At 44.3% G+C, this 115,343-nt stretch carries 117 protein-coding genes, 1 tRNA gene and 1 pseudogene (1 of these 119 running past the window's edge); 85 read left to right on the top strand and 34 right to left on the bottom strand.

The annotated features are described in order from the left end of the window. The 47 genes from WD077_04550 to WD077_04320 all read left to right on the top strand — a co-directional run. Positions 1–809: the 3' portion of a prolipoprotein diacylglyceryl transferase gene (locus WD077_04550; GenBank protein MEX0966485.1), read on the top strand. The gene continues 316 nt to the left of window position 1, outside the view; 809 of the gene's 1,125 nt are visible here — the last part of the coding sequence; its start codon lies off the left edge, out of view; it ends in the stop codon at positions 807–809. Between the two features lie 147 nt (positions 810–956). Beyond that, positions 957–1,331 carry a 30S ribosomal protein S12 gene (gene rpsL / locus WD077_04545; protein MEX0966484.1) on the top strand — a complete coding sequence of 125 codons (375 nt, stop codon included), beginning with the start codon at positions 957–959 and terminating at the stop codon, positions 1,329–1,331. A gap of 17 nt (positions 1,332–1,348) precedes the next feature. Then, positions 1,349–1,816 (top strand): 30S ribosomal protein S7, encoded by a 468-nt coding sequence (gene rpsG, locus WD077_04540; GenBank protein MEX0966483.1) that lies wholly within the window; start codon positions 1,349–1,351, stop codon positions 1,814–1,816. Positions 1,817–1,824: 8 nt separating this feature from the next. Next, positions 1,825–3,939 (top strand): elongation factor G, encoded by a 2,115-nt coding sequence (gene fusA / locus WD077_04535; GenBank protein MEX0966482.1) that lies wholly within the window; start codon positions 1,825–1,827, stop codon positions 3,937–3,939. Positions 3,940–3,948: 9 nt separating this feature from the next. Next, positions 3,949–4,254: a 30S ribosomal protein S10 gene (gene rpsJ / locus WD077_04530; GenBank protein MEX0966481.1), complete on the top strand. Its 306-nt coding sequence runs from the start codon at positions 3,949–3,951 to the stop codon at positions 4,252–4,254. 7 nt (positions 4,255–4,261) lie between these two features. Further along, positions 4,262–4,879, top strand: coding sequence for a 50S ribosomal protein L3 (rplC, locus tag WD077_04525; protein MEX0966480.1), 618 nt, complete (start codon positions 4,262–4,264; stop codon positions 4,877–4,879). An 18-nt stretch (positions 4,880–4,897) separates the two neighbouring features. Continuing rightward, positions 4,898–5,533, top strand: coding sequence for a 50S ribosomal protein L4 (gene rplD / locus WD077_04520; protein MEX0966479.1), 636 nt, complete (start codon positions 4,898–4,900; stop codon positions 5,531–5,533). Then, positions 5,530–5,820: a 50S ribosomal protein L23 gene (gene rplW / locus WD077_04515; GenBank protein MEX0966478.1), complete on the top strand. Its 291-nt coding sequence runs from the start codon at positions 5,530–5,532 to the stop codon at positions 5,818–5,820. Before rplD ends, rplW begins: the two co-directional genes overlap by 4 nt. 10 nt (positions 5,821–5,830) lie before the next feature. Further along, the gene (gene rplB / locus WD077_04510) at positions 5,831–6,655 is read left to right on the top strand and encodes a 50S ribosomal protein L2 (GenBank protein MEX0966477.1); all 825 of its coding nucleotides are present in this window, start codon (positions 5,831–5,833) and stop codon (positions 6,653–6,655) included. A gap of 3 nt (positions 6,656–6,658) precedes the next feature. Continuing rightward, complete coding sequence (gene rpsS, locus WD077_04505; protein MEX0966476.1) at positions 6,659–6,934, top strand: 30S ribosomal protein S19; 276 nt, start codon at positions 6,659–6,661, stop codon at positions 6,932–6,934. A gap of 5 nt (positions 6,935–6,939) precedes the next feature. Next, positions 6,940–7,341, top strand: a complete 402-nt coding sequence (gene rplV / locus WD077_04500; protein ID MEX0966475.1) for a 50S ribosomal protein L22 — start codon at positions 6,940–6,942, stop codon at positions 7,339–7,341. Positions 7,342–7,360: 19 nt separating this feature from the next. Then, positions 7,361–8,101 carry a 30S ribosomal protein S3 gene (gene rpsC / locus WD077_04495; protein ID MEX0966474.1) on the top strand — a complete coding sequence of 247 codons (741 nt, stop codon included), beginning with the start codon at positions 7,361–7,363 and terminating at the stop codon, positions 8,099–8,101. A 23-nt stretch (positions 8,102–8,124) separates the two neighbouring features. Next, a complete protein-coding gene (rplP, locus tag WD077_04490) occupies positions 8,125–8,547 on the top strand; it encodes a 50S ribosomal protein L16 (protein ID MEX0966473.1) in 423 nt (140 codons plus the stop codon). 262 nt (positions 8,548–8,809) lie between these two features. Beyond that, positions 8,810–9,016 (top strand): 50S ribosomal protein L29, encoded by a 207-nt coding sequence (gene rpmC, locus WD077_04485; GenBank protein MEX0966472.1) that lies wholly within the window; start codon positions 8,810–8,812, stop codon positions 9,014–9,016. An 8-nt stretch (positions 9,017–9,024) separates the two neighbouring features. Next, positions 9,025–9,279, top strand: coding sequence for a 30S ribosomal protein S17 (gene rpsQ, locus WD077_04480; GenBank protein MEX0966471.1), 255 nt, complete (start codon positions 9,025–9,027; stop codon positions 9,277–9,279). A gap of 1 nt (position 9,280) precedes the next feature. Further along, positions 9,281–9,649, top strand: a complete 369-nt coding sequence (rplN, locus tag WD077_04475) for a 50S ribosomal protein L14 (protein MEX0966470.1) — start codon at positions 9,281–9,283, stop codon at positions 9,647–9,649. Positions 9,650–9,655: 6 nt separating this feature from the next. Then, positions 9,656–9,997, top strand: coding sequence for a 50S ribosomal protein L24 (rplX, locus tag WD077_04470; GenBank protein ID MEX0966469.1), 342 nt, complete (start codon positions 9,656–9,658; stop codon positions 9,995–9,997). Next, a complete protein-coding gene (gene rplE / locus WD077_04465; protein ID MEX0966468.1) occupies positions 9,997–10,554 on the top strand; it encodes a 50S ribosomal protein L5 in 558 nt (185 codons plus the stop codon). The genes rplX and rplE overlap by 1 nt, the downstream gene beginning before the upstream one ends. Before the next feature lie 5 nt (positions 10,555–10,559). Continuing rightward, entirely contained in the window at positions 10,560–10,829 is a 270-nt protein-coding gene (gene rpsN / locus WD077_04460) for a 30S ribosomal protein S14 (GenBank protein MEX0966467.1), read from the top strand. A 21-nt stretch (positions 10,830–10,850) separates the two neighbouring features. Then, on the top strand, positions 10,851–11,249 hold the full coding sequence (rpsH, locus tag WD077_04455; protein MEX0966466.1) for a 30S ribosomal protein S8: 399 nt from the start codon (positions 10,851–10,853) through the stop codon (positions 11,247–11,249). Between the two features lie 24 nt (positions 11,250–11,273). Beyond that, positions 11,274–11,828: a 50S ribosomal protein L6 gene (gene rplF / locus WD077_04450; GenBank protein ID MEX0966465.1), complete on the top strand. Its 555-nt coding sequence runs from the start codon at positions 11,274–11,276 to the stop codon at positions 11,826–11,828. Between the two features lie 9 nt (positions 11,829–11,837). Next, positions 11,838–12,200 carry a 50S ribosomal protein L18 gene (gene rplR, locus WD077_04445; protein MEX0966464.1) on the top strand — a complete coding sequence of 121 codons (363 nt, stop codon included), beginning with the start codon at positions 11,838–11,840 and terminating at the stop codon, positions 12,198–12,200. 14 nt (positions 12,201–12,214) lie between these two features. After that, entirely contained in the window at positions 12,215–12,730 is a 516-nt protein-coding gene (rpsE, locus tag WD077_04440; protein MEX0966463.1) for a 30S ribosomal protein S5, read from the top strand. Positions 12,731–12,738: 8 nt separating this feature from the next. Next, positions 12,739–12,918, top strand: coding sequence for a 50S ribosomal protein L30 (gene rpmD / locus WD077_04435; GenBank protein ID MEX0966462.1), 180 nt, complete (start codon positions 12,739–12,741; stop codon positions 12,916–12,918). Positions 12,919–12,921: 3 nt separating this feature from the next. Further along, positions 12,922–13,368, top strand: a complete 447-nt coding sequence (gene rplO, locus WD077_04430) for a 50S ribosomal protein L15 (GenBank protein MEX0966461.1) — start codon at positions 12,922–12,924, stop codon at positions 13,366–13,368. A 5-nt stretch (positions 13,369–13,373) separates the two neighbouring features. Then, positions 13,374–14,732 (top strand): preprotein translocase subunit SecY, encoded by a 1,359-nt coding sequence (gene secY / locus WD077_04425; protein ID MEX0966460.1) that lies wholly within the window; start codon positions 13,374–13,376, stop codon positions 14,730–14,732. A 54-nt stretch (positions 14,733–14,786) separates the two neighbouring features. Next, on the top strand, positions 14,787–15,005 hold the full coding sequence (infA, locus tag WD077_04420) for a translation initiation factor IF-1 (protein ID MEX0966459.1): 219 nt from the start codon (positions 14,787–14,789) through the stop codon (positions 15,003–15,005). Between the two features lie 4 nt (positions 15,006–15,009). Then, a complete protein-coding gene (gene ykgO, locus WD077_04415; GenBank protein MEX0966458.1) occupies positions 15,010–15,126 on the top strand; it encodes a type B 50S ribosomal protein L36 in 117 nt (38 codons plus the stop codon). Between the two features lie 14 nt (positions 15,127–15,140). Continuing rightward, positions 15,141–15,521: a 30S ribosomal protein S13 gene (rpsM, locus tag WD077_04410; GenBank protein ID MEX0966457.1), complete on the top strand. Its 381-nt coding sequence runs from the start codon at positions 15,141–15,143 to the stop codon at positions 15,519–15,521. Between the two features lie 6 nt (positions 15,522–15,527). Continuing rightward, the gene (gene rpsK / locus WD077_04405; protein ID MEX0966456.1) at positions 15,528–15,923 is read left to right on the top strand and encodes a 30S ribosomal protein S11; all 396 of its coding nucleotides are present in this window, start codon (positions 15,528–15,530) and stop codon (positions 15,921–15,923) included. 43 nt (positions 15,924–15,966) lie between these two features. Continuing rightward, positions 15,967–16,572, top strand: a complete 606-nt coding sequence (gene rpsD, locus WD077_04400) for a 30S ribosomal protein S4 (GenBank protein MEX0966455.1) — start codon at positions 15,967–15,969, stop codon at positions 16,570–16,572. 33 nt (positions 16,573–16,605) lie between these two features. Then, positions 16,606–17,598: a DNA-directed RNA polymerase subunit alpha gene (locus WD077_04395; protein ID MEX0966454.1), complete on the top strand. Its 993-nt coding sequence runs from the start codon at positions 16,606–16,608 to the stop codon at positions 17,596–17,598. Positions 17,599–17,603: 5 nt separating this feature from the next. Beyond that, a complete protein-coding gene (gene rplQ, locus WD077_04390) occupies positions 17,604–18,233 on the top strand; it encodes a 50S ribosomal protein L17 (GenBank protein ID MEX0966453.1) in 630 nt (209 codons plus the stop codon). 93 nt (positions 18,234–18,326) lie between these two features. Beyond that, entirely contained in the window at positions 18,327–19,451 is a 1,125-nt protein-coding gene (carA, locus tag WD077_04385) for a glutamine-hydrolyzing carbamoyl-phosphate synthase small subunit (protein MEX0966452.1), read from the top strand. Positions 19,452–19,497: 46 nt separating this feature from the next. Further along, positions 19,498–20,784, top strand: a complete 1,287-nt coding sequence (gene eno, locus WD077_04380; GenBank protein ID MEX0966451.1) for a phosphopyruvate hydratase — start codon at positions 19,498–19,500, stop codon at positions 20,782–20,784. A 10-nt stretch (positions 20,785–20,794) separates the two neighbouring features. Beyond that, entirely contained in the window at positions 20,795–21,091 is a 297-nt protein-coding gene (locus WD077_04375) for a septum formation initiator family protein (GenBank protein ID MEX0966450.1), read from the top strand. A 232-nt stretch (positions 21,092–21,323) separates the two neighbouring features. Continuing rightward, the gene (locus tag WD077_04370; GenBank protein MEX0966449.1) at positions 21,324–23,519 is read left to right on the top strand and encodes a T9SS type A sorting domain-containing protein; all 2,196 of its coding nucleotides are present in this window, start codon (positions 21,324–21,326) and stop codon (positions 23,517–23,519) included. Positions 23,520–23,814: 295 nt separating this feature from the next. Beyond that, positions 23,815–27,126 carry a preprotein translocase subunit SecA gene (gene secA / locus WD077_04365; GenBank protein MEX0966448.1) on the top strand — a complete coding sequence of 1,104 codons (3,312 nt, stop codon included), beginning with the start codon at positions 23,815–23,817 and terminating at the stop codon, positions 27,124–27,126. Continuing rightward, a complete protein-coding gene (gene deoC / locus WD077_04360) occupies positions 27,110–27,781 on the top strand; it encodes a deoxyribose-phosphate aldolase (GenBank protein ID MEX0966447.1) in 672 nt (223 codons plus the stop codon). Before secA ends, deoC begins: the two co-directional genes overlap by 17 nt. Next, on the top strand, positions 27,778–28,212 hold the full coding sequence (locus WD077_04355) for an SPOR domain-containing protein (GenBank protein MEX0966446.1): 435 nt from the start codon (positions 27,778–27,780) through the stop codon (positions 28,210–28,212). The genes deoC and WD077_04355 overlap by 4 nt, the downstream gene beginning before the upstream one ends. Before the next feature lie 51 nt (positions 28,213–28,263). Then, positions 28,264–29,469, top strand: a complete 1,206-nt coding sequence (locus WD077_04350) for a zinc-dependent metalloprotease (GenBank protein ID MEX0966445.1) — start codon at positions 28,264–28,266, stop codon at positions 29,467–29,469. Positions 29,470–29,743: 274 nt separating this feature from the next. Then, positions 29,744–31,021, top strand: coding sequence for a phosphoribosylamine--glycine ligase (gene purD, locus WD077_04345; GenBank protein MEX0966444.1), 1,278 nt, complete (start codon positions 29,744–29,746; stop codon positions 31,019–31,021). Positions 31,022–31,051: 30 nt separating this feature from the next. Continuing rightward, the gene (locus tag WD077_04340; protein MEX0966443.1) at positions 31,052–31,690 is read left to right on the top strand and encodes a DUF502 domain-containing protein; all 639 of its coding nucleotides are present in this window, start codon (positions 31,052–31,054) and stop codon (positions 31,688–31,690) included. A gap of 184 nt (positions 31,691–31,874) precedes the next feature. Next, on the top strand, positions 31,875–32,333 hold the full coding sequence (locus WD077_04335; protein MEX0966442.1) for a DinB family protein: 459 nt from the start codon (positions 31,875–31,877) through the stop codon (positions 32,331–32,333). Between the two features lie 141 nt (positions 32,334–32,474). After that, positions 32,475–34,667, top strand: coding sequence for a glutamine synthetase III (locus tag WD077_04330; GenBank protein ID MEX0966441.1), 2,193 nt, complete (start codon positions 32,475–32,477; stop codon positions 34,665–34,667). Between the two features lie 70 nt (positions 34,668–34,737). Then, positions 34,738–36,915, top strand: coding sequence for an OmpA family protein (locus tag WD077_04325; protein ID MEX0966440.1), 2,178 nt, complete (start codon positions 34,738–34,740; stop codon positions 36,913–36,915). 196 nt (positions 36,916–37,111) lie between these two features. After that, positions 37,112–38,668, top strand: a complete 1,557-nt coding sequence (locus WD077_04320) for an aldehyde dehydrogenase family protein (GenBank protein ID MEX0966439.1) — start codon at positions 37,112–37,114, stop codon at positions 38,666–38,668. Positions 38,669–38,813: 145 nt separating this feature from the next. Here WD077_04320 and WD077_04315 read toward each other — a convergent pair whose 3' ends face one another. The 4 genes from WD077_04315 to WD077_04300 form a co-directional block, all read right to left on the bottom strand. Continuing rightward, complete coding sequence (locus WD077_04315; protein MEX0966438.1) at positions 38,814–39,899, bottom strand: mechanosensitive ion channel domain-containing protein; 1,086 nt, start codon at positions 39,897–39,899, stop codon at positions 38,814–38,816. A 13-nt stretch (positions 39,900–39,912) separates the two neighbouring features. Further along, positions 39,913–42,126 carry a bifunctional alpha,alpha-trehalose-phosphate synthase (UDP-forming)/trehalose-phosphatase gene (locus tag WD077_04310; GenBank protein ID MEX0966437.1) on the bottom strand — a complete coding sequence of 738 codons (2,214 nt, stop codon included), beginning with the start codon at positions 42,124–42,126 and terminating at the stop codon, positions 39,913–39,915. A gap of 235 nt (positions 42,127–42,361) precedes the next feature. Beyond that, positions 42,362–44,392: a DEAD/DEAH box helicase gene (locus WD077_04305; protein ID MEX0966436.1), complete on the bottom strand. Its 2,031-nt coding sequence runs from the start codon at positions 44,390–44,392 to the stop codon at positions 42,362–42,364. A 58-nt stretch (positions 44,393–44,450) separates the two neighbouring features. After that, positions 44,451–45,533, bottom strand: coding sequence for a hypothetical protein (locus tag WD077_04300; protein ID MEX0966435.1), 1,083 nt, complete (start codon positions 45,531–45,533; stop codon positions 44,451–44,453). Positions 45,534–45,693: 160 nt separating this feature from the next. On the opposite strand from WD077_04300, the gene lipB reads away from it, so the two are divergent. From lipB to WD077_04250, 10 genes are all read left to right on the top strand, one after another. Further along, positions 45,694–46,407: a lipoyl(octanoyl) transferase LipB gene (gene lipB, locus WD077_04295; GenBank protein ID MEX0966434.1), complete on the top strand. Its 714-nt coding sequence runs from the start codon at positions 45,694–45,696 to the stop codon at positions 46,405–46,407. A gap of 386 nt (positions 46,408–46,793) precedes the next feature. Beyond that, the gene (locus WD077_04290; protein MEX0966433.1) at positions 46,794–47,615 is read left to right on the top strand and encodes a hypothetical protein; all 822 of its coding nucleotides are present in this window, start codon (positions 46,794–46,796) and stop codon (positions 47,613–47,615) included. An 8-nt stretch (positions 47,616–47,623) separates the two neighbouring features. Further along, a complete protein-coding gene (locus WD077_04285; GenBank protein MEX0966432.1) occupies positions 47,624–48,448 on the top strand; it encodes a hypothetical protein in 825 nt (274 codons plus the stop codon). Continuing rightward, complete coding sequence (locus tag WD077_04280; GenBank protein MEX0966431.1) at positions 48,430–49,833, top strand: hypothetical protein; 1,404 nt, start codon at positions 48,430–48,432, stop codon at positions 49,831–49,833. The genes WD077_04285 and WD077_04280 overlap by 19 nt, the downstream gene beginning before the upstream one ends. A 14-nt stretch (positions 49,834–49,847) precedes the next feature. Beyond that, a complete protein-coding gene (locus WD077_04275; GenBank protein MEX0966430.1) occupies positions 49,848–50,552 on the top strand; it encodes a hypothetical protein in 705 nt (234 codons plus the stop codon). Positions 50,553–50,561: 9 nt separating this feature from the next. Further along, the gene (locus WD077_04270; GenBank protein MEX0966429.1) at positions 50,562–54,050 is read left to right on the top strand and encodes a two-component regulator propeller domain-containing protein; all 3,489 of its coding nucleotides are present in this window, start codon (positions 50,562–50,564) and stop codon (positions 54,048–54,050) included. Then, complete coding sequence (locus tag WD077_04265; GenBank protein ID MEX0966428.1) at positions 54,040–55,182, top strand: hybrid sensor histidine kinase/response regulator; 1,143 nt, start codon at positions 54,040–54,042, stop codon at positions 55,180–55,182. The genes WD077_04270 and WD077_04265 overlap by 11 nt, the downstream gene beginning before the upstream one ends. 105 nt (positions 55,183–55,287) lie before the next feature. Next, on the top strand, positions 55,288–55,869 hold the full coding sequence (locus WD077_04260; GenBank protein ID MEX0966427.1) for a LemA family protein: 582 nt from the start codon (positions 55,288–55,290) through the stop codon (positions 55,867–55,869). 5 nt (positions 55,870–55,874) lie between these two features. Continuing rightward, complete coding sequence (locus WD077_04255; protein MEX0966426.1) at positions 55,875–56,318, top strand: TPM domain-containing protein; 444 nt, start codon at positions 55,875–55,877, stop codon at positions 56,316–56,318. After that, a complete protein-coding gene (locus tag WD077_04250; GenBank protein MEX0966425.1) occupies positions 56,296–57,111 on the top strand; it encodes a TPM domain-containing protein in 816 nt (271 codons plus the stop codon). Before WD077_04255 ends, WD077_04250 begins: the two co-directional genes overlap by 23 nt. 34 nt (positions 57,112–57,145) lie before the next feature. Here WD077_04250 and WD077_04245 read toward each other — a convergent pair whose 3' ends face one another. Together WD077_04245 and WD077_04240 are read right to left on the bottom strand one after the other, a co-directional pair. Further along, positions 57,146–58,144 carry a S41 family peptidase gene (locus tag WD077_04245; protein ID MEX0966424.1) on the bottom strand — a complete coding sequence of 333 codons (999 nt, stop codon included), beginning with the start codon at positions 58,142–58,144 and terminating at the stop codon, positions 57,146–57,148. A gap of 2 nt (positions 58,145–58,146) precedes the next feature. Further along, the gene (locus tag WD077_04240) at positions 58,147–58,968 is read right to left on the bottom strand and encodes a hypothetical protein (protein ID MEX0966423.1); all 822 of its coding nucleotides are present in this window, start codon (positions 58,966–58,968) and stop codon (positions 58,147–58,149) included. A gap of 211 nt (positions 58,969–59,179) precedes the next feature. On the opposite strand from WD077_04240, the gene WD077_04235 reads away from it, so the two are divergent. From WD077_04235 to WD077_04225, 3 genes are all read left to right on the top strand, one after another. Continuing rightward, complete coding sequence (locus tag WD077_04235) at positions 59,180–59,794, top strand: hypothetical protein (protein ID MEX0966422.1); 615 nt, start codon at positions 59,180–59,182, stop codon at positions 59,792–59,794. A gap of 113 nt (positions 59,795–59,907) precedes the next feature. Next, on the top strand, positions 59,908–61,263 hold the full coding sequence (locus WD077_04230; protein MEX0966421.1) for an MATE family efflux transporter: 1,356 nt from the start codon (positions 59,908–59,910) through the stop codon (positions 61,261–61,263). A 121-nt stretch (positions 61,264–61,384) separates the two neighbouring features. Continuing rightward, positions 61,385–62,116 (top strand): class I SAM-dependent methyltransferase, encoded by a 732-nt coding sequence (locus tag WD077_04225; GenBank protein MEX0966420.1) that lies wholly within the window; start codon positions 61,385–61,387, stop codon positions 62,114–62,116. Here WD077_04225 and WD077_04220 read toward each other — a convergent pair. After that, positions 62,111–63,997 carry a glycosyltransferase family 39 protein gene (locus WD077_04220; GenBank protein MEX0966419.1) on the bottom strand — a complete coding sequence of 629 codons (1,887 nt, stop codon included), beginning with the start codon at positions 63,995–63,997 and terminating at the stop codon, positions 62,111–62,113. The two genes, WD077_04225 and WD077_04220, sit on opposite strands and share 6 nt — an antisense overlap. A 165-nt stretch (positions 63,998–64,162) precedes the next feature. On the opposite strand from WD077_04220, the gene WD077_04215 reads away from it, so the two are divergent. Next, on the top strand, positions 64,163–65,122 hold the full coding sequence (locus WD077_04215; protein ID MEX0966418.1) for a glycosyltransferase family 2 protein: 960 nt from the start codon (positions 64,163–64,165) through the stop codon (positions 65,120–65,122). Positions 65,123–65,250: 128 nt separating this feature from the next. Here WD077_04215 and WD077_04210 read toward each other — a convergent pair whose 3' ends face one another. Continuing rightward, on the bottom strand, positions 65,251–65,709 hold the full coding sequence (locus tag WD077_04210) for a hypothetical protein (protein MEX0966417.1): 459 nt from the start codon (positions 65,707–65,709) through the stop codon (positions 65,251–65,253). A 248-nt stretch (positions 65,710–65,957) separates the two neighbouring features. Here WD077_04210 and WD077_04205 point away from each other — a divergent pair, with 248 nt between their 5' ends. The 3 genes from WD077_04205 (at position 65,958) to WD077_04195 (ending at position 67,645) form a co-directional block, all read left to right on the top strand. Beyond that, positions 65,958–66,191: a hypothetical protein gene (locus WD077_04205; protein ID MEX0966416.1), complete on the top strand. Its 234-nt coding sequence runs from the start codon at positions 65,958–65,960 to the stop codon at positions 66,189–66,191. Between the two features lie 16 nt (positions 66,192–66,207). Then, on the top strand, positions 66,208–66,402 hold the full coding sequence (locus WD077_04200) for a hypothetical protein (GenBank protein ID MEX0966415.1): 195 nt from the start codon (positions 66,208–66,210) through the stop codon (positions 66,400–66,402). 163 nt (positions 66,403–66,565) lie between these two features. Beyond that, complete coding sequence (locus tag WD077_04195; protein MEX0966414.1) at positions 66,566–67,645, top strand: ice-binding family protein; 1,080 nt, start codon at positions 66,566–66,568, stop codon at positions 67,643–67,645. 283 nt (positions 67,646–67,928) lie between these two features. Here WD077_04195 and WD077_04190 read toward each other — a convergent pair whose 3' ends face one another. The 7 genes and pseudogenes from WD077_04190 to WD077_04160 form a co-directional block, all read right to left on the bottom strand. Beyond that, the gene (locus WD077_04190) at positions 67,929–68,381 is read right to left on the bottom strand and encodes a VOC family protein (GenBank protein MEX0966413.1); all 453 of its coding nucleotides are present in this window, start codon (positions 68,379–68,381) and stop codon (positions 67,929–67,931) included. A 24-nt stretch (positions 68,382–68,405) separates the two neighbouring features. Further along, a pseudogene (locus WD077_04185) lies at positions 68,406–68,970 on the bottom strand (dihydrofolate reductase family protein). 62 nt (positions 68,971–69,032) lie between these two features. Next, positions 69,033–69,938 (bottom strand): hypothetical protein, encoded by a 906-nt coding sequence (locus WD077_04180; protein ID MEX0966412.1) that lies wholly within the window; start codon positions 69,936–69,938, stop codon positions 69,033–69,035. 309 nt (positions 69,939–70,247) lie between these two features. Further along, positions 70,248–72,014 (bottom strand): hypothetical protein, encoded by a 1,767-nt coding sequence (locus tag WD077_04175; protein ID MEX0966411.1) that lies wholly within the window; start codon positions 72,012–72,014, stop codon positions 70,248–70,250. Beyond that, on the bottom strand, positions 72,014–72,253 hold the full coding sequence (locus WD077_04170; GenBank protein ID MEX0966410.1) for a hypothetical protein: 240 nt from the start codon (positions 72,251–72,253) through the stop codon (positions 72,014–72,016). Before WD077_04170 ends, WD077_04175 begins: the two co-directional genes overlap by 1 nt. A 599-nt stretch (positions 72,254–72,852) precedes the next feature. Then, positions 72,853–73,128, bottom strand: coding sequence for a hypothetical protein (locus WD077_04165; protein MEX0966409.1), 276 nt, complete (start codon positions 73,126–73,128; stop codon positions 72,853–72,855). Positions 73,129–73,247: 119 nt separating this feature from the next. Beyond that, entirely contained in the window at positions 73,248–73,724 is a 477-nt protein-coding gene (locus WD077_04160) for a hypothetical protein (GenBank protein ID MEX0966408.1), read from the bottom strand. A gap of 530 nt (positions 73,725–74,254) precedes the next feature. Here WD077_04160 and WD077_04155 point away from each other — a divergent pair. Together WD077_04155 and WD077_04150 are read left to right on the top strand one after the other, a co-directional pair. Further along, positions 74,255–74,464: a hypothetical protein gene (locus WD077_04155; protein ID MEX0966407.1), complete on the top strand. Its 210-nt coding sequence runs from the start codon at positions 74,255–74,257 to the stop codon at positions 74,462–74,464. Continuing rightward, positions 74,454–74,777 carry a type II toxin-antitoxin system RelE/ParE family toxin gene (locus WD077_04150; GenBank protein MEX0966406.1) on the top strand — a complete coding sequence of 108 codons (324 nt, stop codon included), beginning with the start codon at positions 74,454–74,456 and terminating at the stop codon, positions 74,775–74,777. Before WD077_04155 ends, WD077_04150 begins: the two co-directional genes overlap by 11 nt. A gap of 640 nt (positions 74,778–75,417) precedes the next feature. Here WD077_04150 and WD077_04145 read toward each other — a convergent pair. Then, positions 75,418–77,964 (bottom strand): S8 family peptidase, encoded by a 2,547-nt coding sequence (locus WD077_04145; GenBank protein ID MEX0966405.1) that lies wholly within the window; start codon positions 77,962–77,964, stop codon positions 75,418–75,420. 3 nt (positions 77,965–77,967) lie between these two features. Beyond that, positions 77,968–78,963, bottom strand: coding sequence for an ATP-binding protein (locus tag WD077_04140; protein MEX0966404.1), 996 nt, complete (start codon positions 78,961–78,963; stop codon positions 77,968–77,970). A gap of 482 nt (positions 78,964–79,445) precedes the next feature. On the opposite strand from WD077_04140, the gene WD077_04135 reads away from it, so the two are divergent. From WD077_04135 to WD077_04115, 5 genes are all read left to right on the top strand, one after another. Then, positions 79,446–82,076, top strand: a complete 2,631-nt coding sequence (locus tag WD077_04135) for a valine--tRNA ligase (protein MEX0966403.1) — start codon at positions 79,446–79,448, stop codon at positions 82,074–82,076. Positions 82,077–82,220: 144 nt separating this feature from the next. Then, positions 82,221–82,706 carry a four helix bundle protein gene (locus WD077_04130; GenBank protein MEX0966402.1) on the top strand — a complete coding sequence of 162 codons (486 nt, stop codon included), beginning with the start codon at positions 82,221–82,223 and terminating at the stop codon, positions 82,704–82,706. A 48-nt stretch (positions 82,707–82,754) separates the two neighbouring features. Next, the gene (gene guaA / locus WD077_04125) at positions 82,755–84,347 is read left to right on the top strand and encodes a glutamine-hydrolyzing GMP synthase (protein ID MEX0966401.1); all 1,593 of its coding nucleotides are present in this window, start codon (positions 82,755–82,757) and stop codon (positions 84,345–84,347) included. Continuing rightward, positions 84,304–85,584, top strand: coding sequence for an ABC transporter substrate-binding protein (locus WD077_04120; GenBank protein MEX0966400.1), 1,281 nt, complete (start codon positions 84,304–84,306; stop codon positions 85,582–85,584). Before guaA ends, WD077_04120 begins: the two co-directional genes overlap by 44 nt. A 32-nt stretch (positions 85,585–85,616) precedes the next feature. Then, positions 85,617–86,777: an RsmB/NOP family class I SAM-dependent RNA methyltransferase gene (locus WD077_04115; GenBank protein MEX0966399.1), complete on the top strand. Its 1,161-nt coding sequence runs from the start codon at positions 85,617–85,619 to the stop codon at positions 86,775–86,777. Positions 86,778–86,851: 74 nt separating this feature from the next. Here WD077_04115 and WD077_04110 read toward each other — a convergent pair whose 3' ends face one another. Beyond that, complete coding sequence (locus WD077_04110) at positions 86,852–87,613, bottom strand: Ku protein (GenBank protein ID MEX0966398.1); 762 nt, start codon at positions 87,611–87,613, stop codon at positions 86,852–86,854. 112 nt (positions 87,614–87,725) lie between these two features. On the opposite strand from WD077_04110, the gene WD077_04105 reads away from it, so the two are divergent. After that, positions 87,726–88,379, top strand: coding sequence for a rhomboid family intramembrane serine protease (locus tag WD077_04105; GenBank protein ID MEX0966397.1), 654 nt, complete (start codon positions 87,726–87,728; stop codon positions 88,377–88,379). An 18-nt stretch (positions 88,380–88,397) separates the two neighbouring features. On the opposite strand, the gene WD077_04100 is transcribed toward WD077_04105, so the two are convergent. The 4 genes from WD077_04100 to WD077_04085 form a co-directional block, all read right to left on the bottom strand. Further along, positions 88,398–88,856: a DUF1569 domain-containing protein gene (locus WD077_04100; GenBank protein MEX0966396.1), complete on the bottom strand. Its 459-nt coding sequence runs from the start codon at positions 88,854–88,856 to the stop codon at positions 88,398–88,400. A 386-nt stretch (positions 88,857–89,242) separates the two neighbouring features. Continuing rightward, the gene (locus WD077_04095) at positions 89,243–90,646 is read right to left on the bottom strand and encodes a TlpA disulfide reductase family protein (GenBank protein MEX0966395.1); all 1,404 of its coding nucleotides are present in this window, start codon (positions 90,644–90,646) and stop codon (positions 89,243–89,245) included. 158 nt (positions 90,647–90,804) lie between these two features. Then, positions 90,805–91,464: a porin family protein gene (locus WD077_04090; protein ID MEX0966394.1), complete on the bottom strand. Its 660-nt coding sequence runs from the start codon at positions 91,462–91,464 to the stop codon at positions 90,805–90,807. Between the two features lie 387 nt (positions 91,465–91,851). Next, positions 91,852–93,474, bottom strand: coding sequence for an acyl-CoA carboxylase subunit beta (locus WD077_04085; protein ID MEX0966393.1), 1,623 nt, complete (start codon positions 93,472–93,474; stop codon positions 91,852–91,854). Between the two features lie 240 nt (positions 93,475–93,714). On the opposite strand from WD077_04085, the gene WD077_04080 reads away from it, so the two are divergent. The 3 genes from WD077_04080 to WD077_04070 all read left to right on the top strand — a co-directional run bounded on the left by WD077_04080 (position 93,715) and on the right by WD077_04070 (position 94,426). After that, positions 93,715–93,855, top strand: coding sequence for a hypothetical protein (locus tag WD077_04080; GenBank protein ID MEX0966392.1), 141 nt, complete (start codon positions 93,715–93,717; stop codon positions 93,853–93,855). Between the two features lie 77 nt (positions 93,856–93,932). Continuing rightward, positions 93,933–94,265 carry a hypothetical protein gene (locus tag WD077_04075; GenBank protein ID MEX0966391.1) on the top strand — a complete coding sequence of 111 codons (333 nt, stop codon included), beginning with the start codon at positions 93,933–93,935 and terminating at the stop codon, positions 94,263–94,265. Then, entirely contained in the window at positions 94,262–94,426 is a 165-nt protein-coding gene (locus WD077_04070; protein MEX0966390.1) for a hypothetical protein, read from the top strand. The genes WD077_04075 and WD077_04070 overlap by 4 nt, the downstream gene beginning before the upstream one ends. A gap of 19 nt (positions 94,427–94,445) precedes the next feature. On the opposite strand, the gene WD077_04065 is transcribed toward WD077_04070, so the two are convergent. The 7 genes from WD077_04065 to WD077_04035 form a co-directional block, all read right to left on the bottom strand. Then, complete coding sequence (locus WD077_04065) at positions 94,446–95,402, bottom strand: succinylglutamate desuccinylase/aspartoacylase family protein (protein ID MEX0966389.1); 957 nt, start codon at positions 95,400–95,402, stop codon at positions 94,446–94,448. Positions 95,403–95,418: 16 nt separating this feature from the next. Beyond that, positions 95,419–97,320: a CBS domain-containing protein gene (locus WD077_04060; GenBank protein MEX0966388.1), complete on the bottom strand. Its 1,902-nt coding sequence runs from the start codon at positions 97,318–97,320 to the stop codon at positions 95,419–95,421. A 327-nt stretch (positions 97,321–97,647) separates the two neighbouring features. Next, positions 97,648–98,244 (bottom strand): hypothetical protein, encoded by a 597-nt coding sequence (locus WD077_04055; GenBank protein MEX0966387.1) that lies wholly within the window; start codon positions 98,242–98,244, stop codon positions 97,648–97,650. A gap of 264 nt (positions 98,245–98,508) precedes the next feature. After that, entirely contained in the window at positions 98,509–99,552 is a 1,044-nt protein-coding gene (locus WD077_04050; GenBank protein MEX0966386.1) for a glutathione synthase, read from the bottom strand. 5 nt (positions 99,553–99,557) lie between these two features. After that, positions 99,558–101,435 carry a tyrosine/phenylalanine carboxypeptidase domain-containing protein gene (locus WD077_04045; protein MEX0966385.1) on the bottom strand — a complete coding sequence of 626 codons (1,878 nt, stop codon included), beginning with the start codon at positions 101,433–101,435 and terminating at the stop codon, positions 99,558–99,560. Between the two features lie 191 nt (positions 101,436–101,626). Then, positions 101,627–102,880 carry a pepsin/retropepsin-like aspartic protease family protein gene (locus WD077_04040; GenBank protein MEX0966384.1) on the bottom strand — a complete coding sequence of 418 codons (1,254 nt, stop codon included), beginning with the start codon at positions 102,878–102,880 and terminating at the stop codon, positions 101,627–101,629. 63 nt (positions 102,881–102,943) lie between these two features. Continuing rightward, positions 102,944–103,261, bottom strand: coding sequence for a hypothetical protein (locus tag WD077_04035; protein ID MEX0966383.1), 318 nt, complete (start codon positions 103,259–103,261; stop codon positions 102,944–102,946). A 164-nt stretch (positions 103,262–103,425) separates the two neighbouring features. On the opposite strand from WD077_04035, the gene WD077_04030 reads away from it, so the two are divergent. Both WD077_04030 and WD077_04025 read left to right on the top strand, forming a co-directional pair. Next, positions 103,426–104,775, top strand: a complete 1,350-nt coding sequence (locus tag WD077_04030; protein ID MEX0966382.1) for a HAMP domain-containing sensor histidine kinase — start codon at positions 103,426–103,428, stop codon at positions 104,773–104,775. Positions 104,776–104,819: 44 nt separating this feature from the next. Then, the gene (locus tag WD077_04025; protein MEX0966381.1) at positions 104,820–105,518 is read left to right on the top strand and encodes a response regulator transcription factor; all 699 of its coding nucleotides are present in this window, start codon (positions 104,820–104,822) and stop codon (positions 105,516–105,518) included. A 158-nt stretch (positions 105,519–105,676) separates the two neighbouring features. Here the strand turns inward: WD077_04025 and WD077_04020 are convergent, their stop codons facing one another. Both WD077_04020 and WD077_04015 read right to left on the bottom strand, forming a co-directional pair. Beyond that, positions 105,677–106,597, bottom strand: a complete 921-nt coding sequence (locus tag WD077_04020; GenBank protein MEX0966380.1) for a tryptophan 2,3-dioxygenase family protein — start codon at positions 106,595–106,597, stop codon at positions 105,677–105,679. Between the two features lie 157 nt (positions 106,598–106,754). Then, positions 106,755–107,201: an Rrf2 family transcriptional regulator gene (locus WD077_04015; protein ID MEX0966379.1), complete on the bottom strand. Its 447-nt coding sequence runs from the start codon at positions 107,199–107,201 to the stop codon at positions 106,755–106,757. Between the two features lie 173 nt (positions 107,202–107,374). Here WD077_04015 and WD077_04010 point away from each other — a divergent pair, with 173 nt between their 5' ends. Then, positions 107,375–107,986 carry a TIGR04282 family arsenosugar biosynthesis glycosyltransferase gene (locus WD077_04010; GenBank protein ID MEX0966378.1) on the top strand — a complete coding sequence of 204 codons (612 nt, stop codon included), beginning with the start codon at positions 107,375–107,377 and terminating at the stop codon, positions 107,984–107,986. A 48-nt stretch (positions 107,987–108,034) separates the two neighbouring features. Here WD077_04010 and WD077_04005 read toward each other — a convergent pair. Next, positions 108,035–108,110 (bottom strand) — tRNA-His (locus WD077_04005). Between the two features lie 113 nt (positions 108,111–108,223). Between WD077_04005 and WD077_04000 the strand changes: the two genes are divergently transcribed. Beyond that, positions 108,224–108,904, top strand: a complete 681-nt coding sequence (locus WD077_04000) for an ATP-binding protein (protein MEX0966377.1) — start codon at positions 108,224–108,226, stop codon at positions 108,902–108,904. On the opposite strand, the gene WD077_03995 is transcribed toward WD077_04000, so the two are convergent. After that, the gene (locus tag WD077_03995) at positions 108,897–109,364 is read right to left on the bottom strand and encodes a DUF4112 domain-containing protein (GenBank protein ID MEX0966376.1); all 468 of its coding nucleotides are present in this window, start codon (positions 109,362–109,364) and stop codon (positions 108,897–108,899) included. The genes WD077_04000 and WD077_03995 overlap by 8 nt on opposite strands. Before the next feature lie 136 nt (positions 109,365–109,500). Between WD077_03995 and WD077_03990 the strand changes: the two genes are divergently transcribed. The 5 genes from WD077_03990 (at position 109,501) to WD077_03970 (ending at position 113,925) form a co-directional block, all read left to right on the top strand. Further along, on the top strand, positions 109,501–109,707 hold the full coding sequence (locus WD077_03990; protein MEX0966375.1) for a hypothetical protein: 207 nt from the start codon (positions 109,501–109,503) through the stop codon (positions 109,705–109,707). A 200-nt stretch (positions 109,708–109,907) separates the two neighbouring features. Continuing rightward, positions 109,908–110,717, top strand: a complete 810-nt coding sequence (locus WD077_03985) for an inositol monophosphatase family protein (protein MEX0966374.1) — start codon at positions 109,908–109,910, stop codon at positions 110,715–110,717. A gap of 50 nt (positions 110,718–110,767) precedes the next feature. Beyond that, positions 110,768–112,240 (top strand): isocitrate/isopropylmalate family dehydrogenase, encoded by a 1,473-nt coding sequence (locus WD077_03980; protein MEX0966373.1) that lies wholly within the window; start codon positions 110,768–110,770, stop codon positions 112,238–112,240. A 242-nt stretch (positions 112,241–112,482) separates the two neighbouring features. Beyond that, positions 112,483–112,659, top strand: a complete 177-nt coding sequence (locus WD077_03975; protein ID MEX0966372.1) for a hypothetical protein — start codon at positions 112,483–112,485, stop codon at positions 112,657–112,659. Further along, on the top strand, positions 112,660–113,925 hold the full coding sequence (locus tag WD077_03970; protein ID MEX0966371.1) for a DASS family sodium-coupled anion symporter: 1,266 nt from the start codon (positions 112,660–112,662) through the stop codon (positions 113,923–113,925). It begins immediately after the preceding gene. 331 nt (positions 113,926–114,256) lie between these two features. Here WD077_03970 and WD077_03965 read toward each other — a convergent pair whose 3' ends face one another. Beyond that, on the bottom strand, positions 114,257–115,048 hold the full coding sequence (locus WD077_03965) for a peptidoglycan-binding domain-containing protein (protein MEX0966370.1): 792 nt from the start codon (positions 115,046–115,048) through the stop codon (positions 114,257–114,259). A gap of 108 nt (positions 115,049–115,156) precedes the next feature. Here WD077_03965 and WD077_03960 point away from each other — a divergent pair. Further along, a partial coding sequence (locus WD077_03960) for a hypothetical protein (GenBank protein ID MEX0966369.1) occupies positions 115,157–115,343 on the top strand: 187 nt, incomplete at its 3' end.

Raw genomic sequence — 115,343 nt, 5'->3', positions numbered from 1 at the left:
GTATCTTGCTGGCAGTATATTATTCAGTAAAAAAATTCCATTCCCATTCTTTCCTCTGGATACTTGACAGGCTTGTGATCACAGTGGCATTAGCCGGTTTTTTTATTCGTGCAGGCAATCTTATGAATTCAGAAGTCTATGGCAAACCAACTGACGTTTCCTATGGATTTGTATACGCCAAGCCAAGTGAAAGCAGATTGGAGGCAGCTTATCCGGAATACATAGAAGATGTGGAAGTAAATGCCCATCCGGGGTCTGATACCGCAACAGAGGCATTATCATTAGCTGGCCTGGAATACAGGATTATCTTTACAACAGAAAGCCGGATGGAGGCTGACCAGGCCGGTTTATTTGTCAATACTCAATTGCGCAGCCTTTTTAACAGCTACGAAGAGATTTGGGAAAATGTGCAGTTGCCGGAGTCGCTGAATCCACAGATTGCTCAAAGTCCGGATGGAACCCTTCATGCAAGTTTTATAGCGAACGGCATTCCACGTCATCCTTCTCAGCTTTACGAGGGCCTGAGTTATTTGCTCATTTTCTTGCTTCTTGGAGGGTTGTATTTAAAGATGATGTCACGAACCCCGGTAGGTTCTTTATTTGGATTATTCCTGTCACTTCTCTTTAGTGTGCGTTTTGTGGTGGAATTCTTTAAAGCACCGCAAGTGGGTTTTGAGGAGCAAATGGCCCTGAATATGGGTCAGTTACTGAGCATCCCTTTTATTATAATCGGGATATTCATTTTAATAAGAAGCCTGCGTGCCCGGAAGGTGGAGAACAACGTTAATCCGCAACAGCGGCAGAAGTAAGGTTTTATATTCCGGATGCCTTATGAAAACGGTGTTTCAAACGGCCCCTTACGTCTATAAAAATTCAGAAACATTTTTTGTGAATGGTATACCAATCCTATACCTTTGCACTCCCTTATTCGAGGGGTAATGTAGAAACATTAAGATATGCCTACGATTCAACAGTTAATCCGGAAAGGAAGAAAGCAAATTAAAAAGAAGAGTAAATCTCCTGCGCTTGATTCCTGCCCACAAAAACGGGGCGTTTGCACCCGGGTTTATACAACAACACCGAAGAAGCCGAATTCGGCAATGAGGAAAGTGGCAAGAGTACGCCTTACTAATTCAAAGGAAGTGAACGTATATATTCCTGGTGAAGGCCATAATCTTCAGGAGCACTCTATTGTGCTGATCAGGGGAGGCAGGGTAAAAGACTTGCCTGGAGTTCGCTACCACATTATACGTGGCGCGCTGGATACGGCAGGCGTTGACAACCGTAAACAAGGAAGAAGTAAATACGGCACCAAACGGCCGAAGAAATAATTTTCTGATCACAGACAATGAGAAAAGCTAAACCTAAAAAACTTCGTCTTACCCCGGATCCACGCTATAAGGATGAGGTGCTTGCAAAGTTTGTAAACAACCTGATGCTGGACGGCAAAAAGAGCACTGCATATAAAGTGGTATATGATGCGCTGGACATTGTGGAAGGTAAAACCAAGGAAAACGGGCTGGAGATTTGGAAAAAAGCCCTCACCAATATTACACCGTCAGTTGAAGTGAAAAGCCGGAGAGTAGGAGGAGCCACCTTCCAGATCCCTATGGAAGTGAGAGCAGGCCGGAAAACAGCACTTGGCATGAGGTGGTTGATTTTCTACACCAGGAAAAGAAGTGGAAAGTCCCTGGCTGATAAACTGGCGGCTGAGATTATGGCGGCTGCAAATGGAGAAGGGGCCGCTGTGAAGAAAAAAGAAGATACTCACAGAATGGCGGACGCAAACCGTGCATTCTCCCATTTTAGATTTTAAAAGAAATAATGGCACTCGAAAATAAGGATCTTAGGTTATTAAGGAATATTGGCATCATGGCACACATAGATGCCGGTAAAACCACCACGACTGAGCGTATTTTGTACTACACCGGGATTAATTATAAAATAGGTGAAGTGCATGAAGGAACCGCTACCATGGACTGGATGGTGCAGGAGCAGGAGCGTGGAATCACCATTACCTCGGCTTCCACCAAAACTTATTGGATGTTTAATAATGAGAACCACATTATTAATATCATTGATACTCCAGGCCACGTGGATTTTACCGTTGAAGTAGAAAGATCATTGCGCGTTCTTGACGGAGCAATCGCTTTGTTTTGTGCTGTAGGTGGTGTAGAGCCTCAGAGCGAGACCGTTTGGCGCCAGGCCACTAAATACAAAGTTCCCCGACTGGGATTCGTAAATAAAATGGATCGGGCCGGGGCTGATTTTTTCAGCGTTGTAAATCAGGTACGAACCAAACTTGGAGCTAAGCCGGTTCCATTGACAATTCCTATCGGTGCTGAAGCAGAGTTTAAAGGTGTTGTGGATCTCCTCACAATGAAAGCCATTATCTGGGATGAAGAAGGCTTCGGGATGAAGTATGAAAGCATTGACATTCCTGAAGATATGGTAGAGTTGTCTAATGAATGGCGCGAAAAACTGATTGAATCAGTAGCCGAATATGATGACAAACTGCTGGAGAAATTTTTTGAGGATCCGGATTCGATCTCTGAAGATGAATTAGTTCATGCGATTCGTAAAGCGACCATTGACTTGGCCATTACGCCAATGATGTGTGGCTCTGCCTTTAAAAATAAAGGGGTTCAAGCCCTGCTGAATGCAGTGGTCAGGTATCTTCCTTCTCCTTTGGATATGCCTCCTATTGTTGGAGTAAATCCTGATACTGAAGCTGAAGAAATCAGAAAGCCTGATATCAATGAGCCTTTTTCAGCGCTTGCATTTAAGATCATGACAGACCCTTATGTAGGGCGCCTGGCGTTTTTCAGGGTGTATTCCGGAAATCTGGATGCAGGTTCTTATGTCCAAAATATGCGTACCAATAAAAAGGAGCGCATTTCGCGGATTTTTCAGATGCACGCTAACAAGCAAAATCCAATTGACAATATCGCGGCAGGCGAAATCGGTGCAGCAGTAGGATTTAAAGACATAAAAACGGGAGATACGCTCTGTTATGAAAAGAAGCCTATTATCCTGGAAAATATCGAATTCCCGGAACCTGTAATTGGAATCGCCATTGAGCCCAAAACTCAGGCTGATGTTGATAAACTGGGTGTAGCACTCGCGAAGTTGTCTGAAGAGGATCCTACATTCAGGGTGCATACTGATGATGAAACCGGTCAAACCGTGATTCGCGGAATGGGCGAGCTTCACCTGGAGATTATTGTGGACCGACTTAAACGTGAGTTTAAAGTGGATTGCAATCAGGGAGCCCCACAAGTTGCATATAAAGAAGCAATTACCAAATCAATTACGCATCGTGAGGTTTACAAAAAGCAAACAGGTGGCCGGGGTAAGTTCGCGGATATTTCCGTTGAAGTAGGCCCGGCAGATGCAGGCGAGTTGGGATTGCAGTTTGTGAATGAGATCGTTGGAGGTTCAATTCCCAGGGAATTTATTCCGTCTATTCAGAAAGGCTTCAATCAAGCCATGGAAAACGGTGTTCTTGCAGGATATGAAGTGGATTCAATGAAAGTACGCCTGTTTGACGGTTCTTTTCACGCAGTTGACTCAGATGCTATTTCATTTGAAATGTGCGCTAAGATGGCATACCGGGAATCCTGCCGTAAGGCCGGCCCCATTTTGCTTGAGCCTATAATGAGTGTAGAAGTAGTTACACCTGAAGAATATATGGGTGATGTAATGGGCGACCTTAACAGGAGACGCGGCCAGCTAGAAGGTATTGACTCTCGCGGAGACGCCCAGGTAATAAAAGCCAAGGTTCCACTTTCCGAACTCTTTGGATATGTAACGGCATTAAGAACCATCACTTCCGGACGAGGAGTTTCTACTGTGGTATTCTCCCATTATGATCCTGTTCCACAAGGTATATCCGATGAGGTATTAACCAAATTAAAAGGTCAGGCCGAAAAAGTTTAATAACTGGAAATGAGTCAGAAAATCAGAATTAAATTAAAGTCTTACGACTACAACCTGGTGGATAAATCAGCGGAGAAGATCGTAAAAACAGTAAAGACAACGGGTGCCGTGGTAAGTGGCCCCATTCCTTTGCCATCAGAAAAGAAAATCTATACAGTGCTTCGGTCTCCTCACGTAAACAAGGAGTCAAGAGAGCAATTTCAACTTTGCTCTCATAAGCGCCTGATTGATATTTTCAGTAGTAGTTCAAAAACCGTGGACGCACTTATGAAACTGGAACTTCCCAGTGGTGTGGACGTAGAAATAAAGGTGTGATAAAGCCATGCTTGGAATTTTAGGTAGAAAAATAGGAATGACCAGCCTCTTTGATGAGGAGGGCCGCCACATCCCGGTAACTGTAATTGAAGCCGGTCCATGTGTTATTACGCAAGTAAAGACTTCGGACAGGGATGGATACTCGGCTGTTCAGATAGGCTATGGCGAAAAAAAGGAAAAGCACACAACTAGTGCGTTGAGAGGCCATTTCAAAGCTTCCGGAACTACTCCCAAAAGGAAATTGATGGAAATACGGGATTTTGAAAAAGAATTGAATCCTGGGGATGAATTGAAAGTAGACATCTTCGAGGAGGGAGAATTCGTTGACGTGGTGGGAGTTTCCAAAGGAAAAGGATTCCAGGGCGTGGTAAAACGCCATGGTTTTGCAGGAGTAGGAGGTGCTACGCACGGTCAGCATAACCGGCAGAGGGCACCGGGATCTTTGGGCGCTTCATCATTTCCTTCACGTGTTTTTAAAGGAATGCGCATGGCTGGCCAAACAGGAAATTCCAGGGTAATGATGCAAAATCTGAGGGTAGTGAGAATACTTCCTGAAAAGAATCTCATCATGCTTAAAGGAGCAGTTCCAGGAGCAATAGGAGCAATCATTAGAATTGAAAGATAATACCGGGAAGCGGATAAGATGGAACTTGAAATAATCAACTCAAATGGGGAGAAGACGGGCAAAAAGCTTAATCTTCCTGAAGATGTATTCGGTCTTGAGCCGAATGATCACGCGATCTACCTGGATGTAAAGCGAATTCTGGCGAACAAACGTCAGGGAACGCACAGTACTAAGGAAAGATCCTTTGTAAAAGGTTCAACGAAAAAACTGCGCAAGCAAAAAGGCACTGGTGCGGCCCGGGTTGGAGATATCAAGAATCCGATTTTCCGGGGAGGAGGCAGGGCTTTTGGTCCCCGTCCTCGGGATTATGAAATTAAGCTGAATAAAAAGGTGAAACAGTTGGCCAGAAAATCTGCTTTATCATACAAGGCAAAAAACAACCAACTTTTGGTGCTGGAGGATTTCCAATTTGATGCACCGAAAACAAAGTCCTTCTCGGAATTATTGACGCGCCTTCAGATTTCTGATAAAAAGACGTTGATGGTGCTGAAAGCAGAGGACCGGAATATCATGTTGTCAGCGCGCAATCTGCCGAATACACTCATTTCTACGGCTGATAAAGTGAATACTTACGCATTGATGAACTGCAATACCCTGGTGCTGATGGAAAGTTCAGTAAATAAATTGAGCGAAACTTTTAATAGAGGGAAATGAATATCATTAGAAAGCCTCTGATTACAGAAAAATTCACAAGTTTGGGAGAACGTCTAAACCAATATGGATTTATCGTAGATAAAAAGGCTACCAAACCAGAGATTAAGGCGGAGATTGAAAAACTTTATGATGTTAAAGTGACGGATATCCGCACAATGATCTATGCCGGAAAGACAAAGCAGAAATACACTAAGCGGAATATAATTTCTGGCCGCAGGCGTGATTTCAAGAAAGCCATTGTCGCTCTGAAAGAAGGTCAGGAAATAGATTTTTACAGTGAAGTGTAAGCAATAAGAAATGGCGGTTAGAAGACTTAAACCGGTAACCGCAGGACAGCGATTCGCGATCCTGAATTCCTACAAGGAAGTTACCACCGATAAACCTGAGAAGAGCCTTACTACCTCAATCATGAGGAGTGGTGGCCGGAACAATACGGGCAAAATGACCGTGAGACAATTGGGGGGAGGCCACAAACGTCTTTACCGGATCGTAGACTTTAAGCGGGATAAAAAGGATATACCGGCAAAGGTTGCCACGGTTGAATACGATCCTAATCGTACGGCATTTATTGCCCTGCTGAATTATGTGGATGGCGAAAAGAGATATATCATTGCGCCTGAAGGTTTGAAAGTAGGGCAGCAAATTATTTCTGGCGATGCAGTGGCTCCTGAGTTGGGAAATGCCACAAAGCTCAAAAGCCTGCCATTAGGAACCATAATTCATAATATCGAATTACGCCCGCAGGCAGGTGGAATTATTGCCAGAAGTGCCGGATCTTATGCTCAGCTTGTAGCACGGGAAGGCCGGTATGCAACGCTCAAGATGCCATCTGGTGAAAGCAGGATGGTTCTGGTAGAATGCATGGCAACGGTAGGTTCAGTATCAAATGCTGACCACTCACTTATCATTATGGGAAAGGCCGGCCGGAACAGGTGGCACGGCAGACGTCCGAGGGTGAGAGGTGTAGCTATGAATCCGGTGGATCACCCGATGGGTGGTGGAGAAGGCAAGGCCTCGGGAGGTCATCCCCGTTCACGCACCGGACTTTATGCAAAAGGCAAAAAGACCCGTAAGCCTAAAAAGCATTCAAACAAGTATATCATTGACAGAAGGAAAAAATAACCAATGAGCAGATCGATTAAAAAAGGACCTTATGTCTTCTATAAATTGGAAAGGAAGATAGAGGCAATGAATGAAGGCGGCAAAAAATCCGTAATCAAGACCTGGTCAAGAAGATCAATGATCACCCCGGAATTTGTTGGCCATACCATCGCTGTTCATAATGGTAATAAATTTATACCGGTATATGTTACCGAAAATATGGTTGGCCATAAATTGGGCGAATTTGCAACTACCCGTACTTTCCGGGGTCATGCAGCTAAAAAGGGTTCTAAAAGATAAGAAGAATGGAAGCAGTATCTAAATATATCAACTCACCTCATTCTCCCCGGAAGATGCGGCTTCTGGCTGACATCATTCGTGGACTTCCCGTTGAGAAGGCGCTGTATACACTGAAACTTCATCCTAAAAAGGCCTATGCTAAAGAGATGGAAAAGGTGCTGCTCTCTGCGATTGCTAACTGGCAGGAAAAGAACGAGGAATTATCAATAGAAGAGAGTGGGCTGACAGTAAAAACGATAACTGTAGATGGAGGCCGCGTTTTGAAACGCATTCAACCTGCGCCACAGGGCCGTGCCCATCGAATCAGGAAAAGATATAATCACATTACGATCACTGTTGACGGGTTGGTAAGTGAAACCTCAGAGGTGGCCGAAGTGGAAGAAATAAGCGAAGAAACAGAAAGTTAATTACCGATAAGAGTAAAGTATGGGACAAAAAGTCAACCCGATTTCATTGCGCCTGGGCTATATCAGAGGATGGGAGTCCAATTGGTATGGCGATAAGGATTACGCAGAAAAGCTTCTTGAGGATGATAAGATCCGAAAGTATATTCATGCACGGATACCCAAAGGTGGTTTAGCACGGATCGTCATAGAACGTACATTAAAGCGTGTCACCGTGACCATTCATACCTCCCGTCCGGGTATTGTTATCGGTAAAGGTGGAAGTGAAGTTGATAAACTTCGTGAGGAACTTAAGAAGATCACGAAGAAGGATGTTCAGATCAACATCTATGAAATTAAGCGACCTGAAATGGAGGCAAGGCTGGTAGCTGAGAATATCGCTTCGCAGTTGCGTGCCAGAATTTCTTTCCGTAGGGCGATGAAGATGTCTATCGCCAGTACTATGAGAATGGGGGCCGAAGGCGTGAAAATCAAATGTTCAGGAAGATTGGGCGGAGCTGAAATGGCCCGCTCAGAAGAATATAAGGAAGGAAGAATTCCGTTGCACACCTTCCGTAGCGACATAGATTACGCACTGGCAGAATCCAATACAGTTTATGGAAAAATTGGAGTCAAGGTTTGGATTTGCAAAGGTGAAGTTTATGGAAGACGTGATCTTTCGCTTAATGTTGGTGCAGGAAGCCGTGGAACTGAGCGAGATGGCGGACGTGAGAAGATGCCCAAAAGAATGAGTGGTGGAAGAGGCAGAAGAAGAAAAAATTAGAAAGCCGTAATAAGTAAGAAATAATGTTACAGCCAAAGAAGACAAAATATCGCAAAACCCAGAAAGGCAGAATTAAGGGTTTGGCCACAAAAGGAGCAGAGATTGAATTCGGGTCCTTCGGGATAAAATGCCTGGAACCGGTATTCATTACTTCCCGCCAGATAGAAGCCGCACGTGTTGCCATGACCAGGTTCGTGAAACGTGAAGGAAAGGTTTATATCAGAATTTTTCCTGATAAACCTATGACGAAGAAACCGGCAGAGGTTCGTATGGGGAAAGGGAAGGGTAGCCCAGAGTATTGGGTCGCAGCCTGCCGGCCTGGCAAAATGCTTTTTGAACTTGACGGTGTGAAAGAATCGGAAGCCAGGGAAGCATTGCGTCTTGGAGCGCAAAAATTACCCTGTGTTACCAAGTTCATTGTACGTAGAGATTATCTGGCCGATTAGAGGCCATTTATCTTAGTACATCTTACCCGGTGAAAGGTGAATGCCCTGGGCCGGTTTTTTTGCGAAGCATGTAGAAAGGACGCTGTCTCCGGGCGTTTTGAAGCATAAAAAATTAATTAACAAATTTTTCCGAAGAGCAGGTAAGTTATTTACCTTTGCACTCCTCATTTTTGACCGGATAATCTTCTTTTGGAGAAAATCTCAGATTATCTGAATGAACGATAGGGGAAGGGCAGTTTAATTTTCAGCATAAGCTGGTGTGATGAAGAAAGAAGATATCAAAGAATTAACCGATAAGGAAATTCAGGAATATATTGTTGAAGAGCAATTAAGCCTGACCAAGATGGGTCTGACGCATGCCGTTCATCCACTTGATAATCCTAAAAAGCTCTCTTTCACAAAGCGAATGATTGCACGTTATAAAACGGAACTCCGTGCGCGGCAATTAAAGAAACAAGTAAAGCAGTAAATACACCAATGGATAGAGGTTCGCGAAAGGAAATGACAGGAAAAGTACTGTCAAATAAAATGGAGAAATCCATTACGGTGGCCGTGGAGAGGAAGGTGAAGCATCCACTGTATGGAAAGTTTGTAAAGAAGACTTCCAAGTTTTATGCGCACGATGAGAAGAATGAGTGTAATGAGGGTGACATTGTGAATATAATGGAAACCCGGCCTCTCAGTAAGAATAAGACTTGGAGATTGGTAGAAATTGTAGAAAGGGCTAAATAAAATGATCCAGCAAGAATCACGTCTGAAAGTTGCCGATAATAGCGGAGCCAAAGAAGTCCTTTGTATCAGGGTACTTGGTGGTAGCGGCAAACGTTACGCTTCCGTTGGAGACAAGATCGTAGTATCAGTGAAGTCGGCAATACCTTCTGGAGGTTTGAAAAAAGGTGCGGTTTCCAGGGCAGTTATAGTGAGAGTTCGGAAGGAGGTGCGCAGGCAGGACGGTTCTTATATCCGGTTTGATGAAAATGCCTGTGTTCTTTTGACGCAAAACGATGAACCAAGAGCAACGCGGATATTTGGTCCCGTGGCCAGAGAATTAAGAGATCGTAAGTTTATGAAGATTGTTTCACTGGCGCCTGAAGTATTGTAAACAGATATGAGCAAAGCAAAAAAGCAAACCCAGCCTAAATGGAAGATCAGGAGAAATGATCAGGTAAGAGTAATTTCCGGAAATGACAAGGGTACCGAAGGAAAGGTGCTGGAAGTGCTGGTGAAAGAAGGAAAAATTTTCGTTGAGGGCGTCAATGTCATTAAGCGTCATACTAAACCCAGCGCAAAGCATCCGGATGGCGGAATTTTAAAAAAGGAAGCTCCAATCCACATTTCAAACGTTGCACTGCTTGATCCTAAATCCGGAGAGCCTACAAGAGTGGGAAGAAGGTTAGAAAAAGACAAATTGGTACGCTACGCAAAAAAATCAGGGGAGGCAATTAAGTAATGGAAGTTAAACCTACCTATAGAATAAAATATGAAGAGCAGGTAATTCCTGTACTCATAGATAAAATGAAGTACCAGAACCGGATGCAGGTGCCTAAACTGGAGAAGATCGTTCTTAACCAGGGGTTGGGTGCGGCTGTGGCCGATAAGAAAATTGTGGATTCAGCAGTAAATGAAATGACATTGATCGCTGGCCAGAAGGCGGTACCTACATTTGCCCGTAAGTCAATTTCCAACTTTAAGCTGAGGGAGGGAATGCCGATAGGCGCCAGGGTAACGCTCAGGGGTACCACTATGTATCAGTTTCTTGAAAGATTAATCAACATAGCATTACCACGGGTGCGGGATTTTCGCGGCATCAGCGATAAGGGATTTGATGGTCGTGGCAATTATACAATGGGCATTACCGAGCATATTATTTTTCCCGAAGTGGATATTGATAAAGTCAACCGGATCAATGGTATGGACATCACCTTTGTAACTTCGGCTGATACGGATCAGGAAGGATATATTTTGTTGAAGGAATTAGGAATGCCTTTTAAAACACAAACTAATTAGCAGCAATGGCTAAATTGTCGGTCGTAGTAAGAAACAGGAAGCGCCAGAAAATGGTGGATCAGTATGCTGAACGAAGAAAGAAGTTAAAAGCTGAGGGCAATTGGGAGGCACTGGACAAACTTCCGCGTAATTCCTCGCCAGTACGTTTGAGAAATCGCTGTGCCCTGACTGGCCGGCCAAGAGCATATATGCGGAAATTCGGTATTTGCCGGATTGTCTTTAGGGATATGGCGCATGAAGGGAAGATTCCTGGTTTGAAAAAAGCCAGTTGGTAACAATAATAGCTGAGCAGAGAAATGATAGATCCAATTGCAGATTTTCTGACCCGTATCAGGAATTCAATTAAAGCTAAGAAACGCGTGGTTGATATTCCTTCTTCCGGTTTGAAGAAGGAATTGACCAAAATTTTATACGAACAGGGCTATATTCTCAATTATAAATTTGAGGATAAAAACGGCCCTCAGGGAATGATTAAGATTGCGCTGAAATATGATAGTGCAACTGGTACGTCTTCTATTAAAAATCTAAAACGGATTAGCCGTTCAGGTTTGAGACAATACAAGGGAGCAGATGACTTGCCACGGGTAATCAACGGATTGGGAATTGCCATTATTTCTACCTCCCACGGAGTGATGACTGATAAGCAAGCGCGTAAAGAGAATGTAGGTGGAGAAGTCCTCTGCTACGTTTACTAATTATTTGTAAAGAGCAAAAGCCGCATGTCAAGAATAGGTAAGGCACCCGTAGCACTTCCCGAGAAGGTGGAAGTAAATCTGGGTTCAAACAACGAGATTAAAGTAAAGGGTCCAAAAGGCGAACTCATTCGTAAGTTTGACCCCGATATGAAGTTCCGGCTTGAAGACGGTACGCTGCATGTAGAGCGGCCTACTGAGCAGAAGAGACATAAGGCAATTCACGGACTTACGCGGGCGCTCATTGCGAATATGGTACATGGCGTTTCAGAGGGTTATGAAATAAAGCAGGAACTGGTAGGTGTGGGCTATAAAGCCTCCAATACCGGCCAGTTGCTTGAATTATCTGTGGGTTATTCGCATGATATATTATTTCAGCTTCCGGATGAAGTAAAAGTAGTTACCGAGACGCAAAAGGGAAAAAGTCCCACTATTATACTCCAAAGTATTGATAAGGAGTTGATTGGCCAGGTGGCTGCTAAAATCCGTTCATTCCGTAAACCTGAGCCTTACAAAGGAAAAGGGATTCGCTTTGCAGGCGAGCAGATTCGCAGAAAGGCTGGAAAAACGGCTGGTAAATAAACGGCAACAATGAACAGGTTAGAAAAGAAAATAAGCAGAAGGGACAGAATTAAGCGGGGAATTCGCAAAAAGGTGTATGGAACATCGGAGCGTCCGCGCCTGACCGTCTACCGAAGTAATAAGGAAATTTATGCCCAGGTAATTGATGACGAACAGGGACATACACTGGCCTCAGCATCTTCAAAAGAAGCCGAGGTACAGGGACAATACAAGGGGCGAATTGAACAAGCCAGGATGGTCGGTAAATTATTGGCCACCAAAGTAAAAGACAGCAATATCTCAAAAGTAGCATTCGACCGGAATGGCTATTTGTATCATGGCCGCATTAAGGCGTTGGCCGAAGGTGCCCGGGAGGGTGGAATTACAATCTGAGAATTTTTATGACTATGGACAGAAACGTAAAGAGAATAAAGACCAGTGAGATTGAACTCACCGAAAAGGTGGTGAGCATTAATCGGGTAGCCAAGGTAACTAAGGGAGGAAGAACATTTAGTTTTTCAGCCATGGTAGTGGTAGGCAATGGAGATGGCATAGTCGGATATGGTTTGGGAAAAGCTCGTGAGGTTACTGAGGCCATTACTAAAGGCGTTAATGATGCTAAGAAAAATCTGATAAAGGTTTCTGTTAATAGCGGAACGGTATATCATGCACAGGAGGCGCGGTATGGAGGAGCACTTGTTTTTTTGAAACCGGCAGCACCAGGAACTGGTGTTATCGCAGGTGGAGCGATGCGGGCAGTCCTTGAGAGCGCTGGAATTCATGATGTATTAGCAAAATCAAAAGGCTCTTCAAATCCTCACAACGTAGTAAAGGCTACGGTAAAGGCCCTCACCCAGATTAGGGATGCTTATACCATTGCCAATCTTCGCGGGGTGTCTCTCGGAACAGTATTCAACGGTTAAGAATCACGATGGCAAAGATTAAAGTTACTCAGATTAAAAGCATTATAGACAGACCTGAGAATCAGAAAAAGACAATTGAGGCTCTGGGATTAAGACGAATTAATCATTCAGTGCAACATGAGGATACACCCCAGATAAAAGGAATGATCCGAAAGGTATTACATCTTGTAAAAGTTGAAGAAGCATAAGCCATGGATTTAAGTAATTTGAAACCGGCAGCAGGTTCTGTCAAGAAAAGAAAAAGGATTGGCCGGGGCCAGGGTTCGGGTCATGGTGGAACTTCTACCAGAGGCCATAAGGGAGCGCAATCAAGATCGGGTTATTCTAGCAAAGCCGGTTTTGAAGGAGGCCAGATGCCGTTACAACGGAGGGTACCTAAATTCGGCTTTAAGAATATCAACCGTGTGGAATATGTTCCGGTGAACCTGGATATACTTCAGGGACTGGCAGATGAGCATAAGATCACCTCATTTGATTTTGATACATTTAAGAAACACGGATTGGTTTCTAAAAGAGAAAAAATTAAAGTTTTGGGCCGGGGAGAGCTATCCGCTAAGATCCAGGTGAAAGCCCATAAATTTTCAAAAACTGCTAAGTCGGCAATCGAAGATAAAGGCGGAGAAGCCATTAATATTTAACCGGAATGAAGGGATTTATTGAGACCATTAAGAATATCTTCAAAATAGAAGAGCTAAGGGTTAGAATCCTTTATACACTCGGTTTTATTTTAATATATCGGTTAGGATCCTTTATTGTATTGCCGGGCGTAGACCCTGCTGCATTGCAGCGTTACACGAGCCAGGCACAGGAAGGTCTGTTAGGAATGATTAACATGTTTGCAGGGGGTGCCTTTTCAAGGGCATCCATTTTTGCGTTGGGAATCATGCCCTACATTTCAGCTTCCATCATCATTCAGCTTTTGGGAATCGCAGTTCCTTATTTCCAGAAATTGCAGAAGGAAGGCCAGTCTGGTCGTAATAAAATAAACCAGATCACCCGTGTGCTGACAATTGCAATTACCGCTGTGCAGGCCGTTAGTTACCTTATCAATCTTCAGAGTCAGGTTCCGGAATCGGCATTTATCTACAACTTCACCGGGTTTTCTTATTTCATGTTCATGTTGACCAATACCATTATACTGGTAACGGGAACTATGTTCGTGATGTGGCTTGGTGAAAAAATTACGGATCGCGGTATTGGAAATGGTATTTCATTGATCATAATGATCGGAATTATTGCTAATCTGCCGAGAGCGCTGCTTGCTGAGTTTGAACAGCGTCTTGCTCAGGCCGGTGGTGGTTTGGTGATCTTTCTGGTGGAGATCGTAGCATTGCTTCTTGTGATTCTTGCTACAGTGCTGCTGGTTCAGGGAACCCGGAGAATACCCGTGCAATATGTAAAGAGAGTTGCCGGAAGCAGACAGTTTGGAGGGGTAAGACAGTATATTCCCCTAAAGGTCAATGCTTCAGGGGTGATGCCAATTATCTTTGCTCAGGCATTGATGTTTTTACCGGCAACCTTTGCCGCCTTCTTTGAAGATTCTGATATGTGGCGGGGAATAGGAGCAGCATTCACTGATTTTACTTCCGTGCCTTATAATATCGTGTTTGGGATATTGATCATTCTTTTCACATTCTTCTATACTGCGGTTACAGTGAATTCTAACCAGATAGCGGATGACTTGAAGCGGAATGGGGGATTCGTCCCCGGGGTGAAACCGGGGAAAGCCACTGCTGATTTCATAGATACCATCATGAGCCGGATTACATTACCTGGTTCCTTTTTCCTCGCTCTTGTAGCAATTTTTCCTGCTATTGCGGCATCCATTGGAGTGAACACACAGTTCTCTCATTTCTTTGGCGGAACCAGTCTGCTGATCATGGTGGCGGTAATTCTGGATACTTTGCAGCAAATTGAAAGTCACCTTTTGATGCGTCATTATGACGGACTTATGAAAACAGGAAGGTTAAAAGGCCGTACCTCACTTGGAGCATCTGTGTAATAGCTTGGATTTGATTAATAATTTGATAATTTTGCAGCCCGAAAAAATTTTGGAATGGTCAAACAGTCAACGATAGTTCAGGATGGAGTAGTCGTTGAAGCATTGCCGAACGCAATGTTCAGAGTTGAACTTGAAAATGGCCATCAAATTCTGGCGCACATATCAGGAAAGATGCGCATGCATTACATTCGAATTCTTCCCGGAGATAAGGTAAAGGTGGAAATGTCGCCTTATGATCTTTCAAAGGGTAGAATAACCTATAGATACAAGTAGACCGATGAAAGTTCGAGTTTCAGTTAAGAAAAGAAGTGCCGAATGCAAGATCGTAAGACGCAAAGGCCGTGTGTACGTAATCAATAAGAAAAACCCTCGCTTTAAGCAGCGTCAGGGATAATTTAAATAAACACTATGGCGAGAATTGCCGGTATAGACCTGCCAAAAGAGAAGAGAGGTATTATTGGTCTCACTTATATTTACGGAATTGGTCCTACATCCGCTCAGAAGGTCTTGGAAAAGTCTGGAGTAGACTTTAACAAAAAAGTGAAAGACTGGGATGATGAAGAATTGGCCAACATTCGTAAAAATCTCAGTGAAAACTTTAAAACTGAAGGTGAACTGCGGGCTGAAGTCCAAACCAATATTAAACGACTGATGGATATTGGTAGTTATAGGGGGCTGCGCCACCGGAAGGGATTACCGGTAAGAGGTCAAAAAACACAAACCAATGCCCGAACTCGAAAGGGAAGAAAGAAAACGGTGGCTGGTAAAAAGAAAGCGGTTAAAAAGTAAAGCATAATGGCAAAGAAAACGACAAAGACAGCCGCCAAAAAGAGAAAGGTAAATGTAGAGCCAGTAGGAAAGGTATTCATTCAGGCTACTTTTAATAATATTATTATCTCAATAACCAATTCTTCAGGCCAGGTTATCTCATGGTCTTCAGCAGGTAAGAATGGGTTTCGTGGCTCCAAGAAGAACACTCCTTATGCTGCGCAGGTAGCGGCTACTGAATGTGCTAAGGTGGCGCATAGTCTTGGAATGAGAAAGGCAGAAGTATTTGTAAGAGGACCTGGCTCAGGACGCGAAGCAGCAATCAGAACCGTCAATAATGAGGGTATTGAAGTTACTGCCATCCATGACCTGACGCCCATTCCTCATAATGGCTGCCGGCCTCCAAAAAGAAGAAGGGTCTAATACAGGATCTTTTGAAAACGTTTAAGAATAACCATAAGTAATAATGGCAAGATATACCGGCCCAACTTCCAAAATAGCCAGAAAATTTCGTGAACCGATTTTTGGTCACGACAGTGCTTTGGAAAGAAAACCTTACCCACCAGGACAGCATGGCCAGTCCAGGAGGCGTTCCAAGTCTTCTGAATATTCTGTCCAGTTGGCTGAAAAACAAAAGGCTAAGTACACCTATGGCTTGCTGGAACGTCAGTTCCGCAACCTGTTTGAAAAAGCCTCACATAAAAAAGGTATCACAGGTGAGAACCTGTTGAAATTTTTGGAAGCCCGTCTTGACAATACTGTATTTAGATTTGGTATTGCTAAGTCAAGGGCCGCTGCACGACAATTGGTATCTCACAAACATATCACTGTGAATGGCCAGATTGTCAATATCCCTTCATTTCAACTCCGTCCCGGTGACATTGTCGCTGTCAGGGAGAAGTCAAAATCTCTGGAGGCAATAGATGAATCACTGCAAGGACGCCATAAGAATTTTCAATGGCTAGAGTGGGATGGCGCAGCAAAACAGGGCAAGTTTATGGATTACCCTGAACGGGAAGCAATTCCTGAGAATATCAAAGAACAACTTATTGTTGAGTTGTATTCTAAATAATCCTTTTCCTTTATACGGTCAAAGTAAATATTCATGTCAGCATTAACATTTCAAAAGCCTGATAAAGTAGTGATGCAAAAAGCATCAGACTTTTTGGGCGTATTTGAGTTTTCTCCCCTTGAAAAAGGGTATGGCGTAACCATCGGCAACGCCCTCAGAAGAACATTGCTTTCTTCATTAGAGGGATATGCCATCACGGCCGTGAAGATAAATGGCGTAGACCATGAATTTTCTACTATAACTGGCGTAATTGAAGACGTCACTGAATTTGTTCTCAACCTCAAACAGGTGCGGTGTAAACGCATCACACCTGGAGATGAGGAAGAAAAAATATTCGTGTCGATTAGCGGACAGAACACGCTGAAGGCCGGTGATATCGGGAAATCTTCCAGTAATTTTCAGGTACTTAATCCTGAACTCGTGATTTGCCACATGGAGCCTTCAGTAAAGCTGGAAATGGAACTGATCCTGCAAAAAGGACGAGGCTACATTTCAGCAGAAGAGAATAAACCAAAAGAGGCGCCAATAGGGCTGATCCCTATTGATTCTATTTTCACGCCTATTAAAAGAGTTAAGTTCAACGTGGAGATGACACGTGTAGGCCAGGCTACTGACTATGAACGGCTGGTAATGGAAGTCAGCACGGATGGCTCGGTTCATCCTGAAGAAGCGCTAAAGCAGGCAGCCAAGATACTTATCCAGCATTTTATGCTTTTCTCTGATACAAACATTACGCTTGATAGCGAAATGAAAAAAGAGGAAAGTCAGGTAGATGAGAAATTCCTGCACATGCGCAAACTGCTGAAGACCCCACTCACTGATCTGGACCTGTCTGTAAGAGCATTCAACTGTCTTCGTGCAGCCGAGATCAAGACACTATGTGACCTTGTGAAATATGATGTAGCGGATCTGCTGAAGTTCCGCAACTTCGGTAAGAAATCACTTGGGGAGCTTGAGGAACTTGTACGTGATAAGAACCTCACCTTTGGGATGGAGATTACCAAATATAACCTTGACGAAGACTAAGAGCAATGAGACACGGGAGGAAAGTAAATCACCTTGGGCGTAAATCGCAGCACCGGAAAGCTATGCTCTCCAACATGGCGAGTTCGCTCATCCGGCACAAACGCATTACTACCACGGTAGCGAAAGCAAAGGCATTGCGCGTATATGTGGAGCCGCTGCTCACCAAAGGAAAGGAAAATACAACCCATAACCGGAGAATCGTCTTTAGCTATTTGCAGGACAAACATTCTGTAACGGAGCTTTTTGATGAAATAGGAGCGAAAATAGCGGACCGGCCGGGAGGGTATACAAGAATTATAAAACTTGGAAACAGGTTGGGCGACAATGCGGAAATGGCAATGATGGAGCTGGTGGATTACAATGAAACAATGCTGGCTGAAAAAGCAAGTGGCGGTCGCAAGAAGCGCAGAAGAAGAGGTGGAAAGAAATCATCAGGTGAAGCCGGAGCTGAAACTACTCCATTGACTGAAAAGAAAGAGGAGACGACCGTTTCAGCCGCAGAGCCGAAAGGAGAGACTGCAGAAAGTCCGGTAACTGAAGCTGAGAAGAATGAAGCAGATGAGCATCCAACATCTGCCGAAGCTACAGAGAAAGAAAAAAAGGATGCTGATAAGGAGGATAATAAAAAGGAATAATGCATTGTTGTTCCTCTGATGTAATGATAGAAAAGGATAAGGTGCCGGTCGCTTTATCCTTTTTTTATGAAATTTGACGAGGTAAAATCAAATATGAAATATTTAGAAAAAAAGCCCGCTGTTTTAGTTCTTGAAGATGGAACTGTATATCCGGGAAAATCGGCAGGAAAAATAGGGACCGCTACTGGTGAAATTTGCTTCAACACCGGGATGACGGGATACCAGGAGATTTTTACTGATCCGTCATATTTTGGGCAGATAATGGTCACCACCAATGTACATATCGGGAACTATGGCGTTCGTTATGAGGAAAGCGAATCGGAAGGCATGAAGATAAATGCCCTCGTGTGCAGGAATTTCACAAATCTTTATTCCCGGAAACAAGCTGATGAATCTATCCAGAATTATTTTCTTGCAAATAATCTTGTATGCATTTCCGAAGTAGATACACGTGCCCTTGTATTGCATATTCGCGATAAGGGAGCCATGAATGCCATTATTTCTTCTGAAATTCTGGACATAGAATTATTAAAAGCAAAATTAAAAAAAGTACCCTCAATGGAGGGGCTTGAGCTTTCTTCTGAGGTAAGCACAAAAGAACCCTATTTTTTGGGGAATGAAAAGAGTAAGAGGAAAGTCGCTGTACTCGACCTGGGGGTCAAGAAAAATATTCTTCGACACCTTGCCATGCGCGATTGCTATTTAAAGATATTTCCGGCTAAAACTTCATTTGAAGAAATGGATAAATGGCAACCTGACGGCTACTTCATTTCAAACGGTCCCGGAGATCCCGCGGCCATGGATTATGCTATTAAAACCGTGAAAAAAATACTGGACAATGACAGGCCAATGTTTGGTATTTGCCTCGGCCATCAGCTTTTTGCTTGTGCCATGGGAATACCCACTTTTAAAATGCATAATGGCCACAGGGGCATCAACCATCCGGTGAAAAACGTGGTTACCGGAAAATGTGAGATCACTTCACAAAACCACGGCTTTGGCGTGGTGCCGGACGCAATAAAGCTGGCAAGCGAGGTAACCATCACCCATGTTAATCTTAATGATCAAACAATCGAAGGTATGCACCATAATTCTAAAAATGCTTTCACCGTTCAGTACCATCCTGAAACCTCTCCCGGCCCTCACGATTCTGAATACCTGTTTGACCAGTTCGTATCGTTGATGCAGGGCCAAAAGGTCCAGGAGTTTGAAACCTGACAGTCAATCTTTCATTTAAATATTAGTGTTGTTTTAAAAATTAATCATGAGCACAATTTTAAATATAGGTGCACGGCAAATTCTTGATTCAAGAGGAAACCCGACAGTGGAGGTGGACGTAATAACTACTAACGGTGTTTTAGGGCGCGCGGCTGTACCTTCCGGAGCATCTACGGGACGATATGAAGCTGTGGAATTGCGTGATGGCAAAAAGGACTACTATGGTGGCAAAAGCGTAATGAAGGCGCTCAAGAATATTGAGGAAAAACTGGCTCCTGAGTTAATCGGTCATTCAGTGTTTGAGCAGGCCGCAATTGACCGGGCTATGATAGATATTGACGGGAGCAGCAATAAAGCGAAGATGGGGGCCAATGCCATCCTCGGTATTTCACTCGCTGTAGCGCGGGCTGCTGCTGAAGAAAGTGGAATGCCGCTATTTCGTTACCTGGGCGGAGTTGGCGCGAGCCTGATGCCAATCCCCATGATGAACATTCTGAATGGCGGCAAGCACGCTGACAATAAAATTGATTTTCAGGAATTTATGATCATGCCGATAAAGGCTGACAATTTTTACCATGCCCTACGCATGGGAACGGAGGTTTTTCACCAACTTAAAAAAGAGCTGCAAAATAAAGGATACACCACCAATGTAGGCGATGAAGGAGGATTTGCGCCTGGCATCGAAAGCAATGAAGAAGCGATTGAGTTTGTATTGAAGGCGATTGAAAAAGCTGGATATAAGCCTGGAGAGGATATATTTATTGCATTGGACGCAGCCGCCACGGAAATGGTGGATCGAAAAAAATATAAATTCTACAAGAGTAGCCAGCAAAAGCTCTCCAGTGAAGAGATGATTGAGTATTGGGAACGCTGGGTGAATAAGTATCCGATTGCTTCCATTGAGGATGCCCTGGGCGAGGACGATTGGGAAGGCTGGCGTAAACTCACAGAGCGGATTGGCAGTAAGGTGCAGTTGGTGGGCGATGATCTTTTCGTGACAAATACTGAGCGCCTGCAACGGGGCCTGGATGAAAAATCAGCAAACTCCATACTTATTAAACTGAACCAGATAGGTACGCTCACCGAAACGATAGATGCCGTTAATCTGGCCAGCCGGCATTCCTTTAGCCCGGTGATCAGCCATCGAAGTGGCGAAACAGAGGACACATTTATAGCCGACCTGGCAGTAGCCTTGAATTGCGGACAGATAAAAACCGGCTCTGCCTCACGTACAGACCGTGTTGCAAAATACAACCAGCTTTTGCGCATTGAGGAAACGTTAGGGGACGAAGCGCGTTATTATGGCAAAAGCTTCTCATTTTTGCGAAAGTAAAAACGTTGTTATGAAAAGGAAACATCTTCTGCTGCTTCGGAATAAGTATCTTTTAGTAGCGATCTTTATGTTGGTCTGGCTTGTATTTTTCGATCGCAATAACATCTTCGAGCGGATAGAAGCCGAATGGCACCACTACCAGTTGAGGCAGGACAAGGCGTACTATCTGGAGAAAATTGAAGAAACAAAGGCAATGAAGGAGGAACTTTTCAGTGATGAAGCGAAACTGGAAAAATTTGCCCGCGAAAAATATTTAATGAAAAAGGATATTGAGGATATTTTTATAATAGTAAAGAAAGAAAAATAGATATACTTTCATTTCGAAATCCAATAATATCTTTTGCATTTCCGGCCATCGCGTCTCCCTATTCATACCTTAGTTGACAAAATAATTCACCATATTACAATCCGGCTATGTATCTGAAAACCACGTCTCATTGGCGCGGGCATTTCATATCTTAAATAATTAGCCTTCTTGTAGATATGCAATAGACGTTATTGTAAATTTGTACTTAGTTTAAATCCTGAAAAATATTATTATGAAAAAAATTACAACTTGTCTTTTAGTGTTGCTTTTTATGTCATTCAATGCTTTGAATGCCCAGCAATATGTAGATGTGATGACAGCCGGTGCGTCCGGTAATGACTATGCCACCAGCATTCAGACAGATGCGAGCAACAATCGCTTTGTAGCCGGTATGTTCTCCGGCTCCGTGCAATTTGGTTCAACAACCCTTACCAGCTATGGCGGCCTGGATATTTTCGTTGCCAAGATTTCGCCTGCCGGAGCTTACCTCTGGGTTAGGCAGATCGGAGGATCGGGCGATGAGCTTGTCAGTGACCTCCAACTGGATCAGTCCGGAAACTGCTACCTGGCCGGTTATTATACGGGGAGTGCAGTCATGTATTCACCAACTCAAAGTTATAATTTTGTAAACGATGATGGCCTTAAGGATTTTTTCGCTGCAAAATACACAGCTTCAGGGACTGCTGAAACTGCAGAGATAGGTAACCTCTCGCAGCCCAGCGAGGCAACAGCAATCGCCATCAGTAGTGATAATCGTGTGTATATATGCGGGTCAATTGATTTTGGCAATGATCGCGATGCATTTGTGCTAATGACGCAATTCAACGGGCATTCAAATACCTGGTTTTCAACCACGGCCAGCTTCGATGATGAAATAGCAACTGATCTGGTGGTAGATAACAATGGAGTTGTACACGTGGGGGGTTCTTTTGCTGGCAGTATTCAAATTACTAGCACATCATCCACTTATAATGCGGATGGCGATTTCTCCGGTTATATCGCAGCCTATTCCTCCACCGGTTCATTTCTACAAGGGTTCGTATATGACGGCAACTCAACCGGTAGTGGCGCTAATGTAACTGATCTTCATTTTGCCAATGGACGCGTTTATGCCCTCGGCAGATATGGAGGAACAGTTGATTTGGCCACCGGGGTCGCAATAACGAGTTTAGGTACCTTAAATACGTTTATTACTGAGCTCAACTACAATTCTTCATCCTCTACGTATGGTTTGGTATCGCATAAGGAGATCAGGGGGGCAGGCACTGTGTTTGGCAGAAATTTATTTGTCAAAGGAAATAATATGTATGTTTCAGGAAATTTTGATAATAGCCTTGTAGCCGGCTCGCAAACCCTTAACACCAGTGGCATGCAAGATGGATTCCTGATGGCCTATAAGAATAATAACTTCGATTATTCCCTTTTGGTAGAAGGCAGCACAAATAATCAATTTGGACTTGGAGTTGTCGAGGATGCCACAGGAAAAGTTTTTCAGGTCGGAGGCTTTAGTGCTACATCCAACTTCGATAATATTACCAAGAATGCCGCTGGCCAGTTAGATATCTTTATAGCTGAAATCACGACCACGTCCGGGCCGCAGATTGCCCTTTCGTATGCATCAACAGGAGTATGTGCCGGAAGCGAAATAGCAGTTTCGGTTACCGCTACATCCTCTCTGGACGCAGGCAATCAATATAGCTTTGAACTTTCAGATGCGTCAGGATCATTTGCTTCCCCCACCTCGCTGGGACAATTTGCAGGAACCACTGACCTCAATGAAGTACTGCAGTTACCATTTGCTTTGGCAGCCGGCTCAGGTTATAAGATCCGGGTGAACTCTTCTGCCCCTGTGCTCTCAGATGAAGGCCCCGCTTTCGCTGTATATACCGCTCCTGCCGTCAAAACTATTGTAGGCGCTACCACTGTAGCTTCGTTAGATCCAATTCAATATTCCGTTTCTCAAACCACGGGATCTTCTTTTGAATGGATAATAACCAATGGAAGCCAAATCAGCGGTGGCAACAGTAACGTGGTAGAAGTGGCGTGGAGTGATCAACATACGTCCGGCAGCATCAGGGTGGTAGAGACCAATGACAATAATTGCGAAGGCGATACAGCCCGCCTCAATGTAACAATTGAAGATGGAGTAGGCATCGTTCAAAACCAACAAGACCTGAAAATCAGGTTATTCCCAAATCCGGCTACAGACTTTGTGCAGATTGAAATACCCAATACCGGGGGCACAATGTACCAGGCCACCCTGAGAGATTTGCAGGGTCGTGAACTCACCGGCAAAATCCTGCGCAACGATGAGGAAAGTGCAAAAGGCGAAATATCCCTTGCTAATTTTGCTGAAGGGATTTACATACTGGAAATAAGAGATGGGCAAAAGGTGTCCTCCTACAGAATCGTGAGAACCGGCAAGTAACAAGATTTATTACCTGCATATCAAAAGGATTTTTAAACAGAGGCTGAAGCAGCTCAAATTGCTTCGGCCTTTGTTTTTCACTCCCGCTGTAAGGAAAGCAGGTGCTCCTGCAAAAAAGCATTCACCTGCCCTTAATTTCAGGCACAAAGGGCAGGCCTGAGATAGCCGGTAGCTGGCAGGCGCTGAATGGTGTCCTGCCACCTTTTCACTACTTTTGCCCCCGGCAATATTATTGCGTCAACGCGCCTCAAACGCCCACAGGGCTTGATTTTCCACACTTTTTTCAATTTTGAATATGCTTGATTTTGTAAATAAAACGGTTGCTAAAATATTTGGCAATAAATCTGGAAGAGATATAAAAAAGTTACAGCCCGAAGTAGCCCACATCAACGAATACTATGACACGCTGAAAGATCTCAGCCATGATGAACTGAGGGAGAAAACGACCATCTTCAAAGCCCGGATCGCTGAATTTCTTAAAGAAATAGATGACGAAGTAGCTGCACTGAAAGAGGAGACGGAAACCAATGAAGAACTCGAAGCTTCTGAAAAAGATGAAATCTATAAGAGAATTGATACGCTGACGGCAAAGCGTGATGAAGAATTGGAGGTCGTGCTCAATGAGCTTTTGCCGGAAGCATTTGCTGTAGTTAAAGAAACCGCCCGTAGATTCAAGGAAAACGAGAAGATGGAGGTTGCCGCAACGCAGCTCGACCGCGATCTGGCGGCAAGACCCAATCGTGATCATATTATCATCAACGGAGATAAGGCCGTATTCATTAACCGGTGGAAGGCTGCCGGAAATGAGATTATCTGGGACATGGTGCATTACGATGTGCAGCTTGTTGGTGGTATCGTGCTTCATCAGGGCAAGATCGCAGAAATGGCTACTGGTGAGGGTAAGACGCTCGTATCCACACTTCCGGCCTATCTGAATGCTTTGTCCGGCCAGGGCGTCCATCTGGTAACGGTGAATGATTACCTGGCAAGGAGGGACTGCGAATGGAATGCTCCCATCTTCGAATTTCTCGGTATTACAGTGGATTGCATTGAATACCACCGCCCAAATTCCGAAGCCCGCAGAAAAGCTTACCAGGCAGGCATTACTTATGGCACCAACAACGAGTTTGGCTTCGATTACCTCCGCGACAATATGGCACGCGATCCTGAAGACATGGTGCAGCGCAAGCCTCATTACGCGATGGTGGATGAGGTGGATTCTGTACTGATAGATGATGCACGAACTCCGCTCATTATCTCTGGCCCGTCCAAAGGAAGCGATGAGGATCAGAAGCGTTTTTACGAACTGAAACCACGGGTAGAGAGGTTGCTCAAAGCGCAGCGTGATCTGCTGTCAAAAGTATTGGCTGACGCAAAGGTGAAGTACAAAGAGGGTGACGAAAAGGAAGCCGGTTTCTTATTGCTCCGGGCATACCGTGGATTACCCAAAAATAAAGCATTGATCAAATTTCTGAGTGAGCATGGTGTTAAAGCCCTTCTTCAGAAAACCGAGAATTTTTATATGCAGGACCAAAGCAAGGAAATGCATAAAGTGGATGAGGTTCTTTATTTTGTAATTGATGAAAAAAATAACTCCATTGAGCTGGCAGAAAAAGGAACGGACCTGATCACAGCCCAGGGAGAGGATCCTGAATTTTTTATCCTTCCTGATGTGGGGACCTACCTGGCGGATATTGAGAAGGCTGATGTACCGGATGAGGAGAAGATCCATCGCAAGGATGAACTGATGCGGGATTTTGCCATAAAGTCAGAACGCATACACACCATCAATCAGCTTGTAAAGGCTTATACCCTTTTCGAGAATGATGTGGAATATATTTTAGCTGATAATAAAATAAAAATTGTAGATGAACAGACAGGCCGGGTGATGGAAGGCCGGAGGTATTCTGACGGGCTGCACCAGGCAATTGAGGCAAAGGAGAATGTAAAGGTGGAAGCCAGTACCCAGACATTCGCCACTGTAACCCTGCAAAACTATTTCAGGATGTACCACAAACTCTGTGGAATGACCGGTACGGCTGAGACGGAAGCCGGTGAGTTCTGGCAGATCTATAAGCTTGACGTTGTGGTGATTCCCACCAACCGCCCTATCGTTCGGGATGACCGGGAGGATTTAGTGTTTAAAACTGTACGGGAAAAATTTAATGGTGTAATTGAAGAAATACAGGAGCTTGTAAACCAGGGACGTCCTATTCTGGTAGGGACAACTTCAGTAGAGATCTCAGAATTGCTGAGCCGGATGATGAAAATGCGGGGCATTAAGCATAATGTTCTGAATGCCAAGCAACACCAGCGTGAGGCAGAAATTGTTGCCGAGGCCGGAAAAGCTGGAAATGTGACAATTGCCACCAACATGGCTGGCCGGGGTACAGACATTAAACTCCGGGAGGGGGTGAAGGAAGCTGGTGGTTTAGCCATTATCGGTACTGAACGCCATGAAAGCAGGCGCGTAGACAGGCAGTTGCGCGGACGGGCAGGACGCCAGGGAGATCCCGGATCTTCTCAGTTTTACGTATCTCTCGAAGATAACCTGATGCGGCTTTTTGGCAGTGCCCGGATCGCAAAATTCATGGACCGCCTCGGATTGAAAGAAGGAGAGGAGATCCAGCACAGCATGATCACCAAATCCATCGAACGGGCGCAGCGAAAGGTGGAAGAGAACAACTTTGGTATCAGGAAGCGCCTTCTGGAATATGATGATGTGATGAACTCACAACGTGAGGTTATTTACAAACGCAGAAGGCATGCACTTTATGGAGAACGGCTTTCGGTAGACCTTGACAACATGCTCACCGATCTTTGTGAGGAACTGGTAATTACGTACCAGGCCACAGCCGATTTCCAGGGTTTCAACCTCGAGTTGATGAGATTGCTGGCTGTGCAAAGCCCATTTACTGAAACGGAATTTGTAGAGAAAGATGCCAGAGAAATATCTGAGAAACTCCATCTTTTCCTGCAAAGGGAGTATAAGCACAAGAATGATGTGATCGTTGAAACAGCCTTGCCCGTACTTAAAAAAGTGCATCAAACGCGTGGAGAAACCGTGGAAAATATTGTTGTGCCTTTCAGTGATGGAACCCGCTATCTGCAGGTAGTGGCAAACTTGAAGAAGGCGCTGGAAACGAATGGGAAAAGCCTCATCAGGGCCTTTGAGAAAATGGCCACGCTTGCAATGATAGACGAGGCATGGAAAGAACACCTCCGTGAACTGGATGATCTGAAACAGAGTGTGCAGGCGGCAGTATATGAGCAGAAAGATCCATTGATCATTTATAAAATGGAATCTTTTAAACTCTTCCAGGAAATGGTAACGAGGGTGAACAAGGAGGTGCTTTCAATGCTTTTCCTGGGTAAATTGCCACAGCCTGATCCCGATCAGGTGAGAGAAGCCCGCGTACGGCAGAAAGCTGATATGAGCCAGATGCAGACAAGCCGGGCAGAAGGCGTGGTGGCAGCCAAAGAAAATGGCCAGCGTGAAAACCAAAAAGCGGAGCCGGTAAGGGTTGCTGATAAAGTGGGACGGAATGACCCTTGCCCTTGCGGAAGCGGAAAAAAATACAAGCACTGTCATGGAAAAAATGCTTAACCCGGTGGTAACTCTTGCTTCAGTGATAGAACACACGCTGCTGAGGCCTGATACCAGCCAGGACGAAATAACACAGCTTTGCAAAGAAGCCATCAAGTATAAATTTTACGCAGTATGCGTACCGCAGTATTTTGTGAAGCATGCCAAAAAAACTTTGGGAAAGAGCAAGGTAAAAGTGGTCACTGTGGTAGGCTTTCCAATGGGGTACTCCAGCATAAACGGCAAAGCTGAAGACTGCAAAAAGGCTATTAATGACAAGGTGGATGAGATTGACATGGTCATGAACATTGCTGCTCTGAAATCCGGGAATGAAGCACAGGTGAGGGATGATATTCAAAGCATTACTACGCTATGCCGCATAAATAATATTCTGGTCAAGGTGATTATTGAAACCGGCCTCCTTACGGATGAGGAAATAATTAAAGCCTGTAATATCTGCACTGTTGCCGAGGTTGATTTTGTAAAAACGTCAACCGGCTTCAATGGCCCCGGTGCATCTGTCGAGAAAGTGAAAATGATACGGGAAATTTTGCCGGCTTCCATTGGGATCAAAGCATCGGGAGGAATAAATGATGCAGAAACGGCAATGCAGATGATGGAAGCAGGAGCAAGCCGGATCGGTACATCTTCAGGTGTTAAATTAATTGAGAGATGAAAATCCTGCTGATACTGACCATACTTACTGGTATACCTGCCGTGGTAGCTGCACAAATTGAACTTTGCGAGGAAATAAGCCCGGTGGAGGGCTGGGTGGATATTCACAGCTCTGACCAGCTAGATTCGCTTTTATCGCAACGATTAATGGAAAACGAGAGAAAGGAAGGAATGTCAGGTTATCGCCTGCAGATCTATTTCGGAACCAGCAAGGATGAAGCAATGAAAGCCCGAACGGAATTCCTGAAAGAGTTTTCGGACGAGGAAGCGTATATAAATTATGAAAAACCCTACTTCACCATTCGTGTGGGGGATTTCCGTGACAGGTTCGAAGCGCAAAGGATGCTCAGGGATGTGAGGGAAGAATATCCCGGTGCTATTGTGGTAGCTGATAAAAAGGTGCAGTTTCCTCCGCTCCGGAGCAGCCGTTAATTTTAAATTCAACATCTTTTGTATCGAATTCTTTTTATACTGATTTTTTTAATGATCTTTCCCTGGCATCAGTCCGGAGCTCAGGTGGCGGATGGCCAGCGCCATTGCATGACGCCAGAAATGTCTGAACGGCTGGAAGAGCGGGGAATGTTTCCCCATTTTACTACCCCGTCATTTAAAACTGAGGATAAAAATCAAATGGTATTGGTGCCGGTGGTTTTTCATGTGATACATGAGGATGGGCAGGAAAACTTGCACGATTCGCTGTTGCAGAATCAAATTGAGGTACTGAACGAGGATTATGGACGCTATGGTGGCGGAGCCAATGACGATCCTGCCGGAGCCGATGCGCGCATCCGATTTTGCCTCGCCAGCATTGATCCTAATGGCAATCCCTCAAATGGCGTTGTACGCGTCAAAAGTCCGCTGACCGATTTGCTTACCGAAGAAGAAATGCTGACAAAAGATCTTAGCCGTTGGCCGGTGGAGCGGTACCTGAATATCTGGATCGTTCGCTCCATTGATGGAAATAGCCGTACTCAGGGTTATTCCTATTATGCCAGCCAGGCCGCCAACCAGCCTTTTGATGGAGTAGTTATGGTGTACAGGTTTGTGGGCAGAAATACGCCCCACAGCCCTATCTATAGGTTAGGCCATACCATGAGCCATGAAGTTGGCCATTACTTCAATCTGCCCCATCCCTGGGGTAGCGATCAAAGCGGTGAAGGAGGATGCGATGATGATGATGGAATTGATGATACGCCTTTATGCTCCGGGCAGTTCTTTGCCTCGCCACCCCTCTGTCCCGAACCTGAACAATGCGGTTTTGTGAGGCAGACGGCCAATTTCATGGACTATAGCACAGATGACTGCATGAATGTATTTACCGCAGGGCAAAAGAAAGCGATGCGCGATGCCATCTTTACCTACCGTCCGGAACTTACGACTTTTACGAACCTGGTGGAAAGCGGCTGCCAGGAAGATTTCATTGATTATAGTGAGGTAACGGAAGATGAACTTGATATCTATTATCGCCAGGATGACCAATCCCTCATACTGAATGCACTTTTTGATGACCGCGAATCAGTTACTGTGATGGTTTATAATGTACAGGGAAAGCTGTTAGGAGAGCGGACTTTTCCTGAAATCCTTATTGCACAACAAAAGATCTCACTAGGAACCCTTTCTTCCGGGTTATATGTAGTCAAGGCACTATATGGCGGAATAGCAAAGACGGTAAAAATTGTGGTTTATTAAATTAATGAATACAATAGTCTATTCAGAAAATTGCCGCCTGTTCCAATCCGCAAGGCTTACCAGTAAATAGCTTATTCTGATAGTCTGAGTTTTCAGACGAACTATTGTAGATAGCTTCATCATTATTCTCATTAGATTATTGATTTTCCAATTACTTGGTTTACTTTATATGATCAGGCTCTTCAGGACGGAGAATGCTGATATGGGTAAACTGGTACTCCTACGGGTATTTCATGGGTGTGGCCCCTACCTTTGCTGCTACAAATTTTCTTGAATGAATATATTATTACTTGGCGCAGGTGGCCGGGAACATGCGCTCGCCTGGAAGATTTTGCAGAGTGCGGATTGCGGCCAGCTCTACATTGCGCCCGGAAATGCCGGAACCAATTCATCCGGTGTCAACCTGGATTTTGAGGCCACTGATTTTGAAGCGATTGCTGCAGCGGTGAAAGAGTACAATATAGCGCTGGTAATCTCCGGACCGGAACAGCCCCTGGCAGAAGGGCTTGTGGATTATTTCAGAGAAAATGAGGCGTTGAAAAATATTCCGGTTTTTGGTCCTGACCAAGCAGCCGCCCGCCTGGAGAGCAGCAAAAGTTTCGCAAAACATTTCATGCAGAAATACAATATTCCAACGGCCGAATTCCGTGAATTTCAGAGCTACGAACTGCAGCAAGCGCTGGAATATATAGATGGGCACGAGCTGCCGGTGGTCATAAAGGTGGATGGACTGGCAGGAGGGAAAGGCGTCATCATTCCTGAAACGGGGGAGGAAGCACGACAGGAACTGATAAATATACTGGAAGAAAAGAAGTTTGGGCAGGCAGGTAACAAGGTGGTAATAGAGCAGTTCCTGAGCGGCAGAGAGCTTTCTGTTTTCGTGCTGACGGATGGGAAGGAGTATGTGATGATGCCCACCGCCAAAGATTATAAACGGCTGCTTGCGGGCGACAAAGGCCCGAATACCGGTGGGATGGGCGCTGTATCTCCGGTGCCGTTTGCGGATGCAGCGTTGATGCAAAGGATAGAAGATCAGATAGTGCGTCCAACACTTGAGGGAATTCGCAGGGAGAGAATGCACTACCGCGGATTCCTCTACTTTGGGTTGATGGAGGTAGAGGGCCGGCCTTTCGTTATAGAATACAACGTTCGATTAGGAGACCCGGAAGCGGAGGTGGTGGTGCCCCGGATCAAGTCAGATCTTTTATCCGCCATTTTTGATACGGCAAGAGGCGCTCTGAAATCCCAATCTCTCGAAGTTGATCCCCGCAATGCCATTACCGTAATGCTGGTTTCCGGAGGATATCCCGCAAGCTATGAAAAAGGAAAGGTGATCTCAGGGCTGGAAAAATGCGAGGATTGCCTGGTATTTCATGCCGGAACCAAAAATTTTGAAGATAAAGTGATAACTAATGGAGGCCGCGTTCTTTCCATTACTGCCTTAGCCGATACGCTTGAAGAAGCCCGCAAGATGGCTTATCGCGAAGCAAATAAAATTGACTTTGCAAACAAGGAATACCGGGAAGATATAGGGAATGATCTTTTGAATTAATGATTAAAAGAAAGCACATTATTTTTTAATATGAAGAATGAGCACCAGATGTTACCGGCAAAGCGTGATAGATCACAGGTAAGGGTATTCCTTGATTATTTTCTACGGGGGCTTCTTTTCCTGTTTCCCATCGCAGTTACCATTTATGTAATTGTAGCCACAATTCAATTTTTGGATAACCTGATCCCGGTTAGCATACCGGGCCTGGGCCTGATGCTGGTGGTGGGCATTATTACCCTGATCGGATATCTGGTTACGATCTTTCTCCCGGATAGCCTGCTGAGGCTGATTGACCAAATCATGAACAGAATGCCGCTGGTGAATATTATTTATACGTCTATTAAGGATTTGACGGAAGCATTCATCGGAGACAAAAAGAAATTCAAGGTTCCGGTGATGGTAGAAATGACATCAAACGGAGTTTGTAAACTGGGATTTTTAACCCGTGAAAATTTAGACGTGTTGAATGTAAAAGGCTATGTGGCCGTTTATTTTCCCCATTCCTATAATTTTTCCGGAAATCTATTCGTTGTGCCCGTTGAAAAAATCAAGAAACTGGATGCAAACAGCACGGAAACAATGAAATTTATTGTTTCAGGAGGAGTAACAGGTTTTGGTGCTGAGAAGGAAATAGTGGAGGAGGAGTCTGAGAGAAAAATTCCCCGGTAAGATGAACAAGTTGGAAAAATCTGGAGGAAATTAAAATCCAACCTGATAAGGTCTACACCGGGGAACTATTTCAAATGTAGTCTTTTTAAATCTTCTCTCTATAGCATAAATTATTTGAAAACATGAGCCGGTCAGGAACCTGCGGAGTTCTTCACAACCGGTTCAAACCACACCTTTGATTTGCATGAGAGAGTACCCCCATCTTTTTGATTATGATCAAAATATAAATCTTAAACTGCTGGATTTTGCTGCTGCTGAAAATATAACGGGACGAGCCATAGAAATTTTCGCGCATATAGCAAGTGCCCTGGCAGTGTGGCATAAACGTGCTGCCGGGGACAGTACAAAGGTTGCCATCTGGCCCGATCAGGACCTTGTGCAAACCCGGAAGGATTTTCTGCGGGTTTACAGCGACTGGAGCCGGTTGCTGGTGGAAGTCAGTGAGAATGATCTGGAACGATCAGTCATTTATACCAACTCTAAAGGAGAGCGCTATGGCTCCACACTAAGGGAAATCCTGGATCATTTGCTTTTGCATGGGGCCTATCACCGTGGGCAGATCAATCTCCTCCTGCGTCAAAGTGGAACGGAACCTCTGGCTACAGATTACATCTTCTTTCAACGCAAAACATCAGAGCTATAACGCAGAGGATCAGAGAGGACGAACTTTCTTTATCTTTTTGGCAACAGACTGAAAACAATCCTTGCCAGGAAAATCAGGAATTGACAGCCTTTGGTGTAATTTTACAGCCATTTTTTCTCCATATTAATTATCATTTAAATTATGTTAGAGATGCGTTTCAGAGCCCTGCATACCATAGAACAGAATGCGGAACCAAGTACAAATGGGACTGACAAGCGAAAGATCTCAGAACTGTACAATAGCCAGGTTTTCTCCTTAAAGGCGATGAAGAAATATATGTCAGGAGAAACCTATAATGATTTGTTATCCGCTATTCATGAGGGTACAAGCATAGATCCGCAGGTTGCTGATGCCGTGGCCACTGCCATGAAAACCTGGGCCATGGAACGCGATACCACTCATTACACCCACTGGTTTCAGCCCCTTACGGGATTGACGGCAGAGAAACACGATTCATTTTTTGATCTCAAAGATGGAGAAGCTATTGAGGCATTTACGGGCAATGCGCTGATACAACAGGAACCTGACGCATCAAGCTTTCCCAGTGGCGGCATAAGGAATACTTTTGAGGCAAGAGGTTACACAGCCTGGGATCCCAGTTCCCCGGCATTTCTGATGAAAACGCGCGCTGGTGTAACGCTTTGCATTCCCACCATTTTCGTTTCCTACACCGGAGAGGCACTAGACTATAAAGCTCCCCTGCTTCGGGCGCTTCATAACCTGGATAAAGCAGCCGTGGACGTATGCCGCTACTTTGATCCGGAGGTAAAAAAGGTGATCGCAACATTGGGAGTGGAGCAGGAATATTTTCTGGTAGATTCAGCGATGGTATTCGCCCGGCCTGACTTGATGCTGACGGGTCGCACACTTTTCGGCCATGCTCCTGCAAAAGGCCAGCAACTCGAGGATCATTATTTCGGATCTATTCCGGAGCGCGTAAATGCCTTTATGGTGGAGTTGGAGCGTGAGGCCATTCAACTCGGTATTCCCCTGAAAACTCGACATAATGAAGTTGCTCCCGGCCAGTTTGAATGTGCCCCCTTGTTTGAAGAGGTAAACATTGCGGTAGATCATAATGCGCTGCTGATGGATATTCTGGACAAAATTTCCCGCAGGAATCACTTTATATGTCTTTTACACGAGAAGCCTTTTGAAGGCGTGAATGGCTCAGGAAAGCACAACAATTGGTCGCTCAGCACTGATACCGGGGTCAATCTGCTTTCGCCCGGCAGCACATCTATTCGTAATCTTCAGTTTCTTACTTTCCTTCTTAATGTCACCAAGGCCGTTCACGATCACGCACCATTGCTTCGGGCAAGCATAGCCGGAAGCGGAAATGATCATCGGCTTGGAGCCAATGAAGCGCCTCCGGCAATTATCTCCATGTTCATGGGATCTGAACTCACGCGGGTGTTGGATCAGTTGGAACAGGAAAAGGAACACTTTATTGAGGATGCCGGTAATGGCGAGGCTAGCTTTAAGATGGATATTCCTAAAATTCCAAACATTCGCAGGGATAATACTGACAGGAACCGTACATCGCCTTTTGCATTCACCGGAAATAAATTTGAGTTCCGTGCCGTAGGATCGTCTGCAAATGTGGCTTCACCTATGACGGTTTTGAATGCCATTGTTGCCCACCAGTTGAAGTGCTTCAAAGTAGAGGTTGACCAGCTCATTGAAGGGGGAGAGGCCAAAGAAATGGCTATTCTACAGATCCTGAAAAAGTATAATGCGGAATCAAAATCAGTGAGGTTTGAGGGAAATAACTACAGTGAGGAGTGGGTAGCCGAAGCTGAAAAACGTGGATTAGCAAACGTAAAAACAACTCCGGAGGCTTTAGATGCCTATTTATCAGATAAAACCAAAGAAGTTTTTATTGGGAACCGCATTTTAACCGAGCGGGAAATAAAAGCCCGGCATGAAATTACTTTGGATATTTATACGAAACGGACGCAAATAGAATCCCGCTTAACAGGAGAGCTCGCTCTTACGCATATTGTTCCTGCAGCGATCCGTTATCAGAATGTATTAATTAAAAATCAGCTTGGACTAAGGAAAATAGGATTGGAAGATGAAGCAGAAGCGGTTCTGAATACAATTAAGAAAATATCCACTAATGTTTCATTAATTAAAGAAAACGTGAAGAAAATGGTTAACGAGCGGAAGAAAGCAAATGAACTGGAAGATCCGCGTGAAAAGGCTTTGGCTTACTGTCATATAGTAAAGCCGTTCATGGATAACATTCGTTATCATGCGGATAAGCTTGAGATCATGGTAGAGGACAAGCTTTGGCCCTTACCTAAGTACCGCGAATTGTTATTTTTGCGTTAACCGTAAATTAAGTCTTTTTTTAACAGAATTTAAAAATCAGCCTATCTTAGTCCGCACAAATCGAGACCTAATGAGAAAATACCTGCATTACCTTACCCCAATAATTTTCACCATTGCATTGATTTCCTGTAAAGCTTCCCGCGAAGAAGCGGATAAAGCGTACAAACAAAGTGAGTATGCTGTAGCTGCTGAAATGTACAAGAGGTTATACAGCAATAAAGAGTACAACCGAGAGGATAAACAGGAAGTAGCGTTTTTAACTGCAGAGAGCTACAGGCGTGCAGATGAATATCGCCAGGCAGAAATTCAGTATAAGAAAGCGATCCGCATCGGCTATCCTGATCCCATCGCACATTACTACCATGGCCGGATGCTGAAGCAACTGGAAAAGTATGAGGATGCCATCGTCTCATTTCAGAATTACAAGAAAGCTGCTCCCAGTGATACATTAGCCGATTTCGAGATCAGGGCATGTGAGCTTGCGCTGAAGTGGATTGAGGAGGGTTCCCGCTATGAGGTAGAGAATTTCAGGTTTGCCAATAGCAGTGATAATGATTTTGCGCCCATGTATTATAAAAGTGACCGCACAATCTACTTTAGTTCTGACAGACCTGAATCTCAGGGAAATAAAACCTACGGATGGACCGGCATGGGGTACAGCGATATATATTCTATGGATAAAGCCAGGAGCCGCAGGTTCGACCGCTGGGCAAATCCTGCAGCCCTCACCGGAGACGTAAATACAAACTTCAATGAAGGTACACCCGCTTTTAATGAGCGCGGGTCGGTGATGTATTACACGCAATGCAATGGTGCCAATGGAAAAGATTCCACCTGCCGGATCTATGAAGCCAGAAAACGAGGCAAAGATTGGAACGTAGAAGGCCCCTTACCTTTTTGTGCTGATTCAAATCTCCTTGATAGATATGGCCAGCCTTTTCTTTCAGCAGACGAGAGCAAGCTGTTCTTTGCCAGCAACAGGGAAGGCGGACTGGGCGGACATGATATCTGGGTGAGCTTTTATGTTAAAAGAGGACGTACCTGGAGTGATCCCGTGAACTTAGGCCCTACCATAAATACCCCCGGGGATGAATTCTTTCCTTATCACCGCGAGGATACCGTCCTGTATTTCTCTTCTGATTATCACCTGGGAATGGGCGGCCTGGATATTTTCAGAAGTTACGGAACCGGAACCGACTGGACGGAACCTGAAAACCTGCGTTCACCATTGAATTCAGGTGGTGATGATTTTGGAATTACTATTAATGAGTCGGGTAATGAAGGATTTTTTACCTCTAACAGACCCCGGAGCCGTGGCGATGATATTTATTCTTTTATCCTGAACCCACTCATATTTACATTGAGCGGACAGGTTAAGGACCTGAAAACAGAAGAAGTGATTCCCAATGCAATCGTTACACTCATCAGCAGCACCAGCGATGAGCCACAATACGATACTACAGACGAAAGTGGAAGCTATGAGTTTACATTGGATGCTGAGTCGGATTATCAGGTCATGGCGAAAAAGCAACAATACTTTAACAGCAAAGAAGAATTTCAAACCACTGTCGGGCTGAGGGTAAGCACCGATCTATATCAGGATCTATATCTCGATCCGTACATCACCGTTATTACCATTAGCGGTATTTTTTACGATTTGGACAAAGCGTTCATCAGACCTGATGCCGCCAGTGTCTTGGACTCCGTTGTTGATTTGTTAAGCAGAAATCCATATCTCGTTGTTGAAATGGGATCACATACAGATTGCCGGAACACAATGGCATACAATGAGGATCTCTCTAGAAGAAGGGCAGACTCTGCTGTGGACTATTTGGTGAGGAATGGCATTGACAGGCAAAGATTATTTGCCAAAGGCTATGGTGAAACCCAGCTTGCGAATGAATGTGCTTGCGAGGATGGAGCAGGAGCAGGCCTGGGTTGTACTGAAGCTGAACACCAGGCCAACAGGCGGACTACCTTTAGGATTTTAGCAACGGATTATAATCCTGAAACCAAGAACAGCGAAACCGTAAATAAAATGGTGGAAAGCGGAGAACTTGAAGATCCAAATCTTGGAAGTGAGGAGGATATAATCAATGCAGAGAAAAAACGCCTGGAAGAAGAGAAAAAAAGACTGCTTGAGGAACAGGAAAATCCGGAAGGTCCGGCACCTGAAGGCGCAAGTCCTGGAGAGCCAAGTCCTGAAAAGGAAAATAAACCCGGTGGTAGTTCCAGGTATCCGGAATAACCATCAGTTGTAAAATTCGGTGAAAGAGGGATGTGGTAACTAATGCTGCATCCCTCTTTTTTTTGGAAATGTTTTACCCGAAAAGCAACAGGTGGCAGCATAGGGCAGGGGAGCTTCCGTATTAGCCCGGCCACATTAGTCTTTAGAATCCTTCTATTTTTGAATTCAAATTTTACATTAATTATAAAATACCAGTATGACACATCGGCCTTATGACAAACAGATAAAGGAGAGCCTGAAGGCACTCGGAATTTCCACAGAGAATTCAGGAGCCGGCACCGGCCAAAGATGGCTGAAAGGAAGCAGCGCACAGGAGATCCAGAGCTTGTCGCCTGCTGACGGGCATATCATTGCCAGGGTTTCGGCTTGCGATGCTGTACAGTACGAGGAGATTATTGCTGAAGCCAGAAAGGCTTTCCCGGGTTGGCGGGCACTCCCGGCACCCAGGCGCGGAGAAATTGTGCGGCAAATTGGCAACAGGCTCAGGGAATACAAGCATCACCTGGGCATACTGGTGAGCTATGAAATGGGCAAGATATACGAAGAAGGTATGGGTGAGGTGCAGGAAATGATTGACATCTGTGATTTTGCCGTGGGCCTTTCGCGCCAGCTCTACGGACTTACCATGCATTCAGAGCGCACTGATCATCGCATGTACGAACAATGGCATCCGCTGGGGATCGTGGGTATTATCAGCGCATTCAATTTTCCCGTAGCCGTTTATTCATGGAACGCTTTTTTGGCCGCAGTTTGTGGAAACGTAATGATATGGAAGCCTTCTGAAAAAACTCCGCTTTGTGCTGTAGCGGTGCAGAATATCATTGCGCAGGTGCTGAAGAAAAATGAGCTTCCGGAGGGAATATTCAACCTGGCGATTGGAGATGCTAAAATCGGCCAGGCCCTGGCAGCCGATGAAAATGTGGTGCTTGTTTCAGCTACAGGCTCGGTGGGGATGGGGCGCAAAGTGGGCCAGGTAGTGGCCGGGCGGCTTGGCAAAACCCTGCTGGAACTGGGAGGCAATAACGGCATTATCATTAGTCCCAATGCAAATCTGGAACTGGCTCTTAAAGGAATTGTTTTCGGAGCTGTGGGAACGGCCGGCCAGCGCTGCACTTCCACGCGCAGGCTCATTATACACGACAGTATTTATGACGAAGTGCGTGAGAAACTGGTACATGCTTACCAGCAATTGCGCATTGGCCATCCGCTCGATCTCGGGACGCTCGTTGGGCCTTTAATTGATCAGGACGCGGTAAAGATGTACCTTGATGCCATAGAAAAAGTAAAGGCCGAAGGTGGAATTATTGCCCGCGAAGGCGAAAAACTCGAAGGCGAAAAGTATGCCTCCGGATGCTTCGTCAGTCCGTGCATAGCCGAAGCGGATCCGGGTTTCAAAATCGTCTGTGAGGAGACATTTGCTCCGCTTCTCTACCTTATGAAGTATTCGCAACTTGAGGAGGCGATCCGAATCCATAACGATGTGCCGCAGGGACTTTCATCCGCAATCTTTACGAATAGTATGCAGGAAGCCGAGCTGTTTCTGTCTTCCCGTGGTTCCGACTGTGGTATTGCAAACGTGAATATCGGCACCTCAGGAGCAGAAATTGGCGGGGCTTTCGGGGGTGAAAAAAACACCGGTGGAGGCCGCGAATCCGGTTCCGATTCCTGGAAGAGCTACATGCGCAGGCAAACCAATACCATTAACTGGAGCAAGGAATTACCTCTGGCGCAGGGGATTGAATTTGTAATTTGAGAAGCATTCAGGCATTTATTTTTTACTCCGTTTTTTGAATATAAATATTTTGGATTGAGTTTAATTCCAGAGAATAAAAATATTGGCACTGAATATTTTATTTTAACCTGGAAACAGGAGTTATTGAAATACGAGAGCATTTTTATTAAAAGTTCACGGGGCCTGGTTTTTTTGCTTTATCCTCTTTTTTGCCGGAAGGGTCATTCATTTCAACCCTTGTTAGCGGCAGGCTTTCCGGGTAATTTTTCTGAATAAATTCAATAAGCTTTTCTCTGAGGAATACTCTAAGATCCCAGGCCGAAGAAGCATCGCTGGCGCTCACCAATACCCTGAGTTCCATTGTTTTTTCCTTTGCATCCGTTACTTGCAACACGTTCACGCGTTTATCCCAGAGATCTGTAGTCTGGAGGAGCCGAGTTTGTTCCTGCCGTAGCGCACTTACCGGGAAACGATAATCGGTAAGGATATAGACAGTTCCCAAAATTTCCGCGCTGGTACGCGTCCAGTTCTGAAAGGGGTTTTCAATAAAGTATATGGTAGGAACTACGAGCCTTCGTTCATCCCATATTTTGACGACCACATAAGTAAGGTTGATCTCCTCTATCCGGCCCCATTCCCTTTCTACAATCACCACGTCATCAATTCTGAATGGCTGTGTAAGGGCGATCTGGATTCCCGCCAGGATGGTGGCAATAAGTTTTTGCGCGGCAAAACCCAGGATAATGCCGGCAATCCCTGCCGAGGTAAGAAGGCTCACGCCCACCTCCCTCACCTGCGGAAATGTCATCAGAATAATACCGATCGTTAAAACACCTACCAGGAAATGGAGGATATTCTCGATCATGTAAATCTGGGTATAGGCTTTTCTGGCCGCCAGATTATCTGCGGACTGCAGGTCATACTGCCGCATCAATATGATTCGTCCGGCTCGAATTAATTTAATAGTAAGCCAGGCAACGACAAGAATAAATACGATGGATAGCAGATGACGAATCGTGGAGGAAACAGGAAGGGTAAAAGCATCTACAGTTCTGTAAACAATAAAGATTGATAGCAGCACCATGAGCACCCTGGCCGGGCTGTATAGCTGCTGCCAAAACATGAGGACTTTTTCCCGCTCATGGAAAATTCGGCTTTTTTGCAGAAAACGAAACAGCACATAATGAAGGAGGAGAGCGACAATAATGGCCCCTGCTACTATAGCAATATTTACCCAAACTTCTCCGACCATTCGCATGCTTATATTAATGGGTCAAAACCCCGGATTTTTGACCTGGAGATTTTCGCTGTTTTTTAACCTTTATTAATTCGTTGAGAAGCGATTTTACTTTTAATTCATTTTCTATCCGGTACCGGGCGATGCTTTCATCATCTCCTACTTTAATAGTATAGGCGTGGGAAGGCAATACCCCGAAAACGTCCTCATCCGTATCATCATCTCCAATGGCCATCAGGAAATCATGCTGATCATTATTCAGCAGGCTGCGTACAGTAGTGGCTTTGCTGATGCCAGAAATACGTACTTCCAGCACCTTATTTCCCTGTAATAATTCCAGCCTGTGTTTCACGCAGACTGCAGAAAGGGCCTTTATAATGTAGGGAATATGCATCTCCGCAAGGAACTGGTTTGTTTTCCTGTAATGAAATGCTAATGAACAGGTTTTATTTTCGATAAAAGAACCGGGCGTTTTTAATATAAACTGTTGCAGGAGCGAATCTACTTCATCTTTCCAGGATGTATCCATTTCAGCATGTTTGTACCATTCATTGTTGGTTTTAAACCAGATGCCATGTTCGGCAACCAGATCTGCCCCGGTTTTGCCAAACCATTGCTCCAGGCTGGAAAAGTCGCGGCCACTCGTTATAATGAGATCACATTTTTGCTGAAGTTCTTCAATGATTCTCAATATGTCAGGTGTAGGCTCAGCCATTGCCGGGTTTTCATCAAACGGAACCAGCGTTCCGTCATAGCCCAGGATAATCCGTGGCTTGCGGGCCCTTGTAAAAGCTGCTGCAATGGTTTTAGTTACCTGGCCGTTTATGATGCTCCTGGCTCTTTGGTGTCTTTTATCTGCAATTGCGCAAAGGCTACCGGTAAAATCCTGAGCCCATTTTTCCACCGAATTCTTTTTGATATGCGCCTGCATTTTTTCAATTCTTCTTTTCTGTTCATCTTCCGGCATATTGAGCGCATCATATAAAGCGGCCACAATATCCTCTTCGTTATTAGGATTCACCATTATGGCATCGGTAAGTTCACTGGCCGATCCTGCCAATTCGCTCAATATCAATACCCCGCGCTGGTTTTGCTTGCTGGCAATGTATTCCTTCGCCACAAGGTTCATCCCATCTCGCAGAGGTGTTACAAGCCCGATGTCGGACAGATTATATAAAGCCGTCAGGTGCTCAAAAGGAATGGAACGGTAGAAATAATGAACGGGCGTCCAGGAAAGGGTGGAGAACTTCCCGTTAATATGCCCAACCTGTTCATCTATTTGTTCTTTCAGGTTTTTGTAGGATTCTACGTTGTATCGGGAAGGCACGGTTACCATCACCAGCGATACTTTTTCCTTGAGCTCAGGATATTTTGAGAACAGTGCTCCGAATGCCCGGAGCCGCTCCAGGATGCCTTTTGTATAGTCCAGCCGGTCAACAGAAAGGATGAGCCTGAAGCCTCCGAATCTTGCCTTGAACTCCCGTATCTGCCCATTAACAGCTTGATCCTGAGAAGAATTATGAAACTTATCGTAGTTAATCCCCATCGGGAAAGCATCAATAAAACATGAGTGCGTTCGTGTTCTTATTTCACCCAAATTGCATTTATGGCTTAAAATCCGGGAAACTACACTTGCGAAGTGGCGCATATATTCATAGGTATGGAATCCTACCAGGTCAGCGCCTAGCAAACCTTCCAGAATTTCATTTCGCCACGGGAGGGTCCTGAACAACTCGTAGGATGGAAAGGGTATATGCAGGAAAAAACCGATTGGATTATTTGGAAGTCTTTGACGCAGCATTTCCGGTAATAACATCAGGTGATAGTCCTGCACCCAGATAATATCTCCTTCGCTGGCTACCTCGGCCACTTTATCGCAGAACCGCTGGTTCACCTTTTTATAGGATTCCCAATATGCTTTATCATAATCAACAAAACCTGTAAAGCAGTGAAAAAGAGGCCAGATGGTTTCATTGCTAAACCCCTGGTAATAATTCTTTACTTCTGACCTGGACATGAAAACAGCATGATAGCTATCGCCCATTTTTTCGGATACCTCACGTTCCTCTTTTTTGGTGGTGGTGGCAATTCCCGGCCAGCCCACCCATTCCGTCTCCATCTCATTATTAAGAGATGATAGGCCGGTGGCAAGTCCTCCTTCACTTCTATTTATTATATAATTATTTCCATCGCTGCCAACTTTTATGGGCAACCTGTTCGATACAATCAGTAGTTTCTTCATTTGGGAGAGCGGTTTTGCAGGTTTATTTCAAACTCATAATCTTTAATAATTACAATTATGAATATGGATAGGTTGAAGGAAGTCCGCAAAAAATGCAAATCGGATATTTTATGTCCTGAATGTGGTATTTTGTATCTGCGTGGCGCAATGGTTTAGCGGATTTCCAAGCCAACCAGCTTCCGGTTTCTGGCTGTGAAAAATCGCGGGATTATAGAACCGGGAAATGCTTGCGCGATCAGGTAAATAAATATCCCACTTCTTCTTCCGTGAGTTGGAAGCCGCCTTGGTCCGGCAACAAGTCGCTTGCCAGTTCTTTTTTCCTTTCCTGCAGCTTCATGATCTTTTCCTCTACCGTATCCACAGTAATAAAGCGGTAGGCAAATACATTTTTGTCCTGCCCAATGCGATGGGCCCGGCTGATGGCTTGGTTCTCAGTGGCCGGGTTCCACCAGGGATCCAGCATAAAAACATAGCTCGCTGCGGTGAGATTGAGGCCAGTGCCGCCTGCCTTTAATGAGATCAGGAAAACCTGCGTTTCGGGATCCGTCTGAAACTGATCAATTGCTTTCTCCCGTTCTTTACGGTTTCGCTTGCCAATGAGGTAGCTATATTTCAGGCCTTCATCCTGCAGCCACTCCTTATAAATATCCAGGTGCTTTACAAACTGCGAGAACATCAGGACTTTATGGCCCTCACTGATGATCTGATCCAATTGGTTGGTCACGTCCTGAAACTTCCCTGAAGCATAAAGAAAATCTTCTTCATCATAGTTGGTTTTGACCCCATTGAGGTCCAGTTCATCCTCGTCAAAATTTACGAGTGCAGGGTGGTTGGCGATTTGGCGCAGCCGGCTCAGGCTCTTAAGGATGAGAATATTGCTCTTCGCTTTCCCAAACTTCCGGATGTTTTCCAGGATCTGGTTGCGTGCGCGCGACTTCTCTTCTTCGTACAGCTTTTTCTGCCGTGTCTCCATTTCCGTGTAGAAAACCTGCTCGTTGCGTTCGGGGAGTTCCTGCGCAACATCGCGGATCCTGCGCCTCAGGATGAAGGGAGAAATAAGTTTTCTGAGCTTCTCCCGCTTTTTCTCATCCCGTTCTTTCTCAACCGGATATATAAATTCATTTTTAAAATAATGATAACTCCCCAACATGCCGGGGTTTACAAAATTCATTTGTGCCCAGAGATCGCTGATCGAATTTTCGATGGGCGTGCCCGTGAGTACCAGGCGGTGTTGCGCTTCTACTTCAGTGATGGCTTTATAAGTTTTTGACTTTGGGTTTTTAATATGCTGACTTTCATCAAGGATCAGGTAATTAAAACCAAAATGCGCAAAGATGTCAATGTCGTTTCTGAGCGTGGCGTATGTGGTAAGAATAACATCAAAGAGATTAAAAACGCTGCTGTTGCGCGTCCTGTCGAGGCCGGCATGTTTGTACACCTTCATTCCCGGAACGAAACGGGCAATTTCATGCTCCCAGTTGTGGATGAGAGAAAGAGGCATAACGATCAATGCCCGCAACCTTTTGATTCGGGCGAGATCCCGCTTGTATATGCTGAAGAGGTCGAGCTGCGGATCATCCTGGTATCCCGTTTCGCCAATATCAGAGTAGGCTGCCATGGGTTCTTCCTGCGTCTGGCATTCCTTGACGTGTAGCAAAAGGGCAATGGATTGAAGGGTTTTGCCCAATCCCATTTCATCAGCCAGGCAACCTCCCAGCCTCTGCTCCCGCAGATGGTTCATCCAGTTCAGTCCTTCGAGCTGGTAATGGCGTAGCGTGGCCTGCAGCGCTTTCGGTTGTTCTATAGAATGCGTAAAGTCTTCCTGCTCATGTTCTTTCAGTCCGTTGGTTTTCAGGTTCAACAGACCTGCCTGGCTTTTGGCCAGCCAAAGCTTCCCGTCCTCCTCATCGCTCAGTTGGAATACTTCTTTGTATTGAGCAAACCATTCCTCCGGAAGAATTGTGATGGTTTCATCAGGCAATTCAAATACACGGTTGCCGTTCAGGATGTGGTCTCTGAATTTAATAAAAGGAATATTGAATTTTCCGATTTTTACCACGGCCTCAATGTCCAGCCAGTCATTGTCCGTGGTATCTACCTTCATTTTAATTTTAGGTATTTCCAGGCTCACCTGCTTTCCGGACAAAACCGGTTGTTCAATTTCAAACCCAGCTTTTGTTAAAACCGATGTTTTCTTTCTCAGCCAGTCTATCAGTTCATACTGATCCAGCCGTTTTATTTTTTCCCGTTCCAATTCTTTTATCATTCTTTTCTATAGCGTTTCGGGCAGAGCCAGTCGCAATTTCAATTATCCAAATCATTCCTCAGTCCAGTGCAGGTTGCCAAAAACCTTCTCCTAAATATTCCATTCCAATGTTCGTCAGCTTTTCCTGCTGTTCGTTCTCCCATTTCATGTCTCGCAAGGTTTTCTGCACTTTAATATCATCATTGTCACTGACCACCATTCTGATATGGCTTTCCCGCTTGTCATGGCAATAAAATTCCTGGTCACCGTAGCGGAACGTCAGGATCATAGCCGGAGAATTTTGCAGAAAATTCTCACCCATTTTCAGCACAGGGATTGGTTTTGCACTTTGTTCAGCTACCTCAAAACCTTCCGCTTCTACCTGGCTGCTTTTCATTGTTTTTAAAATGAATTTTTTGAAGTAATCTTTTTCAAGCCGTTTAGGAATAGTAATTACTTCAGTCTTTAAAAATGGGAGAAAATTCTTTCCTGTAAGGCTGCCGGCTGTTCGTAAGAGCTTATTTCCAATGATGATCCAACCCGGCTCTGCAGTAATTACATAAACTTGCTTTTGCATCAGATTCACTTCCTTTCCCCCGGTTTTTGGCGTGAGGGTGTAGAGAATTTCATCTCCTGTCCGTTCAAATTTAAATACGGCATCCAACCTGGAGGTGGCCATAGTAAGCGGATTCTTGGTAAACTTATCGGATCGCTTTTCCTGAAGAAACAGGAGGTTTTGTGGAAATCGTCTGTCGCGTTGAAGGTTACCTTCTTCAAGTGTGTAGTCGTGGATCATTTCCAGCATGCGGGCCAGCTTCCGGTCCAGGAAATCACGAACCTGCAATTTCAAGGTTTTATCCAGAAGCACTTGTTCAAGGGTTTTAGGTTTACCCCTGCCTTTTACTACAAATTTTTGTTCAAGTTGTGCAATGGTAGTGGCGCTCCAATATTCAAAGATTTCCTTATGCCAATCCGTCATTTCAATATCGTAATCGCTTACGGTATTAGGATATAGCCGGTGGCAATCATAGCTGTGTTCGCCATCTTCGTCTGTCAGCACAGCATAAGGATCGGCCAGCCAACCTAGATTTTCATCATTGAACAAGAGAAACATTAATTCGTAATGCTGCTCTTTCGTTTTTACTTCTTCTTCTTCAATCACAGGAAGCCTTTTATTTCAACCGGCTAATTTCTGTATAATTTTGAACAGGGGCAAATAAATAATAGCACTCCGAGAGGATCTTATAGATTCTGCCATGAAGCTGCATCCAGCGTTAACGGGGGCTATCATGCTTCTTTTCAGAAAATCCGAAATTTGCACTATGAATAAAATTATTTTCAGGGATTTAGAAAAAATCCGGTATAAAGAAGCATGGGATCTTCAGGAATATTATTTTAAAAATATAGTTGATCAAAAAATTCAGAATAGAAATACACCAGGATATGAAAAGCTAACGAAAAACTATTTACTTTTTTGTGAGCATCCTCCGGTTTATACTCTGGGAAAAAGTGGAGATATTAATAATGTATTATTAAACGAAGAGCAACAGAAAGAAAAGGGTGTTGAATTTTTTAAGATTAACAGGGGTGGCGATATAACTTTTCATGGGCCGGGACAGCTTGTAGGCTACCCGGTGATGGACCTGGAAAATTTTTTTACTGATATACATAAGTATCTCCGGCTTCTGGAAGAAACGATGATCCTTACCCTGGCTGAATACGGTATAGTGGCGGGGCGATACCCAGGCTACACGGGTGTGTGGCTGGAACCGGATGATGAATTCCATGCACGAAAAATTTGCGCGATAGGTGTACGATGCAGCCGCTGGATTACTATGCATGGCTGGGCTTTTAATATTAATACGGACTTAAGCTATTTTAATCATATTATTCCCTGCGGCATCAAGGATAAGGATGTCACTTCTATGGCGAAGGAACTAGGCAAACCTCTCAATATGGCTGAGGTAAAAGCTGTGGTGAAGCACCATTTTGCGAATCTGTTCCATGCTGAGCTGATCAGCGAACCGGCCGTTTAAAAACATTATGAGCTGACAGGAGCATGTCAGAAAATCAGGAACTGTTATGGTGTTTTTGGCCTGGACATACCGATAGCCTGAATTCAAACCGCTGTAAGGTTTCTGGCTTTTACGAAGACAAAAGGCCGCCAGGGAGTTTGAAAAATATCTTTTTTGTGATTCCCGCCAGGGTTTTATCCAATCATTTTATCTGCTTCAGTAAAAGAATTTTGTGCTCAGAAACCACTGCTGAGCGCATAAGCCGGACTATTAATTGAGGTCGCACTTTATGTTTTCGCCCTGTGCAATCTTTCACGTGTTATATTTATGTAGCTATTTACTATTTCCGGGTTTCCTTTCGATATAATTTTACAGCTCCTTAAAATACCGGATAAATACGCAGTGCAATGAAAGATACTTCAAAATATATATTGTTCCTCTGCCTGATGTTCACAAGTGGGGTACATGCGCAAGTGGGTATCGGAACCACGGACCCGCAATCTGCTCTTCATATAGTAGATAGCATTTTCCCACAGCTTGTGATCACTTCTGCCCCGGGCGTGGATTCATCCCTGTTTGGCGTAAACGGTGTGGGCGATTTGAATATCGAAACAAAGGGCATCAATACCGGAAATATAATTTTCCGGCCAAAAGGTGCTGTCGGTATCGGTACTATTCCGGAATTGCAAATGCTGCTTTCACTGGGTAATGATACCGACCGCTTCTCTTTTAATGTAGACGGCTCCAGGCTCCAGATTTGGAACGATGCCAATCCTCCCGTGCTGGTTTTTGAAATTGACTCAGCAGGCCTTGATACCAATGGTGGATTAACGAGCACGAGCCAGCAAGACATGAACTTCTCCCTCGAATCAGGCAGCCCCAATGAGAGCATTCGGCTGCAAACGCAGGATGGATCCGGTTCCGAAACGGACCGTATGATCATAAGCAACTATGAGGACCAGGCCAAAGTAGATATTGTAAATGCTGACCTTGATGTGGACAATGGCGTTTTCTATGTGGATTCTGATAACGATCGTATAGGTATCGGAACGGACGATCCTAAGTCGGTACTGGATGTTCGCAGCACTACAAGCGGAATCCTGATGCCCAGGATGAGCACCGTCCAGCGAACCGGTTATTCAAATCCTCAGGAAGGATCAATAGTGTATGATGTGACCGATGATCACCTTTATCTATACGATGGATCTACCTGGAAACAACTTGATTAATTAAGAATATGAATTACTATTCTAAAATATTTGTCTCGCTTAGTGCAATATTTTGTTGCGCATTGGTAAGCATCTATGCCCAAACAGGAATTGGGACCACTAATCCGAAGAGTCCGTTGCATATAGTTGATGCACAATTCCCGCAACTTACGATTGCTTCAGCCAGCGGACAGGACTCTGCTACCTTCGGTGTGGATACTTCAGGTGGTCTCGTTCTGACAACCGCAGGCAACAACAATGGAAATATAATCCTCCAGTCTCAGGGAGGAGTGGGGATCGGGACCCTGCCAGATAAACTGTTCAGCATTGGCAATAGTACCGACAAGTTTTCTTTTTCAGTTTCCGGATCCAGGCTTCAGGTGTGGAATGATGCCAATCCCCCTGTATTGGTATTTGAATTTGATTCTGCCGGTACTAACCGGTTCAATGCTCTTAAAACCACTTCAGCCTCCGACATGGAAATTTCCCTGGAATCCGGCAGCAGCAACGAATCCATGATCTTCCAAACGCAGGATAGCAGCGGGCAACTTACGGATAGGATCATCTTGGATAACTTTACCAATACTTCAGCTTTGGATATTGTAAACGCAGACCTGGATGTTGACAATGGTGTCTTTTACGTGGATTCAGAAGATGATGAAATCGGCATTAATACATCCAGCCCCCAGGGCATTCTGGACCTCAGTAATTCAAGCGAGCCTATGATTGTACCAAGACTTAGCAGTACGCAAATCCTGTTATACCTCAATCCTAAAAAAGGAGAGCTCCTTTTTGATACTACTTTAAATCTCTTGTATATTCATAATGGACTGATATGGAAGCAATTAAATTAATTATAAAAACCTGTATCATCCTTTGCTCATGGTTTGCCTTCACGGCAACTCATGGTCAGGAAATGACTAACATGGGTGTATTTACTGCGGGGGAAACCTCTGATATTAAAGTATCAGGACTGTCCAATGAAGGAACGATAACCGGTGAAGGTGACTGGACGATTGAGGGTTCCGTAACCAATGAAGGTAGTGCTGACCTGGACGGAAATACAGTGGTGTACTCCCCTGACCTTGCTATAATAGGCGGAAGCAACTCCATTACATTTAGCAACCTGGAGATCAATGTCCCGGACAGCGTCATGCTCACAACACACATCGTGGTAAAGGATACACTTAGGTTGATCAACGGTATGCTGAACATCAATGGCTATTCCATCAGCCTTGATTCCACCGGACTGCTGACAGGCGAAGCCGAGACCAGAAGGATATATGGAGACAGCGGATTCATTTACCTCGGTAACCAACATTTCGTAAATGAACAATCCTACATAAATGTGGGCGGACTGGGCATTGACGTAAACTTTAAAGGGCAAACCAATCCGGGTGCTGTGGACTTTATCCGGCACTATACCACCACAGGTCTGGCCGAGAGAATTGTACAAATAACTCCAGAGGTGAACAGCGCGCTTGAGGCTGATGTCATTTTGCATTATTTTGACAGCGAAATTGAAGGGGACGAAAATCTGCTGGAGTTGCACGAATCCACGAGTGGCAGTACGGGTTGGGCAAAAATTCCGGCTACGCTGAACACCAGCACAAATACAATGGAGTTCACGGATCGGACTTCTCTTTACTATTACGGTTTCACTAGTACTTCAGCCTCCGCTCCGTTGCCTGTGGAGTTGCTGTCTTTCAGCGGAGAAAAGCTGAAACAGGCGGTAAGGCTTGAATGGCAAACGGCTTCAGAACACAACAATGATCATTTCATTATTCAGCGATCGGCTGACGGAGTGCAGTTTTCAGAAATCGGAACAATGAAAGGAAAGGGTACTGCACACCATACCAGCACTTATGAATACATGGATGTTTCGCCATTGGCCGGTATAAATTATTATCGTCTCCTGCAAAAGGATAGTTCCGGACACGGAACCTATTCGGATATTATAAGTATTCACTTTGGCAATGATCTGTCTCAGGCTTTTTCAATTTATCCCAATCCCATTTCGCACGATGCGCAACGGCTGTACCTGCAGTTGCCTGCTGAAGATGCGGCTGTTATCACCATTTTCAACAGCCAGGGAAAGGTAATTCTGCATGAAGCTTCCGTTGCAACGGCCCTCGTTGAAATAGATATGAAAAGACTAAATGCCGCTCCCGGTGAACTTCTCTTCATAAATGTGACATCGTCAGTCTCTCAGTTCTCCTGCAAACTTGTTGTCCACTAAATTTTCTCCTATCCATGTATTTCATCAAAACCTATGTCCTTCTCCTCCTGCTTTGCGGGAATTCATTGCTCTGTGCACAGCCGACTTCCGAAGCAAGTGTTCAGCACCTCATCAAAGGCTATCAACTTGCAGCAGAGATGGAGGACTATGAAGCCGCTAAAATTCAGCTCATCCAGTTACTGGCGCTGACGCCCCGGCAGCCTTATTTCGCAGCGCTCCTGAAACTGTGCTATCAGAATGGTGATTATAACCAATGTGTGAAACTGGCGCAAAAGTTTAAAACATACAATTTCGAGGACAACGCATCAACAGAGATCCTTGCCTATTCCAATAAGCAACTTGGCTTTAATTCGCTGGCGTTGTATCATTTCGAAATGTTGTATCAAAATACCAGTGAAGTGCTATATCTGTATGAAATGGCACAGGTGCAACTGCTGCTAAATCAGTTGGAGGCCTTTACGCAATCCATAGAAAAGATCACCAGCAGCAAGGCGGCTGAATCAAAGACAGTGAGCATTTCCTTTACCGGCAGGGACGGAGAGATAGTTCGTCAGCAGGTGCCGGTCAAAGCTGCTGCATTCAACCTGAAAGGCCATGCATTACTGAACCAGCGCAACCGGAAAGAAAGCAAACAATACTTTATAAAGGCGCTGGAAATAGCACCAGATTTTACCCTCGCAAACGGAAATCTAGCTTCAACAAAATTCAGCTTGTTTTAAATGGTACACGTGAAATCAGGATTTCTGACGCTTGCCATTGTAATTTTCTCATTTAGTGCAGTTGCGCAGGTACATAATTTCAGGAACTACTCGGTAGAAGAAGGGCTGGAGCAGAGCCAGGTACTGGATATAATGCAGGACCGGGACGGGTACTTGTGGTTTGCGACTTATGGCGGACTGAACCGGTTCAACGGCAAGGAATTCAGCAGCTACACGGTAAAAGAAGGACTGAGCGGAAACCAGGTAAGAGCGGTGTATGAGGATCATCGTGGGAGGATATGGGCCGGAACCTATGGCGGAGGGATCACCATTCTTTCCCGTGGAGGAGAATTTCGCGATACGTTTTACACCGAAATTTTGAATACTGCCAATAAGCGGTTTCCGAAAGATTTCATATTCGATATTAATGGCGACAAAAACCATGTATATATCGCTACGAACGGTTCAGGGCTCGTGGTCTATTCAAATGATACCTTCAAAGTGCTTGATGAACAGCAAGGTTTCCCGACTGACCGGGCGTATACGGTTCTTCCTGTAAATGAAAACGAAGTATGGGTGGGTACATGGAAGGGACTGTGCAAATACAATCCACTGACAGGTGATCTTGTGACTTTCACCACAGCCAATGGACTTCCGGATGACAGGGTGGTAAGCCTGCATGTAGATAAGCAAAATAACCTGTGGTTGGGAACCTATGGTGGCGGCATGGCAGTCATTGATCTTAATGATCCAAAAGATTACGAATTCACCCCGCTCCCGGTAAATGACGAGTTGCCTCACAAAAGCATTGTGTCGCTGGCCGAAGATGCTGAAGGCAATATCTGGGGCGGAACCTATGGCGGTGGCGCCATTCGAATCAGGAAAAGCAATAGCATTGGCCTTCCGCCCGTGGTCGAAGTTTTCAATGAAAAAAATGGGTTAAGCAATAACTATATATGGTCACTGCACTGCGATTCCGAAGGAAGTATCTGGCTCGGAACTAACGGAGGAGGTGCTATGAAATATGGCACCGGGCGTTTCTCGTATACAGGTCATGATCAAGGACTGATCAATGACAAAGTATTCGCAATTGAAGCAGACAATGATCACCTCTATGTAGGTACGCTGGAAGGAATTACGTTGTTTAAAACAGATGGAAACCAACTCAAATTTGTTGAGAATATCACTGATGAACTCCCTGCCAAGCACGTTTGGAGCATCCTCAAAGATAGCCGCAGACGCCTATGGATAGGAACTGGAGAGGGATTGCTGCTAAAGGAAAACGGGCACTCCCGGATATTGGCTGAGGAAGAAGGTATCAGCAATAACGTGGTCAACAAAATTTGGGAGGATTCTGACGGGATCATCTGGTTTGCCACGAATGCCGGCATTTCCATTTTCCGGGAGGGGCAGCTTATTGATCTTACTAAACGCAAGGAAGGGGAAGGAGATAAGGAACCGAAAGAATTGCAGGGGCTGCATCTTTCGCGGCATCAGTTTCTTGACATTCATATTGACCGTGAAGATCATATATGGTTTGCATCCAATAAAGGTCTGATCACTTCACCTCGCAAAGCTTTTCTTCAGCAGCCTGATTCGTTTATAAAGATTACGGAAGAGAACGGGCTCAGCCAAAATATGTGCTTTACGTTGGCTGAAAATCCGGAGGGCGATCTACTCATCGGAACTTATGGCGGTGGGATTAATCTCATTCCGCAAAAGGAGATCACCAAACTGAGAAATGGCAACCTGCCAAAAATCAGGCACATCACTACGGAAGAAGGCCTTACAGATAATTCCGTGATTTCACTGATCTTCATTGAAGATGGTAAGTACCTGATAGCTGGGACCAATCGCGGAATTAATAAAATCACCTATAAAAGCCTGAATACCGCAGAGCCGGAGATCAAACAATTCGGGCGGGCCGAAGGCTTTATTGGCCTGGAGTGCAATCAAAACGCTATTTACAGGGACAGCAGGAATAATGTATGGATCGGGACCATCAAGGGGCTGATAAAATATGACCCCTCTGAAGACAGAACAAATCTGGCCGTTCCACAAATTAAGATAAACCAGGTTTTAGTACACAGGAAGCCTTATGATATAGGTAAACAGGAAGAATTTAAGCACGGACAGAATCACTTCACGTTTTTGTTTGACGGGCTTAGCTTCCATATTCCGGAAAAAGTAAGATTCCGGTATAAGCTGGAAGGCCTTGAAGAAGAGTGGTCACCTCCGGTAAAAGAGAATTTTGCCACGTATCCGAATATTCCGCCCGGCAACTATATCTTCAAGGTGAAGGCAATGAATAATGATGGGATCTGGAATGAATTACCTGAGGCGCTGACCTTCACGATCCATCCTCCGTTCTGGCAGACGTGGTGGTTTTACCTGCTCAGTTTCCTGGTTCTGGTGGGGCTTATCAGCCTTGTATTCCGGTTCAGGTTGATAAAGCTGCAACGCGATAAACGCCTGCTGGAAATGAAAGTGAGTGAACGCACCAGCGAATTACAACAGGCTTATGTGGAACTGAAGCAGCTACAGAAATTTAAAGAAAGCATGATGGAAATGGTGGTGCATGACCTGAAAAACCCGCTGAATGCGGTGCTGGTGAGCGCCCGGAAATTTCCTTCCACCAAAACAGCCGAGCACATTTACCAGGCCGGGCGCCAAATGTTGAACCTGGTCCTGAATATTCTTGATGTCCAGAAATTTGAGGAAGCCAAAGTGCAGCTTAAGCAGAGCAAAGTTCCATTTCAGGAACTGATCCAGGAGGTTATGAATCAGGTTGAGTTCCTCGCTACACAAAAGGGTGTTATGCTAAAATTTGAGATTATGCAAAATACCCTCTGCAATATTGATCATGAACTGGTAGGAAGGGTGCTGGTGAATTTACTCACCAACGCCATAAAATTTACGGCCACTGGCGGAACCGTAACAATCCGTGCTACTCTGCAGGAAGAAGGCGTTTATAATGGCTTTTTGAAAACTGAGATCATTGACACGGGGATAGGTATACCGCCTGATAAGATAAACCTGGTATTCCAGAAATTCGGGCAGGTGCATTCGGTAAATTCTGGCGAGGCTAAATCTACAGGCATCGGCCTCACTTACTGCAAGATGGTAGTAGAGGCGCATGGCGGAAAGATTTGGGTGGAATCTGCTGAAGGTGAGGGCAGCAACTTCCAGTTTGTGCTTCCTGCAGAACTCATGGATGTCCCCGCGCCTGAAGCCGCTATGCTGCAAAACCGCCAGGAAAAGGAATTATCTGAGGATCTGCAACTCGAAGAAGAACAGCACAGGGAATTGCAGAATCATCTGCTGGAGTTGGGAGCACTGAAAGTCTATCAAACCAGCGAGAGCGTCAGGATCCTGGAGTCTATCGAAGAAATGAAAATTGAAGCCATCAATCACTGGTTGAACCGCCTTGAGCAATCCATTTATAACTGCGATCAGGCAGGATATGAAGAAATCCTCCAAAAGCTTATCGCCAGAATAAAAAAGACGAATGAAGTATAAAATATTAATCGCAGATGATGAGCGCAGCTACCTGCAGCAAATGATCTCCATCCTGAATCAGGCTGAAGAAGAATTCAGCGTATACTGTGCACCCAATGGCGTGATTGCCTGCGAAATTGCCCTGGATGTAGAACCGCATCTCATTATCACAGACTGGGTAATGCCGGAGATGGACGGGCTGGAAACACTTAATTTCCTGAAGAATCATGAACGGACGGCAGAGATACCCGTATTGATGATTACAGGCCTTACCTCTCCTGAAAAACTACAGCAGGCATTCGCGGCTGGCGCCATTGATTTTATTACAAAACCATTTGAAGAAACAGAGATCCTGGCCAGGATCAGATCGGTGCTGCTCACAAATTTAAAGACAAATTATTACCATCAGAAAGTACTGGATCAGAAGCAGAATATTGAAAGGGTAAATCGTGAACTTGAGAAATTTATTTATTGCTCTTCCCATGATATTAATGGACCCGTGGCGTCAGGACAAGGCCTGCTGGAACTGATGAGTACGGCTGAGAAATTTGAAGAAGTAAAGGGATATTTCCCGCTGCTCAATTCAATTTTTGACCGCATGCACCTCATCGTGATTGGTCTTACCCGGTTTGGCGAAATCCGCAAAAAAGTAATTGTGCATGAACAGTTACAACTGGATACGATGATCAGGAGCCTGGTTTATTCTGAGGAAAAAGAACAGGAGCATTCTGCTGAATTATTTCTTGACCTGCGCGAACAACAAATTCTTTCAGACCAGTTTCTATTTAATGAAATCCTGAAACCCTTGATCCGAAACAGTTTCATGTATTTTAAGGGGCCTGACCCTATGGAAATACACATTTCAATTTTCAGAGAAGAAGATCAGTATATAATGACATACCGCGACAATGGCCCCGGTTTCGAGGAAAAGCTCAATGAGCATGTCCTGGAGATGTTCAGCAAATGCACATCATCCACCACCGGTTTGGGGCTGGGCCTGTACCTGGCACGCACTGCTATCCAAAAACTCAAAGGCACCCTGAAGGCCAAAGGAAACCCAGGCCGGGGTGCTGAATTTACGGTATCATTTCCCGTAATTAAAACTGCACAGTTGGAACCTGAAGAAATGAAGGTATTCAGCCTTAGGGCCTGATGTTCTGTAACAAATAAAAATTGCCCGGCTCAGGAGTTTCACTGAACTTTGCCTCTTCATTAAACGATTATCTTTTTCGTTTAAAAACCAAAACAAAAAACGATTATGAAGAGGAATATAACGGGTTTGTTACTGGGGTTATTCGCCCTTACAACATTCAGTAGTTGTGGTTATAACTCAATGGTATCCAAGGATGAGGCAGTTACAGCACAGTGGGGCAATGTAGAAGTTGTATACCAGCGCAGGGCCGATCTCATTCCAAATCTTGTGAATACCGTAAAAGGCGCAGCCGACTTTGAGCAGGAAACGCTGACACAGGTAGTGGAAGCGCGAAGCAAAGCTACAGGCATCAATATCAGCGCGGATGAGCTTACACCCGAAAATATTCAGAGATTCCAGGAAGCGCAACAGCAGCTTTCCGGTGCGCTGAGCCGCTTGCTGGTATCGGTAGAGCGATATCCTGAAATTAAAGCCAACCAGAACTTTCGCGACCTGCAGGTACAACTTGAAGGCACGGAAAACCGCATTTCTGTGGAAAGACGAAAATTCAATGATGCTGTGAGAGATTATAACAGCTACATCCGCAAATTCCCGAACAATATGACAGCGGGAATATTTGGTTTTGAAAGCAAGGGCTACTTCGAGGCGGATGCAGGTTCAGAAGATGCTCCGGAAGTTGAATTTTAATAACTATGGCAGAGGCAAAAGAATTTATTGGTCTGGATGGCAGGCAGGTGATTGAACAGGCTATTCGCGAAGCGGAAGAAAGCACTTCAGGCGAAATACGTGTTCACATCGAAGCCAGGCTTGAGGAGGAAGAAGTGAAGGACCGTGCGGCCCACCTGTTTGCCGCGCTCAAAATGCATAAAACCAAAATGCGCAATGGCGTCCTGTTTTATTTGGCCTATGAGGATCATCAATTTGCCATTTTGGGCGATAAAGGCATAAACCAAAAAGTACCGGATGATTTTTGGGAGCATATTAAAGATGAAATGCAGGCCGAATTTAAACAGAGCCGGTTTGCCGCTGGCCTGGCCAAAGGAGTAGAAATGGCGGGCGAGGCATTAAAGCAATATTTCCCCTTGAAAAAAGACGATATAAATGAACTTCCTGATGAAGTTTCCTTCAGAAAATAAGTGGCTTTTCCTGCTGCTTTTATTTCCCTGCTTACTCACCGCCAAAGACCTCCCGGAAAAAACGAAACGCCTGGTGAACGATTATGCGGATGTGCTGACAGAGCAGCAAGAGGCTGAACTGGAACGGTATCTCGTGGCCTACAATGATTCCACCACTACCCAGATTGCCATAGTAATAGAGCGATCGCTTGATGATGAAGCACTGGAAGACTACACCCAACGACTAGCCGAAAGCTGGGGAATTGGCCAGCAAGGCAATGACAATGGCGTCTTAATCTATGTGGCCAAAGACGACCGGAAAATGCGGATTGAGGTTGGCTACGGACTGGAACCGGTGATCCCTGATATCCTTGCGGGCCGGATCATGGATAATTACATGCAACCACAGTTCAGGAAGGACAATTATTACCAGGGCCTGTGGGACGCCAGTACCGTGCTGATGAAACTGGCCAGCCAGGAATTCACAGCCGCAGACGTAAAAGGCGGAGGCAAAAAAGAGAGCCCCCCAATCCTGATCATTGTGCTGCCCTTTATCATCATCCTTATCATATTTCTTGTGGGTATACTGAGCTGGCGCAGCAAAGTAAAAGGGCTGATGCATTCCCGCAGTCTTGGCTTCTGGGCGGCAGCCGCGTTGCTCAGCACAATGGCTTCTAAGCGCGGCCGCAATTCCACAGGCTGGGGAAGCTTTCATAGCGGAGGCGGCTCCTTTGGCGGTGGCCGGGGAGGCGGTGGATTTGGCGGCTTCGGTGGCGGCAGTTTCGGTGGCGGTGGCGCCAGTGGAAGCTGGTAATTTTATCTGCAGAGTTTATAAACGCCACCTGGATTCACTTCAGCTCTTCCAGCGCACGTTCCAGAATTGTATCAATTCCCCTGATCTCATCATCTTCCCGCAATTCTGACTGAATATCAGGAGGTATGCCGGCTTCTACTATAAGATCATTTACACTGATGGTTTGGCTCGAAGAAAAGCGATAGTGCCAACCATTCGGCAACTCACTGTAATAAGGATATCCTCCTCCGCCTCCGGTAGTATCGCCAATAAGGGTGACATGGGGAAGCGCAGACATGATCACGGCAAAATCATTGGCGGCACTGTAGCTGGAGCGGTTTGTAAGCACAGCCACAGGTTTGGTGAATTGGAGTGGTCCTTCCGGCCGCAGGTATTTGGGTCGGGGTTCGGAGAAATCATCATGGCCGGGACCATTCTTAAACCGTTCAAAATACACTACCCGCTCAGAAGCAGTAAAACGGCTGGCCAGACGATCGCTATTGGCCGTACTTCCCCCACCATTATCCCGAACGTCAATGATGATCCCTTTCAGATGCTGAAATTTCTTCAGTACATAATCTATGTTCTCAGGATAAATAGTGCTTCCGAAGCTGCCGCAATAAATATAGCCAATGCTGTCAATCATCTTGTTCAGGAGCGGACCTGATCGTTCGTAATCATTCTGCAGGTAATTGCGCTCAAGCAGGGAAAAATTAAAATTCTGCGGACTTCCAAGATACCATTCCCAGTTTCGCGAAATATCAAAAGGAGTGAACAGATTCACATGGCCATCACGCAATTCAAAGAGCATTTCACTCATCACATCAAATAGTGCCTGATCGCTCATATCATTGGATATACGCGGATGGTATACATTATAAACCGAATCCCAGTCAATATTTTTAAAAGTAAAAAATGTGTATTTGTGATCTAATGTCTGCCATAGCTCCTGAAAATTATTTTCAGGTGTATTGTCCGGGCCGGGTTCCATCAAAAGTTTTTCGCATGAAAACAGTAGCGGAAGGAGAAAAAGCAGGAAGATCGGTCGCTTCATTTTTACAGGTTAAAAAGGGTGGAGAAAGTGATGGAATGAAAACCTGCCTTTACCCTGTTGATCTCTATTTTGCTATAACTGTAATAATCCCAGCTATAGCCGAGGCGGAGTGCATTTCCATTATTCAGAAAATAGGTGCCGCTCAGCTGTGAATTCAACCGCAGCAGGTGATTTACCGAAACGAATTCTCCGCTGCGCAAAGCACTGCCTGTTAATGAATATTCTTCAGGATCATACTTCTCCACAGCGGAAGAGGCGAAAGCCGGGCGAAGCGCAAAAGATAGGAATGGTAGCCGCAACTGCCAGTCAAGATCGAACCGGTGTTTGAGCACCTGTAACTTCCGTTTCAGGTTTCCGGCAGCCGCCAGTGAAGAGAAAAATTCATAGTTGTAATCATTATTTGAATAAAGAGAATGTTGCCTCACGGTAGCGACATTCATCAGGCTTCCGCCCGAATAAACAATATATTTACGGTTGTCAGAACTCCAGGTTTCCGGCATGAAAGTATAGTCCGCGTCCGCTCTGATAGTAAAGGCGTCAGCACGGCTGAAACCACTGGTGGCCGGCTTTGCGTTTCCTCCCGCAATGCTCAGCATTACAGCCTGTATCCCTTTTGCCGTCAAGGTCTCATACCCAGTAATAAAGGAGAAGATGCTGCCTTTGTACAACAAGGGTGACATTCCTTCGTCCCTCATTTGTGCGTAATTCCAGCCTCCGGAGAGATTCACCCAATGATGCTTTGCTTCCTGCGCACTCAGCATGGCCGGCAACAGCCAAAGCGCAAAAAGAGATAAACCCGGATAAACCTGATAGAACTTTATCATTACTCTTGTTTTAATTTAGAAAAACTTACATACCCATTTTCCGGTGCATTTCTGCCGCTCATAATATTGCACTATTTTCGCTCCATCAGCGCGTGAAAGCAAGGTGTACGGAGCTTTCAATGGCAGTATTAGTTTTTTCCTTTACGCTTCAAAATGCTGATGAAGTCCAGGGTTATTTTAGTAAAACATTAATTTAAAAAACCAATTCAAAATGACAGCATTCCCACGTTACTTCTTTACGCTCATATTCGCTCTCATGTTGGCTTCTCCGGTTTTTGCGCAGTCGCCAAATGAAAAGATCGAAATAATGAAAACCGATATCACCAGTGTGCAAAATTTTAATGCAGAGATGGTAACAGTATATGGTGTATCATTAGGGATGCTACAACATGAAGCATTAGAGATACTACGGAAAAATGACAATCTTTTTGTTAAGATTGATAATTACAATGAATACCGGGTATATGTTTATGATAAAAATGAAGAAGGCGAAAGGAATGAACCCATACTTTATTATATATGGGAGAAAGGCGCTACCGGGCTTAAAATGATCACCTTTTTTACCCCAAGCGTGGAATACCTTGTAGGGAACACCAAGGACCTATTGTCGCTGCAAACGCTTGACAGCAACTCTGGCATCTGCAAAGAATTTCTCGGAAAGTGTAATTATCAGAAAGTTACGCTTGATATTCCTTCTATTGAAATGAAACATACAGCCTTCTATTTCGTGGAGCGTGGCCTCAAAGTAACCAAGCGGACGGACGAGGGCACCAGTGATGTGGTTTTCTGCATTTACCGGGACGATCTCAGTACTTCAATGAAATAGAATATTTTTATGCCTTCTTTCTCCGGCATTTAGCTTCCGGGCGCATACATCGGATTTTTTTATTAATTCTGCACCCGAAATTTTCCCCAACCTTTAGCCTACCTTAAACAGGAATGGAAACTTCTCCCATCCTGGCGCACTACCGTAAGAACCTGCGGCTTGCGCTTCCCATTGTTGCCGGAAATCTTGGCCACATGCTCGTTACGCTGGCTGACAGCATAATGGTGGGTCAGGTAGGAACTGTTCCTTTGGCGGCAGCTTCACTGGCGAATAGCATTTTTATGGTGGTCCTTGCAGCCGGGCTGGGGGTATCTTTTGGCATTACACCATTGGTGGCGGCTGCTGATGGCCGCGGTCATACCAACCGCTTTGCCCGTTTGCTCACAAATTCCCTGGTCGTTTATACAGCAACTGGCGTTTTGCTTTTCATCGTCATCTTTTCCGTTTCCCGTTTTATTCATTTTCTTGACCAGCCTCCTGAAGTAGCGGCTCTTGCTGTTCCGTACCTCAATATAATTATGCTGAGCCTGGTACCCCTCATGATCTTTCAGTCGTGCAAGCAGTTTGCTGAAGGGCTGTCGCTCACCTCGCAGGCTATGATCATTGTTCTGGGAGCCAGCCTGCTTAATGTGGTACTGAACTATATCCTCATATTTGGTCACCTGGGGTTCCCGGCTCTCGGCCTTAATGGAGCAGGATGGGCCACACTGATTTCGCGCGTTTTGATGGCAGCGGCAATGGCGGGATTCCTGGCGCTCCCGGCTATTGTAAAGCGTTACCGGCTAAGCTTTTCTTTTCGCAACTACAGCGGAATACTTGTATCAAAACTGCTGAAACTGGGCGTCCCCATTGGAATGCAAATGACTTTTGAAGTGGGAGCATTTGCGGGCGCAGCGGTTATCATCGGATGGCTGGGCGCACAGGAGTTGGCGGCTCACCAAATAGCCCTCACGCTGGCCGCCACTACTTACATGATGGCCCAGGGACTGGCGGCTGCCGCTACGGTCAGGGTCGGGAACCAGCTTGGCCTACGGAATTATCATGAACTCCGAAAAGCGGTTTTTTCCATTTACCAAATGGTGATATTTTTTATGGGATTTATGGCTGTGTTTTTTATCCTGGGACGCAATTGGCTTCCGGCTTTTTTCGTGGAGTCTGCGGAGGTCATTTCAATTGCATCAGGCCTGCTCATTATTGCCGGTCTTTTTCAGCTTTTTGATGGAATGCAGGTAACCGGTCTCGGGGCATTGCGCGGGATGGAGGATGTTACTATTCCTACGGCCATCACGCTCATCGCCTATTTTGTTATTGGATTGCCAGGAGGATATATCCTTGCTTTTCCCCTGGGAATGGGCGTGAATGGAATGTGGATGGGCTTGCTTTCGGGGCTGGGCACCGCTGCGTTGTTCCTTACCTGGCGCTTTCATTTAAAATCGAAAGCGCGACTGGTCAGCCAGCCTTCTGAATAATTATAAGGAAGTTTCTTGCAGAACTCTTTTTTTGGGCACCTGCCGGTTTTTCCCCAAGTGATGAATTCTCAGACGTTCCTGATACGCGGTGTATTTTTGCATTAAAGAAAAAAGGGAAATTTTGGATAAAACCTACGAGGAAAAGTATCATCAGCTTGAGGAAACCAATTGGTGGTATGAAGCCAGGCGCGATATGGTGCTGAAACTTCTGAGCAATAATTCGAAACAAAGCAATATTCTTGAACTGGGATGTGCAGGAGGACCGTTGCTGAGAAAGCTGGCAACGCTGGGTTTTGAGCATGTCCAGGGCATTGACATCAGCGAAGCAGCCATCAGCGTCTGCCGGAAGCGGGGCATTATGAACGCGCAGGTAATGGATGGTACCCGCCTCGATTTCCCGGATCAGCATTTCGACCTGCTGATCGCGTCAGATGTTCTGGAGCACATTGAGGCTGAAGAGAAGGCTTTGCAGGAATGGAACCGTGTGCTGAAACCCGGAGGTCAGGCCATTATTTTCGTCCCTGCCTTTCAGTGGATGTGGAGCGGCCATGATGAGGTGAATCATCACTTCAGGCGCTATACCCGAAATGAACTGGTGGAAAAGCTCATGCAAAACGGTTTTCGCGTTACGCGGAGTTCATATTGGAACCTGGCGTTGTTTTTCCCGGCAGGAGCGATTCGATTAATTCTGAGAAATTTTTCATCTTCAGAAATGGATAAAAATCAGCATCCAAAAATAAATCCTTTGGTTAACGATTTTCTTGTTAATTTAATTAAAATGGAAAACAGGTTTTTAGAAAAAGTTAATTTTCCTGTTGGCGTCAGCACATTTGCTGTGGCCAAAAAGTTATAGATCACCTGTTCCGTACTTTGCAAATTTTTCGTTTACGTCCATTTTAATAAGCTGCATTTCATAATCATCAAAGATTCCCTGTTTATAATCTTCTTCTAGTTTTTGTCGCTCTGCACTATTTAAGCCGGCATAACTGACTTTGCCTTCTTTCGTTAATAGTTCGGGAAATATGTCTTTTGCTTTTTCTGTAACGTGGTTATTTACCTCCAAAGGATAGAGGTTTATTGCTTCGCGTATGATCAGCCAATCTGCAGGCAAGCCGTATTTCCGGGCTTTGTGTAATACTTTATCATGCCAGGTGGAATTGGATTTAATGCGCATCGTCATGGGTTCAAGAAGTTCATTAGCCCAGCTAAAGAATGCAGCTCTTTCTTTATGGGGAAGCTCAACCCGGTAAATGGATAAACCTTTGTGTTCCCCGATTCTACTGCCCAATACCTGTTTAATGGATGGGAATTGAATAAAGCTGGTGTCGTTGATAACCGCATAATCAATATTAAGATACAAATGAAAAAGGTGGTATTCCTCCGGCAAATAAGGAGAAAGGGTATGGCCTTGCCGGTTGCTCAGATAAAGAGAAATATTAAAGCTTTCGTCATAAGCCGAGTAAATAATATCCTTCTGCGAAATTTGAAGTGAATCAAGGTAAGGTTCCAGGTCGAAGTAAGCGGAAAAACCGGGCGTTGCTTTGTAGCGCTCCTTGTGCATATTGCGGGCATACACGGCTGATACCAGGAACAGAATTGCCAGCCCCGCTAACGTTAAATTTCTGATCAATGATTTCTGTTTTTTTAAATAATCAGTAATTAATAATAAAAAGAAATAACCTGCCGGAAGCAAAGCAATAATATAATAATCATGGTCACGAAACTGAAAACTCATGAGCAGATAATATGCGAGCGAACCCAAAAAAACAAGCCATGAAATTATTAAAAGTAAACGATCAACCTTTTTTCTGAATATTAATGAAGAGATTGCTGCTGCGGCAATAGCTATAAGGGTGGCCAGCGAATAATACGCAGGCCCCCAGATCATAGCGGCACCTTTTGCATATCGTAAAAACTCCATCAGAGATGGCGCGGGCCGCGCCTGAAGCAGGAAAAATCCTGAGAGATACTCCTTGTTCAGGTAATTGGCGTATCCATACCATGCGGCAGTTAGTGCCAGGGCGAGCAACAGCATTCCGGCTACAATATTCTTTTTATTATAAATCTCCTGACCCGTTTTATTTTGAATGAATTTTAAATGGTACAATCCAATTATTAACAGCATCGCAATTATGCTTATCGCAGAAACTATTTTAATTAATGAAGCCAGAGATGCAGATATGAAAAGTATGGTCAGCCACTTCACAGAAAACCTGTCTTTCAACTTAAAGAAGGCCAGCCAGCCGATCATGATCAAACCGAGGCTTGCAGTGTCAGGCAAAAAATTAGCGGAATAAAAAACGAGAACGGGCGAAAGAAACCATATCAGCGTAAGCAATGCGGCCCATACCGGATCATGCAGTATTCTTCGGGCCAGGGCGGCTGTAGCCATCAGGCCGGCAGTAATAATGGAGAGCATCAGCAGACGGTAAAGCCATTCATTATATCCAAAAAGCTTGTAAAGAATGGCAACTGAATAATTGATAATCGGAAACTCCATGCCCGTGATGCCGGTGCCATTAGCAATGTTATGAACCCTGGGCAGGAAGAAGTTCATGCCCTCCTGGTAGTAGCGCAGTGCTACCGAAGCTCTGTCAGTTTGCGCCCATTGATGGACGGATTGGGGCCGCAATGGAAGTACCTCATAAATTCCGGTAAAACCGTAGGTGAGCAATAGTAACAGGACAAACCATAGCGCAAACTTTTGCTGACGCAGCCGAACCAGAAATTTCATTTGATAACTTTTTGAGTCGGTACAAATATCTTTTATTTTTATTCAGCCCCAACCCAGCCAAACCCACCCTGCTCACTGCTCACTGCTCACTGCTCACTGAACACCGAACACAGTCTCGCCCCTGAATTCATTTACTTTTGTTCTCTATTTAAAAGATAATTGGAAATGCCTGATATTGATCTCTCGCTGATTATTCCTGTATTTAATGAAGAAGGAAACATCCCGGAGTTGTACAAAAGATTGCGTAGCGTAACGGATGCTTTAAAGGTGAAGCATGAGCTGATCTTTGTCAACGATGGCAGCAGGGACAATTCCCTGGCCCTTATCCTGGAGCTTGCCGCCAGCGATAAGAATGTGAAGTATATCCACTTCAGCCGCAATTTTGGGCATCAGATAGCGGTAACCGCAGGGCTGGACAGAGCACGCGGAGAAGCTGTAGCGATCATTGATGCTGACCTGCAGGATCCGCCTGAACTGATCATTGATATGTACAAAAAAATGCAGGAAGGATTTGAAGTGGTATATGCCAGGAGAAAAAAACGGGAAAAAGAAAACATGCTGAAGTTGCTCACGGCTAAGTTATTTTACCGGATCCTGGCCAGGATCACCTCCATTGAAATACCGGTGGATACAGGAGATTTCCGGATTATTCACAGAAAAGTGGTGGAGATCCTTCGCAGGATGCCGGAGCATCATAAATTTTTGAGAGGCCAGATTTCGTGGGTGGGATTCCGGCAAACGTCTATCGAATTTGAACGGGCTCCACGGCAGGCGGGCGAAACTGGCTATACCTATCGCAAAATGATCCGGTTTGCGCTGGATGGCATAACCGGCTTCTCCAACTTTCCATTGAGGTTTGCCAGTGTTGCAGGATTCGTGGTTTCATTCATTGCGTTTTTGCTGATGCTTTATGCCTTGTATGGCCGGTTGGTCACCAAGGATTACGAACCCGGATGGGCATCGCTGATCGTCAGCGTTTTATTCATAGGCGGCATCCAGTTGCTGAGCATCGGCATTATAGGCGAATATATCAGCCGCATGAACGAAAACCTGCGAAACCGCCCGCTCTACATCATCCAGGAAACCAACACCGTTCCTCCGGAAAGCAAGGAGCGGGAAGGCTGAACGCTTCGTGACCAAGCAAAGGACACATCAAATAATAAACCTGGCTTTTCAAACTTACCATGCGATAAAAAAAGGCGGATGTCGCATTACAACATTCGCCTTTAACTGAATTTATTTTTGCGCCTGACTTAGTCGGTAAGTTTACCTAATCGGGCAGTAGTTTTTACTGTAGTTGTTTTATAAAGAAATCCAATCCCTATAATCGGCCTCTCCACTCTTGTTTCATACTGAGGGTAAAAAACCACATCATAGCCGGGATTCGCTGCCATTAAATTATATAGAGCATAATTTGCTGTTTTGTCCACAACATAATTCCCAATAACAGGAATATTGGCAATATCGACCATACCTTGTGGTCCACCTTGTATTGCCGCTGTTTCTCTGCCAGACAATCTTGACCAGTCTATGCTCAGGACTTTTACCGTTTTGGCTTCAGCCGAAACTTGTCCTGATAATGCGAAATCATCTTTTTCGAATTCTACCCGGGAACTGGGTTCACGCATAGTTTTGTGAATGCTGGTACAGCTTGAAAGCATGATCATAGCTAAACCAGAAAACAAGAATAATTTGAGAGTTAACTTTTTCATCTTTTACAGTTTATTTTTTTGTTGATTCCTACTCTTTTGGCTTTTCGGTAACGCCCCGTTTTTTAAGATGGTTTCCAGACTCCACCGTATTTAATTGGTGTCACATTGGGTGTTCAACCCTCTTATTTGAACATGGTTATTTTAGCGTTGGATTTTATTTCTTGCAAATATTAAAGTATCGTTATTCGTGGTTTTCATGTCCCTATAACCAGTACTAATCTCCATTGTTTAGTCACACTGCTTTCCAAATGAGAATTCAGCTTTTGTCAGCCATTTTGAGCGGTAACGAGAATACCAGGATAGGCTGGCATATCGCTGAAATACTCTTACAGTGGAGCAGAAATTCTGGCGGTAGTCGAAATGACCAGGAGTGGAGGATGGACGTTGTAGTGAGAGCCAGACATTCGACAAGGAATTTCAGCAAGATTATGCTTTTATCCGCACGCGTTACGCTGTCAATAAACGCAGCTAACGAAGGCTGATCTTGAACATCGTTTCGTGCTAAGGGGCACAGCTTCAGGGCATCATTCAGGTGATATCATTGTGGAGGATCCGGTTGCAGGAGCAACATTCGTTTCGGATGCGAGCATGGAATTGCCCTCCACCTGGCATAAGGATAACCTGCATATTGCAGCCGTCATTTGGAAGTTCCAGTCGAATACTTCAACCTACATCAATTCCACTTTCCACTAAAAATTCCCGCTCCGCATGTTTGCGGATTGTAAAGCCTATAGCAGGTTATTCTGCCATGTGCTTACAAATGTAAGTATAGCCTTTAATTGAGTAAAAGAATAGCTTTCCTCTTGTTGCACCTTTGCATGCTGGAAATAAATTCAGCATTTATACAATTAATTAAATGATGCAATTAAGAAATATTATTACCGCTTTTGTCCTTGGGGCTGTAGTTTTTGTAACAGGATGTAAAAAAAATGACGATCCCAAACCGGATCCGACCGTATATCCAAAAGTAGAATCAACAAGCCCTGATGGTGACGCCACCGATGTTGCCCGCAATAAAGTAATTACCGCAAATTTTAGTGATGCCATGGATGCTTCGAGCATTAACAACAGCAGCTTCTCCGTAAAAAAGGGCAGCACACCGATTGCCGGAAGCGTGTCCTACTCCGGCAAAACGGCAATGTTTGAGCCCTCAGTTTCATTGGAAGAAAATGAGGAATACACGGCCACCATCACAGCGGATGTAAAAGACATTACCGGTCAGGTCATGGCTAAAGATGTAACATGGAGTTTTACCACAGGTGCCAATGCCAAGGGCCTGGCCAGGATAAACCTGAAGTCATCCGAAAACTATGTTATACTTGCCAAAACGGCCATCAATAACATACCCACTTCCGCCATCACGGGCGACATAGCCATAAGCCCCGCTGCGGCCTCGTACATCACCGGGTTTTCCCTTACCGATGCCACCGGGTATGCAACCTCAGCTCAAATCACCGGAAGGGTATATGCGGCCGACATGGCATCTCCCACGTCTGACAACCTTACTACGGCAGTAAGTGATATGATTACGGCTTACAATGAGGCGGCAGGGCGTAAAGCCCCGGATTTCATTGAGTTGGGGTCGGGAAATATTGGCGGCAAAACGCTCGTACCCGGTCTTTATAAATGGAGCAGCACGGTTACAGTGCCTACGAACCTGGTCATATCAGGTAGTGCCTCTGATGTATGGATATTCCAGATTGACGGAAACCTCAGCGTGAGTTCAGGAGTGAAAGTAACGCTTGGCGGTGGTGCCAGACCTGAGAACATTTTCTGGCAGGTGGCTGGCGAAGTAAACCTCGGCACGACCGTAGATTTTAAGGGAATTATACTATCCATGACAGGCATTACCCTTGATACCGGAGCCGTTCTTAAAGGTCGCGCCCTGGCACAAACGGCCGTTATCCTTGATGCTAATACGATCACTCAACCATAATCATCACGAGCCTGTAAATTTCAATAGCTGCACTGCTGCGTAATTTGAATTAACAGGTCTTAAGTTCCGGGTTGGTGTATTTGATTTAGAGTCGTCCCCCTGTCAGATAAATTATAATATCAGACAGGGGGACGACTGTTTATTTGGTATCCTGATGTTTCATCTGTGGAGCGCGAAACCCTGCCTATGCAAATGGTTGTTAGCGGCTTCCCGAATTTTTTCGGGAAGCATTGGCGTTGGGCTGAAAATTCTACAGTCAATGTTTTTATAAAACACCCACCACTTATTTATTATCAAGTTGTTCTGCCAGTCCGATGAGAAGCCCTTCGGTTCCACGAATGTAGCAGAGCCGGTACGAGTCCTCGTACTGAACCACTTCACCAACGAGCTGTGCGCCATGCTTGCTGAGTCTATGTACCATCTCGTCAATGTCTTCAACGGTGAACATGATGCGCAGGTAGCCGAGCGCGTTTACGGGGGCAGTACGATGATCTGAAATAACAGATGGACTGAGAAATCGTGAAATCTCGAGCCGGCTATGGCCATCGGGGGTAACCATCATGGCAATTTCTACGCGCTGAGAACCCAGTCCTGTAACGCGCCCGGCCCATTCTCCTTCGATTGTGGCCCGTCCTTCGAGCTTCATGCCTATCTCCGTGAAAAAAGAGATGGCGTCCTCAAGGGATTCTACTACGATGCCCACATTGTCCATTCTTAATAATTTGTTTTTTGCCATGGTTCTATTTCTCCTTATTCAATGTCAGTGGTTCGTTGTTCTTTCGTTTGTTGGTTCATAATAAAGCGCAACTGCACCACCACTAAAGGTTTTCGTCTTAATGAGTTTAAGAATAGTCCTGTCGTGCATGTTTTCGAATAACGGCAAGCCGCTTCCGGCAACAACAGGGTGAACACAAATTTGGTATTCATCAATCAAATTAAGTTTCATTAACTGTATGATTAAAGTCCGGCTGCCCACCAAAATGTCTTTGCCGGATTGCTGTTGGAGTGCCTGAACTTCTTCTTCAATGGCCCGGTCAGCCAACTTTGCAGTTTCCCATTCTACATTTTAATGTTCGGGAAAAAACAATTTTTGGAATGGTATCCATTTTTATGGCAAATTCATCCGTTGCTTTGTTGCCCGTAGGATTTTCCACCACAGTTTGCCAATATTTCATAAGTTGAAATGTTATCCGCCCATATAAAGCGGTGCCAGCGCTACTTAACAGGTCAGCGTAATGTTGATGTATTTCATCATCGGGTATTATTGCCGTATGGTCGCAAAACCCGTCAAGGGTCATGTTGATTCCTGCAATTAGCTTTCTCATATTTGGTTTTTTTATAATGTGCTATCATTATATTACTTGAGGCTGGTCCGGCAAATAATTGTTCAGTTCCACGAAACTCGTAGGCCAAGGCCTTGTTGAATACTTGCATTGGTAATCGTCCGAAGTTCTGGAATGGATGTAATGTTTATGCCTGGTCTTAGCTCATAAAACACATGCATCCGTTTCCAGAATTCTCTTTTATTTCCTATTCTAAAGTCAATTCCCATCGGGACATAGGTTGATGCACCAAAATTAGTTTCGTTTCTGAACTTTTCTGTTTTGCTGCTGCCTGAACCTGAGTAACCGTGTGATGTAAAGGTATTGCCATTTGGGTAGCGAGTTTCTGTCCTGCCGGATTTACTATAAGAAATGTCTGTGCTGGCATTGATAGAAAGCCCGGCTGTAATGCCTATGCCAGTATATATAGACCAGCGTGCCCCGGGATTGGTCCTGAAAATCAGCGAGCCATCAAACCGAAGTTGTTCGGATGAATAATTCATTCCGTAATACTGCGTAGTTACAGAGTCAATATAAACTGTTTCACCCGTTTGAGCAGATGTCAATGTATCATAAGGTTTGCGGTCCTCCTCGAATGATCCGCCTGTCAAAGTTGTTCCGGAAAAATAACTGATGCCAAGTCGCAATAGTGGATTTGATTTGTAAATGGTTTTTTTCTTGTCGCTGAATTGAATTCCTAACATTACTGAAAACGTGTTATTACTTATCAAGGTAGAGCTACCAAGTTGAGAAAAATCCGTCATATTGTTGTTCAATATTTCAGATTGAGGAACAAGCGTTCTGAAGTCAGAAAGGATTCCGTTAGTGTTATCCTCTGTAAAAAATCCAGTTTGAATGTATACGTCATGGATGCTGATTTTCTTAACGGTCGTTGGTTGTTGTTCCTGTCCGAAAACTGAGAAGGAAACCGTCAGCGATATAACGACTGCCAAAATTTTGATTCTTTTCATTTTTTGAGTTTTATAAAATGTCCAACTGCACTTGTCTGATAAATATTGTGGAGTAAACTGTGTACCGTATCTTTTTGGCAATGACGTTTACGAGTGTAGGTATTAGTCCTTTTAAAGGTCCAACCGATCCTCTGGGTATTTTGCTGGTACATGCCCATTCTGGTGATGTGCGTGTTATCGCGAGTTCGCCTGGCCTGGGGAATACTGGACCCGGGATTTTTTTAATTTATGGCTCCTGGTAAAACGCTATTAAAATTTCTCAATTTCGAAAGGTTCATGACCTTCAAGTTACAGCCATGTACTTTCTTTCTATTCAAATAAAACCATCTGTCCATTGTTAGCGGGTGCCATTTTTTTAATAAAACTGTCCCATAAATTTAATGTCAAATTGAGTTTATATTTTTTATTTAGCGTTTCGAGTTCTGTTTGCATGTAATGCTTGTCAATCTGTTTTGCTAATTTAAAAAGGTCAATTCTCATTAATATATCTTTTGTAAAAGTCCTTTTAGCGTCAGGAAAAGTTACTGAATGCAGAAACTGAGCTGTGGTATCAGAGTTCAAAAGAATCAAAGAGTAAACAGCAAATTCTATTTCGTCAAAACCTATTAAATAACAGGTGTCGTCAAGCATTACGGGTTTGTTGTCCTGTGGTAGGATCAGTGTAAAATGAAATGTTTTGTAAAGTCCTGAAATGGCTACTTTAAAGCGCTTAAACGAATAATCTCCAACCCCGAATATTGAAAATAAAGGTTTGTTGTTATAGATACTTGATTTTCTTGCTTCAAAATTTGCTTGATGCTGCGACAAGTATTGATAGGTTTTAGGATATTTAGTTTTGATGTATTTGGTTTCCTGACCTACTTTTGTTTGGGTAACGATCGTAAACTTTCTTGTCTGATTAATTACCGTGTTTTTAAGATCAGAACTTTTGAGTAGACCGAAAACTAATCCATTTTCCAATATAACTTCCTCATTCAACCGATTTACATAATGTCTATCGACTTTGTCTAATTCCATTACCGATGAACAGTCATGTTTTAAACCTTGTCGCCAAACGAAAGGACATTCACCGTCAAACTCTTTCGTGTGCATGTACGCATCAATGTTGGAAACGAATTTATCATTTAACCAACCAAAATTGCCTTTAGAAGTCTGTTTGTAAAAATTATATTCTTTGCAATCATAAGATGGTAGAGAGTTTAGTTGACAATAAAACAGAGATGCCTCTACCGACACATTAAATTCTTTTTTACTGTCAATACTATGCTTCTCGATAGATGAAATTTTATAGTGATTTTTATTTTGGTCAAACAGAATATTTTTGATAACTGAGTTTTTAACCAATAGCAATAAATTGCCTTTCATACTTTGAAAGGCGTTGATCACAGTTAGGGTGATAAATTCAGCAATGTCGAAATTTCCTTTGCCTGTCATTGCATCCAGGCCACTATGCTTTTTGAAATTTGTTTTTTTAGGAAGGTTTTTTGAATTAAGACTGCCCAATGTTGAGTTAGTCACCCACGGTGGATTCCCAATAACTAAAACTTCCTTTGTTGAGTGTTTTATTGCTATTTTCTTAAAATCAAAATCAAAAATATTGCAATGAATAATTGAAATTTCCGGTTTGGTAGTATTTGGGTTTGATAGAAAAAAATCCAAAATACTGAACTTGGTTTCCCAAACGTAAGGCTTATAAATTTCAATTCCGAATACGTTTTTTATATTCTTAAAGTTTTGTAATGATGCAATAATGAAATTTCCTTTTCCGCAAGTTGGCTCAATTACAATTTCAGGTGAGATGTCTTTTGATGCTAAATGCGATGTGACTTTATTTGCCAAATCAGAATTAGTTTGAAAATCGCCATAGGCTGCTCTACAGGTTTCTTCAGCAATGCTCTGATTGATAGCAATCACTTCTTTAAGTGTATCAAAATCTTCCTTATTATCAAAAAAATGCAAAAAGCCAAAGGCATCATACATTTTTTGATTTGCCTTTTCAAAAGACACAAATTTTTTCAGATGATCATTTAACCAATCTATAACCTGATGAGTAATATTCGCTTCAAATATTTTCATTATTTGGGTTTGTTATAGCTAATAATTTTATCAATTCCTGGAATGTCATCGTGCAGTGCAACAATTCTTTGATATTGCAGTCGCCATTGTAACGCATTTGAAATGGTCAGGTATCCTTGTGCAGGTGGTGTGTCTAATATCTGTGCTGCTATTTTCGACAGAGTTATTTCGTCAGCAGGAATATTTTTGTCTTGTAAATATGCCAGGATATCAGCCTCATTTGCCCCATCCTTTACCATTTCTATTAATCGAAATGTAGTTGTATAATCTGCTGTTCGTTCTTTATGAACAAAGGAACAGCTTACAAAATTTAAAATAGCGGTTTGGGTAGCAGCGTCATCAGTTTTATCGTATACGAATACAAGAAGATTATATCCAAGTCCAAATATTTTTTGTTTGGCATCCTTAAACGGACAAGATGATTGTGGTTGATTAATCGAAGTAACTTTTATATCAGTTTGAATATCGGCTGAAGGAAGGTCAATACCTCTTGCTGATGAACCTACAGTAACTTCATATTTGTTATTTAGGTGTTTTTGAAATTTTTGCTCAATCAGAGTCCCTACAGCTTTGCCATCAGTGACGCCATAAAGTTCTGCATGCTTGTACGTGGACTCTGCAACACAAAAACTTGTGCTTCTTCAATAAGCTTTTTTATGGTTAATTTTTCTTTGATATCCATTGTGCAAAGTTACTATCCGTTTCTTGCTTTTGTTGTTTAGCATTGCCTTTTTAGCCTTACTGCCTTCCCGCTCCCACTCCGCATGTATTCGGAATTAGTTCACCCAGGTCCTCCGGGCTAATTTGGGCAGATAATAAAAGTTACTAAATATAGAAACTAAAGTATGTTATTTGGTACGAGGTTCTCTTCGCAGTCGCCTGGCTCTGTCAGGTGACCAATTATGCCGGCAGGGCTGTGCCGGATTTCTGTATCGAAGCAGCATCGTAATTCCCATGTTGTGAGTGGCGGGACTAGCCCCGTAATAAATCCGGGATCTTCGACAAGCCGCAAAGCTTGCCCCGAACCTATGTCGGGGGTGGTTTCCCGCGAGGGAAGCACTGAAGGAGGCGGGACTGCAAAATCCGGTACGTAGACTGTCCTGAGTTTGGCCATGAGCGGTTGTTGTTTGCACAATATGAACTTCCGTCTAAACAATCGACTGAAGCCCTCTTTCAGCCAGCGTTAAGTTAGAGAAAATTTTATGGGCTGTGTTTGGTTTTTATGACAGTACCTCAATTGGCAAGCGTTTTTAACTGTTTTTTAATTATCATCATATCTTGTGGCTCTTTATCCTTTATTCCTTTTTTTGAATATTTGAAATATAAATTGCGTCCAAATCTATATTTTATCTTTAATCTAACGGTATAAAATAGCGATAGTTTGCCATTGAAGTCAATATAATAATTTAAGGCATAGTTTATATCATCGATCTTTTCGAAATCTATGTCAATGGTTTTTGCATTATACATAACACGAAGCCCCTCATCTCTAAGTTCAACCTTTTGAATATTTTGTCTTAATAATAACATCCGAGATAAAATAAAATCAGCTATAATTATCAATAAAAAGAAGTAAAGTAATGTTGGAGAAAAGAACTTGTATAGAAAAAAACTCATTCCCAAGATGATAAAAATATTTGCAATCACAATCATATTCAATGTGTGATTTTTATTTTCAGTGGGTAGATTTGTTTGATGCGACTGCTTCATTTATTTTCAAGCAACAACTATATAGGTTTGTGAGGAAATCAAATGCTTGCCAACGTTTTGCAGCTAAGAAACGTGGGGCATTTCGGAGCACTTTCCTGTCCGCTTGTGGCAAAGATAGCCACGAAGAACGATCCTCGCGGAAACCACTGTCCGCCCGATGTTTTCTTAGGTGCTGTGTGTGCCCGGCATGGGCAAAGGTATCGAAGATGCCTTTAGAATTTCCAGAGGGTGGAAGTCCCTTGTTCAGGTTCCTGATTGATCCCGCTAATCAGGTAACCTAAATTTCCCATCAAGGCGCTGCACCTGAAAAGATGGAGGGCTTTGACCGGTCGTTATTGGGTGAGGATGTCCTTCCAGGCTCTAAGCTGGATTTGCGGGAGGTGGAAGAGAAATTTTTAAGTCTGGGAATTTAGAAGGCGGGCCGCACGCGTTATGCTTCGCTAAATTCGCGCTAACCTGGGGTGAATCTGAAAATATATAAGAATTTTATAACAGTAATGTAAATTTGTGCTACAAACGCAAAATAGACGATGAAACAGATAACGCTCAACATACCTGACAACCGCTTTCAGTTTTTTATGGAATTGATCAAGAGCCTTGGATTTGTTCAACTGGAGGATGACGGAGATTCCGATAAGGCGATTAGGGAAAATATTAAGGAAGGTCTGGAGGAAGTGAAGCTTGCCAAAGAAGGAAAGCTCAAGACAATTTCTGCAAAACAGTTTTTAGATGAGCTATAAGGTTGAGGTTTCAAGTAACTTCAGTAAGGAGGCCAAGCGGTTGGTTAAAAAATACCGATCATTAAAGGACGACATTGCTCAACTCATTGCAGACCTTGAAACAGAGCCTACCACCGGCACTCCTCTTGGCCAGAATATTTACAAGATCCGGCTGACCACCACATCCAAGGGCAAAGGGAAATCTGGTGGCCTGAGGGTAATGACCTTGGTCCAGGTACTGGAAAAGGAGGTAATCCTTTTTACCATCTATAATAAAAGCGAAAAAAGCACTTTGTCAGATAAAGAAATACGGAAGTTGATTGGTGGCCTTTGATGAGGCCACAAGAAGAACTTTAACCGATGTCTGGCCGCCACATTGTGGCAACGTTAACAACTTGTGATGACAAATAATCACAAGGCTTATATTTCCTCCCGGCAGTCCCAATTCAGTGGTGGTAATAGCCCGGTGGGTTCATACCGCTCCAGTGCCTGAAATGCCGCGTTTGTATGCCTGCCAGTTCTAAGTGTCCTTCGGAAGACTTGGATAAATGGATTTGCAGAAAGCGTGAGCAGCTACTTGAAGAGACACAGCGCCAAAAGTTCGCGCCCATTAGCTCTGATTTTGGCGTTCGGCTTGGGTTCCTGATTGATTCCGCTAATCAGGTAACCTAAATTTACCGGCAAAGCGCTGCACCTGAAAAAATGGAGGGTTTTGACCGGTCGCTATCGGGTGAAGACGCCCTTCCAGGCTTTAAGCTGGATTTGCGGGAGGTGGAATAGAATTTTTTAAGTCTGGGAATCCAGAAGGCGGGCCGCACGCGTTACGCTTCGCTAAACGCGCGCTAACAGGGGTTGTCTCGTCCTGAAAAAGGGTTATAGGCACAGCGAGGGTGGTGTCCTCGCTCCGCACACGTTTCGATGGCGCTAACGCGCGCTAACAGAAGCATATTTTAACATTTAGCTCGCATTTTTTGCTAAACTTCAATTTCTTGTTCTGGTTCAATTTCAACTTGTGCTTGTGCCAATAATTCATAGATATTCATTTCCACATCCATGACTTCAAAGGACACACAAAGTGCATACTTCGTTTCACTTTCAAGATTTCTGTCCCAACCAAAATGTCCAATGATAGCGATACTAAATTCTTCGGCAAATTGCTGTGGTTCTATCATTGCCCAACTTTTTTGAACGGTTGAATTATTTCTGTTGATTCCATTATTTGTATAAGCAGGATTCTCTCTGATAATCCATTTGATTGAATCAGCACCTTCTTCAATTTCTCCTGCCTCAATTGTTTCTTCATCTTTTTCCAAATACTCAATAGTTCGGCTTCTGAAACTACTGAATCTCTCATTGTATTTTGATGATTGCCATTCAAGCCAGTTTGATAAATAGGAATGAGAACCCTTTCTCGTTAATCTTGTTTTTGCAGTAAATGAAAGTGTAACCTCAACTAAAATCCTAAACTCTTTTCCCTCTCCTTTTAAAGCATCAGGAATTTTTAAACGATAGATGTCAGCTTTTTTCGGCCCAACTTTTCCGTCTTGAATAAATGTGATTCTTGATTGAGAATTATTCAAAGCTCGGTTTACATCGGGAACTCCGTAACCATAATATCTGAAATCATTTATTGTCGGATTGTCAAAACAGTGTTCGGGTAATCTTGCACTCTGTATAATTAAAGCCCTATACATTTGTGCTGATTCAGTTGGATGTTCTGTTTGCAATCTTGAAGCGATGTAACTTACTTTAGGTGTGCTGAAAGAAGTGCCAAATGAATCTTTACCAACTGCACTTGCTCCATGTAAAGTTGAGTTTACTAATTCAGGTGATGTAGTTTCATTTGTTATCAGTTGATCTGATAATTTATTTTTCACCAAGTCACCACCAAATTCAACAACATCCGGTTTAATGCACCCCCACATACCAAGTCCAGTCCTTGAAAAAGGCGAAACATGGTTTTTCCCTGCCAATGCTTTGTAATCTGCATCTTCAAAATCTTCTCTCGCAATTGAACCAACCGTTATTGAAAAATAGCTAACGCCTGGATTTGCAACTTTTGATTGAGCTTCGTCCAAATAAGTTGGATATTTTCTACCATATTGCAAATGTTCTATAATCCCAAGGTTTGTAGAAATAACTGAACTCGAATATAGATTTCCAGCAGCAACTATGAAAAGAATATTGTTCTCATGAATTAGTTTGTCTATTGATGCTGCAAGTGACGGCATGTGAGTTCCTATATAAGAAGTATCTTCTGATACGGATAAATTGAAGATTCTTGTTTCAGGAGAATAGTCAGCAATAATTTGTTGCATCAACTTTGGCTCAAACCGCCTTGTTACAATACGATTATTCTTGTCAAGAATTCTTGCATTTTGAATGATACATTCTAATTTAACTTGTCCTTCTTTAGGTATTGAATTAGGATAGAGCACTGCACCAGCGACTTTTGTTCCATGTCCGCTTGGTCTAAAATAGTCAGCGGTTGTTGTGTCACCGTCAACATAAGAACGGGAGTTTGCTGTATCAATTGCACCTTGAATTAGCCGATGATTTTCTTGAATACCACTATCAATAACACAAACATTTGCAGCGTTGTTGTCGGGTGTAATAATTTCTATTTCGTAATCATCGAGAAGAGGTAAATGCACATTTTCCAAATCGTATTTTGTGTCCAACCTTACTTCATAGAGATACTGGTATGTTTGAACTAGATCCTTTAATCCTTTTCCGCTTATTGAGATTTTAAAATAAACTGCATCAACTTCGTTATCCCAAATAGCATGTAGCTCCCCTCCGTAAATTCCTATGTAGCTTTCAATCTCGTCTTCTCTTTTTATTTGCTTTGTATCTCTCTCAACTTGTAGGGTTTTTACATGGGCTTTGAAGTCAGCAACTTTTTGTTGAAACTTAATTTCAGAGTCAAACTCATCTCTAACAGGATATTCTTTCTTGTTCGGTATGTAACACGATATACCTAATTGAACTGTGTAAAGAACATCGGGCTCAATTGTGTCCCAAATTATCCCTAACTCTCCTTTTAGTAATTCGCCAACTCTCCAACTTTCATCAGTTACTAATTCCCAAATTTTAGCTGCTGTATCTTTATATCTTCCTTCTTGAGTAAGAAACTGAGTTATCTTTTCTTGAAATGATACAAGTCCGTCCAATGATGCTCCAATGATATATCCTTCTTTCTCCTCAGAAATAACTTCAATACCCCAATTTGAAAGTGAATCTATTTTGAATTCAGCAGTGTCAATTTTGAGAAAAACTGGAATGTCTGTGACGTTTGGAAATTCAATTCCCTCCGCTCTTTTCAACTCTTTAAGTGCATTCCATTTTTCAATTAACGTATTAGCTGAATTTCCAAGATACTCTCCGTGGTATTGCCTGTTAATTCCTTTGTTTACATTCGTAATTGCTTCCGCCTGTGGATTTCTTTTGCCACCGCCTTTGAAAGGTTTAGTTCTTCCTTCAACTTTGAACGGCAATTTTAAATGAGGAAAATCAGCCATAAATTATTTTAGGTAAAGAAGATTTTCGTTTAATGACTTTTCAATATGAGATTGTTGCAAAACATTTTCGTTGCCGATAACTGCAATTTTTGCTGCGTCATTAGCAACTTTCACAACAATTGCAGAACTAAAACCAATCATCCTCTTAACCATAGAATTCCAATTGATGTCTTTTGATTTCTCAATTGATGAAAGGGTCATTTTCGTTAAACGCAAAACTTCTTCTCTGCTTGGCTTTGGCATTTCAATGATGTCGTCAAAGCGTCTGAAAAGTGCTTGGTCAAGTGCATTTTCAATATTTGTTGTCGCAATCAAAATACCTTTTGAATTATACTGTTCTAAAAGCGTTAATAAAATATTTACTACTCTGTGCATCTCACCAACATCCTGGGAATTAGTTCTGGTCTTGCCGATAACATCAAACTCGTCAAATAACAAAACACAAGGGTAGTCCTTTATGCCGTCAAATAATCTTGTGAGGTTGCTTGCTGTCTCTCCAAGGAAAGAAGAAATAATAACATCAAAACGAACTTTCAAGAATGGTAGTCCTAAATTCCAAGCAATCCTTTCTGCACTCATGCTCTTGCCGCAACCGGGAGCTCCGTAAATTAAAACTTTCTGTCTGTATTGTAATCCGTGGTGTGCAAGTCGTTCTTTTGCTGCAAACTCTTTTTCTATTCGTCTGATTTTTTCTTCAGTTTCAGATGGTAAAACCATTTCATGTCGCAACTCATCTCGGTCAATAGAAGTTGCAAGTGGAAAATTATTTCGTTTGTCAGTTGGAATAGAAATTCCATTTGGCAAAATTTTTCTTAATTCTCCTCTGAAAGTTTGGCTGGCCGAAATATTTTTATCTAAAATGAATTTCAGCTTGTCCGCAAGTTTCTCATGTCCTTTTTTCTTCTCGTCCTCAATGATAAGAGATGCAACTTTGACAACATCATCTTCCCTGTCTCCTTCAATGGAACGGAATAATCTTATCATCAAATCTTGATTCATTTATGTTAATTTATTTTTTGGATTGAAAATCATGTTTCAAGGAAGAAAGAAAATACCTTTTGACACCGAAAACCAAAGCATTGTCGAATTTGGCTCTATATGTTTTCATCGGTGTTTTATTTTCTGAGACATTTGTCTGTTCATTTGTTGCGGTGTCTGTCATTTTTCAAAGCATTTATAAAAATGTTTGTTCAAAGTAGGTCTGATTCATGTGTGCCTATCGTCATAGGGTTGCGGATAATACAAGTGAATATTCAGTTTGCCTGACCCGGATTTCTGTCCTGGATTCGCTGTCAAATGTAGCCGTTATCCTTTTATTAGCGGATTTTTATTGGTCTATAGGACTTTACTGCTTAAAATGCCTGCTACTTTGGATGATGTGTATCACAAGGCTCTGGACGGGTGGAGGCTTATCGTACTCTTTACCCCATCCCTCCCCCACAACCCCTATTTTTGCCGCTTCAAAAAAATCCTGACCCAATATGCCGATCAGCAAAACGTATGAGCCGAACGAGATAGAGGAGAAGTGGTACCGGCAGTGGTTGGACAACAAGCTTTTCCACTCGGAGCCTGATGCTCGTGAACCCTACACCATTGTGATTCCTCCGCCTAACGTGACGGGGAGCCTGCACATGGGCCACATGCTCAACAATACCATCCAGGATGTGCTGGTGCGCAGGGCGCGGATGCAGGGCTACAACGCCTGTTGGGTACCGGGCACTGACCACGCCTCCATTGCCACCGAAACTAAGGTGGTGAATATGCTGCGCGAAAAGGGCATCAGGAAGCAGGACGTGAGCCGTGAGGAATTTCTGGAACATGCCTGGGAATGGAAGGAGAAGTATGGCGGGATCATCCTGGAGCAGTTGAAGAAGCTTGGTGCTTCCTGCGATTGGGACCGTACGCGGTTTACGATGGAGGAAAAGCTGTCAGCATCGGTGACGAAGGTATTTGTGGACTTGCACAACAAGGGGCTTATATACCGCGGCTACAGGATGGTGAATTGGGACCCGGCAGGAAAAACTGCCTTGAGCGATGAAGAGGTTATTCACCGCGAGGAGCAGTCCCATCTCTACTACCTGGATTATGCAATAAAGGACAGCGACCGGAAAATCACGATTGCCACCACACGCCCGGAATCCATCCTGGGCGATTCGGCTATATGTGTGCATCCGGATGACGATCGCTACAGAGACCTGGTGGGGCAAAAGGCGCTGGTTCCGCTCATAAACCGCGAGGTGCCCATTATTGCCGATGAATACGTGACAATGGAATTTGGTACCGGTGCGCTAAAAGTAACGCCCGCACACGACCTGAACGATTATGAGCTGGGCCTGAAGCATAAGCTGGAATTTATTGACATCCTTAACGAGGATGCCACCATGAATGAAAAGGCGCAGCTATACATTGGCGAAGATCGCTTTGCCGTGCGGAAAAAGATTGTTGCGGAACTGAAGGAGAAAGGTTTCCTGCAAAAGGTGGAGCAGATTACCAATAACGTTGGCTACAGCGAGCGCACCAATGTGGTGATAGAACCGCGCCTTTCGTTGCAATGGTTCGTAACCATGAAGGACCTGGCAACACCGGCACTCGCAGCCGTAGCGGATGGCAGTGTGCTGTTTTTTCCTTCAAAATTCAAAAATACTTACCGCCATTGGATGGCAATTATTAAGGACTGGTGCATCAGCCGCCAGCTTTGGTGGGGCCAGCGCATCCCGGCCTGGTTCATTAGCGATGATGAATATTTTGTGGCCGAAAATGCAGAAGAAGCCCTGAAACTAGCCCAAGAGAAAACGGGAAACGCTGCACTCCGCCTGGAGGATTTGCGGCAGGAGGAAGCTGTGGTGGATACCTGGTTCAGTTCGTGGCTGTGGCCCATCTCGGTTTTCGATGGCATTCTCAACCCTGACAACGAGGATATTCGCTACTATTATCCTACAAACACTTTGGTAACGGCTCCGGACATTATCTTCTTCTGGGTGGCGAGGATGATCATGGCGGGCTACGAATTCCGGAATACGAAACCGTTTGAGCGGGTATACTTTACGGGAATTGTCCGCGACAGCCAGGGCCGGAAAATGAGCAAGCAACTTGGCAACAGCCCCGATCCACTGGACCTGATAAAGCAATACGGAGCCGATGCAATGCGTACGGGTGTATTATTTTCTGCACCTGCCGGCAACGATCTGCTATTCGACATGGAGCAGGTGAGGCAGGGCCGCAATTTTTGCAATAAAATATGGAATGTATTGCGGCTCGTAAAAGGCTGGGAGGACGATGGCCGCGTTTCGGATGCGCTGGAAAACAGTGCACTTGCGCCCATCAACTGGTTCCAGGCCCGGCTGGACAAAGTGGTACGCGACACGCAGCAGAAGTACGATGAATTCCGCATTAGCGAGGTATTGATTGATATTTATAAGCTCATCTGGGACGACTTCTGCTCCTGGTACCTGGAAATGGTGAAGCCGGGAAAGGACGAGCAAATTTGCAAACCGGTATACGAACAGACGCTGGATTTCTTCGAGATGCTGATGAAGCTGATCCATCCTTTCATGCCATTTATTTCTGAAGAAATTTATCATACGCTCCGCGAACGCAGGGAGCAGAATTTCCTTTCGGTGGCCGAATATCCAAAGCTCAGGGAAGTGGACGAGCCGTTGCTCAGAGAGACGGAAAAGGTAATGGAGCTGATTTCCCAGATACGGAACATCCGCAATGAATTTGGCATAGCCGGTACCGAAAAGCTGACTTTACTGGTGAAGCAGGATCAGGGCAAGGTTTACAACCGTTTTAATGTTGAAATCATAAAACTGTGCAAACTGGAGGAAATACGCGAAACACCATCGGCCCCGGAAAATGCTATTTCATTTATGATTAGAACGGATGAATTTTACATTCCACGAACTGGTGCTTTTGATACTGAGGCGGAAAAGGCGAAGCTGAATGAGGAGTTGAAATACCAGCGCGGGTTCTTGCAATCGGTCATGAAAAAGCTGGAAAATGAGCGCTTCGTGAATAATGCCCCAGCCCAGGTATTGGAAAATGAAAAGCAAAAACAAGCGGATGCTGAGGCGAAGATTAAGAGTTTGGAGGAAAGTCTAAAGAGGTTGTAGCGTTTTGGGTTCTGGGTTCTGGGTTCAACGTTCTGGGTTCAACGTTCGGGGTTCAGGGTTCAACGTTCGGGGTTCTGGGGTCAACGTTCAGGGTTCTGGGTTCGAGGTTTAGGCTGTAAAAATCATGATATAATAAATTGAATTATGAGTTTGGATAAATTGACACGGTTTGAGGATTTTCGGATTTGGCAACAAGCCCGGAACATAGCAAAGATTATTTATGAATTTACCAAGCGTGAAGCATGGTTTCGGGATTATAGGTTTCAAGGACAGGCGAGGGCATCAGCAGGTTCCATCATGGATAATTTTGCCGAGGGATTTGAACGTGGAGGAAATAAGGAATTTTCCAACTTCCTAAGTATTTCAAAGGCTTCTGCCGGAGAATTGAAATCACAACTGTACCGGGCCTTAGATCAAAACTATATTTCTAAAGAGGAATTCGAAAGCACCTATGAACTCCTCGATCAGTGCATCAGGCAAATAGGAAAACTTATTAGTTACTTGAATCAGTCTTCTTTTAAAGGTTCAAAATTTAACAATCGTGTTTCAGATCCAGAAGTCCTGTATGCTAAAGAAATAATGAAATTCCCCAACGAATTTCTCATTGCACCCCACGATGAATCTGTTTGACCCTAAATTGAATTTACAAGGATTAAACCTAACACCACTCAATAAAATATGGAACCAGAAACACACAACCCAAAACCCGGAACATCGAACCCGGAACCCGTAACCCAGAACCCAGAACGAATTCTGATAGTCGACTTCGGATCACAATACACCCAGCTCATTGCACGCAAAGTCCGGGAGCTGAATGTCTATTGCGAGATCTACCCCTTCAATCACCTGCCTGAGTGGGGCGCGGAAGTTAAAGGCATCATCCTCAGTGGCAGCCCCGCTTCTGTGAAGGACCCGCAATCACCACGTGTGGATTTGCAAAAAGTGCTGGGCGGGACTCCAGTACTTGGTGTGTGCTACGGAGCACAGCTTATTGCAATAAATGAGGGCGGGGAAGTAGAGGCCAGCAACATCCGTGAATATGGCCGCGCCAACCTGCAATATGCTGATCCCGATTCCAAGCTGATGAAAGACATTCCGCAGCACTCGCAAGTGTGGATGAGCCACGGGGACACAATCCTTAAGGTGCCGGAAAACTATGAGATTATCGCCAGCACGGAGACGGTTCAGGTCGCAGCATTTCACTCCACTGACAAGCCAATATACGGGCTGCAGTTCCATCCTGAAGTTTATCATTCCACTGACGGGCTGCTTCTGCTCAGGAATTTCCTTGTGGACATCTGCGGGTGCAGCCAGGACTGGACACCAGCCCACTTTGTGGATGCCACAGTGCAGGAGATCAGGGACGCGGTGGGCGATGAGGGCAAAGTAGTGATGGGCCTCTCAGGCGGGGTAGACAGCACCGTAGCCGCCAGCCTGATAGACCGCGCCATTGGCGACCGCCTCTTCTGCATTTTCGTGGACAATGGCCTGCTGCGCAAAGATGAATTTGAGGAAGTGCTGCACAGCTACCGGGATATGGGACTGAACATCAAAGGCGTGGATGCAAAGCAGGAATTTTATGATGCGCTGGCTGGAATCTCTGATCCTGAGGAAAAGCGCAAAGCCATAGGCCGCACCTTCATCGAGGTGTTCGACCGTGAGGCCCATCGGATACAGGACGTGAAATGGCTTGGGCAGGGCACCATCTATCCTGATGTGATTGAGTCGGTGAGCGTGAAAGGGCCTTCGGCTACAATTAAGAGCCACCACAATGTAGGCGGGCTGCCGGAAAAAATGCATTTGAAAACATTAGAGCCCCTCAATACGCTTTTCAAGGACGAAGTGCGCAGGGTAGGGAAGGAGCTTGAAATTCCGCAGAATATTCTGAACCGGCACCCATTTCCGGGACCAGGGCTGGCCATTCGTATTTTGGGCGATATTACTGCCGAAAAGGTGAAGGTGCTTCAGGAAGCCGACCATATTTTTATCAGTGGATTAAAGCGTGAAGGATTTTATGATGAAGTATGGCAGGCGGGGACAATTCTGCTTCCCGTGCGGTCAGTAGGCGTGATGGGCGATGAGCGTACTTACGAAAATGTAGTTTGCCTGCGGGCCGTATATTCGACTGATGGAATGACGGCTGACTGGGCTCATTTGCCGCATGATTTTTTGAGCAAAATTTCCAATCAGATCATTAATAAGATAAAAGGTATAAACAGGGTAGTATATGATATTTCCTCAAAACCTCCGGCTACCATTGAGTGGGAGTAAGTTCCGGCTTTTAGTACTGATGCTGCTGACGTTCACGTTTTCCTCATGTTTTCTTTTTGAGAAAACGGAGAGGGCGGACAAACCGGCAGAAGAAGACCCTACGGCTAAAGATGATCCTGATGTGCGCGAGGTGACTCCTGACAATGTGATAGATACGCTTGACCTGCTCTATCCGCGCGTGATGAAAAACAAATACAGCATTGCGATGCTGCTGCCCCTTCATCTGGACTGGCAGGAACGCGAGGTGGGCCGCAATAACGCCATTTCCAGAATTGCCAGCGAATATTATTGGGGCGCACTCCTGGCGCTGGACACGCTGAAGGCCTGCGGGATAGATTTCGATTTGCACGTACATGATACTAAAGATGATACGCTCGAAATAGTCAAACTGCTCAGGCAAATGTCAGGTAAGGAAACTGATCTGATCATCGGTCCTATGATCAGGAACCATGTAAAAATGGTCTATGAATTTTCGGCTCTGAAGCGCATCCCGTTTGTCTCGCCTTTTTATGATGTGGCAGACAGCGGCAGTACAAATCACTACTTTCTCCTTTCCGTACCGCAACAGGAGGATTATGGACGGGTGCTGGGGAATTATCTCAATAAGACCCTTTTTGGACAGAAGCTCTATATTGTCAGGGAACCGCTGCTGGATCAAAAAGCCATTGCGGATAAATTGCGGCAGCATCTTGATACGGCCATCGCCAACAACATCGTGGAGAAAAGCGGCAGCATCAGCAACATCAAGTTTAGCAATGAAGATTTTGAAGAGGATATGATCATTTTCGTACCTACCGATGATGAGCTTTTTGTAAATTCTTTGTTTAATAAAATTGCAGGCCGTGGAAATAAAATAACTGTTGTTGGCCTTAATAACTGGCTCAGCTTTCAGACTTTTGACCCGAGGGTATGGAGCTACGGAAACGTGCATATTCTCACCTCATTTTATGTGGATTATGAGGATAAGAATGTCGTGGATTTTGTATTGAAATACCGGGAGCAATACAAGCAGGAACCACGGGATTTTGCTTTTCGGGGATATGACGATATGCTGCTCTACGCTTCACGGCTGGTGCAGGATGGAAAGTATTTTCAGCGCTATATTGATGGCCAAACTTTTCCGCTTCTGCACAGCAAATATCAAATGGAAAAGGATTCAGCAACAGGTGGATATTATAATCATTACCTGCATCTCCTTAAGTACGAGGACGATGAACTCACCAGAGTGAAGTTTTAATTACCTGTTTTATATTTTAATAAATTAATTAAGTGAAACAACAAGTACAGCTAAATTATGCCCTGCAAATCCTGGAAACGTACAGTCCTCCTGCGCCTTTTCATGTACACCTGAAGCAATTTTTCCGAAAACATAAACAGTTTGGCAGCCGCGACAGGCGGTTGTATTCTTCCCTTTGTTACCACTATTTCCGAACCGGCCACAGCCTGGATCATCTTCCGGCCAGGGAAGCGTTGGTGTATGCACATTTCCTGGTATCCTCGCAGGCTGATCCGTTTCTCGATTTTTGGCTTCGCGAATTTTCACAGCTTCAACCTGACGATGTGCAATTGCCTTTAGCCGAAAAATCGGCTTTGCTGGAAAAGCATGTGGATTTTAATTTGGAGCACATTTTTCCATATACCGATGAGTTGATGGAAGAAATTGATGCTGCGGCATTTATCAGGTCCCTGCTGGTACAACCCTGGGTCTGGATCAGGATCAGGAAGGAAGAAAAAAAGGTACGGGAGGAAATTGTGGAAAAGGGCTGGGAACCCATGGTAGACGAAGGACAGATGATGGCATTTCCGCAGGATCTTCCGCTCACGCAGCTTAAAAGTTATGGCCAGGGTTGGTTTGATATTCAGGATCGCTCCTCGCAAATGACCGCCAAAATGTTCAATCCCAAGCCGGGCGAATTCTGGTGGGACTGCTGCGCTGGTTCTGGCGGCAAAAGTCTCTTGATCTGGGATATGCAACCGGATATTCACCTCTATGCCACCGACATCCGTGAAAATATTCTGAGCAATTACAAAACACGAATGATGAAGGCAGGCGTGAAACCTGAGAAAGTTCTGGAGGCCGATCTGACAAAGGATGAAGAAATTGCGCTGCCAAAGTTTGACGGGATCATCCTGGATGCACCCTGCACAGGTTCCGGCACCTGGGCCCGCAATTCGGAGCGGCTGCGCTATTTTGAGTTAAATGAAATAGAGCAATACGCTAAACTTCAGCAAAAACTCCTTGAGCGCGTGCAGCAATTTCTCAATCCCGGCAAACCCATTATTTATATTACCTGCTCGGTATTTAAAAAAGAAAATTCAGAAGTAATTGGGGCAGCCGGGCCCAGCCTTACCGAAGAATCCCGAAAAGCATTTCCCGGCTATGATAAAAGAAGCGATTCACTTTTTGCCTCAAGATTATCCACCCCCTAAATACAGCTCACGAACTAAACACGAAACGCTGAACACGGAACACAGAACGCTGAACGCTGAACACAGCACACCACTCACTGCTCCAGGCTCGCCTTCAAAGCATCCATCAGGCTTTTTCCTTTCCCTGTGCTCTCGGCCTTTGGCTCCTCAATGTAGGTCTTTTCCTTTTTCTCCATCATTTTCTTAAGCTGCTCGGCAAATGTGTCTTTGAATTTCTCTACATGAAATTCTTCTTCGTAAAGTTGGTTTACAAGCGAAATAGCCAGTTCAAGTTCCTTTTTATTGAGTCGCGGTGGTTCTTCCAGTTGCTTAATGTCATTTACATCCCGCACTTCATATTTATAATTAAGGGTGCTGAGAATAAGACCATTGTCAAAATCACGAATGGCGGAGATGTATTCTTTCTCACGCATTACGAAACGGCCAATCGCTACTTTATCACTGGTTTTTAAAACTTCTTTAAAAAGAAAATATGCCTTTTCCTTAGCTTTTGCCGGGGCAATAAAATAGGGTTTGTTGTAATAAATAGGATCAATTTCCTTCAGGTCAACAAATTCTTCAATTTCAATTTGATCACTTTTCTCCGGTTTTATTTTTTCCAGTTCTTCTTTTGTAAAAACCAGGAATTCACCCTTGGCAATTTCCAGCCCTTTTACGGTGTCGTCCCATGCCACGTCTTCTTCACAGCCGGGGCAGTGGCGCTTATATTTAACCGGTGTATGGCATTTTTTGCACAGCAGCCTGAATCCCATAGATTGGTGGCTCACGGCTGAATATAGTTTTACAGGAATATTTACCAGGCCAAAGGCAATGCTTCCACTCCAGATTGCTCTCATAATTTTTTCAACTTAACATTGTAGTTGAATAACAAAATCCTGATGGGCCTGTTCTGGGCAGATATTGCCGGAAATGAAATTCTTTCTTTTAACCACATGAACCTGACAAATTATGTTTCCGATCGGAGATGATCACATCAAAGGCTCGCGGACGCCTTTTCTGAACTGGATATTTATAGTACTCAATGTTCTGGGCTTTGTGTATGAACTCGGCCTGACGGAGCAAGAGCTCGCGGTTTTTTTTACGAACTATGGAGTCATCCCGGTGGAAATCCTCCAGGGCCAGAATCTCTTGTCGCTCTTTACCTCCATGTTTCTGCACGGAGGCTGGATGCATCTCATCGGCAACATGCTGTTTCTCTGGGTTTTTGGCGATAACATCGAACACGAATTTGGCCACCTGAAATACCTGCTTTTCTATCTGGCAGGCGGACTTGCAGCTTCGGCTGCACATATTTATTTCAATATGGAGAGCGTTGTGCCCAGCATTGGGGCCAGCGGAGCCATCTCGGCCGTATTGGGTGCTTACCTTGTACTACACCCTAAGAACAAGGTTAGGGTGCTTGTCTTTCTCGGCTTTTTCATCACCACCTGGCGGGTGAATGCCTTTTTCTTTCTCGGCATCTGGATCGTGCAGCAGGTCATCAGCGGAGTGGCCAGCATTTCCATAGATACGGCCCAGACGAGTGGAGTGGCCTGGTGGGCGCATATAGGCGGATTTGTATTCGGAGTAGCCGGAGGTTTTTTCAGACGGCTGATCCGGTAGTGAAATCAATAAAAGCGCTCAGATCAGTCCGAACTGACTGAAATGATGCATTATATGATTGTGATGAAACAGCAGCCACTCTTCAAGCGTGAGGGCGCCAAATAATGGATGTACAGGCATTGCCCCTGAATGTTCGCGCATAAAAGCCTTCATATCCTCAAGTTCGTTCAGCAGTTTGTTCCTGGCATCCTCAAACGAAGGATAGTGTGCCGGGCGTGGTTTGGCAGGCATCAGCGGATTATGCATATTGCGCTCAAAGAGCCTGTCAGAGAGCAGCAATTCTTTTTTCTTCTCTGCCTCCTCCTGCGAAATTCCCAGGCCAGGGTCAAGCTTGCCATTGGCAATTTTCACGGTGAGGATGATGTGCTCCAGCATCTGCTGTGCATTCATCTGACCCCAGCGGGCGGGGGTGTCCTTCTCAAGCTTCTCCAAAAGTGAAGGCGCTTTCATTAAAACGAATTCGGCATGTTCATTCATCGGGCAGGTTTTGAGGAATTAAGAACATGGATATAGGCAAAGGGTTTATTTATCGATTTTGCTATTTTAAAATTTTAGCCACTAAGGCACAAAGGACACTAAGGAGCACTAAGGTTTGATTAAATGCTTAGACACAAAGACACGAAAAACACTAAGGGGCACGAAGTTTTGTTTTTTAAAATTGCCACAAAGGCACTAAGAACACTAAGGAGCACAAAGTTTTTGTTTTTTAAATTAGACACAAAGGCACGAAGAACACAAAGGGGCACTAAGTTTTGCTTTTAAATTAGACACGAAGGCGCGAAGAACACTAAGGGGCACCAAGGTTTTGTTTATAGAATTTTGAGAATTATTTCGAATTAATAAAAGTTAAACCAAGCGATTCTTTACTCCGCATTCAGTGCCCGGATTGCTTCCTTAAGTTCATCTGGATCATGTGGTGGATTGGGGTCGGCAATTTTGCCGTGTTTGTTGATGAGGAAGGTTTTGGGAATTCCTGAGATATTATATGCTTCTGCAATTGGCGATTTAATCCCTGACACCCTCAGGTGTATTCCTTCAATTTCCAACATCTCCACTGAATTTCGCCATTGCGCCTCATTTTCATCTATTGATACATATACGAAAACAACATCCTCCTTCAGCAATTCTTCCTTGTGCATTCTGAAGTTGCTCATATCCATAATACAGGGTGCGCACCAGGAAGCCCAAAAATCCAGCACTACAGTTTTGCCGGCATAAGCAGATAAATCGAAAGTGTCGTTATTTATTGTCGATGCTACAATGGCTGGTGGAACATTGCCCGGCTTCAACATCACCACCTTACGGTAATTCTTTCGTGCCCTTTCAGCATAAGGCGTTCCTGCACAATCCTTCAGCAATTTTTGGTAGCGCAATTGAATGGATTCGTGAGGTGTTTTTTGTAACGCCAGTTCTACAAGCCTGGTCTTTTGATAGCAGGCAATTTCTCCCGTAAAAACGGAATCAGTAATATCGAAAAGTATGGGATATAGGGAATCCTGATTATATTCAAAACCTTTTCTCTTCTGCTCTGACAGTATATAATTCCATACGTAATAGCCAGTAAAGGAGCGATATTCCGGAATATCCAAGTCTTCAGGATTTTCAATGAGGATGGTATCGAGGAACGAATAATAATCCGAATCCACAATGCCAGAGTCTGTCTTCATTCCTAAATTGTAGGCATGAAACATCGGATAAAGAATCCTTTTCGTGGCAATTGAATATAATATTTCCTGATATATATAATTTTTGAAGGAAGGATGGACATTCGAAGGCAACCAAATTTTATGATACCGGTCCAACCGAAACTGGTCGTATCTACCCCAACATTCCGAATGAAGATTAGGAAGCTCTCTTGGAGAACAATAATTTTTTAATAAAAATGCTGATCTTTCCTGTTCTTCCTCCTTCAGCAACTGACATCCCAAAGCTTCGCCTCCTTTAAAATGTACTATAAGACTGTCAGAGTCTATGATGTCGAATTCAACAGATAAAGTATCCCCTGGAACTAAAAATAGGGATGCGGATTTTTCAGGGCCTATAATAATGAATGCCCTAACCGCGCTGGAATGATTGAACTCAAAGTAGAAGGAGCCATCCATATCAACGGCTGATTTCAATACCTCTTGTTCATAACCGGATTCCGGTAAGGCAAAATATAGCTTCACATTTGCCTTATAGGGGCTGGTGCCTTTCACAATCGTGGCAGATGCAATAAACGGTGTAAAGCCAAAGAGAAGCAGGAAAATTAAATTGGAGAAATTCATGATACTGAAATGTTTTAATTCGCCTCGGTTGCGCCAAAGGTATAGAATCCAACTTAAAATTTAGACACAAAGACACGAAGAACACAAAGGGACACAAAGTTTTTTAATAATTTATAATCCAAAATTTATAATTCAAAATTAAAAAAGTACTGGCTTATTTAAAATTGATATGCCAATCCTACAATTGCATAAGCTGCATTGGTACGTTTGGGAAAATGCTCAGATCCATATATTTGATAAAGACCAAGATTGTCCCTTACTTCCAAACTTAGAAAGAATAGCTCGCCAAGTTGTGTTCCGACACCTATCCCTCCCGCAATACCGAGATCCAGCCTTTTGTAATTCTCCGTCCTATCAACCCGCATTTCAGGTTGATGTCGCCACGGTTTCAGAACCATAACCTGATTTAACAGAAATGCTACATAAGGGCCAGCGTTTATGAAAAACTTGAATTTATTTCCAAAAGAAAGGTGGCCCAATAGGGGTATACTGCTATAATAAAAATTATTATGAATCTTTGACTTGCCTGCCGGCCTTCCAAATTGGTCTGTCATAGAGAACTCAGCGTATGTCCCCTTCCTCTCTAAAGCCAATCCTGTCTTGAGCGAAAAATGCCTGGAAACGTTATACTGAACTGCAACTCCGCAGTAGTAGGCCAGCGCTGGATTATAGGGATCCCAGAATGTGTCTCCTCTCATTGAAGAAATGCCAGGCCCGCCTTCCACGCCAATTTGCCATTTGTGTGACTGCGCAGAAGCGGTGACAGAGAAAAAGGCGAGAGCAAAAAGGGTAGTGAATACTATGTTTCTTATTTTCATAGTCGGCAAAGCTTTAATTAGAAATCAAAAGTACTGGTTTTTTGCCGCAAAGGCACGAAGGACACTAAGGTTTGATTAAACGCTTAGACACAAAGAAACGAAGAACACTAAGTAACACAAAGTTTTTTAATAATTAATAATTAATAATTTATAATTAAAAAGTTTTTTTCCACAAAGACCCGAAAAACACAAATGAGCACAAAGATTTTTTATTAAATTTTATAAACGTCAGTCTTAATACCAATTACCACGTACTGGCTAATTCACAAAGAATTACAAAGCAAAAACTTAGTGTGTCTTTGTGTCCTGGTGACTTAGTGTCTGTGAATTTTGGTTAATTTCACTATTTTTATTTGACATTTAGCACTCAATATTTAACATTAAAACTTATGTCTGAAGCACCCCCAAATTAAACTTCTTCTCAATCGGAGAATGGTTGGCGGCTTCTATGCCCATCGAAATCACCTTGCGTGTTTCCACCGGGTTGATGATGGCATCTACCCAAAGGCGGGCGGCTGCGTAATAGGGGGTGGTTTGTCTTTCGTAGCGGTTCTTCATTTCGTCCAATAGCTCTTTCTCTTTTTCAGGGGTGATGACTTCTCCCCTGGACTTTAGGGAGGCTACCTCTATTTGCAGCAATACCTTGGCGGCCTGTTCGCCTCCCATTACTGCGATTTTGGCGGTGGGCCAGGCCACGATAAGGCGCGGGTCGTAGGCTTTGCCGCACATGGCGTAGTTTCCGGCCCCGTAGGAATTGCCGGTAATGATGGTGAACTTTGGCACCACGGAATTCGCAACGGCATTCACCAGCTTCGCCCCGTCTTTTATTATGCCGCCCTGCTCAGAGCGCGAGCCGACCATAAAGCCGGTGACATCCTGCAAAAAGACCAGAGGGATTTTCTTTTGGTTGCAGATCATGATAAATCGCGCGGCCTTGTCAGCCGAATCAGAATAAATGACGCCACCGAACTGCATTTCGCCCTTTTTGGTCTTCACCACTTTGCGCTGGTTGGCTACGATGCCCACGCTCCAGCCGTCAATGCGCCCGTAGCCACACACGATGGATTTGCCGTATCCTTCCTTGTATTGCTGAAACTCAGAATCATCTACCAGGCGGTCAATGATCTCCATTACGTTATAAGGTTTGCTGGAAGAGAAATGACCGAAAATCTCCTTTACATCTTTTTTAGGTGCCTTCGGTGCTTCCCGGTTGAAACCTGCCTTGTCATAATTTCCCAGCTTGTCCATGAGCTTGCGGATTGCATCCAGGCAGCTTGGGTCGTCATCAAATTTATAGTCTGTAACGCCCGAAATTTCGCTGTGGGTTGTGGCCCCGCCCAGGGTCTCGCTGTCTACGTCCTCACCAATGGCAGCCTTTACCAGGTAAGGCCCGGCCAGGAAAATAGAGCCTGTGCCATCCACGATCATCGCCTCGTCTGACATGATCGGGAGGTAGGCGCCACCGGCTACGCAACTGCCCATTACCGCAGAGATCTGAATAATGCCCATGCTGCTCATCACCGCGTTGTTGCGGAACATGCGTCCAAAGTGTTCCTTGTCCGGGAAAATCTCATCCTGCATCGGAAGGAAAACGCCTGCGCTGTCCACCAGGTAAATGATGGGCAGCCGGTTCTCGATGGCAATTTCCTGTGCCCGCAGGTTTTTCTTGGCCGTAATGGGAAACCATGCCCCAGCCTTCACTGTGGCATCATTGGCTACCACGATGCACTGCCGCCCCGATACATAACCGATCATCACCACAACGCCACCTGCCGGGCAGCCGCCATATTCCCTGTACATCTCATGGCCGGCAAATGCCCCAATCTCGATCCGCTCGGTGCCCTTATCAAGGAGGTATTCCACGCGCTCGCGGGCCAGCATTTTGCCCTGTGCCTTTTGCTTCTGTTGCCTCTTTTCCCCGCCACCTTCATGGATTTTTCGCAGCAATTGCTCAGTTTTGCTCAACAGCAGCTTATTCTGGTCTTCGTTCGTATTATACTCCAGGTTCATATCTTTGATTCTTTGAGAGTGCAAGTTTAGGGATTTGTGAGGGGAGGTGGGGGAGTTGCCAAAGGCTTTATTAAGATTAAAAGACATGCTGAAATCAGTTTATTTGGAGACATCCGTTTTCGGAGGTTATTTTGATGAAAATTTTCCATAGACATAGTTTCCTTTTATGAGCGTTGATCAGAACACCTAATGAAATTGTTTAAGATGATTAGGACGAAAGTCAAAACTCATAAGGGTTGAGTGAAAAAACTCAGAGCCATCCGGGATAAGATAAATATTGACATCCAAAACATGACGCTTAAAGAAGAGAAGGAATACCTGAGAAAAATGAAGGAAGTTGAAAATTCCGGTGGGAAAAATCAGAAAGATTGCAAGAAGTAAAACTTATAGCCATCAGGACACAAAAAGCAATAAATGAATGGTTATAGAACCTTTAAAAAAATAGAACCACTATCATAATGAAATGGATAAAAAGTATAAAGGAAATAAATGACTATACCGTTACCTGTTTGTGGAATGACGGGGTGGTCAGAAAAATTGATTTAACTGAATTTATTATGGAAAAAGCTAAGAATCCTGAAAATTCTTATGCTCAATTAGCGGATAAGAAGCGATTTGCTGAAGTAAAATGTGACGGCTCAACGTTGTATTGGGAAAAGGGATTGGAGTTTAAAGACTATGATGGAAAAATCAAAAAAGGTCCTTTGGATATTGCCCATGAAGTTTTATTTGAATTAACGGTGGCCGGGAAAAGAATAAGACCAGAACGAAACACCATCAATCACGAATGAACGCAGCCTTAATTGAAATGAGCACAGGTGAGGAGAAAGTTATTAATTTATCGGAAAAGCAAATTGCTGATATCAAGCGTGTGCTTAAAGATGTCCAAAATGCTAAATTTAAAACCCATGAAGAGCACAAAAAAGCAATGGCGCAATTGTTAAGGGATTAATTATTTCTGAGTATAAAAACTATATCACTTCTTCTATTATGAAGAAGCCGTCATTTCCCTGTGGCTGGTAGAGCGGCATGAAAAGGCGGCCATCAATTTCTGCTTTAATTGCACCTTTTTGATTTCGAGCCAATATTTGTCCTGCCTTTATTTTTTCGAAATTCACATAGCCGGGTTCCATTTTAAATTGTTCATCAATATGAATAGAATATCGAAAGGCCATCCGGAAATTTTTCCTGCCTTCGGTCGTGGATTTGGAGAGCTCTTCATAAAATAATTGGTACCTCGGAATGTCATCATCACGCATCAGGCCGGCAGCACTAAGGGCGAGCCATATTATTGCTTCCTGGTTTTCGATGGATGAAAGCGCATCATGTTGCCCGGCCTCGTAGCATATTGCCGGATAACCCATTTCATTTATATGGTGGGTAAGCGTTCCGGTAAGTACACCCGGTTTATTCAGAATGGTGTATACCGGAAAGAGATTGGCCATTTTCCGGTTGATCGGGAGACTATCAATGCTGATGAAAGGCTGGCTCACGGAGGAGGTTGTATGCAGATCCAGGAAGTAGATCTTACGCTCGCCTGCTTCTTCAATTTCCTTGAGAATTATCTTATTAAGTTCAAAGAGTTCATGGGCTTCGGAAATGTCTTTCGCCACGGTTTCATGGTCTTTCATAATGGCGGCCACTTTATCATTTGTCCAAAGGCGGTTCAGGTCCATATCAATGTAGCGGTCTCCTTTTTCCAGGGCTCTCAGGTTACCGGCCAGGGCAATGAGCCGGCCCCGGAAGGGAAGTTGGAGCCGCTCCAGTTTGGTCAGCACTTTTTGCAAGGCACAAATCCCGGAGGTCTCATTGCCATGGATTCCGCCAAATACTACCAGGACCGGCCCCTCTTCAGTGCCGGTGTAGGAGCCTAATTCTCTGCGGGTTTCAAATTTTTCTTCGGTGGCTTTTATCAGTACTTCTACCATAACTTTAGTTTTTGGTTTAGTCGTTAAAAAGATTCCGTGCTATTTTCACAATGTCATGTTCGGTAACGAGGCCAAGGAGTTTACCTTTTTCCACTACCGGCAGGCATGTTATATTTTTTTCCATCAGCATTTTTACGGCATTTTTAATGGGCGTATCCGGTTTTACTGTCACCAGATTATTGATCATAAGATCCTTTACCGGATGCGATTCCACCTGGTCGCCAATTCTTTCCACAAAATAGCTGAGCAGTGAATTTTTCGTGATCAGCCCCACCAGTTTTCCTTTCTCGTCTTCCACGGGGATATGTCCGATTTTTTTCCAGTTCATGATGCTGGCAGCGAGGTCAATCAGGTCATTTTCCTGAACGGTAAAAAGATCCGTTGTCATAAGCTGGTCAATGCGCGAGAACTTTTGCGCGGTTGATCCCGCTTCGTCAGGCTGGGCCAGGTTCCATTTATGTACCGGTTTTCCTTCGCGCTGGCGCACTACCATTGCTTCTGTCAGGGTCAGGATGCTTTCATCCTTTTTCATGTTTTTATTAAGCTGCGCATAAGAGTCCAGTATCCATTTCGATCCTGTTTGCCGGCTTTTTATCCGTTCTTCTATTATTCCCAGGTAGTGGGCTGCTTCCTCTTTGTTGATCTTTGCGTTCGCTAATCCCTGGCGGGCAATCGGCAGCATCTCCTTCAGCAACAGTTCCTGCGCAGTTACCGGTTTGCTGTTTTTCATCCATTGAAACTGCACGTCAAGACCCATCCTCGCAGCATTTATAAAATTCGTTTTGGCATCATCGAATTCCATTTTTTTACTGATGTTTTTGTAAGAATCAGGCATTCCATTCATCAGTCCCAGCCAGAAAGCTGAGTTGGCTATTTCATCTTCCACACTTGGGCCGGAGGGGAGCAGCCGGTTTTCGATCCGCAGGTGGGGCTTGCCATCCGTGATCCCGTAGCAGGCGCGGTTCCAGCGATATACCATACCGTTCTGGAAAGTAAGGGCTGTTAACTGTGGTACTTTTCCGGTAGCCAGCGCTTCCAGGGAATCTTCTTCTACCTCGGTTCCCAACAGGAGGGAGTAGCGCGCCAGGTCTTCCCGGAATAGTTCTGTAATGGAACCTTCCACCCAATTGTTTCCGAATTCCACACGCGCGCTTTTTTCGCGTTTCATAGCGTGCTTCCGCCTGATGTCGCTCGACTGCTGAAAGATGGCCATGCGCGTTTCCTTCCAAAGTCTTTTACCCAGGAAAATGGGAGAATTGGTGCCAATGCAAAGCGAAGGGCCTGCAATGGCTTGCGCCCAATTGAATTTTTCCACAATGTCCTGCGGGTCTACCTGAAGGTGAACTTGCCAACTGGTAATGCTTCCGCCAAACACCGTGGGATTTTCGCGGCTGATGAGCTCGTCAATTCCGCGAATGCTGAATTCGTAATTGCTGCCCCGCATTTTATGAATGATGCTGTTCAAGGCTTCAAACCGGGGCTCCGGGGTGAGGTTCTCCATGCGCATATCCGATTCACGAATAGTAGGGAGAATACCGGCCAGGATCACGTTGCTTTCAAATTTATTTGCAGCGTTCTCTGCTTTTTTAAGGAACCTGGTGAGTTGCGTTTTCATTTTGGAAAAACATTTTCCCGTAAAGGGCTGCGGGTCCAGATTTATCTCCATGTTGAATTTTGCATATTCAGTCGTGAAGTGATCATCCCGGATATTCTTTAGCATTTCCATAACGATGGGTGCCGGGCGCATTGATTTATCTATCATGCAGATTTCCTGTTCTGCGCCAATGCGCTGCACGCCCTTCTCAAATTTATCTTCCTGAAGCATTTTCTCCAGGGCGCGCATGTCTTTCAGCAAATGCTGGCTAAAGACTTTGCGGTCAGATATATTGTCAAGAAGCTTTATTTTTTTACTCCCCATTAGTTGTTTTTAGCTTGATTAATTATGGATTATGAATGTTTAAAAAATTGTATCCTTTCAACAAGGCGAACCGTGATTAGTTGAGCCTTTACAGGAACAAAATGCCTTCTTCCGCAATCCGGCAGGAAAGGGAAATCCGGGCAAACAGAACATGAGAAAATTTCCTGATAATACCAGTGATAATTCACAATACAAGGTTCTTATTTATGTATTTAAATATGAAAAATTATAATTGGGATAAAGATTAAATACAAAAAACCCCGGGTTTTATAACACGAGGTTTTTTATCCTTGATAATTGGATAATTAGTTTGACCGGGGGCTACTGTTATTTAGCGGCAAGTTGATTCTGCTCGCTAATTTTAACAGGAATGGCGAATGAGAAATACTCCTGCATGTTACCGGTTACGTTCAGTCTTTCAGAACTGACGTCATTCAACAGGAACATTAACTCCAGTTTAAATTCACCATTTTTATCGGGATAAATAGTCAGGCCTTCCTGCAGTTCACTTGCAGTGAGTAGCACATCGCGCAAGGAGCCATTTTCTTTGGTTTTAGCCGTAGCAATGAATTTAACTTCATTATAATTCAGGTCGTAGTTTTCAAATATTTTTTGAAAATCTACATTGGCGGTAAGCGAGCCATCCTCGTTTTGTACAAATGATGACTGGCGCAGGTATTGGCCATATTCAATGGACATTTCAATTTCATTGATGAGATTTCGCAACATGAGTTTGGCTGATTTTTCCGCTTTTTGATTATCGGCATTGAATTGTTGCTGTTTCTCAGCAGTAGCCGGATTAACGATGTAGCAGGTATGCTTGATGCAGTATTGCGTTTTGCTATCCTGAGCTTGCGCAGTTGAAAGTTGCGCAGTAAAAAGTGCTATTGCGAATATGATCGTGGTTTTGATTGCAGCTTTCATGACGTGTATATTTTAGAGATGTTTGTTATCGTTGTTTAGTATTATAAACGCGATAACTACGTAATTGTTTACGTATACTTAAGTATTTTTATTATAGTGGGTGATATATGCTATAAAACAAAGATTATCAGAGTATTAAAATATGAAATTTTTTTCTGTGATGGTAGGAAGGATGTCGTTTGCAATGATTGCAGATCAGAGCCATCAGAAAATGTCGGCAAAAATACGTAGGTAAGAATGCTTGCTTTTAACGCGGATCGCATTTCAATCCATGGTAGCAAGCTCGCGGTTGGTGAGTGAGTTACCGTATAGCTTTCTGTAATACACCTTCCGTTCTATTGCATCAATGATTGGAGCGGTAAAATCTGTTTCTTCGAGAGTGCAGGCGCTTTGGAGGTTTCCAGCACTTATTACGTTGATCTCCATTAGTTTGTCGCCTGCAATGTCAAGCCCGGCATAAAAAAGTCCGTCATGCCTGAGCTTGGGTCCAACGATCCCGGCAAGTTCCAGCATCTTGTCCGTTATTTTTGCTTTTTTGGGAACGCCACCAGCGCTGATGTTGCTGCGTACGTCATTGGTTTTATTCACACGGCTGATCGCACAATATTTATTCTTAACGGTGAGCGGTTTTCCGTTTACCATCAGGATTCGTGTATCGCCTTTCACCGCTTCAGGCAGGTATTCCTGGGCTATCACGTAGCCCGACCGGTTGATGGCCTGAACGATCTGGTTCAGGTTGGTGGCTTCATCTTTCAGCAGAAATACATCCGTGCCTCCGGAACCCAGGAGTGGTTTCAGCACGATCTGCTTATTCATTTGCTCATAAAAATTCATAATCTCATCTGCGTTACGCGTAATAATGGTTCGCGGCCGCACGATGGCAGGAAAGTGCTGGAAGTACATTTTATTGATGGCAAACGAAAGCGTACCAGGATGATTTAGCACCAGCACATCATTTTTCTCAGCTATTTGTCCGAAGACGATCCCAGCATTTTGTGCCCATGACCGGTTGTCAACTTCTTCAGCCGGATTGTAGCGGAGCCAAAGCACATCAAGTTCCCGGGTAAATACTTGAGTTGAATTGACCTTGTTTTTCAGGGCCTCAAGAAAAGTGGTCGTGTTCTTAAATTTTCTGCTGTGAACATGCCGGGCTCTTGTGCCCATCTGGCCATCAGGATAATAGGTGAGTCCGCCTACTTCTGCCAGGTAAACGTTATGCCCGCGTTTATGCGCTGCGAAAGCAAGAAGTATGGAAGCATAGGTTGGGTATTCTGTGCTGATCTGATTGACCAGAAAGCAAATATTCATATATGTTATTTCTCTAATAAATTGATGAGTTGAATTCCTTTTTTGACTTTGTCCAGCCGTTTCCGGACAGAGGGGAGATCAAGGTAACGTGGAACAAGGGGAACGGGTTTAAGAACTTCCCGTTCCTGCAATTCATGCATAACAGAAATGTGCTTTTCAGCGATTTTTCCAATGAAGAGCGGTTCAAGTTCACCACCATTTTCGAGGTGCTTCATGAGGCGTGTGAGGCCGCGCAGGTAAATTACATCGCCAATGTATCCGCCACCCTGAAACACGCGGGTGGCGATACCAAAGGCGGTTTTTGGGGTGAACTGATAGGTTCCCGTAAGCAGCCGGAAAGTTTCCACGAATTCGGCTCCCTCCATCACTGAATGGGCCGCCACCACCCGGGCGGCCAGCAACCGCAAACGCGGACGATCAAGGCCTCCTACCAGATATTCGGATAATACGGCCAGTCCCTCCTGCAACTCCTCGTAGCCGGCCAGTCCGCTATATAATTGCCGGAACGGCTGTGCAGTCCCGTTTTGGTAGGTCAGCACATGGATGCCGACCTCATGCTGCAGCAGCGGCTGTAATCGCGACCTGGAAATTTTCAATATTGAAGGAATCAGCAGATTTCCCTGTGATACCATCAAGCCGGTCAGGTCATCACGCACCTCAATCCTTGAAGAAAAATCAGGATAGATTTTCCTGTAATGATCAAATTCTTCCCCGGCCTTTTTTGCAAATTCTTTTGCGCCAACCGGTTTCTCCCGGTTTTCCATCATTTTGGGAGCATGTTCAATTGTTACGTCCAGCGAAGCCAGCAACCCCTCGGCTATTTTTACAAAGCGGTTTTCAATGCCATTGAAAAGTCGGATGCTGTTGTGCATAAAGGATCTGGAATTCCTTTCGCCCAGCATCGTGATCTGCTTATCCAGTTCCTCCCGTTTATCGCGCAGCAGAAAGGCCATCGCAGAATCATGGATCTTTTTCAGATTGAGTTTGTAGAGGCGTCTTTTCAGTTCGTCAGGATCTACAGGTAGCAGGCGGTAGTGGAATTCCGGATTCTTGCTGTACTTCATCTTTCTGAATTTCAGCCATTCGCTCTGGCTGTTTACAGGGGATATAAGCAGCAGGAATTGGTAGCTCTGCTCAATGGCGGCAAGTTCCTTATCCACGTGCCACACGCTGCGATCCAGCGTCCGTCTTCCAAGCTTCTGATAGCTGGAAACGGGACAGGTGGTTTGTACCCGGATGAAGTCGTAAATGGTTTTTTTAAATACACCGGAAAGCAGGTTTTGCAACCTTCGGAAGAGCAATGGATAGCGCTGATTTGCCAATGAATCTTTGAACAGCGAAGGCACTTGCAATCCGATCAGTAAAATCCCGATATCCTTGCACTCTTCCAGCGAAAGCAACGGCTCAAAACCCTTGGGATAGCGCACGTCATTGCATTCCTTTTCCACTTTGGCAAAGGCATAGAGACGCTTTACTTTCTGCAACTCTTGCTCAAGAATTTCTACGGTGCTTTGGGCCTCATCGACAGGGCATTTTATCTTAAAGGTGTTATCGTCTTCTTCGTCAGCGCTCCAAATTTCAAAAAGCATAAAGGAGCGAAACAGGACTGAAAATTTATTGGCAATTGCTTTTACCAGTTTCCTGATTTGATAGGTTTCGTAGTCGTTCCTGGAAGTAAGCAAATAGGATGATTCTGACAAAACCAGCTTAAAGGTCGCTGCATCATCTTCGCGGCTGGGGTAGCGGTATACCATCAGGTAGGGCAACTGCTTTTCAATGCTGATCTTCCCGTGCCTCGGAAGCCTTTTCGCCAGCCAACTGCCTTTTTCTATAGTGGCGATAACTTTCTCAATAAAGGAATCGGATATTGGTTCTTGCTTCATATTAGTTATAAAATACAAGGCGCCAAACCGAAATGTTTTGGAAAAAGAAATGGGCTGGCCCGAAACAAAGAGACGCGGGTTCCGAACGATCTCAGAACCCACGTCTACAGGAATACATGAAGATTAAACCGACTAAATTTTAAAGTAATGAAAAAGCCTGTCGCTGATTCGCCTTTCCATTCGCAATTTTATCATTCAATAAATATCATCTCCTTTCGGGCAAACGAAAGGAGTGTTCGTTGCTTCGATAATACTTGATAACCGATCAAGCCGTCAAGTTTAAGTCCATAAGCTTCATTTAAATGAGATATATCACTAAACGCAGTAGGCAGGTTTTTAAATTCCTTTTTCCCTACTAAGGTATTTTTAATTTTGCCAATTTTAATCTCCTTGGGGTTGTTCTCAGCACCTACTAATCTGTCAGTTTTAATTCGCTTTACCTGCCCTTTTAGGGATTGAATTAAATGATCATCAATCAAATTTGATTCAGCACCGCAGTCGATCCCAAAGGCTAAAGTTTTATTGTTAATTTGTGCTTCAACCACCGGTATATGTCCTTCTAACATGAATGGAACTGAGCTTAAATTATTGTGTAGCAAATTTTCGTCTCTATATTTCTCAAAAATATCTGGATTAATAAAGGTGAGTTTGAGCGTCTTGTAATTAAATATTATATCATAATCCTTAATGAGATCAAATCCAATAAGTCCATAAATATCTGTATCTAATTTTTCTTCCAAATGAGATAAGTCAAGAGTAATTACCTCTTGATTAATGAGCTGAATACCACCAAAATCAAGCTGCTCTACGTTCTCTATATCCATCCCCGAAATGTTCCCACTTACCCCTTTTGATGATGAAATAGTTCTTTGGCTCCTCTCTTTTCCGGAAAAGTATTTTGAGTTGAGTATGACTTTGGGCGAACCGTTGTCCAGAATGAATGTTCTTTTTTCTCCATTTAAGAGAACATTTACTGCAATTAAATTACCTGCCATATAGAAAGGAACCTCAATGATGTCCTTGTTGGGTTTTTTTATTTCACTTTTATCATTTAAAGTTTTAACTTCTATCTTAAAAAGGTTGAGACCCTTTATCATATTATTCTTATCGAAAATGAACGTAGCCTCTTTGATGCCCATTTTTTCATACTCTATTCTGTACTTTAGTTCCAGCCCTTCATTCAATTTATTTTGATTTACTTCTTCGTGGGACTTTACATTTTCTCCTAATTGCGATAAAAGTTGGGCTAAGACCAATTTTGCTGTCTCTCCTTTTTGTCCAGCCATAGTAAAATCATCAGACAGATGATTATTCAGATTTGTAGAGGATTGGTTATTGATTGCTTCAATGCTAAGATCCACAACTCTTCTGCATATATCAATATCCTGAGCAACTGATATTTGTGTCAGAAAAAGCATGGACAACAGGACTTTGACCTTCTTCATTCTCTTTATTTTAAATGACTTCAGGATTTTGGTCATACGATTTTCCGTGGCAGTTGCGGACCATCACTTCTTCTGACGGCATTGATGATCCGGAACAACTTCAGGTTTTTCTATTTTTTCAGAAGCAGCAGTCGCTTTCTTTGGCGTTACACTATCGGCATTTTCAGCCGTAAGCATTTGCAATTCATTGATGAGCGCAAGGTCAAGTTCTATCGAATCCCCAGGCTTAGAAGATTCCTTTTTAACCGGTTCTCCGGAGGCCAGCAGCACCGGTTCATTCCATTGGGGATTATTATAAATTTGTGCCGTCAGGGAGGGCATCGTGGCGAGGAGGGCCATTGCTCCTGCGGCCGTTCCAAGATATTTTTTCAATCGTTTCATCGTGCTTGCCTTCAGTTTTAAATTTAAACCAAAAAGTAATCGCGTTTCAATTATGAACACAAAGGTGGATGATGGTTATATTAAAGTGAGTTAACGAAGATAGAATAAAGGTTAAAGTATGTTAAACAGCGAATAGCACGTTTAATAGCTTATAAATTTGTTTTGTGAGAAAGTATAAAATTCATTTTCTGATAGCGCTTGCTGCAGCTTCTATGATTGGCCTTATGGTGATCCAGGCTATGTGGATACGAACGGCCCTGGAAGAGAACCGCAATAAATTTGAGATACATGTAAATGCGGCATTGCAGCGCGTGGCCGAGCGGCTGGAAAAGCGAACCATTTATGAATATGTAGAGAAAAAATGGGTATTTACTGAAATACACTTACCAAAGAAGGCAGACCAGGCGCGCCTGGAAATGCTTCAGGGGATAGCGATAGACCTGAGCCGCCAGGGCCAGGAGATTGATGAGCGCCTTGACTATGCAAAACTGGAAGAATACCTGCAACAGGAATTTGAAAACCGGGATCTGCAACTGAATTTTGAAACTGCCATAATTAATGATGCAAAAGACAGCTTCCTTTATCTGAGTTCCGAGGCTACGCAAGCCAATCTGGCGAGAAGTGAGTTTCGTGCTGCCCTTTTCCCCACAGATATTTTTGCGGATCAATCCACAATGCTGGTCGTTAGCTTTCCTGACCAGCAGATCTACCTGCTAAAGCGCGTCCTCTGGATGTTGCTTTTCTCTGGGCTTTTTATCCTCATTATTGTGTATTCATTTTTCTGGATGGTGAATAATTTGCTGCGCCAGGAAAAGCTTTCTGCTATGAAGACGGACTTCATTAATAATATGACGCATGAGTTGAAAACACCCATCAGCACAATTTCGCTGGCTACGCAGGCATTGCGTGATTCAGAGCTTGATCGCACACAGGAATTGCTGGACCGGTTTACCGGCATTATTTCCAGCGAAACTAAGCGCCTGGAAAGCCAGGTGGAGCGGGTGCTGCAGATAGCCAAAATGGAAAAAGGACAGGTTACGATGGAGAAGGATTGGTTTGATGCCAGGGAAGCAATAACTGATGTGGTGGAAAGCATGCAAATGCTGGTGGAGGAAAAGGGCGGTGAAATGCACTACAAGCCACTGACGGAACCGCTGAGCATTTGTGCAGACCGGATGCACTTTATTAATGTGCTCGGCAACTTGCTGGACAATGCCATGAAATACACAGAAAGCAAACCTGTCATTACCGTGTCGGCTGAGCCGGTGAACTCCGGCCTGCAAATATCGGTGGCTGACAATGGCATCGGTATGAGCCAGGAACAACAGCGAAGGGTATTCGAGAAATTCTATCGAATCCCGACAGGAAACCTGCACAATGTCAAAGGCTTTGGCCTGGGCCTCAGCTATGTAAAATCAATTGTAGATGCGCATGGCGGACACGTAAGCCTTAAAAGCTCACCAGGCAAGGGAAGTGCGTTTACGCTTTGGTTTCCATTAAAACATGAGCATTAATTGGGATAAACTATTCAGAAAAGGTTGGTTTAAATAATTACTCAATGAGCAAGGCAAATATATTATTGGTAGAAGATGATGAGAATCTTGGCATCGTGCTGAAGGAATATCTGGAAATGAAAGATTATTCGGTGAGGCTTTGCAGGGATGGCGATGAGGGCCTGGCGCGCTACGAAGACGGTAAATTTGATTTGCTGATCCTTGACGTTATGCTGCCCCGCAAAGATGGATTTACGCTGGCCCGTGATATTCATGCACGCAACCCGAATCATCCACCCATCATTTTTCTAACTGCAAAATCTGAAAAAGAGGATCGGCTGACTGGATTCAAGGTGGGCGCTGACGATTATCTGACGAAACCATTCAGCATGGAAGAATTGCTGTATCGTGTAAACGCCATATTGAGACGAACCGGAAATCTGCCAAACCAGAACGGACTGAGCGGGGAGATGAAATTCGGGGATTTCATATTTGATCCGGACCATCAAACGCTGAAGTGCGGACCGGAATCCCGTAAACTAAGTACCAAAGAATCAGAGTTGCTAAGGATGCTTTGCCTGCATCAGAATAATGTCCTCAGCCGCGATGTGGCGCTGAAGGAGATATGGAATGAGCATGACTACTTCACTGCCCGCAGCATGGACGTTTACATCACCAAGCTGCGCAAATACCTGAAGCAGGATCCCCGGGTTCAGATTATGAACGTACATGGCAAGGGATACCGGTTGCTGGTGGAGCAGTAGAGGTGGTTGGCAATTAGCAATTAGCAATTGGACGTTGGCAATTGGCTTTTTGTAATATTAAATTAATTATTAAAAGCTAAAACTTATATTACCCTTGTTTTTTCAATTTAATTAATAAGTGCTTGGAAGTGTTTTTATTTTTAATGGATTTTTTAATATTAAAACTGCCCAGGATCATTTCCCCAATTATCTTTTTCTTCATCCGTCCAAAGTGAGGGAAAGAACTTGCGCTGCTGATATTTCGGGTGCAGGTATTTTTTCCATTGGCTGCCACCGGTAGCGGCTTTGGTTTCGCCTTTTCGGTCGAGGTAGTGCTGCGCTGTTCGCAGATGCACGAGCGGCCATTCAATATTATAAAACCGGTCGAAATCGCGCAAAGCTGCTGTAAGTTCAGGAGGCGCTTTTTCTGCCAGGTTTCTCATCTTGTCATCCAGCGTTTTGCCTGCCAACGCTTTGGCAAGGGCAATAAAGCTGTCCAGATATTTTTCTTCAAAAAGATTCAATGTTAGCGTGGTTTTTCCTGTTTCGCGGCTATAGCCGGCATCCCGCCAGTATATGTTCCGGAAGTAGTCTTCCACGGAAGGATTGTCTGGCAAATGTCTTTTACCATGTTCATTTATCAGGTTTGGCAGAGGTGTGCAATGAAGTTCGATAAACCTGAACTGAGCGCTCTGGAAACCGCTGGCGGGCGCAAGCGTCATCCTGAATGCATTGTAGTCGTCATAATCCATCCCATCCCGCATCACGTCATAGGAGGTGATGAGCATATCAGTATAACGAATGACTCGCCTCACCTTGGCCGCTATAGCCATCGCATCGGGATCGTTTTCACCGGTGATCTGCTTCAGTTCGTGGAGGATCAGTTTCAGCGTCAGTTCCGTCACCTGATGATACATGATAAAGATCTCTTCATCCTTATAACCGGTGCGGGGCTTTTGCAGTGAGAGCAGGGTATCCACTTCCACATAGTCCCAGTAGGTAACCGGACGAGCCTCAAGCAAACCCTTCAGATAGGTTTCCGGGTTTTCGCCCAAACTTTCGTATTTTGCTTTTATTTGATCTAATAATTTCTGATCCATTTTTGTAAATTTAATTAAGTGAAATGTTTGAATTAAACCTGGGATTAAGTGTATCGCTTTTAATTTTAAAAACAAATATTAAAAATACAGGAGTGTCAAAATAATTTATTTCAAAATTTAATTTCATAGCTTATTGTTTTAATAAAATTAAATGCAGTTAAATATCAATTTCTGTGAATCTCAGTTGAGCGGTACCGTCTGTAAGTTTAGCTGCCAGCATTTGGATGGTTTGCCGTGCCATCAGGTCTCTAAAGTCGTTTCGAATTTTCTCGTATTCATGATGAAGCGGGCATGGTTGGGCAGCGCTGCACCGGTCCAGCCCAAGTCCGCATTTTTGGAATACGGTTTCGCCCTCCATTGCCAGGATCACTTCCATCAGGGATATGGCATCGCGGTCGCGCGCTATGGAAAATCCTCCTGCCGGACCTTTAAGACTGCTGATCAATCCCGCTTTGGCGAGCCGCTGCAGAACCTTTGCGGTAAAAGATTTCGGAGAGCGAATGGCCGTTGCAATTTCCTCAACGCCAACCTTCCCCTTTCTACCGGGTTTTGATTCCAGATAAATAAGAGACTTGATGGCGTACTCGCTCGTTTTGCTCAGCATAGGCTGGGATGGATTTTTCTTTCCTCCTGTTTATTTGACAAAGGTAAAGTGCCCTTTGTAAATACAGGATATTTAAGTCCTCTAATATCCGGGTAAGGTTGTTTCATTTTTTAGCCATTGTTTTCTCCTGATGTTTTATAGTTTTGGCCGAAACAATTCAGAATATTGAAACAATGGGAAACAGCATCAAAAAAGCACTGCTCATCTTTATAAAGAACCCCGTGATCGGGAAAGTAAAAACCAGATTGGCCAGCACCATTGGTAACAGCAGTGCCTTGAAGGTATATCACCGCTTGCTGGAGCATACCAGAGGAGTAATAGAAGAGGTGGATAATACGGATAACTGGCTTTTTTACAGCGATTATATCCCGGCAAAAGATGAATGGAACGCGAACGAATTTCTGAAGCTGCTGCAGAAAGGGGACGGCTTAGGGGAAAAAATGAAGAATGCCTTCGCTGATGCGTTTAAGGAGGATTTTGATAAAGTACTCGTCATCAGCCCTGACTGCCCGAAGCTGCGGCCTTCCATTATAGAGAATGCTTATAAAAAGCTGGATAACGTAGACGTGGTAATTGGTCCGACAGAAGACGGGGGCTATTACATGATTGGCATGAATAAGCTGCATTCCTCGTTGTTCGATGAAAAGTCCTGGGGATCAGAGGTGCTTTTTGCGGAAACCGTGGATGAAATGGACAAGCTCGGCCTGAAGTGTTTTGTGTTTGAAAAGCTTCTGGATGTAGATCGTGAGGAAGACCTGGGGCCGCTCAAAAAGCTGATCAGCTAAGCATAAAAAAAAGGCGCTGGAAGCTATGCCTCAGCGCCTTTCTCAGAAGGGTGGAAGATGGGATTTGAACCCACGACCCCCAGTGCCACAAACTGGTGCTCTAACCAACTGAGCTACAACCACCGTTTTTAAAGGCCACAAAATTAAGGCGAAGTTCTGATAAAATAAGCCCGGCCTGCCGCATTTTATTAATTCCTTTGGCGTTATTTTTTTACTAGTTCCTTAAACCTGCCTGTCATGCACTTCGAATTCGAGAGTCCCCTGCATCGCGTCAAGCAACTCATCCTGCAGGGCGAAAACCAGCATCTTGATTTTAAATTTAATATTTCAAACTCAAGGAAAATTGCTAAAACCCTGGTGGCCTTCGCCAATACTCAGGGAGGCAGGCTGCTGATTGGCGTGAAAGATAACGGACAGATTGCCGGAGTTCGCTCTGATGAGGAGTACTATATGATAGAGGCTGCCGCAACAATGTATACCAAACCTGAAGTAAAGTTTGAAACGCAGGAGTGGGAGGTAGACGACCGGATGGTCCTGGAAGTTTATATAGCTGAAAGCGATAAAAAACCTCACTATGCGATGGATGAAAAAGGCAAGTGGCTGGCGTATATCCGCTTTGAGGACAATAACCTGCTGGCCAACCGGATCTGGCTGGAAACCATCAGGCGCAAGCGCCAGGAGAAGCAGACGGTGATAAAATATTCGGAAGAAGAAAATCTGCTGCTGGCATATTTGCTGGAGCATAAGAAGATCACCCTCGGAGAATTCGGGACACTAACCCGCATCAGCAAGCGCAAGGCGGAGAACATCCTGATAAACCTGGCGGCCATCGGGATCATCGAAATCCATATTACCACTGACGAAACCTATTTTACGCAAGGACATCCGCAGACGGAAGGGCAGGATCAGATCAGGTAACGGCATGCCATGCCCATTCCAGCACTTCCCACAGCGCCCATAGCAGCAGGATGGCTGCGACCAGCAACACAATAGCAGCAATTACGATCACTTTGGCAGCGCTTCCCTGATGCCGGCCTTCAGTATAATGCGCCTTCAGGAGCTTCAGGTTGCGGGTATTGGCTTTGAAGAAAAAGTCGAAGATATTTCCGATGAGCGGAATGCTGCTGATAAGAAAATCCAGGAGCACATTCACCACCATCAGCGCCACTACGCGGCCGCTGACGCCATGCCTCGCCATAATTAAGACCAGCCCGCCCTGCATGATCAGCGTTACGCCATCGCCCAAAAATGGAATGAGGCTGATCACCGGTTCCAGCCCGAAGCGGAATTTCGTTCCGGGTATCCGGAATTTGCTGTCCAGCAGATCAGCCACCTTTTCAATATTCCGGAATTCTTTTACACCTTTTTCTGTAGTCATTTCTTTTAAATGAGGAAAACCAAAAAACGTTGGGTGGGAACCAAATAAATTAGCATGAAACAGATATGTGGAACAAATTCAGGATTAAGTGCATTGATAATATACTTTCAGTATCATTAAATTAAAACCTGCTGTTATGAAAAGCCGTACACTCCGGATCCTGGGATATGCCTTTTTTTTGATTGGAGGCTTTATGTTAATCCCGTCAACGCTCAGTGTTTTTAACACCACAAGTGTGGTTTATGGAGCACCTGTATTAATGACCATAATGCTTATTATTTCACTGCTGCTGGCGTTGGCAGGAATTGGCCTTATGATCAAAACCAGGCACTTAGCTCCCTGATTCCGGGAACAATATTGTTTTATAAAAAAGAACCGCAGTTTTTACTGGCGGTATCAAATTCTTATGGCCTTTTTTGTTAATTATTAAATGTTAAATATTAAAATAATTGTTTAAAATTCAAAGGTAAATGCTACTATAAAATTGCCCTTCCCAAGATATATAAAACTTATTATTGCATTCAATTTACAAATCCCCGATCTATGAATTATGAGGACCTCTGCCAACAGGTAATCTCGCTGTCAGGCGAAACTGCGGAATATATCCTTGAGGAAAAGAAACATTTCAATATCAGCGATATTCGCAGCAAAGGCTTCAATGATCTGGTTTCCTATCTTGATATTGAGACAGAAAAGCGACTGAAAGAGAGGTTATCGCAGATCCTGCCCGGAGCTACATTCCTGGCCGAAGAAACCGCTGCAGAGGCTGAAGCAACTGACCTGACCTGGATTATTGATCCCATTGACGGCACTACCAATTTTGTACACGGCATGGCAATTTATTGCATCAGCATCGCACTTTATCATAACGGAGCGGTGCGAATGGGCGTGGTATACGAGGTAGAGACAAGCCGTGCCTATTATGCCTGGGAGGGAGGAGGTGCATGGCGCGATAGAGAAACGATCAGAGTAAGCGATGTGCAGACGCTTGATGATTCGCTGGTGGCAACCGGATTTCCTTCCAGGGATTATGGAAGGCTGCCGGAATACATGGAGGTTTTTGAGTATTGTATGAGGTATACACATGGTGTGAGGCGGCTTGGCTCAGCAGCCTTGGATCTGGTATACCTGGCGGAGGGTCAGTTCGATACTTTTTATGAATATGGCCTGAGCCCTTGGGATGTGGCTGCGGCAGCACTCATCGTAAAAGAAGCCGGTGGTGAGATCTACGATTTTGAAGGCGGAGGAAATTACCTGTTCGGGAAGGAAATAATTGCAACCAACGGTAAAATTGGAGATGCTTTCCTGAAGATTGTACATAAAGCTTTTTCAAAGAATGCACAAGCAGGTTAAAACAATAGATCTGTAGAAGTATTGAGAAACATGAATAATTTTAATTGCAGATGTCAGAAAAACAAATAATAGCTGTAGCCAATGGAGATGGAATTGGCCCTGAAATAATGAAGGCGGTGATCAATATTTTTGAGGCAGCGCAGGTACCGCTTCATTATGAATATGTAGATATGGGAAAGTCCATTTTCGACAAAGGATATGGAGCCGGTATGACGGAAGATGCGCGTGCAACGATCGAAAAACTGGGCGTTCTTTTTAAAGGACCCATGGAAACGCCAAAAGGGAAAGGGGTTAAAAGCATCAACGTAACAGCCCGTAAGCTTTGGAATACATACGCCAACGTGCGTAAATTTAAAACGTTGGAGGGCGTCAATACTGTTTTCTCAAAGGCAGGAATTCCCATTGACATCACCATTGTCCGCGAAAATATTGAGGACACCTACGGAGGCATCGAATACCTGCCGGCTTATGATATGGCGCTGGGGCTGCGTCTGGTGAGCCGGGGAGGTAGCGAACAGTTCATGCGCTTTGTGTTTGAAACCGCCAGAAGGCAGGGAACCGATCACGTTACCTGTGCGCATAAAGCTAATATAATGAAGCTCACGGATGGCATGTTCCTTAACACGTTTTATGAGATCGCGAAAGAATATCCTGATATTAAAACCGATGATGTCATCATTGATGATCTCTGCATGAAGCTGGTTCGCTGGCCGGACCGGTTTAAAATGATAGCAGCTACCAACCTGCAGGGAGACATTATTTCGGATTTGTGCGCGGGACTGGTAGGCGGACTTGGGTTTGCTCCTGGTGCCAACATTGGCGACAATATCTCCATATTCGAGGCAGTGCATGGTACGGCTCCTGATATTGCAGGAAAGAACATCGCTAACCCTACTTCACTACTGCTGAGCGGCCTGTATATGTTGCGGTTCCTGGGCCTGGCCGCGCAGGCTGACCAGGTAGAGAATTCGCTCTATTACACACTGGAGCAAGGCATACATACTGGCGATTTTGGCGAACCGGGATCGGCATCGGAAAACACAGAAGGTTTTGCGCAGGCAATTATTAATAACCTGGGAAGTAAGCCGGAGCGAACAGAACCTGTGCATACAGTAAAAACCAATAAGAAAATGTTTTCGGCACCCCGCCTTCCCGAAAAGCAAATAGTGTTGCAAACCAGTAGGAATCCTCAGGCCCAGGTGCGGGGTATTGACATTGGCTGCGAAACTCAGCAGCAACCGGAAGAGATCGCAAACGTGGTTCTGAAAGAATTACCTCCCAAGTTTAAACTCACATTTGTGAGCAACCGGGGAACGATCGTATGGCCCACTGCTTCCAAATTCACGGAACTTGTAGGTTACGCTCGCCTTCGTATTGAAGTGAAAGATGAAAACGTGCAGACAACTGAAAAGGAATTGCTGGAACTTTCCGTCCGGCTGTCAGAAAAAATTGTGATAGGGCATGTTTTTATTCTGAAATATTTTGATGGAGAGCGCGGGTTTTCACTGGCGCAGGGGCAGTAACAAGCGAAACAGAAATACACTGTAATTGTAAAGAATCCAAAATTCTGCAGGCAGTTCAGGTAGTATTATTCTAAAATAGGAAAAATCCTGTAAAGCAATTGCCATATTCCCCCTCCGCATGACGAATGCAGTTAGCGGTTATCCTTTCCCCGGAAATTAGAAAGTGCTACAGTTGTAATCCGGTTGTGAATTCTGCATACTGTCTTGTACCCTTATCTTGTGGCCGGAAACACAAATAATTCATGCTAAAAAAATTAGGTCCATTAGCGGGTTTGCTTTCGGGGCCTTTCCTTTTTCTGCTGGTCTGGACGGGCGTGGATGAAGGCGCAATGGGTCTGGCCGCCAAGGCAGTTATGGCAGTAACCTGCTGGGTAGCCGCTTGGTGGATTACCGGGGCGGTGCCGCTTCCGGTCACCTAACTGCTTCCCATTATCTTGTTTCCGCTCACGGGTGCTGCGGATATAGCATCTACTACTTCCGCCTATGGTGATTCCGTGATATTTCTGTTCATGGGAGGTTTCCTGCTGGCACTTGCCATGGAGCGGTGGAATTTACACAGGCGCATTGCGATCAATATTATTTCGCGTACCGGCACCCGTTCTAAAATGCTGATCCTCGGATTTATGGTGGCAACCGCTTTCCTTTCAATGTGGATATCAAACACGGCAACAGCCATGATGATGTTGCCCATTGGGCTGGCCATTATCTTACAAGAATCCAGGTCCCTGGAAATTCAAAATGGCGGTGCAGCCAGAAAGAGCGTTCTGGCCAAGCCTCTTATGCTGGCCATCGCTTATGCCGCCTCTATTGGGGGCCTTGCTACGCTGATCGGCACTCCGCCAAATATCGTAATGGCGGCCATAGTGGAGGATACACTCGGAAATACAGTATTCTTCTCGGATTGGCTGCTTTTTGCGCTGCCGCTATCATTGATCCTTCTGGGTGTATGCTGGGTGTATCTCGTATGGTTTTTTAATGTTGGTGATCATCAACTGGTCCAGGGCAATGAAGATCTAAAACGACAACTGCATGAATTAGGGAAAATAACCGTGGAAGAAAAACGGGTACTGATAATTTTTTGCCTTACCGCCTTTTGCTGGATCTCCCGTTCATTCTGGCTGACGAAGATAATTCCGCAACTCAACGACACAATGATTTCCCTGGCCGGGGCAACGCTACTGTTTATCATTCCTGCAAAGGGAGGAGAGCGACTGATGAATTGGGACACAGCCAAAAAGTTGCCCTGGGGCATTTTGCTGCTTTTTGGAGGAGGTTTAGCCATAGCAGAGGGGTTTACCACTTCGGGATTAGCCGAATGGATTGGCAGCCATCTCTCGGAAGCCGGCAGGCTGAACCTGATCATCCTTATGCTGCTGGTGGTGGCATTGATCAACTTCCTCACGGAAATTACTTCAAATACGGCCACTGCAACGATCTTTCTGCCCGTTCTTGCTTCTCTTAGCCTTGGCCTGGGTGTATCACCCTATCGGCTGATGATCTCCGCAACCCTCGCAGCTTCATGTGCTTTTATGTTGCCGGTAGCAACCCCTCCTAACGCTGTAGTATTTGGCAGTGGTCAACTGGAGATGAGGGATATGGTGAAAGCAGGATTTTCTATGAATATCATTTCAGTAATAATTATTACAGCTTATTGCTATTTTTTAATTCCATTTTTCTTTAATTAAATGCATTAGAATGTAAATCACGTCTGAAATTAAATGGAAATATTAAAAGTTGGGACGGTATTGTTTTTTGAGATCAGTTTGTATGCGTTAATCCTTGCAGGCTGTTATGTTTTAGGATTGAATAGAAATTGAACATGGTGCTGAAATCCTGTGCTGGCAACAATCCTGTGGAGTTCTTTATTTGATAGACTCCGGCAGACAGAGATGAAAATAACAGCAGGAAAATGCTTCAGAGGCGCAAGCATTTAATGGACTTTGCACGGCTTGTCAGCCGTTTTTATTTTTATTCAAATCATTTAAAAATAAATATAAGGGTATTTTAATTCAATAATCAGTTTACTTTAAAAACATCCATATTGTGGTTCATAAAGTTGCGCATTCTTTTACAAACCTCGAATCCCTCCCTTGAACCCTCATCATTGGTATTTCCTTCTATGGTGTGGAACCAGTCTCCCTGAATGCCGGTGATGATGCCGGTATGAACCCAATCATGGGGCGTACGAACATTCAGGAATATATCTCCGGGCTGAACCTGAGATGGATTGTTTCGTATTTTTTCATTTCGCAATAATGAGTTCCTGGAAAGACCGTGGCTGCCTACCACATCGCAGCTATAGGAATGTGGCATAATGGCCGTAAAGTTCTGATTAACGGAGTTGCATGCCTGGTCCAGAATAGTTTGCACGAATCCCATGCACCATGCCCAGGGTGCCCCTTCATTTCCGTCCATATAAGCTCGAACCCACGGGCCTTCGTTCCTGCTGTTTAACTCGCGGGGTATATTCCTGAGGTGCTGCTTTGCATAAGACACGATCAGTGCGCGCAGGTCAGAAGAACCCGCTATGGACTCAAAAGCATTGCGCAACGGACTCGATAACATACCAAAAGTGACTGGCCCTGCAATACCATCCGTTTCAAGACCGTGTATTTGCTGAAATTCCATTACGGCTGATTTGGTTTGGGCGCCATAGTCACCATCAATGCTGATTATGCTGAGCCACTCCGGCTTTATATATCGCCACAGGTTCAGCCATTCTTGCACTTTTTTCACTTCGTTGCCGCTCTCTCCGTTTTTGAGGATCCCATTGATTGTCAGTTCCTTCTTATAATGAGTTTTTTGCATTGTGCCGGTTTTTTTATAGGTTTAAAAATACGAAAATAATGGGTTTTAGATTGGTGATTTTCTGCTATAAAATTCAACAATAGTTTTCCATTGTGTCTAACAGTTCTGGTGAGCGATTTTTATCTTGCTTTTCCGCAAGGCTGTAAGACACCCCAAAAAAAAGCCGCCCCAACTGCAATGAGTTGGGGCGGCTTGGGTAAAGAACGAACCGTTTGGTCTTCGGTTGCGGATGCTTATTGGGCGATCACAACGCGTTTGATGACCTGGCGGTTGTTAGTGGCAATACGTACGAAGT

Source organism: Bacteroidia bacterium, assembly GCA_040880525.1.
GTDB lineage: Bacteria > Bacteroidota > Bacteroidia > CAILMK01 > JBBDIG01 > JBBDIG01.
The sequence above is the reverse complement of the archived record's forward strand: the minus strand, read 5'-3'. Positions and strand labels throughout refer to the sequence as shown.

Bases quoted from the DNA above. Each gene is read 5' to 3' on its own strand.
- WD077_04260 (MEX0966427.1), top strand. From the start codon at position 55,288: ATGAAGAGGAATATAACGGGTTTGTTACTGGGGTTATTCGCCCTTACA.
- rpsK (MEX0966456.1), top strand. From the start codon at position 15,528: ATGGCAAAGAAAACGACAAAGACAGCCGCCAAAAAGAGAAAGGTAAAT.
- WD077_04130 (MEX0966402.1), top strand. From the start codon at position 82,221: ATGAGTTTGGATAAATTGACACGGTTTGAGGATTTTCGGATTTGGCAA.
- WD077_04040 (MEX0966384.1), bottom strand. From the start codon at position 102,880: ATGAAGAAGGTCAAAGTCCTGTTGTCCATGCTTTTTCTGACACAAATA.
- WD077_04395 (MEX0966454.1), top strand. From the start codon at position 16,606: ATGTCAGCATTAACATTTCAAAAGCCTGATAAAGTAGTGATGCAAAAA.
- WD077_04205 (MEX0966416.1), top strand. From the start codon at position 65,958: ATGAGAATTCAGCTTTTGTCAGCCATTTTGAGCGGTAACGAGAATACC.
- WD077_04150 (MEX0966406.1), top strand. From the start codon at position 74,454: ATGAGCTATAAGGTTGAGGTTTCAAGTAACTTCAGTAAGGAGGCCAAG.
- WD077_04140 (MEX0966404.1), bottom strand. From the start codon at position 78,963: ATGAATCAAGATTTGATGATAAGATTATTCCGTTCCATTGAAGGAGAC.
- rpsN (MEX0966467.1), top strand. From the start codon at position 10,560: ATGGCTAAATTGTCGGTCGTAGTAAGAAACAGGAAGCGCCAGAAAATG.
- WD077_04335 (MEX0966442.1), top strand. From the start codon at position 31,875: ATGAGAGAGTACCCCCATCTTTTTGATTATGATCAAAATATAAATCTT.
- infA (MEX0966459.1), top strand. From the start codon at position 14,787: ATGGTCAAACAGTCAACGATAGTTCAGGATGGAGTAGTCGTTGAAGCA.
- rplV (MEX0966475.1), top strand. From the start codon at position 6,940: ATGGAAGCAGTATCTAAATATATCAACTCACCTCATTCTCCCCGGAAG.
- fusA (MEX0966482.1), top strand. From the start codon at position 1,825: ATGGCACTCGAAAATAAGGATCTTAGGTTATTAAGGAATATTGGCATC.
- rplP (MEX0966473.1), top strand. From the start codon at position 8,125: ATGTTACAGCCAAAGAAGACAAAATATCGCAAAACCCAGAAAGGCAGA.
- WD077_04210 (MEX0966417.1), bottom strand. From the start codon at position 65,709: ATGAAAAAGTTAACTCTCAAATTATTCTTGTTTTCTGGTTTAGCTATG.
- WD077_04245 (MEX0966424.1), bottom strand. From the start codon at position 58,144: ATGAAGCGACCGATCTTCCTGCTTTTTCTCCTTCCGCTACTGTTTTCA.
- WD077_04315 (MEX0966438.1), bottom strand. From the start codon at position 39,899: ATGGTCGGAGAAGTTTGGGTAAATATTGCTATAGTAGCAGGGGCCATT.
- WD077_04055 (MEX0966387.1), bottom strand. From the start codon at position 98,244: ATGAAAGCTGCAATCAAAACCACGATCATATTCGCAATAGCACTTTTT.
- rplD (MEX0966479.1), top strand. From the start codon at position 4,898: ATGGAACTTGAAATAATCAACTCAAATGGGGAGAAGACGGGCAAAAAG.
- WD077_04375 (MEX0966450.1), top strand. From the start codon at position 20,795: ATGAAAAGGAAACATCTTCTGCTGCTTCGGAATAAGTATCTTTTAGTA.
- WD077_04310 (MEX0966437.1), bottom strand. From the start codon at position 42,126: ATGAAGAAACTACTGATTGTATCGAACAGGTTGCCCATAAAAGTTGGC.
- WD077_04220 (MEX0966419.1), bottom strand. From the start codon at position 63,997: ATGAAATTTCTGGTTCGGCTGCGTCAGCAAAAGTTTGCGCTATGGTTT.
- WD077_04000 (MEX0966377.1), top strand. From the start codon at position 108,224: ATGCACTTCGAATTCGAGAGTCCCCTGCATCGCGTCAAGCAACTCATC.
- WD077_04035 (MEX0966383.1), bottom strand. From the start codon at position 103,261: ATGAAACGATTGAAAAAATATCTTGGAACGGCCGCAGGAGCAATGGCC.
- rplF (MEX0966465.1), top strand. From the start codon at position 11,274: ATGTCAAGAATAGGTAAGGCACCCGTAGCACTTCCCGAGAAGGTGGAA.
- WD077_04290 (MEX0966433.1), top strand. From the start codon at position 46,794: ATGAAAGATACTTCAAAATATATATTGTTCCTCTGCCTGATGTTCACA.
- WD077_04110 (MEX0966398.1), bottom strand. From the start codon at position 87,613: ATGAGAGCAATCTGGAGTGGAAGCATTGCCTTTGGCCTGGTAAATATT.
- WD077_04095 (MEX0966395.1), bottom strand. From the start codon at position 90,646: ATGAATTTCTCCAATTTAATTTTCCTGCTTCTCTTTGGCTTTACACCG.
- rpsQ (MEX0966471.1), top strand. From the start codon at position 9,025: ATGGATAGAGGTTCGCGAAAGGAAATGACAGGAAAAGTACTGTCAAAT.
- rpsL (MEX0966484.1), top strand. From the start codon at position 957: ATGCCTACGATTCAACAGTTAATCCGGAAAGGAAGAAAGCAAATTAAA.
- secY (MEX0966460.1), top strand. From the start codon at position 13,374: ATGAAGGGATTTATTGAGACCATTAAGAATATCTTCAAAATAGAAGAG.
- rpsH (MEX0966466.1), top strand. From the start codon at position 10,851: ATGATAGATCCAATTGCAGATTTTCTGACCCGTATCAGGAATTCAATT.
- WD077_03985 (MEX0966374.1), top strand. From the start codon at position 109,908: ATGAATTATGAGGACCTCTGCCAACAGGTAATCTCGCTGTCAGGCGAA.
- rpsJ (MEX0966481.1), top strand. From the start codon at position 3,949: ATGAGTCAGAAAATCAGAATTAAATTAAAGTCTTACGACTACAACCTG.
- rpsG (MEX0966483.1), top strand. From the start codon at position 1,349: ATGAGAAAAGCTAAACCTAAAAAACTTCGTCTTACCCCGGATCCACGC.
- secA (MEX0966448.1), top strand. From the start codon at position 23,815: ATGCTTGATTTTGTAAATAAAACGGTTGCTAAAATATTTGGCAATAAA.
- guaA (MEX0966401.1), top strand. From the start codon at position 82,755: ATGGAACCAGAAACACACAACCCAAAACCCGGAACATCGAACCCGGAA.
- rplE (MEX0966468.1), top strand. From the start codon at position 9,997: ATGGAAGTTAAACCTACCTATAGAATAAAATATGAAGAGCAGGTAATT.
- WD077_04155 (MEX0966407.1), top strand. From the start codon at position 74,255: ATGAAACAGATAACGCTCAACATACCTGACAACCGCTTTCAGTTTTTT.
- rplO (MEX0966461.1), top strand. From the start codon at position 12,922: ATGGATTTAAGTAATTTGAAACCGGCAGCAGGTTCTGTCAAGAAAAGA.
- WD077_04330 (MEX0966441.1), top strand. From the start codon at position 32,475: ATGTTAGAGATGCGTTTCAGAGCCCTGCATACCATAGAACAGAATGCG.
- purD (MEX0966444.1), top strand. From the start codon at position 29,744: ATGAATATATTATTACTTGGCGCAGGTGGCCGGGAACATGCGCTCGCC.
- rpmC (MEX0966472.1), top strand. From the start codon at position 8,810: ATGAAGAAAGAAGATATCAAAGAATTAACCGATAAGGAAATTCAGGAA.
- lipB (MEX0966434.1), top strand. From the start codon at position 45,694: ATGAATAAAATTATTTTCAGGGATTTAGAAAAAATCCGGTATAAAGAA.
- WD077_04320 (MEX0966439.1), top strand. From the start codon at position 37,112: ATGACACATCGGCCTTATGACAAACAGATAAAGGAGAGCCTGAAGGCA.
- WD077_04020 (MEX0966380.1), bottom strand. From the start codon at position 106,597: ATGGATCAGAAATTATTAGATCAAATAAAAGCAAAATACGAAAGTTTG.
- carA (MEX0966452.1), top strand. From the start codon at position 18,327: ATGAAATATTTAGAAAAAAAGCCCGCTGTTTTAGTTCTTGAAGATGGA.
- WD077_04160 (MEX0966408.1), bottom strand. From the start codon at position 73,724: ATGAAGCAGTCGCATCAAACAAATCTACCCACTGAAAATAAAAATCAC.
- rpsE (MEX0966463.1), top strand. From the start codon at position 12,215: ATGGACAGAAACGTAAAGAGAATAAAGACCAGTGAGATTGAACTCACC.
- WD077_04325 (MEX0966440.1), top strand. From the start codon at position 34,738: ATGAGAAAATACCTGCATTACCTTACCCCAATAATTTTCACCATTGCA.
- rpsC (MEX0966474.1), top strand. From the start codon at position 7,361: ATGGGACAAAAAGTCAACCCGATTTCATTGCGCCTGGGCTATATCAGA.
- eno (MEX0966451.1), top strand. From the start codon at position 19,498: ATGAGCACAATTTTAAATATAGGTGCACGGCAAATTCTTGATTCAAGA.
- WD077_04015 (MEX0966379.1), bottom strand. From the start codon at position 107,201: ATGCTGAGCAAAACGAGCGAGTACGCCATCAAGTCTCTTATTTATCTG.
- rplN (MEX0966470.1), top strand. From the start codon at position 9,281: ATGATCCAGCAAGAATCACGTCTGAAAGTTGCCGATAATAGCGGAGCC.
- WD077_04075 (MEX0966391.1), top strand. From the start codon at position 93,933: ATGAAATGGATAAAAAGTATAAAGGAAATAAATGACTATACCGTTACC.
- WD077_04120 (MEX0966400.1), top strand. From the start codon at position 84,304: ATGATATTTCCTCAAAACCTCCGGCTACCATTGAGTGGGAGTAAGTTC.
- rpmD (MEX0966462.1), top strand. From the start codon at position 12,739: ATGGCAAAGATTAAAGTTACTCAGATTAAAAGCATTATAGACAGACCT.
- WD077_04085 (MEX0966393.1), bottom strand. From the start codon at position 93,474: ATGAACCTGGAGTATAATACGAACGAAGACCAGAATAAGCTGCTGTTG.
- WD077_04340 (MEX0966443.1), top strand. From the start codon at position 31,052: ATGAAGAATGAGCACCAGATGTTACCGGCAAAGCGTGATAGATCACAG.
- WD077_04250 (MEX0966425.1), top strand. From the start codon at position 56,296: ATGAAGTTTCCTTCAGAAAATAAGTGGCTTTTCCTGCTGCTTTTATTT.
- WD077_04285 (MEX0966432.1), top strand. From the start codon at position 47,624: ATGAATTACTATTCTAAAATATTTGTCTCGCTTAGTGCAATATTTTGT.
- rpsS (MEX0966476.1), top strand. From the start codon at position 6,659: ATGAGCAGATCGATTAAAAAAGGACCTTATGTCTTCTATAAATTGGAA.
- WD077_03995 (MEX0966376.1), bottom strand. From the start codon at position 109,364: ATGACTACAGAAAAAGGTGTAAAAGAATTCCGGAATATTGAAAAGGTG.
- WD077_03990 (MEX0966375.1), top strand. From the start codon at position 109,501: ATGAAAAGCCGTACACTCCGGATCCTGGGATATGCCTTTTTTTTGATT.
- WD077_04050 (MEX0966386.1), bottom strand. From the start codon at position 99,552: ATGAATATTTGCTTTCTGGTCAATCAGATCAGCACAGAATACCCAACC.
- WD077_04135 (MEX0966403.1), top strand. From the start codon at position 79,446: ATGCCGATCAGCAAAACGTATGAGCCGAACGAGATAGAGGAGAAGTGG.
- WD077_04275 (MEX0966430.1), top strand. From the start codon at position 49,848: ATGTATTTCATCAAAACCTATGTCCTTCTCCTCCTGCTTTGCGGGAAT.
- WD077_04350 (MEX0966445.1), top strand. From the start codon at position 28,264: ATGATCTTTCCCTGGCATCAGTCCGGAGCTCAGGTGGCGGATGGCCAG.
- WD077_04170 (MEX0966410.1), bottom strand. From the start codon at position 72,253: ATGGTAAAGGATGGGGCAAATGAGGCTGATATCCTGGCATATTTACAA.
- ykgO (MEX0966458.1), top strand. From the start codon at position 15,010: ATGAAAGTTCGAGTTTCAGTTAAGAAAAGAAGTGCCGAATGCAAGATC.
- WD077_04235 (MEX0966422.1), top strand. From the start codon at position 59,180: ATGACAGCATTCCCACGTTACTTCTTTACGCTCATATTCGCTCTCATG.
- WD077_04175 (MEX0966411.1), bottom strand. From the start codon at position 72,014: ATGAAAATATTTGAAGCGAATATTACTCATCAGGTTATAGATTGGTTA.
- WD077_04280 (MEX0966431.1), top strand. From the start codon at position 48,430: ATGGAAGCAATTAAATTAATTATAAAAACCTGTATCATCCTTTGCTCA.
- WD077_04070 (MEX0966390.1), top strand. From the start codon at position 94,262: ATGAACGCAGCCTTAATTGAAATGAGCACAGGTGAGGAGAAAGTTATT.
- WD077_04265 (MEX0966428.1), top strand. From the start codon at position 54,040: ATGAAGTATAAAATATTAATCGCAGATGATGAGCGCAGCTACCTGCAG.
- WD077_04190 (MEX0966413.1), bottom strand. From the start codon at position 68,381: ATGGCAAAAAACAAATTATTAAGAATGGACAATGTGGGCATCGTAGTA.
- deoC (MEX0966447.1), top strand. From the start codon at position 27,110: ATGGAAAAAATGCTTAACCCGGTGGTAACTCTTGCTTCAGTGATAGAA.
- rpsM (MEX0966457.1), top strand. From the start codon at position 15,141: ATGGCGAGAATTGCCGGTATAGACCTGCCAAAAGAGAAGAGAGGTATT.
- WD077_04100 (MEX0966396.1), bottom strand. From the start codon at position 88,856: ATGAATGAACATGCCGAATTCGTTTTAATGAAAGCGCCTTCACTTTTG.
- rplC (MEX0966480.1), top strand. From the start codon at position 4,262: ATGCTTGGAATTTTAGGTAGAAAAATAGGAATGACCAGCCTCTTTGAT.
- rplW (MEX0966478.1), top strand. From the start codon at position 5,530: ATGAATATCATTAGAAAGCCTCTGATTACAGAAAAATTCACAAGTTTG.
- WD077_04215 (MEX0966418.1), top strand. From the start codon at position 64,163: ATGCCTGATATTGATCTCTCGCTGATTATTCCTGTATTTAATGAAGAA.
- WD077_04090 (MEX0966394.1), bottom strand. From the start codon at position 91,464: ATGAAAATAAGAAACATAGTATTCACTACCCTTTTTGCTCTCGCCTTT.
- rplR (MEX0966464.1), top strand. From the start codon at position 11,838: ATGAACAGGTTAGAAAAGAAAATAAGCAGAAGGGACAGAATTAAGCGG.
- WD077_04355 (MEX0966446.1), top strand. From the start codon at position 27,778: ATGAAAATCCTGCTGATACTGACCATACTTACTGGTATACCTGCCGTG.
- WD077_04105 (MEX0966397.1), top strand. From the start codon at position 87,726: ATGTTTCCGATCGGAGATGATCACATCAAAGGCTCGCGGACGCCTTTT.
- WD077_04145 (MEX0966405.1), bottom strand. From the start codon at position 77,964: ATGGCTGATTTTCCTCATTTAAAATTGCCGTTCAAAGTTGAAGGAAGA.
- WD077_04025 (MEX0966381.1), top strand. From the start codon at position 104,820: ATGAGCAAGGCAAATATATTATTGGTAGAAGATGATGAGAATCTTGGC.
- WD077_04255 (MEX0966426.1), top strand. From the start codon at position 55,875: ATGGCAGAGGCAAAAGAATTTATTGGTCTGGATGGCAGGCAGGTGATT.
- WD077_04240 (MEX0966423.1), bottom strand. From the start codon at position 58,968: ATGATAAAGTTCTATCAGGTTTATCCGGGTTTATCTCTTTTTGCGCTT.
- WD077_04045 (MEX0966385.1), bottom strand. From the start codon at position 101,435: ATGAAGCAAGAACCAATATCCGATTCCTTTATTGAGAAAGTTATCGCC.
- rpsD (MEX0966455.1), top strand. From the start codon at position 15,967: ATGGCAAGATATACCGGCCCAACTTCCAAAATAGCCAGAAAATTTCGT.
- WD077_03965 (MEX0966370.1), bottom strand. From the start codon at position 115,048: ATGCAAAAAACTCATTATAAGAAGGAACTGACAATCAATGGGATCCTC.
- rplQ (MEX0966453.1), top strand. From the start codon at position 17,604: ATGAGACACGGGAGGAAAGTAAATCACCTTGGGCGTAAATCGCAGCAC.
- WD077_04065 (MEX0966389.1), bottom strand. From the start codon at position 95,402: ATGGTAGAAGTACTGATAAAAGCCACCGAAGAAAAATTTGAAACCCGC.
- WD077_04010 (MEX0966378.1), top strand. From the start codon at position 107,375: ATGGGAAACAGCATCAAAAAAGCACTGCTCATCTTTATAAAGAACCCC.
- WD077_04370 (MEX0966449.1), top strand. From the start codon at position 21,324: ATGAAAAAAATTACAACTTGTCTTTTAGTGTTGCTTTTTATGTCATTC.
- WD077_04180 (MEX0966412.1), bottom strand. From the start codon at position 69,938: ATGAAAAGAATCAAAATTTTGGCAGTCGTTATATCGCTGACGGTTTCC.
- WD077_04195 (MEX0966414.1), top strand. From the start codon at position 66,566: ATGATGCAATTAAGAAATATTATTACCGCTTTTGTCCTTGGGGCTGTA.
- rplX (MEX0966469.1), top strand. From the start codon at position 9,656: ATGAGCAAAGCAAAAAAGCAAACCCAGCCTAAATGGAAGATCAGGAGA.
- WD077_04165 (MEX0966409.1), bottom strand. From the start codon at position 73,128: ATGGCCAAACTCAGGACAGTCTACGTACCGGATTTTGCAGTCCCGCCT.
- rplB (MEX0966477.1), top strand. From the start codon at position 5,831: ATGGCGGTTAGAAGACTTAAACCGGTAACCGCAGGACAGCGATTCGCG.
- WD077_04230 (MEX0966421.1), top strand. From the start codon at position 59,908: ATGGAAACTTCTCCCATCCTGGCGCACTACCGTAAGAACCTGCGGCTT.
- WD077_03980 (MEX0966373.1), top strand. From the start codon at position 110,768: ATGTCAGAAAAACAAATAATAGCTGTAGCCAATGGAGATGGAATTGGC.
- WD077_04060 (MEX0966388.1), bottom strand. From the start codon at position 97,320: ATGGGGAGTAAAAAAATAAAGCTTCTTGACAATATATCTGACCGCAAA.
- WD077_04305 (MEX0966436.1), bottom strand. From the start codon at position 44,392: ATGATAAAAGAATTGGAACGGGAAAAAATAAAACGGCTGGATCAGTAT.
- WD077_03975 (MEX0966372.1), top strand. From the start codon at position 112,483: ATGCTAAAAAAATTAGGTCCATTAGCGGGTTTGCTTTCGGGGCCTTTC.